Origin of the sequence: Pseudomonas haemolytica (assembly GCF_009659625.1) — a bacterium.
Classification (GTDB): domain Bacteria; phylum Pseudomonadota; class Gammaproteobacteria; order Pseudomonadales; family Pseudomonadaceae; genus Aquipseudomonas; species Aquipseudomonas haemolytica.
This window is the reverse complement of record NZ_VOIW01000009.1, coordinates 57672-171033: the sequence shown is the minus strand read 5'-3', so window position 1 is coordinate 171033 and position 113362 is coordinate 57672. Positions and strand designations below refer to the sequence as shown.

107 protein-coding genes and 1 tRNA gene (1 of these 108 running past the window's edge) are annotated in these 113362 nt (G+C 60.1%); 71 read left to right on the top strand and 37 right to left on the bottom strand.

Annotated elements, in window-relative coordinates:
* The 18 genes from plsX to FRT59_RS25605 all read left to right on the top strand — a co-directional run.
* Window positions 1-527, top strand: the 3' portion of a protein-coding gene (gene plsX / locus FRT59_RS25690; RefSeq protein ID WP_153872718.1) for a phosphate acyltransferase PlsX. It extends 484 nt beyond the left edge of the window; 527 of the gene's 1011 nt are visible here — the last part of the coding sequence; the start codon falls outside the window, past its left edge; the stop codon is at window positions 525-527.
* Between the two features lie 139 nt (window positions 528-666).
* The gene (gene fabD, locus FRT59_RS25685) at window positions 667-1605 is read left to right on the top strand and encodes an ACP S-malonyltransferase (RefSeq protein ID WP_153872717.1); all 939 of its coding nucleotides are present in this window, start codon (window positions 667-669) and stop codon (window positions 1603-1605) included.
* Between the two features lie 24 nt (window positions 1606-1629).
* A complete protein-coding gene (gene fabG, locus FRT59_RS25680; RefSeq protein ID WP_034120800.1) occupies window positions 1630-2373 on the top strand; it encodes a 3-oxoacyl-ACP reductase FabG in 744 nt (247 codons plus the stop codon).
* Window positions 2374-2564: 191 nt separating this feature from the next.
* On the top strand, window positions 2565-2801 hold the full coding sequence (acpP, locus tag FRT59_RS25675) for an acyl carrier protein (protein WP_003175607.1): 237 nt from the start codon (window positions 2565-2567) through the stop codon (window positions 2799-2801).
* A 128-nt stretch (window positions 2802-2929) separates the two neighbouring features.
* On the top strand, window positions 2930-4174 hold the full coding sequence (fabF, locus tag FRT59_RS25670; RefSeq protein ID WP_034120798.1) for a beta-ketoacyl-ACP synthase II: 1245 nt from the start codon (window positions 2930-2932) through the stop codon (window positions 4172-4174).
* Window positions 4174-4989 (top strand): aminodeoxychorismate lyase, encoded by an 816-nt coding sequence (gene pabC / locus FRT59_RS25665; protein WP_034120796.1) that lies wholly within the window; start codon window positions 4174-4176, stop codon window positions 4987-4989. Before fabF ends, pabC begins: the two co-directional genes overlap by 1 nt.
* A 1-nt stretch (window position 4990) precedes the next feature.
* The gene (mltG, locus tag FRT59_RS25660) at window positions 4991-6112 is read left to right on the top strand and encodes an endolytic transglycosylase MltG (protein WP_153839951.1); all 1122 of its coding nucleotides are present in this window, start codon (window positions 4991-4993) and stop codon (window positions 6110-6112) included.
* A gap of 19 nt (window positions 6113-6131) precedes the next feature.
* Window positions 6132-6764: a dTMP kinase gene (gene tmk / locus FRT59_RS25655; RefSeq protein ID WP_034120793.1), complete on the top strand. Its 633-nt coding sequence runs from the start codon at window positions 6132-6134 to the stop codon at window positions 6762-6764.
* Window positions 6757-7746: a DNA polymerase III subunit delta' gene (locus FRT59_RS25650; RefSeq protein ID WP_198809658.1), complete on the top strand. Its 990-nt coding sequence runs from the start codon at window positions 6757-6759 to the stop codon at window positions 7744-7746. Before tmk ends, FRT59_RS25650 begins: the two co-directional genes overlap by 8 nt.
* A 63-nt stretch (window positions 7747-7809) precedes the next feature.
* A complete protein-coding gene (locus FRT59_RS25645) occupies window positions 7810-8595 on the top strand; it encodes a TatD family hydrolase (RefSeq protein ID WP_034120791.1) in 786 nt (261 codons plus the stop codon).
* A 445-nt stretch (window positions 8596-9040) separates the two neighbouring features.
* A complete protein-coding gene (locus FRT59_RS25640) occupies window positions 9041-9709 on the top strand; it encodes a TetR/AcrR family transcriptional regulator (protein ID WP_034120789.1) in 669 nt (222 codons plus the stop codon).
* A 114-nt stretch (window positions 9710-9823) separates the two neighbouring features.
* The gene (locus FRT59_RS25635) at window positions 9824-10792 is read left to right on the top strand and encodes a GTP 3',8-cyclase MoaA (protein WP_034120788.1); all 969 of its coding nucleotides are present in this window, start codon (window positions 9824-9826) and stop codon (window positions 10790-10792) included.
* Window positions 10793-10873: 81 nt separating this feature from the next.
* Complete coding sequence (locus tag FRT59_RS25630) at window positions 10874-11479, top strand: DUF4823 domain-containing protein (protein ID WP_153839948.1); 606 nt, start codon at window positions 10874-10876, stop codon at window positions 11477-11479.
* Window positions 11480-11495: 16 nt separating this feature from the next.
* Window positions 11496-12056, top strand: coding sequence for a DUF1285 domain-containing protein (locus FRT59_RS25625; protein WP_034120786.1), 561 nt, complete (start codon window positions 11496-11498; stop codon window positions 12054-12056).
* A 70-nt stretch (window positions 12057-12126) separates the two neighbouring features.
* Window positions 12127-12840, top strand: coding sequence for a GntR family transcriptional regulator (locus FRT59_RS25620; protein ID WP_034120785.1), 714 nt, complete (start codon window positions 12127-12129; stop codon window positions 12838-12840).
* Window positions 12837-13838, top strand: coding sequence for an ADP-ribosylglycohydrolase family protein (locus FRT59_RS25615; protein ID WP_153872715.1), 1002 nt, complete (start codon window positions 12837-12839; stop codon window positions 13836-13838). Before FRT59_RS25620 ends, FRT59_RS25615 begins: the two co-directional genes overlap by 4 nt.
* Window positions 13839-13947: 109 nt before the next feature.
* Window positions 13948-15414 carry a purine-cytosine permease family protein gene (locus FRT59_RS25610; RefSeq protein WP_153872714.1) on the top strand — a complete coding sequence of 489 codons (1467 nt, stop codon included), beginning with the start codon at window positions 13948-13950 and terminating at the stop codon, window positions 15412-15414.
* Window positions 15407-16324: a PfkB family carbohydrate kinase gene (locus FRT59_RS25605; protein WP_153872713.1), complete on the top strand. Its 918-nt coding sequence runs from the start codon at window positions 15407-15409 to the stop codon at window positions 16322-16324. The genes FRT59_RS25610 and FRT59_RS25605 overlap by 8 nt, the downstream gene beginning before the upstream one ends.
* A 70-nt stretch (window positions 16325-16394) precedes the next feature.
* Here FRT59_RS25605 and FRT59_RS25600 read toward each other — a convergent pair whose 3' ends face one another.
* Together FRT59_RS25600 and FRT59_RS25595 are read right to left on the bottom strand one after the other, a co-directional pair.
* Complete coding sequence (locus FRT59_RS25600) at window positions 16395-16661, bottom strand: hypothetical protein (protein WP_034120781.1); 267 nt, start codon at window positions 16659-16661, stop codon at window positions 16395-16397.
* Between the two features lie 51 nt (window positions 16662-16712).
* A complete protein-coding gene (locus tag FRT59_RS25595; RefSeq protein WP_153839943.1) occupies window positions 16713-17057 on the bottom strand; it encodes a hypothetical protein in 345 nt (114 codons plus the stop codon).
* 189 nt (window positions 17058-17246) lie between these two features.
* Here FRT59_RS25595 and FRT59_RS25590 point away from each other — a divergent pair, with 189 nt between their 5' ends.
* The 6 genes from FRT59_RS25590 to FRT59_RS25565 all read left to right on the top strand — a co-directional run bounded on the left by FRT59_RS25590 (window position 17247) and on the right by FRT59_RS25565 (window position 23274).
* Window positions 17247-17726 (top strand): GNAT family N-acetyltransferase, encoded by a 480-nt coding sequence (locus tag FRT59_RS25590; RefSeq protein WP_034120778.1) that lies wholly within the window; start codon window positions 17247-17249, stop codon window positions 17724-17726.
* Window positions 17727-17962: 236 nt separating this feature from the next.
* On the top strand, window positions 17963-18784 hold the full coding sequence (locus FRT59_RS25585; RefSeq protein ID WP_034120776.1) for an SDR family oxidoreductase: 822 nt from the start codon (window positions 17963-17965) through the stop codon (window positions 18782-18784).
* A 32-nt stretch (window positions 18785-18816) separates the two neighbouring features.
* Window positions 18817-19797: a substrate-binding domain-containing protein gene (locus FRT59_RS25580; RefSeq protein ID WP_034120775.1), complete on the top strand. Its 981-nt coding sequence runs from the start codon at window positions 18817-18819 to the stop codon at window positions 19795-19797.
* Window positions 19794-21293, top strand: a complete 1500-nt coding sequence (gene araG, locus FRT59_RS25575; RefSeq protein WP_034120774.1) for an L-arabinose ABC transporter ATP-binding protein AraG — start codon at window positions 19794-19796, stop codon at window positions 21291-21293. The genes FRT59_RS25580 and araG overlap by 4 nt, the downstream gene beginning before the upstream one ends.
* Window positions 21294-21312: 19 nt before the next feature.
* The gene (araH, locus tag FRT59_RS25570) at window positions 21313-22278 is read left to right on the top strand and encodes an L-arabinose ABC transporter permease AraH (protein WP_034120773.1); all 966 of its coding nucleotides are present in this window, start codon (window positions 21313-21315) and stop codon (window positions 22276-22278) included.
* Window positions 22279-22470: 192 nt separating this feature from the next.
* Complete coding sequence (locus FRT59_RS25565) at window positions 22471-23274, top strand: IclR family transcriptional regulator (protein WP_153872712.1); 804 nt, start codon at window positions 22471-22473, stop codon at window positions 23272-23274.
* Here the strand turns inward: FRT59_RS25565 and FRT59_RS25560 are convergent, their stop codons facing one another.
* Window positions 23275-24327: an NAD(P)-dependent alcohol dehydrogenase gene (locus FRT59_RS25560; protein ID WP_153872711.1), complete on the bottom strand. Its 1053-nt coding sequence runs from the start codon at window positions 24325-24327 to the stop codon at window positions 23275-23277.
* A gap of 182 nt (window positions 24328-24509) precedes the next feature.
* On the opposite strand from FRT59_RS25560, the gene FRT59_RS25555 reads away from it, so the two are divergent.
* The gene (locus tag FRT59_RS25555; protein ID WP_034120771.1) at window positions 24510-25403 is read left to right on the top strand and encodes an AraC family transcriptional regulator; all 894 of its coding nucleotides are present in this window, start codon (window positions 24510-24512) and stop codon (window positions 25401-25403) included.
* Window positions 25404-25571: 168 nt separating this feature from the next.
* Here FRT59_RS25555 and FRT59_RS25550 read toward each other — a convergent pair whose 3' ends face one another.
* Window positions 25572-27236 (bottom strand): electron transfer flavoprotein-ubiquinone oxidoreductase, encoded by a 1665-nt coding sequence (locus FRT59_RS25550; protein WP_162525000.1) that lies wholly within the window; start codon window positions 27234-27236, stop codon window positions 25572-25574.
* Window positions 27237-27751: 515 nt separating this feature from the next.
* Between FRT59_RS25550 and FRT59_RS25545 the strand changes: the two genes are divergently transcribed.
* The 14 genes from FRT59_RS25545 (at window position 27752) to FRT59_RS25480 (ending at window position 39347) form a co-directional block, all read left to right on the top strand.
* Window positions 27752-28501, top strand: a complete 750-nt coding sequence (locus FRT59_RS25545; RefSeq protein ID WP_153872710.1) for an electron transfer flavoprotein subunit beta/FixA family protein — start codon at window positions 27752-27754, stop codon at window positions 28499-28501.
* 2 nt (window positions 28502-28503) lie between these two features.
* The gene (locus FRT59_RS25540) at window positions 28504-29433 is read left to right on the top strand and encodes an electron transfer flavoprotein subunit alpha/FixB family protein (RefSeq protein WP_034120769.1); all 930 of its coding nucleotides are present in this window, start codon (window positions 28504-28506) and stop codon (window positions 29431-29433) included.
* A gap of 72 nt (window positions 29434-29505) precedes the next feature.
* Complete coding sequence (locus tag FRT59_RS25535) at window positions 29506-30321, top strand: substrate-binding periplasmic protein (RefSeq protein WP_153872709.1); 816 nt, start codon at window positions 29506-29508, stop codon at window positions 30319-30321.
* A 9-nt stretch (window positions 30322-30330) separates the two neighbouring features.
* Window positions 30331-30693 (top strand): DUF4398 domain-containing protein, encoded by a 363-nt coding sequence (locus FRT59_RS25530; protein WP_034120768.1) that lies wholly within the window; start codon window positions 30331-30333, stop codon window positions 30691-30693.
* Window positions 30690-31502: an OmpA family protein gene (locus FRT59_RS25525; RefSeq protein ID WP_034120767.1), complete on the top strand. Its 813-nt coding sequence runs from the start codon at window positions 30690-30692 to the stop codon at window positions 31500-31502. The genes FRT59_RS25530 and FRT59_RS25525 overlap by 4 nt, the downstream gene beginning before the upstream one ends.
* Window positions 31503-31754: 252 nt before the next feature.
* The gene (locus tag FRT59_RS25520; protein WP_034120766.1) at window positions 31755-33194 is read left to right on the top strand and encodes an aminotransferase-like domain-containing protein; all 1440 of its coding nucleotides are present in this window, start codon (window positions 31755-31757) and stop codon (window positions 33192-33194) included.
* A gap of 93 nt (window positions 33195-33287) precedes the next feature.
* On the top strand, window positions 33288-33776 hold the full coding sequence (locus FRT59_RS25515; protein ID WP_034120765.1) for a hypothetical protein: 489 nt from the start codon (window positions 33288-33290) through the stop codon (window positions 33774-33776).
* A 163-nt stretch (window positions 33777-33939) separates the two neighbouring features.
* Window positions 33940-34194 (top strand): YkgJ family cysteine cluster protein, encoded by a 255-nt coding sequence (locus FRT59_RS25510; protein WP_034120764.1) that lies wholly within the window; start codon window positions 33940-33942, stop codon window positions 34192-34194.
* Between the two features lie 41 nt (window positions 34195-34235).
* A complete protein-coding gene (locus FRT59_RS25505) occupies window positions 34236-34841 on the top strand; it encodes an START domain-containing protein (RefSeq protein WP_153872708.1) in 606 nt (201 codons plus the stop codon).
* 103 nt (window positions 34842-34944) lie between these two features.
* A complete protein-coding gene (locus tag FRT59_RS25500; RefSeq protein ID WP_153872707.1) occupies window positions 34945-35181 on the top strand; it encodes a hypothetical protein in 237 nt (78 codons plus the stop codon).
* 213 nt (window positions 35182-35394) lie between these two features.
* A complete protein-coding gene (locus FRT59_RS25495) occupies window positions 35395-35736 on the top strand; it encodes a ribonuclease E inhibitor RraB (RefSeq protein ID WP_003193463.1) in 342 nt (113 codons plus the stop codon).
* A 449-nt stretch (window positions 35737-36185) separates the two neighbouring features.
* Window positions 36186-37595 carry a circularly permuted type 2 ATP-grasp protein gene (locus tag FRT59_RS25490; RefSeq protein ID WP_153872706.1) on the top strand — a complete coding sequence of 470 codons (1410 nt, stop codon included), beginning with the start codon at window positions 36186-36188 and terminating at the stop codon, window positions 37593-37595.
* Window positions 37596-37599: 4 nt separating this feature from the next.
* Complete coding sequence (locus FRT59_RS25485; protein ID WP_034120758.1) at window positions 37600-38550, top strand: alpha-E domain-containing protein; 951 nt, start codon at window positions 37600-37602, stop codon at window positions 38548-38550.
* Complete coding sequence (locus FRT59_RS25480) at window positions 38547-39347, top strand: transglutaminase family protein (RefSeq protein ID WP_153872705.1); 801 nt, start codon at window positions 38547-38549, stop codon at window positions 39345-39347. Before FRT59_RS25485 ends, FRT59_RS25480 begins: the two co-directional genes overlap by 4 nt.
* Window positions 39348-39389: 42 nt before the next feature.
* Here the strand turns inward: FRT59_RS25480 and FRT59_RS25475 are convergent, their stop codons facing one another.
* A complete protein-coding gene (locus FRT59_RS25475; protein WP_153872704.1) occupies window positions 39390-40196 on the bottom strand; it encodes a c-type cytochrome in 807 nt (268 codons plus the stop codon).
* A gap of 22 nt (window positions 40197-40218) precedes the next feature.
* Between FRT59_RS25475 and FRT59_RS27040 the strand changes: the two genes are divergently transcribed.
* The 4 genes from FRT59_RS27040 to FRT59_RS25460 all read left to right on the top strand — a co-directional run bounded on the left by FRT59_RS27040 (window position 40219) and on the right by FRT59_RS25460 (window position 45075).
* On the top strand, window positions 40219-40461 hold the full coding sequence (locus FRT59_RS27040; protein WP_167524311.1) for a hypothetical protein: 243 nt from the start codon (window positions 40219-40221) through the stop codon (window positions 40459-40461).
* A 387-nt stretch (window positions 40462-40848) separates the two neighbouring features.
* Complete coding sequence (locus FRT59_RS25470) at window positions 40849-42054, top strand: acetyl-CoA C-acetyltransferase (protein ID WP_034120755.1); 1206 nt, start codon at window positions 40849-40851, stop codon at window positions 42052-42054.
* 16 nt (window positions 42055-42070) lie between these two features.
* A complete protein-coding gene (locus tag FRT59_RS25465; protein WP_153872703.1) occupies window positions 42071-44215 on the top strand; it encodes a 3-hydroxyacyl-CoA dehydrogenase NAD-binding domain-containing protein in 2145 nt (714 codons plus the stop codon).
* Between the two features lie 134 nt (window positions 44216-44349).
* Window positions 44350-45075 carry an amidotransferase gene (locus FRT59_RS25460; RefSeq protein ID WP_153872702.1) on the top strand — a complete coding sequence of 242 codons (726 nt, stop codon included), beginning with the start codon at window positions 44350-44352 and terminating at the stop codon, window positions 45073-45075.
* Here FRT59_RS25460 and FRT59_RS25455 read toward each other — a convergent pair.
* The 3 genes from FRT59_RS25455 to FRT59_RS25445 all read right to left on the bottom strand — a co-directional run bounded on the left by FRT59_RS25455 (window position 45072) and on the right by FRT59_RS25445 (window position 47850).
* Complete coding sequence (locus FRT59_RS25455; RefSeq protein ID WP_153872701.1) at window positions 45072-46043, bottom strand: magnesium and cobalt transport protein CorA; 972 nt, start codon at window positions 46041-46043, stop codon at window positions 45072-45074. The genes FRT59_RS25460 and FRT59_RS25455 overlap by 4 nt on opposite strands.
* 158 nt (window positions 46044-46201) lie before the next feature.
* Window positions 46202-46945, bottom strand: a complete 744-nt coding sequence (locus FRT59_RS25450) for a 1-acylglycerol-3-phosphate O-acyltransferase (RefSeq protein ID WP_153872700.1) — start codon at window positions 46943-46945, stop codon at window positions 46202-46204.
* Between the two features lie 212 nt (window positions 46946-47157).
* Complete coding sequence (locus FRT59_RS25445; RefSeq protein WP_153872699.1) at window positions 47158-47850, bottom strand: crotonase/enoyl-CoA hydratase family protein; 693 nt, start codon at window positions 47848-47850, stop codon at window positions 47158-47160.
* 338 nt (window positions 47851-48188) lie between these two features.
* On the opposite strand from FRT59_RS25445, the gene FRT59_RS25440 reads away from it, so the two are divergent.
* Together FRT59_RS25440 and FRT59_RS25435 are read left to right on the top strand one after the other, a co-directional pair.
* Window positions 48189-48278, top strand: a tRNA-Ser gene (locus FRT59_RS25440).
* A gap of 251 nt (window positions 48279-48529) precedes the next feature.
* The gene (locus FRT59_RS25435) at window positions 48530-50065 is read left to right on the top strand and encodes a sensor domain-containing diguanylate cyclase (RefSeq protein WP_153872698.1); all 1536 of its coding nucleotides are present in this window, start codon (window positions 48530-48532) and stop codon (window positions 50063-50065) included.
* A 178-nt stretch (window positions 50066-50243) separates the two neighbouring features.
* On the opposite strand, the gene FRT59_RS25430 is transcribed toward FRT59_RS25435, so the two are convergent.
* The 4 genes from FRT59_RS25430 to FRT59_RS25415 form a co-directional block, all read right to left on the bottom strand.
* On the bottom strand, window positions 50244-51284 hold the full coding sequence (locus FRT59_RS25430) for a DMT family transporter (protein ID WP_153872697.1): 1041 nt from the start codon (window positions 51282-51284) through the stop codon (window positions 50244-50246).
* Between the two features lie 70 nt (window positions 51285-51354).
* Complete coding sequence (locus FRT59_RS25425; RefSeq protein WP_198809657.1) at window positions 51355-51690, bottom strand: hypothetical protein; 336 nt, start codon at window positions 51688-51690, stop codon at window positions 51355-51357.
* 99 nt (window positions 51691-51789) lie between these two features.
* Entirely contained in the window at window positions 51790-52143 is a 354-nt protein-coding gene (locus tag FRT59_RS25420) for a gamma-glutamylcyclotransferase family protein (protein ID WP_153872696.1), read from the bottom strand.
* A 9-nt stretch (window positions 52144-52152) separates the two neighbouring features.
* Window positions 52153-52536, bottom strand: coding sequence for a DUF2784 domain-containing protein (locus FRT59_RS25415; RefSeq protein WP_153872695.1), 384 nt, complete (start codon window positions 52534-52536; stop codon window positions 52153-52155).
* A 109-nt stretch (window positions 52537-52645) separates the two neighbouring features.
* Between FRT59_RS25415 and FRT59_RS25410 the strand changes: the two genes are divergently transcribed.
* Window positions 52646-53332 (top strand): HAD-IA family hydrolase, encoded by a 687-nt coding sequence (locus FRT59_RS25410; protein ID WP_153872694.1) that lies wholly within the window; start codon window positions 52646-52648, stop codon window positions 53330-53332.
* Between the two features lie 158 nt (window positions 53333-53490).
* Here FRT59_RS25410 and FRT59_RS25405 read toward each other — a convergent pair whose 3' ends face one another.
* Complete coding sequence (locus FRT59_RS25405) at window positions 53491-54237, bottom strand: 3-oxoacyl-ACP reductase family protein (RefSeq protein WP_153872693.1); 747 nt, start codon at window positions 54235-54237, stop codon at window positions 53491-53493.
* 106 nt (window positions 54238-54343) lie between these two features.
* Between FRT59_RS25405 and FRT59_RS25400 the strand changes: the two genes are divergently transcribed.
* Entirely contained in the window at window positions 54344-55267 is a 924-nt protein-coding gene (locus FRT59_RS25400) for a LysR family transcriptional regulator (protein WP_034120703.1), read from the top strand.
* A gap of 5 nt (window positions 55268-55272) precedes the next feature.
* Here the strand turns inward: FRT59_RS25400 and FRT59_RS25395 are convergent, their stop codons facing one another.
* From FRT59_RS25395 to FRT59_RS25385, 3 genes are all read right to left on the bottom strand, one after another.
* The gene (locus FRT59_RS25395; RefSeq protein ID WP_153872692.1) at window positions 55273-56001 is read right to left on the bottom strand and encodes an aspartate/glutamate racemase family protein; all 729 of its coding nucleotides are present in this window, start codon (window positions 55999-56001) and stop codon (window positions 55273-55275) included.
* Window positions 56002-56014: 13 nt separating this feature from the next.
* Window positions 56015-57544, bottom strand: a complete 1530-nt coding sequence (locus FRT59_RS25390) for an NCS1 family nucleobase:cation symporter-1 (RefSeq protein ID WP_153872691.1) — start codon at window positions 57542-57544, stop codon at window positions 56015-56017.
* A 475-nt stretch (window positions 57545-58019) separates the two neighbouring features.
* Window positions 58020-58754 carry a phosphoadenylyl-sulfate reductase gene (locus FRT59_RS25385; protein WP_005790417.1) on the bottom strand — a complete coding sequence of 245 codons (735 nt, stop codon included), beginning with the start codon at window positions 58752-58754 and terminating at the stop codon, window positions 58020-58022.
* A gap of 152 nt (window positions 58755-58906) precedes the next feature.
* On the opposite strand from FRT59_RS25385, the gene thrH reads away from it, so the two are divergent.
* Entirely contained in the window at window positions 58907-59524 is a 618-nt protein-coding gene (gene thrH / locus FRT59_RS25380) for a bifunctional phosphoserine phosphatase/homoserine phosphotransferase ThrH (RefSeq protein WP_034120700.1), read from the top strand.
* 138 nt (window positions 59525-59662) lie between these two features.
* Here the strand turns inward: thrH and pabB are convergent, their stop codons facing one another.
* The 4 genes from pabB to rloA form a co-directional block, all read right to left on the bottom strand.
* The gene (gene pabB, locus FRT59_RS25375; protein WP_153872690.1) at window positions 59663-61006 is read right to left on the bottom strand and encodes an aminodeoxychorismate synthase component I; all 1344 of its coding nucleotides are present in this window, start codon (window positions 61004-61006) and stop codon (window positions 59663-59665) included.
* Between the two features lie 100 nt (window positions 61007-61106).
* On the bottom strand, window positions 61107-62093 hold the full coding sequence (locus FRT59_RS25370; protein WP_057701050.1) for an alpha-L-glutamate ligase-like protein: 987 nt from the start codon (window positions 62091-62093) through the stop codon (window positions 61107-61109).
* On the bottom strand, window positions 62093-63625 hold the full coding sequence (gene rloB / locus FRT59_RS25365; protein WP_034120698.1) for an osmotic stress tolerance membrane protein RloB: 1533 nt from the start codon (window positions 63623-63625) through the stop codon (window positions 62093-62095). The genes FRT59_RS25370 and rloB overlap by 1 nt, the downstream gene beginning before the upstream one ends.
* A gap of 5 nt (window positions 63626-63630) precedes the next feature.
* Window positions 63631-64167 carry a retropepsin-like aspartic peptidase RloA gene (rloA, locus tag FRT59_RS25360; protein ID WP_034120697.1) on the bottom strand — a complete coding sequence of 179 codons (537 nt, stop codon included), beginning with the start codon at window positions 64165-64167 and terminating at the stop codon, window positions 63631-63633.
* Window positions 64168-64438: 271 nt separating this feature from the next.
* Here rloA and FRT59_RS25355 point away from each other — a divergent pair, with 271 nt between their 5' ends.
* From FRT59_RS25355 to prpD, 6 genes are all read left to right on the top strand, one after another.
* Window positions 64439-65152, top strand: a complete 714-nt coding sequence (locus FRT59_RS25355; protein WP_034120696.1) for a GntR family transcriptional regulator — start codon at window positions 64439-64441, stop codon at window positions 65150-65152.
* Window positions 65149-66039 carry a methylisocitrate lyase gene (prpB, locus tag FRT59_RS25350; protein WP_153872689.1) on the top strand — a complete coding sequence of 297 codons (891 nt, stop codon included), beginning with the start codon at window positions 65149-65151 and terminating at the stop codon, window positions 66037-66039. The genes FRT59_RS25355 and prpB overlap by 4 nt, the downstream gene beginning before the upstream one ends.
* A 130-nt stretch (window positions 66040-66169) precedes the next feature.
* On the top strand, window positions 66170-67297 hold the full coding sequence (gene prpC, locus FRT59_RS25345; protein ID WP_153872688.1) for a bifunctional 2-methylcitrate synthase/citrate synthase: 1128 nt from the start codon (window positions 66170-66172) through the stop codon (window positions 67295-67297).
* 200 nt (window positions 67298-67497) lie between these two features.
* The gene (acnD, locus tag FRT59_RS25340; RefSeq protein WP_153872687.1) at window positions 67498-70092 is read left to right on the top strand and encodes a Fe/S-dependent 2-methylisocitrate dehydratase AcnD; all 2595 of its coding nucleotides are present in this window, start codon (window positions 67498-67500) and stop codon (window positions 70090-70092) included.
* An 11-nt stretch (window positions 70093-70103) separates the two neighbouring features.
* Complete coding sequence (gene prpF, locus FRT59_RS25335; RefSeq protein ID WP_153872686.1) at window positions 70104-71294, top strand: 2-methylaconitate cis-trans isomerase PrpF; 1191 nt, start codon at window positions 70104-70106, stop codon at window positions 71292-71294.
* A 125-nt stretch (window positions 71295-71419) separates the two neighbouring features.
* A complete protein-coding gene (prpD, locus tag FRT59_RS25330; RefSeq protein ID WP_153872685.1) occupies window positions 71420-72904 on the top strand; it encodes a 2-methylcitrate dehydratase in 1485 nt (494 codons plus the stop codon).
* 82 nt (window positions 72905-72986) lie between these two features.
* Here the strand turns inward: prpD and FRT59_RS25325 are convergent, their stop codons facing one another.
* From FRT59_RS25325 to FRT59_RS25305, 5 genes are read right to left on the bottom strand one after another with little or no spacing between them, the layout of a single operon-like run.
* Window positions 72987-73721: an alanyl-tRNA editing protein gene (locus tag FRT59_RS25325; RefSeq protein WP_034120690.1), complete on the bottom strand. Its 735-nt coding sequence runs from the start codon at window positions 73719-73721 to the stop codon at window positions 72987-72989.
* Window positions 73722-73723: 2 nt separating this feature from the next.
* On the bottom strand, window positions 73724-74716 hold the full coding sequence (locus FRT59_RS25320) for a serine O-acetyltransferase (RefSeq protein WP_034120689.1): 993 nt from the start codon (window positions 74714-74716) through the stop codon (window positions 73724-73726).
* A gap of 37 nt (window positions 74717-74753) precedes the next feature.
* On the bottom strand, window positions 74754-75668 hold the full coding sequence (locus FRT59_RS25315) for a PLP-dependent cysteine synthase family protein (RefSeq protein ID WP_034120835.1): 915 nt from the start codon (window positions 75666-75668) through the stop codon (window positions 74754-74756).
* A 16-nt stretch (window positions 75669-75684) separates the two neighbouring features.
* Window positions 75685-77547 carry a molybdopterin-synthase adenylyltransferase MoeB gene (gene moeB / locus FRT59_RS25310; RefSeq protein ID WP_153838181.1) on the bottom strand — a complete coding sequence of 621 codons (1863 nt, stop codon included), beginning with the start codon at window positions 77545-77547 and terminating at the stop codon, window positions 75685-75687.
* Between the two features lie 23 nt (window positions 77548-77570).
* A complete protein-coding gene (locus FRT59_RS25305; RefSeq protein ID WP_034120685.1) occupies window positions 77571-78515 on the bottom strand; it encodes a DMT family transporter in 945 nt (314 codons plus the stop codon).
* Window positions 78516-78624: 109 nt separating this feature from the next.
* On the opposite strand from FRT59_RS25305, the gene FRT59_RS25300 reads away from it, so the two are divergent.
* Complete coding sequence (locus tag FRT59_RS25300; protein ID WP_153838180.1) at window positions 78625-80049, top strand: aminotransferase-like domain-containing protein; 1425 nt, start codon at window positions 78625-78627, stop codon at window positions 80047-80049.
* 121 nt (window positions 80050-80170) lie between these two features.
* Here the strand turns inward: FRT59_RS25300 and ppsR are convergent, their stop codons facing one another.
* Window positions 80171-80989, bottom strand: coding sequence for a posphoenolpyruvate synthetase regulatory kinase/phosphorylase PpsR (gene ppsR, locus FRT59_RS25295; protein WP_003193298.1), 819 nt, complete (start codon window positions 80987-80989; stop codon window positions 80171-80173).
* 178 nt (window positions 80990-81167) lie between these two features.
* On the opposite strand from ppsR, the gene ppsA reads away from it, so the two are divergent.
* The 8 genes from ppsA (at window position 81168) to FRT59_RS25255 (ending at window position 89306) form a co-directional block, all read left to right on the top strand.
* A complete protein-coding gene (ppsA, locus tag FRT59_RS25290) occupies window positions 81168-83543 on the top strand; it encodes a phosphoenolpyruvate synthase (protein WP_153838179.1) in 2376 nt (791 codons plus the stop codon).
* A gap of 106 nt (window positions 83544-83649) precedes the next feature.
* Window positions 83650-84639, top strand: coding sequence for an alpha/beta fold hydrolase (locus FRT59_RS25285; RefSeq protein ID WP_153872684.1), 990 nt, complete (start codon window positions 83650-83652; stop codon window positions 84637-84639).
* A gap of 229 nt (window positions 84640-84868) precedes the next feature.
* Window positions 84869-85360 (top strand): ribonuclease E activity regulator RraA, encoded by a 492-nt coding sequence (rraA, locus tag FRT59_RS25280; RefSeq protein ID WP_034120679.1) that lies wholly within the window; start codon window positions 84869-84871, stop codon window positions 85358-85360.
* A 25-nt stretch (window positions 85361-85385) separates the two neighbouring features.
* Window positions 85386-86381, top strand: a complete 996-nt coding sequence (locus tag FRT59_RS25275) for a zinc transporter ZntB (RefSeq protein WP_034120677.1) — start codon at window positions 85386-85388, stop codon at window positions 86379-86381.
* Window positions 86382-86467: 86 nt separating this feature from the next.
* On the top strand, window positions 86468-86713 hold the full coding sequence (locus FRT59_RS25270) for a hypothetical protein (RefSeq protein WP_005790375.1): 246 nt from the start codon (window positions 86468-86470) through the stop codon (window positions 86711-86713).
* A 2-nt stretch (window positions 86714-86715) separates the two neighbouring features.
* On the top strand, window positions 86716-87540 hold the full coding sequence (locus tag FRT59_RS25265; protein WP_003193288.1) for a mechanosensitive ion channel family protein: 825 nt from the start codon (window positions 86716-86718) through the stop codon (window positions 87538-87540).
* Window positions 87541-87627: 87 nt separating this feature from the next.
* Window positions 87628-88218 (top strand): RNA polymerase sigma factor SigX, encoded by a 591-nt coding sequence (gene sigX, locus FRT59_RS25260; protein ID WP_153872683.1) that lies wholly within the window; start codon window positions 87628-87630, stop codon window positions 88216-88218.
* 107 nt (window positions 88219-88325) lie between these two features.
* The gene (locus tag FRT59_RS25255; RefSeq protein ID WP_153872682.1) at window positions 88326-89306 is read left to right on the top strand and encodes an OmpA family protein; all 981 of its coding nucleotides are present in this window, start codon (window positions 88326-88328) and stop codon (window positions 89304-89306) included.
* Window positions 89307-89367: 61 nt separating this feature from the next.
* Here the strand turns inward: FRT59_RS25255 and cobA are convergent, their stop codons facing one another.
* The 8 genes from cobA to FRT59_RS25215 form a co-directional block, all read right to left on the bottom strand.
* Complete coding sequence (cobA, locus tag FRT59_RS25250; RefSeq protein ID WP_153872681.1) at window positions 89368-90111, bottom strand: uroporphyrinogen-III C-methyltransferase; 744 nt, start codon at window positions 90109-90111, stop codon at window positions 89368-89370.
* Window positions 90112-90121: 10 nt separating this feature from the next.
* On the bottom strand, window positions 90122-92830 hold the full coding sequence (locus FRT59_RS25245; RefSeq protein WP_153872680.1) for a nitrate reductase: 2709 nt from the start codon (window positions 92828-92830) through the stop codon (window positions 90122-90124).
* Entirely contained in the window at window positions 92830-93147 is a 318-nt protein-coding gene (nirD, locus tag FRT59_RS25240) for a nitrite reductase small subunit NirD (protein WP_005790365.1), read from the bottom strand. Before nirD ends, FRT59_RS25245 begins: the two co-directional genes overlap by 1 nt.
* On the bottom strand, window positions 93144-95597 hold the full coding sequence (gene nirB, locus FRT59_RS25235; RefSeq protein WP_153872679.1) for a nitrite reductase large subunit NirB: 2454 nt from the start codon (window positions 95595-95597) through the stop codon (window positions 93144-93146). Before nirB ends, nirD begins: the two co-directional genes overlap by 4 nt.
* Before the next feature lie 231 nt (window positions 95598-95828).
* Window positions 95829-97499 (bottom strand): bifunctional protein-serine/threonine kinase/phosphatase, encoded by a 1671-nt coding sequence (locus tag FRT59_RS25230; RefSeq protein ID WP_153872678.1) that lies wholly within the window; start codon window positions 97497-97499, stop codon window positions 95829-95831.
* On the bottom strand, window positions 97499-98710 hold the full coding sequence (locus FRT59_RS25225; protein ID WP_153872677.1) for a nitrate/nitrite transporter: 1212 nt from the start codon (window positions 98708-98710) through the stop codon (window positions 97499-97501). The genes FRT59_RS25230 and FRT59_RS25225 overlap by 1 nt, the downstream gene beginning before the upstream one ends.
* A 148-nt stretch (window positions 98711-98858) precedes the next feature.
* Window positions 98859-99434, bottom strand: a complete 576-nt coding sequence (locus FRT59_RS25220) for an ANTAR domain-containing response regulator (protein ID WP_034120662.1) — start codon at window positions 99432-99434, stop codon at window positions 98859-98861.
* Window positions 99435-99447: 13 nt separating this feature from the next.
* Window positions 99448-100647 (bottom strand): CmpA/NrtA family ABC transporter substrate-binding protein, encoded by a 1200-nt coding sequence (locus tag FRT59_RS25215; protein WP_153872676.1) that lies wholly within the window; start codon window positions 100645-100647, stop codon window positions 99448-99450.
* Between the two features lie 362 nt (window positions 100648-101009).
* On the opposite strand from FRT59_RS25215, the gene FRT59_RS25210 reads away from it, so the two are divergent.
* The 4 genes from FRT59_RS25210 (at window position 101010) to FRT59_RS25195 (ending at window position 103333) form a co-directional block, all read left to right on the top strand.
* Window positions 101010-101225: a FliM/FliN family flagellar motor switch protein gene (locus FRT59_RS25210; protein WP_153872675.1), complete on the top strand. Its 216-nt coding sequence runs from the start codon at window positions 101010-101012 to the stop codon at window positions 101223-101225.
* Window positions 101226-101390: 165 nt separating this feature from the next.
* Window positions 101391-101774, top strand: coding sequence for a winged helix-turn-helix domain-containing protein (locus tag FRT59_RS25205; protein WP_153872674.1), 384 nt, complete (start codon window positions 101391-101393; stop codon window positions 101772-101774).
* A complete protein-coding gene (locus FRT59_RS25200; RefSeq protein ID WP_034120654.1) occupies window positions 101767-102228 on the top strand; it encodes a transglycosylase SLT domain-containing protein in 462 nt (153 codons plus the stop codon). Before FRT59_RS25205 ends, FRT59_RS25200 begins: the two co-directional genes overlap by 8 nt.
* A gap of 85 nt (window positions 102229-102313) precedes the next feature.
* Complete coding sequence (locus FRT59_RS25195; RefSeq protein ID WP_034120651.1) at window positions 102314-103333, top strand: quinone-dependent dihydroorotate dehydrogenase; 1020 nt, start codon at window positions 102314-102316, stop codon at window positions 103331-103333.
* 122 nt (window positions 103334-103455) lie between these two features.
* Here FRT59_RS25195 and rmf read toward each other — a convergent pair whose 3' ends face one another.
* Window positions 103456-103671 (bottom strand): ribosome modulation factor, encoded by a 216-nt coding sequence (rmf, locus tag FRT59_RS25190; protein WP_002553055.1) that lies wholly within the window; start codon window positions 103669-103671, stop codon window positions 103456-103458.
* A 532-nt stretch (window positions 103672-104203) separates the two neighbouring features.
* On the opposite strand from rmf, the gene rlmKL reads away from it, so the two are divergent.
* Window positions 104204-106468 (top strand): bifunctional 23S rRNA (guanine(2069)-N(7))-methyltransferase RlmK/23S rRNA (guanine(2445)-N(2))-methyltransferase RlmL, encoded by a 2265-nt coding sequence (gene rlmKL, locus FRT59_RS25185; RefSeq protein WP_034120650.1) that lies wholly within the window; start codon window positions 104204-104206, stop codon window positions 106466-106468.
* Window positions 106469-106618: 150 nt separating this feature from the next.
* Window positions 106619-109003 carry a sensor domain-containing diguanylate cyclase gene (locus FRT59_RS25180; RefSeq protein WP_153872673.1) on the top strand — a complete coding sequence of 795 codons (2385 nt, stop codon included), beginning with the start codon at window positions 106619-106621 and terminating at the stop codon, window positions 109001-109003.
* A gap of 7 nt (window positions 109004-109010) precedes the next feature.
* On the opposite strand, the gene dacB is transcribed toward FRT59_RS25180, so the two are convergent.
* Window positions 109011-110471 carry a D-alanyl-D-alanine carboxypeptidase/D-alanyl-D-alanine endopeptidase gene (gene dacB / locus FRT59_RS25175; RefSeq protein ID WP_153872672.1) on the bottom strand — a complete coding sequence of 487 codons (1461 nt, stop codon included), beginning with the start codon at window positions 110469-110471 and terminating at the stop codon, window positions 109011-109013.
* 237 nt (window positions 110472-110708) lie between these two features.
* Here dacB and FRT59_RS25170 point away from each other — a divergent pair, with 237 nt between their 5' ends.
* On the top strand, window positions 110709-111053 hold the full coding sequence (locus tag FRT59_RS25170; RefSeq protein WP_003193255.1) for a YggL family protein: 345 nt from the start codon (window positions 110709-110711) through the stop codon (window positions 111051-111053).
* Between the two features lie 36 nt (window positions 111054-111089).
* On the opposite strand, the gene FRT59_RS25165 is transcribed toward FRT59_RS25170, so the two are convergent.
* The gene (locus FRT59_RS25165) at window positions 111090-112280 is read right to left on the bottom strand and encodes a benzoate/H(+) symporter BenE family transporter (RefSeq protein WP_153838171.1); all 1191 of its coding nucleotides are present in this window, start codon (window positions 112278-112280) and stop codon (window positions 111090-111092) included.
* A 225-nt stretch (window positions 112281-112505) separates the two neighbouring features.
* Between FRT59_RS25165 and FRT59_RS25160 the strand changes: the two genes are divergently transcribed.
* Window positions 112506-113270: a GntR family transcriptional regulator gene (locus FRT59_RS25160; protein WP_017739583.1), complete on the top strand. Its 765-nt coding sequence runs from the start codon at window positions 112506-112508 to the stop codon at window positions 113268-113270.
* Window positions 113271-113362: the final 92 nt, after the last annotated feature.

Genomic DNA, 113362 nt, shown 5'->3' with positions numbered 1-113362 from the left:
TGATGGGCTCGGTGGCTGCCGAAGCGCTGGGAGTGGCCCGTCCGCGGGTGGCGTTGCTCAATATCGGTACCGAGGACATCAAGGGCAACCAGCAGGTCAAGCTTGCCGCCACCTTGCTGCAAGGTGCACGGGGCTTGAACTACATCGGCTTTGTCGAGGGTGACGGTCTGTACCGCGGCGAGGCCGACGTGGTGGTGTGTGATGGGTTTGTCGGCAACATCCTGCTCAAGTCCAGCGAGGGCTTGGCGACCATGATTGCCACGCGTATCGAGGCCTTGTTCAAGCGCAACCTGGCGTCGCGCGTGGTGGGTGCCTTGGCGCTGCCGTTGATGCGTCGCCTGCAGGCTGACCTGGCTCCGGCGCGGCATAATGGCGCGAGTTTCCTCGGGTTGCAGGGCATTGTGGTGAAAAGCCATGGCTCGGCAGGTGTCGAGGGCTTCCAGAGCGCGATTGCGCGGGCCTTGATCGAGATCCAGGAGAACCTGCCGCAACGCTTGCACGGCCGTCTTGAGGATCTGTTGCCTTAGGCGAATTGGCCCGGGAGTGCTTAAATGTGACCGGCCAGTTCAATTGACCATCCAATCTGTCAGTTTCGTGCGCTCCCACCCTTCATTTTAAGATCGGGGGCGACTATTTCCGACGACCGATCATTTAGGGGCTTGTTACATGTCTACATCCCTCGCATTCGTCTTTCCTGGGCAGGGTTCGCAGTCCCTCGGCATGTTGGCCGAGCTGGGCGCGCAATATCCGCTGATCCTGGAAACCTTCAAGGAAGCTTCCGACGCCCTGGGTTACGACCTGTGGGCCCTGACCCAGCAAGGGCCGGAAGAGCAGCTCAATCAAACCGATAAAACCCAGCCGGCCATCCTGACCGCGTCGATCGCCCTGTGGCGCTTGTGGCTGGCGGAAGGCGGCGCACGCCCGGCATTCGTTGCTGGTCATAGCCTGGGCGAATACAGCGCCCTGGTTGCAGCGGGCAGCCTGACGCTGGGTGAAGCGGTCAAGCTGGTCGAGCGTCGTGGCCAACTGATGCAAGAGGCCGTTCCGGCCGGGCAGGGCGGCATGGCAGCTATCCTGGGCCTGGACGATGCGGTGGTGATCGAGGCCTGCGCCGAAGCGGCACAAGGCGAAGTCGTCAGTGCGGTGAACTTCAACTCACCTGGCCAGGTGGTGATCGCCGGTGCCAAGGCTGCCGTAGAACGTGCCATTGAGGGTTGCAAGGCTCGTGGCGCCAAGCGCGCATTGCCGTTGCCGGTGAGCGTGCCGTCGCACTGTGAGCTGATGCGTCCGGCTGCTGAGCGTTTTGCCGAGTCCCTCGCTGCCATCAACTGGCAGGCGCCGCAGATCCCGCTGGTGCAGAACGTCAGTGCGGCAGTTGCACCCGACCTGGAAACACTCAAGCGCGATCTGCTGGAGCAACTCTACAAGCCGGTGCGCTGGGTTGAGTCGGTCCAGACCCTGGCCGCCAACGGCGCCACCGAGCTGCTCGAGTGTGGCCCGGGTAAAGTCCTGGCCGGCCTGAACAAGCGTTGCGCCGACGGTGTGTCGACCGCCAACCTCAATACCCCTGAAGCCTTCGCTGCCGCCCGCGCGGCACTGGCCTGAATCCCGAAATTAGGAGAAGCCTGCATGAGTCTGCAAGGTAAAGTTGCACTGGTTACCGGCGCAAGCCGTGGCATTGGCCAGGCTATCGCCCTGGAGCTGGGCCGTCAGGGCGCCGTTGTGATCGGTACCGCCACGTCCGCCTCGGGCGCCGAGCGTATCGCAGCGACCCTGAAGGAAAACGGCGTGCAAGGCACCGGCCTTGAGCTGAACGTGACCAGCGATGAGTCGGTGGCCGCGGTACTGGCCCAGATCACTGCAGAGTTCGGTGCGCCGGCTATTCTGGTGAACAATGCCGGCATCACCCGTGACAACCTGATGATGCGCATGAAAGACGACGAGTGGTACGACGTGGTCGATACCAACCTGAACAGTCTGTTTCGCCTGTCCAAGGGCGTTTTGCGCGGCATGACCAAGGCGCGTTGGGGCCGAATTATCAATATTGGCTCCGTAGTGGGTGCCATGGGCAACGCAGGCCAAGTAAACTATGCAGCTGCCAAGGCCGGCCTGGAAGGTTTCAGCCGTGCTCTGGCGCGTGAAGTCGGCTCGCGGTCGATTACGGTCAACTCGGTGGCCCCAGGGTTCATCGACACCGATATGACCCGCGAACTGCCGGAAGCGCAGCGTGAAGCCTTGCTGACGCAGATTCCGCTGGGCCGTCTGGGCCAGGCTCAAGAGATCGCGAATGTGGTCACTTTCCTGGCATCCGACGGTGCGGCATACGTGACTGGGGCTACAATCCCGGTGAACGGCGGGATGTACATGAGTTAAATTGTGACGGATCGCTTCAAAAAAATGTCATACGAGCTGTCTAAAATCCGTTATAAAGCTGCAACTTAATTTATAGGCAGGTGGCGGACCGGGTACAGGGTGAAGCTTTCAGTTGAAAAGCTGAAAAGGCTTTCTATACACTTACCCACTGGCCAGCTGCCTGAATTTGTCCATTAGGAGTTAAACAAGGTATGAGCACCATCGAAGAGCGCGTCAAGAAAATCGTCGCCGAGCAACTGGGCGTTAAAGAAGAAGAAGTGGTCAACACTGCTTCCTTCGTAGAAGACCTGGGTGCCGATTCCCTTGACACCGTTGAGCTGGTGATGGCTCTGGAAGAGGAATTCGAGACCGAAATCCCGGACGAAGAAGCTGAAAAAATCACTACTGTTCAAGCTGCTATCGACTACGTTACTAGCCACCAGGCGTAATAGTTTGTAGTCGTCGCTTGCTGTCAGGGAAAAACCGCACTGCTGTAACGGCGTGCGGTTTTTTCTTTAGCCCTGATCAAAAGTGAGCGGTGAAGCAAAGTGTCGTCATCAAGAAAAAGGAGAGTGCTGTGTCGCGTAGACGCGTCGTAGTCACCGGTATGGGTATGTTGTCGCCACTGGGCACGGACGTGCCGAGCAGTTGGCAGGGCATTCTGGCTGGCCACAGTGGTATTGGTCTGATCGAACACACGGACCTTTCTGCCTATTCCACCCGTTTTGGCGGCTCGGTAAAGGGCTTCAATGTCGAGGAATATCTCTCGGTCAAGGAATCCCGCAAGCTCGACCTGTTCATTCAATACGGCCTGGCAGCCGGTTTTCAGGCAGTGCGTAACGCCGGCCTGGAAGTCACCGACGCCAACCGTGAACGCATCGGCGTGGCCATGGGTTCGGGTATTGGCGGTTTGACCAATATCGAAGAAACCAGCCGCACGCTGCACGATTCCGGCCCCCGTCGAATTTCACCGTTCTTCGTGCCGGGCTCGATCATCAATATGATTTCCGGTTTCCTGTCCATCCACTTGGGCGCACAGGGGCCTAACTACGCCATTGCAACGGCATGCACCACGGGCACTCACTGCATCGGCATGGCGGCGCGCAATATCGCCTACGACGAAGCGGACGTGATGATCGCCGGTGGCGCCGAAATGGCCGCCTGCGGCCTGGGCATGGGCGGCTTCGGCGCTTCCCGTGCGCTGTCGACGCGCAATGACGAACCGACCCGTGCCAGCCGTCCGTGGGACAAGGGCCGTGACGGCTTCGTACTGGCCGACGGTGCCGGTGCGCTGGTGCTGGAAGAGTTGGAGCACGCGAAGGCGCGTGGCGCCACCATCTACGCCGAATTGATTGGCTTTGGCATGAGCGGCGACGCGTACCACATGACTTCGCCACCGTCCGACGGTGCCGGTGCTGCGCGCTGCATCACCAATGCCCTGCGCGATGCGAAGGTCAATCCCGACCAGGTGCAGTACATCAACGCCCATGGTACTTCGACCCCGACCGGCGACCTGGCGGAAGCCGAGGCCATCAAGTCGGTGTTCGGCGAGCACGCCTACAAGCTGGCGGTCAGTTCCACCAAGTCCATGACCGGCCACCTGTTGGGCGCGGCGGGCGCAGTGGAGGCGATCTTCAGTGTGATGGCCATCAAGGACCAGGTCGCTCCGCCGACCATCAACCTGGATGAACCGGACGAAGGTTGTGACCTGAACTTCGTGCCTCACGAAGCGCAACCGATGCCGATCGATGTGGTGATTTCCAACTCGTTCGGTTTCGGTGGCACCAACGGTTCCCTGGTGTTCCGCCGGTTCGCCGAGTGATGCACAGCTGGGTCGACGGTCAGCCAGCGGACAGCGTGCCCCTGAAAGATCGCGGCCTGGCGTATGGTGATGGTGTGTTCGAGACCATTGCCGTCAAGGCCGGGCAGCCGCTGCTGCTCGAGCGTCACCTGCAACGCCTGGATGAGGGTTGCAGGCGTTTGGCATTAATGACGGATCACGGGTTGATTCGCAGCGAAGTGCTAGCCTATGCCGCCGCCCTTGGCGACGGTGTCCTCAAATTGATCCTTACCCGTGGCGACAGCTTGCGCGGTTATGGCCTTAACCCTGGCGCCCCGGTGCGCCGTATCTTGCAGGGCAGTGCGCCCGCTACTTATCCCCCCGCCCATGGAACCGATGGTATCCGCCTGTTTCCGTGTGCCACCCGCTTGGCCGAACAGCCGCTGTTGGCCGGCCTCAAGCACCTCAACCGTCTTGAGCAGGTGATCGCGCGCGCCGAGTGGCAAGATGCCGAGCATGCCGAAGGCTTGATGCTGGATATGTCTGGCCGGGTTGTCGAAGGCGTATTCAGCAACCTGTTCCTGGTGCGCAATGGCTTGTTACTAACTGCTGATCTGAGCCGGTGCGGCGTTGCCGGCGTGATGCGCGCCGAGCTACTGGCCCAGGCGCAAGCGCTGGGCGTCCCGGTGGCCGTGGCCGACATCAGTGTCGAGCAGTTGCGACAGGCCGATGAAGTCTTCGTCTGCAACAGCGTATATGGCATTTGGCCGGTGCGTGGATGCGCTGCGATGAGCTGGTCGGTTGGGCCACTCACCCGTAAACTGCAGGGCATTGTTCGCGCGCTATTGGATATTTGAGTTGATACGAAAACTGGTGTTACTGCTGCAGATCAGCCTGGTCTCGGCGGCTTTGCTCGTGGGCTTTTCGGCCTGGAAACTCGACTCTGCCCTCAAGCAGCCCTTGAAGCTGTCCCAGGAGCAGTTGCTCGACGTCCCGGCTGGCGCTACGCCGACGGGTACCTTCAATCGTCTGGAAGCTGACGGTGTGCTCGACGATGCATTTTGGCTGCGCCTGTACTGGCGCTTCAACCTCGAAGGCCAGCCACTGCACAGCGGTGAATACCGCATGACCCAAGGCCTTACCGCCGAAGGCTTGATCGGCCTGTGGCAGCGTGGCGAAGTGGTGCAGTACAGCCTGACCCTGGTGGAAGGCTGGAACTTCCGTCAGGTGCGTACGGCTCTGGCCAAGCATGAAAAAATCGTACAGACACTCCCTGGGCTGACTGACAGCGAAGTGATGGACAAGCTCGACCATCCGGGTGTGTTCCCTGAAGGCCGTTTCTTCCCTGACACCTATCGCTTTGTACGCGGCATGACCGACGTCGAATTCCTGAAGAAAGCCTATAACCGCCTGGACGATGTGCTCGCCCAAGAGTGGAGCAAGCGTGCCGCCGATGCGCCGTACACCGACCCTTATCAAGCGCTGATCATGGCGTCCCTGGTAGAAAAGGAGACGGGTGTGCCGCAGGAGCGTGGGCAGATTGCCGGTGTGTTTGTACGTCGCATGAAAATCGGCATGTTGCTGCAGACCGATCCAACCGTGATCTACGGGCTGGGTGAGCGCTACAACGGCAAGTTGACCCGCGCCCACCTCAAGGAAGCCAACCCTTACAACACCTACATGATCGCCGGCCTACCGCCGACACCCATCGCGATGGTTGGCCGCGAGGCCATCCACGCGGCGCTGAACCCGGTGCCGGGCAGCAGCCTGTATTTCGTCGCCCGTGGTGATGGCAGCCACATTTTCTCGGATAACCTGGATGCGCATAATGCCGCCGTGCGTGAGTTTCAGCTCAAGCGGCGTGCCGACTACCGTTCCAGCCCGGCGCCGGTGGTGAAACCGCTGGAAGATGTTGCCCCTCCTGCCGATGCTCCGACCCAGCCCGCGCCGGACACCACCGCGCCGCAAAGCCCGCAATGACTCTGACTAAGGACTGCCTGTGACTGGCTTGTTTATTACCCTGGAAGGCCCGGAAGGCGCCGGCAAAAGCACCAACCGCGACTACCTGGCCGAGCGCCTGCGCGCCGAGGGCATAGAAGTGGTGCTGACCCGGGAGCCGGGCGGTACGCCGCTGGCCGAGCGTATTCGCGAAGTCCTGTTGGCCCCGGGTGATGAGCAGATGAACCCGGACACTGAGTTGCTGCTGGTGTTTGCCGCCCGTGCCCAGCACCTGGCCGAAGTGATTCGCCCGGCGCTGGCACGTGGTGCGGTGGTGATTTGCGATCGCTTCACCGATTCCACCTACGCCTACCAGGGCGGTGGCCGGGGTTTGTCCCTGGAGCGTATCGCAACCCTGGAAACCTTCGTGCAGGGTGATGTGCGCCCCGACCTGACCCTGCTGTTCGACCTGCCGGTGGAAGTGGGCATGGCTCGCGCCAGTGCTCGTGGTCGCCTGGATCGCTTCGAACTGGAAGGCCAGGCGTTTTTCGATGCTGTGCGCAGCGCTTTCCTGCAGCGTGCCAAGGCTGAGCCTGCACGTTATTACCTGCTGGACGCCGCCCAGCCGCTGGCCCAGGTGCAACGGGCCATCGATGCGCTGTTGCCGACACTGCTGGAGCGCACCCGTGGCTGAGTCCTACCCGTGGCAGGACAGTCTGTGGCAGCAATTGGCCGGCCGTGCCCAGCACGCCCATGCCTATTTGCTGCACGGGCCGGTGGGCATTGGTAAGCGCGACCTCGCCGAGCGCCTGATGGCCAGCCTGTTGTGTCAGCGTCCGGTCAACCTGGAGGCCTGCGGCGAATGTAAGTCCTGCCTGCTGCTCAGGGCCGGCAGTCACCCGGATAATTATGTGCTGGAGCCCGAGGAGGCGGACAAGGCGATCAAGGTCGACCAGGTGCGTGATCTCGTCAGCTTCGTGGTACAGACCGCGCAGATGGGCGGGCGCAAAGTGGTGCTGATCGAGCCGGTGGAGGCGATGAACATCAACGCCGCGAACGCCTTGCTCAAAAGCCTCGAAGAACCGTCCGGCGATACCGTGCTGTTGCTGGTGAGCCATCAGTCCAGCCGCTTGTTGCCAACTATTCGCAGCCGGTGCGTGCAGCAGGCTTGCCCGTTGCCGAGCGAAGCCATGAGCCTGCAATGGCTGGCACAGGCGTTGCCGGAGTGCACCGCAGAAGAACGGGTCGAGTTGCTGACCCTGGCGGCCGGTTCGCCCTTGGCGGCGGTGAAGCTGCAAGCCCAGGGCGTGCGTGAGCAGCGGGCATTGGTCGTGGATGGCGTGAAGAAGCTGCTCAAGCAGGAGCTGTCCGCCACGCAATTGGCCGAAAGCGCCTGGAAGGATATTCCCCTGTTGCTGTTGTTCGACTGGTTCTGCGACTGGTCCAGCCTGGTCCTGCGCTACCAATTAACCCAGGATGAACAGGGCCTGGGCCTGGCGGATATGCGCAAGGTCGTGCAGTACCTCGCGCAGAAAAGTGCTCAGGACAAAGTACTTAACATCCAGGACTGGATTCTTGCCCAGCGCCAGAAGGTACTCGGCAAAGCCAACCTCAACCGCGTGCTGTTGCTCGAGGCGCTGCTGGTGCAGTGGGTCGGCCTGCTCGGGCGGCGTTAATTTCCGTGGCCAACGGGTGTATCGTTGGCCAGACTCTTTTCGTGACTTAAGTCCTGAATTCCTATGCTCGTAGATTCCCATTGCCACCTTGATCGCCTCGACCTTGCCCAGCACGGCGGTTCCCTCGACGCCGCCCTTGAGGCGGCCCGCCAACGCGGGGTCGGTCACTTCCTGTGCATTGGTGTCAGCGCAGAGAACGCCGCCGACGTCAAAGCCTTGGCTGATCGCTACCCCGACGTGGATTGCTCGGTCGGTATCCATCCGCTGGACCTCAAGCCTGGCGAAGCCCCGGCCCTCGACTGGCTATTGGGTGAACTCAACCATCCACGGGTGGTAGCCATTGGTGAAACCGGACTGGACTACCACTACGAGCCCGAAGCGGCCGAGTTGCAGCAGGCTTCGTTCCGTCTGCACCTGCAGGCCGCCCAGCAGACTGGCAAGCCGGTGATCGTCCACACCCGGGGTGCCCGCGCCGATACCTTGACGCTGCTGCGTGAAGCCGCGCTGCCGCAGGCCGGTGTGTTGCATTGCTTTACCGAAGATTGGGACATGGCCAAGGCGGCCCTGGACCTGGGGTTCTATATATCCCTGTCGGGTATCGTCACCTTCCGTAATGCCGATGCGCTGCGCGACGTGGCCCGCCAGGTGCCGGCCGACCGTCTGCTGGTAGAAACCGACTCGCCGTACCTGGCGCCCATCCCCCATCGCGGCAAGCCCAACCTGCCGGAATATGTGCGTGACGTGGCCGACTACCTGGCAATGCTGCGCGGCGAGTCGTACGAGCGCTTCGCCGAGCAGACCACCGAGAACTTCAAGCGCCTGTTTCCGTTGGCCCACGTAGCTGGGTAACACAGCTAAATTTCAGGCAAAAAAAACCCGGGTTCTGGGGGGGGAATCCGGGCTAAGACCATTAGGAGTAAAACAAGGGTACGCAGTCCGTCGGTACCCAGGTCGACGCGTCACTTGGGGGAGATGTCGCGCCAACAGTTGAAGTATTGATCAGTATCCCATTCAGTCCAGTCGTGATTGATCGTTTTTTAAACAGATTTGGAATACGTGCGCTTCGCTTGAGTTCTCATTGCGCTGATGGGCAGGGTCAGGTGTTGCGTATTATTTCTGACTGATATCGCTGAAATCGTTGGCGCACTGAAAGTTAAGTGCCTGGCGGGTTCACATAGACGTTGCCCAACGACCGTTCAGTCGGGATAATCCCTCGCATCGGGTAAATCGTATCGCCACGTATCGGTGGCCCTGCGCAACCCTCCCTATTCCGACCTTTGCAGACCTCTTCCTCATGCACAAAGAACCCCGTAAGGTCCGTGAGTTTCGCCGCCGTGAGCAGGAAATTCTCGACACTGCACTCAAGTTATTCCTCGATCAGGGCGAAGACAGCGTCACCGTCGAGATGATTGCGGATGCCGTGGGTATCGGCAAAGGCACGATCTACAAGCACTTCAAATCCAAGGCCGAGATCTACCTGCGCCTGATGCTCGACTACGAGCGCGACTTGAACGAGCTGCTGCACTCGGCCGATGTCGACAAAGACAAGGAAGCCCTGTCCCGCGCTTACTTCGAGTTCCGCATGCGGGACCCGCAGCGCTACCGCCTGTTCGACCGCCTGGAAGAGAAGGTGGTCAAAGGCCACCAAGTGCCGGAAATGGTCGAGGAGCTGCACAAGATCCGTGCCTCGAACTTCGAACGCCTGACCCTGCTGATCAAGGGCCGCATCAGTGAAGGCAAGCTTGAAGACGTGCCGCCATACTTCCACTACTGCGCCGCCTGGGCCTTGGTGCATGGCGCCGTGGCGCTGTACCACTCGCCGTTCTGGAGCAATGTGCTGGAAGACCAGGAAGGCTTCTTCCAGTTCCTGATGGACATCGGCGTACGCATGGGCAACAAGCGCAAGCACAGTGCTGAGCCCGCCGCCGTTGAAACCGCGCCTGTGCAAACGCCTACTCCGTAATGATTTGCTGCCAGGCGTAGTACCCCAGGAATATACTCAGGCAAGGATCTTGCTAAAAGCTGATTTATAAGTCAGCTTTTAGTGCGCCCGAATTATCCTCTGCCGGAGTGATCCATGATCGTTGATCGTCAAGGCAGGCGTTTTCGCAATTTGCGGATCAGCCTGACCTCAGCCTGTAATTACGCGTGTACTTACTGCGTGCCCAATGGCAAGCGGCTGGTGGCTGCCCAGGACGAACTCTCGGCCGAGGCCATGGCCCGGGGCGTGGCTTACCTGATCGAAGCAGCCGGTATCGAGCGTTTGCGCATCACCGGCGGTGAACCGCTGGTCAGTCCCAAGTTGGAAGCCTTCATGGGCGCGGTCGGGCAGATGGGCCTCAGCGACATCAGCCTGACCACCAATGGTCAACTGCTGGCGCGCAAACTGCCGTTGCTGGTGGCGGCCGGCATTCGGCGCATCAATGTCTCTCTCGATACCCTGGATGCCGATGCCTTTCGCAGCATCGCCCGTGGCGGCGACCTGGCCACCGTGCTCGATGGCATGGACCAGGCCAGCGCCGCCGGGATCAAGATCAAGGTCAACATGGTGCCGTTGCGCGGCCAGAACCTGGACCAGGTGATGCCGCTGCTCGACTACTGCCTGGAGCGTGGCTACGAGCTGCGCTTTATCGAGCTGATGCGCATGGGCCACCTGGCGAAAGACTCCAACGCGTTCCTGCAACAGTTCGTCAGCCTGCAACAACTGCTCAGCCTGATCGGCGAACAGCATGAATACCTGCAAGCCAATGCGCCGGTCGATGCCACGGCAGTGCGCTACGAAGTGCCGGGCAAGGGTTTCTTCGGCGTGATCGCCAACGAAAGCGTGCCGTTCTGCCGCACCTGTTCGCGGCTGCGGTTGTCCTCCACGGGTTGGCTGCATGGGTGCTTGTCCTCAAGCAATCGCCACTACGTCGGCGATTTGCTGGACCAGCCGCGTCATCAGGCATTGCCGGCCCTGCAGGGCTTGCTGATGAAGGCCCTGGGTGACAAGCAGGAAGTGGCATTTTCCGGCGGCGCGACGGTCATGAAGATCATCGGCGGCTAAGTGTTGCCCTTCAAGATGGCGCAGAACCTGCATCTCACGCCCATTCGCCGGTTTTCCGTCACCGGCTTCTGGAGGATTAGGATGCGTAGTCTGGTTTTGCTGCTGGCGTCGTTGGCCCTGGGTGGGTGCATGACCGTCAGCGATATGGCCGAAGGCACTCGCTATCAGATGAGCGACGCCGGGTTGCTCGACCACAGCGATACTCGGCGTACCGCCTCGGTGCGCATACAACCGGACTCCTTTGTGTTTATCGCCCAGGGCGCCTTTGTGCCGCCGGGCAGCGCGTACCCACGGCCTAACGTAGTGGCCGAGGAGGCGTTCAACGGCTTCGTCGAGTATTTCCCCATGGTCCGTCGCGCGCGCCAACCGGAAGGTCTCGAGCAGGCCATGGCCGAAGCTCGCGAGGCGGGTGCTCACTACCTGCTGTATTGCCGCTTTGCGGCAGCCGATGACCGTATCGGCAACGCCGACGAGTGGACCGATCAGCAAGCCTTGGACCGCCTGGGTCTGGACAGCGGCGTAATCCAGGTCATGTTGATCGAGACCAGCACCCAGTATTTGATTGATACTGCGCGTATTCGCAGTCGTGGCGGTTTACTGACGTTCCACGACACATCGCCACAAGATCTGATTGCCCGCCCTCTGGCGCAATACGCCCGGGGCTTGCTGGGCATGAGCAATCAGTAGACCCGAGGAGAACCCCATGACCGATTCCGCCAAGGCCAATGATCTATTGGCCCAACTGCCCAAGGGCAAGGGGCCGGCGCCGGTGCATCTATGGAACCCGGATTTCTGCGGCAATATCGACATGCGCATTGCCCGCGACGGCACCTGGTTCTACCAGGGCACGCCTATCGGGCGAAAGCCGATGGTCAAGTTGTTCTCCAACATCATTCGCCGCGATGGCGATGAATATTTTCTGGTTACACCGGTGGAAAAAGTCGGGATAACCGTCGATGACGCGCCTTTTGTCGCCGTTACGCTAGACGTGCAAGGGCAGGGCGAGAGCCAGGTATTGCGTTTCACCACCAACGTCGACGAGCAAGTCGAGGCCGGTCTTGAGCATCCGCTGCGGGTGGTGATCGACCCCGTCACTCACGAGCCTGCGCCTTATCTGCGGGTACGCACCAACCTTGAAGCCCTCGTGCATCGCAACGCGTTTTACCAATTGGTGGAGCTGGCCGTGAGCCGTCCGATCAACGGTCAGAGCTGGCTTGGCGTATGGAGTTGCGGGGAGTTTTTCCCCATCGGCCTGGAGCCCTGAGGCCGATTCTGTCTTCACCCTGAAATAATTCCCTTGCTGTAAATCGCGATTTTCGGGTATCAATTTGTACATGATTAGACATGTTCGATTTGATAAGAAAAAACGCGTCGTCGACGAGCTCATCCGCCGTATCGAAGGTGGGGTGATGGTCGATGGTTTCCTGTTGCCGGGCGAGCACCAATTGGCCGAGGAATTTGCGGTCAGCCGTGGCACGCTGCGCGAAGCGCTGGCTGAGCTTAAACGCCGCAACTACATCGCCACCCAGAGCGGCGTCGGCTCCATCGTCACCTTTGACGGCATGGTGCTCGACCAGCGCAGCGGTTGGGCCCAGGCCCTGGCAGATACGGGCGCCCAGGTGAGCACCGACATCCTGCGTTTCGAAGCTGTGACCCGCCCGGACCTGTCCAGCCGCTTCGGCACTGACCAATTCATTGCCCTCGACCGCCGCCGGCTCACGGCTGACGGTACCGCCGTCTCCCTGGAGCGCTCGTTGATGCCTGCTTCTGGCGGCCTGGAAAGCCTGCCCCGCACTGGCCTGATCGACAATTCCCTGACCATCACCCTGGCTGCCTACGGCTATGTGGGCGCCGAGGGTGACCAATGGATGGGTGCCGAGCCCCTGAGCGATAAAGACGCCGAATTACTCGGACGCCCCTCCGGCACTGTCTTTCTCAAGGCGTCGCGCACCACCTATGACCGCCGCGAGCGTTTCATGGAGCATGTCGAAAGCGTGCTCGACCCGCTGCATTTTCGTCTGCACCTGCAGTTTGGAGCTTCAAAATGACCCGGGAAAATCGCGCACTCGGTGCCTTCTACGGCCTTGCCCTGGGCGACGCCTTGGGTATGCCGACTCAGTCCTTGAGCCGAGAGCAGGTGCAAAAAAGCTTCGGCGCTATCACCACCCTGGAAGACGCTGGCGCCGACCAACCGATTGCCCCGAACATGCCAGCCGGTTCCATCACCGATGACACCGAGCAGGCCATCCTGGTCGGGCAGTTGCTGGTGGAAGGCCAAGGCGGCATCGAACCCACTGTGCTTGCCCAGCGCCTGATCGAGTGGGAAGCGGTGATGCGCGCCAAGGGCTCCCAGGACTTGCTCGGGCCTTCCACTAAACGGGCCATCGACATGATCCTCGCCGGTCACACGCCCGAAGAATCCGGGCGCTACGGCACCACCAATGGCGCCGCCATGCGCATCACCCCGGTGGGCATCGCCGCCGATGTCAGCGACACGGCGCGGTTTATCCAGGCAGTGATCCAGGCCTGCCAGGTCACCCATAACACCAGCCTGGGCGTCTCCAGTGCCGCGGCCGTGGCAGCGGTGGTCTCGGCGGGCATCAACGGCGTGGACCTGGGCGAAGCCCTGAACATCGGCACGCAGGTCGCCCAGCAGGCCGAAAGCCATGGGCACTGGATTGCCGGTGGGCGCATTTCTACCCGCATCAGTTGGGCTCGCACCCTGAGCGTCGGCAGCGGCGACAAAACGCTGTTTGCTGACCTGCTCTACGAATTGATCGGCACTTCGGTCGCCTCCCAGGAATCGGTGGTGGTGTCGTTTGCCCTGGCGCAGCAAGTCGCGTCGGGCGACCTGGATGCCTTCGAGGCCTTATGCCTGGCCGCCAGCCTGGGAGGCGACACCGACACCATCGCTGCGATCCTCGGTGCCATGCTGGGGGCGTGCCTGGGGATGCAGTGCTGGCCTGAGGCGTTGATCAAGCAGGTCAAGCAGGTCAATGGCCTGGACTTGCAGCCGCTGGTCCACGGGTTGCTTACGTTGCGCTAAGCACTGCAGAGCCAGCTCCCACATTAAAAAATGCCGAGTCAGGAAGACGGGCAAAAGAGCTGACTCGCTGCCACAACCACAACAATACAGGCACCAGGAGCACCTTTTCATGAGCAGCACCTCTTCCGGCCAAAGCGCCGGGCAACTGGAAACACGCGGCATCGAACCGGTCCCGGAAGGCGAGTGCAACGGCCATCCGCTGCAACTGTTCTGGGTGTGGTTCGCCGCTAATATCAGCATCCTTGGTTTGCCGCTCGGCGCGACGTTGGTAGCGTTTCGGGGCTTGGCCATCTGGCAGGCGATCATCGTCGCAACCCTCGGCGCCGCCGGTTCCTTTGCGGTGGTGGGCATCATTTCCATTGCCGGCCGCCGTGGTCGTGCACCCAGCCTGACCTTGTCCCGCGCCATCTTCGGCGTGCGCGGCAATATCGGCCCCACGCTGGTCTCGTTGATGTCGCGCCTGGGCTGGGAAACCGTCAACACCACCACCGCGGCCTTTGTGTTGCTGTCGTTGTGTTCGATCCTGTTCGGCTCTGCGGTGGAGGCAAAAAGCGCGCCGCTGCTCACCCTGATTTTCATCGCCATCTTCGTGTTGCTGACCCTGGCCGTATCCGGCCTCGGCCATGCCACCTTGCTGGTGATCCAGAAGTGGGCCACCTACGTGTTCGGTGGCCTGAACATTCTGGTGGGCGGCTTCCTTTGCGCCACCATCGACTGGAACGCGGTGTTCAACGCCACACCCGCGCCGTTAAGCGCGATGATCATTGGCGTGGGCACCATGGCCGCGGGCACCGGTATCGGTTGGGCCAACGCCGGTGCCGACATGTCGCGCTACCAGCACCGCAGCGTCAAGGCCGCGCGCCTGGTGGCCTCTGCTGCGTTTGGCGCGGGCATTCCGCTGGTGCTGCTGATCACCCTCGGCGGCCTGCTGTCGGTGGGTAACAATGACCTGGCGTCGGCCACTGACCCGATCATCGCGATCCGCGACATGCTACCGACCTGGATGGCCGTGCCTTACCTGATCACCGCGTTCGGCGGGCTGCTGCTGTCGAACAACCTGTCGGTGTATTCGGCCGGTCTCACCACCCTGACCCTGGGCTTGAAGGTCAAGCGCGTGCATGCGGTGATTGTCGATATCGTGGCGATCTTCGCCGGCTCGATTTACTTCATGCTGATCGCCGACAGCTTTTATGGCCCGTTCATCACCTTCATTTCGCTGCTGGCGGTGCCGATCACGGCGTGGGTCGGAATCTTCGTGGTCGACCTGATTCACCGTCATTACTACAGCCCCAAGGACCTGCTGGACGTCAGCCCGAGCAGCGCCTATTGGTATCGCGGCGGTGTGGAATGGCGGGCGTCTGGCGCCTGGGCGCTGGCTATTGTGCTGGGTTTGAGCTTCACCACCATCGGCACCACCGCTGAAAACATCTGGTTCGCCGGGCCGTTGTCCGATTCCTGGCTGGGCCATAACGGCCTGGGTTGGATTGTCACTTTCCTGGTGGCCGGCGGAATTTATGCAGTACTGGGCGGCGCATCTGACCGTCGTCCGGCCTTGGTAGAGAGTCCCAATGTCTAGATTGCTGCACACCGGCCAGGTCATCGTCGACCTGGTCATGGCCCTCGACACCCTGCCGGCAACCGGCGGCGACGTGCTGGCCAAATCCGCCAGTTTCGAAGCCGGTGGCGGCTTTAACGTGATGGCCGCCGCACGGCGCAATGGCTTGCCGGTGATTTACCTGGGCCGCCACGGCCACGGGCGCTTCGGCGACCTGGCGCGCGCGGCGATGCAGGCCGAGGGCATTGAGATGGCCTTGGCGGCCAGCGGCGACAAAGACACCGGCTTGTGCGTGTCTCTGACCGAGGCCAGTACTGAGCGCACCTTCATTTCCCATATCGGCGCCGAGGGTGAACTGAGTGCTGAAGACTTGGCCCGGGTCCTACCGCATGCCGACGACTATGTATACGTCAGTGGTTACAGCTTGCTGCTTGAAGGCAAGGCCCGGCCGCTAATCGACTGGTTGCTGGCGTTGCCGCGGGAGATCGTGGTGGTGTTCGATCCGGGACCGCTGGTCAAGGCCCCGGATTCGGCCATGATGCGTGCGTTATTGCCGCGTATCGACATCTGGACCAGTAATGGTCCTGAAGCCCTGGCGTTCACAGGGGCCAGAGATATCGCTGGCGCGTTGCCGCAATTGACGCGCCATTTGCCTGTAAAGACGCTGTTAGTAGTGCGCGATGGGCCGAATGGCTGCTGGGTAGGGCATGCGGACGAGATCGAACAGGTGAGGGGTTTCAAGGTGCAGGCGGTGGATAGCAATGGCGCAGGGGATGCACATGCAGGGGTGTTTATTGCCGGGTTGGCGAAGGGCCTGAAGCCGGTTGACGCAGCACGTCGGGCGAATGCGGCAGCGGCACTGGCGGTGACGCGTTGGGGGCCGGCAACTGCCCCAGGTACGGCTGAGGTCGACGCTTTAGTCTCTGAATAAAACGAGGTTCAAAAATGTGGGAGAGTTAGCGCGAATCATCGCGCCGCCCCTCCCACATTTTGCGTCAACTTTATTGACGGGTTTCTTCTTCCTGCTTGCGCGCCTCATCCACACCGGACGCGGTCAGCTTGATCGGCAGGTTCAACGAGTATTCACCGGCGTCGTCGGTGGTCACATGCCCATCCTTGATCAGCCCGCGGTCTTGCAGGAACGCCAAGACACTGGCGACTTCTTTTTCACCGCGGTAATTGTCCAGCACCTCCTTGCCCAGGCCTTGCGGGTGAGCGTGCAGCAGGCGGGTGAGGACTTCTTTTTCAAGGTTTCTATCGACGTTCATGCGTACCTCTTCACTGGGAAATGATCGGGTGTTGGTGCTGCTATGGGTGTATCAAGGCGCGGGTTGTTTCGGTGCGCCTGGGACGTTCGAGTCGTCACCTTTATTGATGTTGGGTTGGTTGATAGCTGGGCCCATTTTGCCGTTGCCGACGGCAGCAGGTGCCTGGCGTTGTGTGTCATTGCCCTGGGTGCGAGGGTCAGCGCCCGGTTGAATAATTGCACCGCCATTGGTGTCTTGGCCGGTACCCATCGAATCCAGGGATTCCTGAGTGGCCGGATTTGGCGAGTGATCCACTGGATCAGTCTTGCCGGTCGACGAGGTGGCAGCAAACGCACTCAGCGACGCGGCAGACAACAGGCCGGTGAGGGCGAGGGCAGCAAATTTGGAATTTTTCATGAGGGTGTCTCCATATGATTAATGTCCTTACCCTGTATTGGTCCGCGCGCATTTGCCGATCGTGCCTTGATGGCGACGAACGGTGCTGCGCTGGCTGTAAGTTTTTGTGTGCCAGTTGCGGGAAATGCGCTGCAATCGGTCATCAAACCGCCTTAGTATGTGGGCTTTGAATTTGCCCAAGGCTCGCCCATGACCATCGAGATTCGCCCCGCCGTGCCCAGCGATGCTGCGCAGATCCTGACCTTTATCACCGAGCTGGCCGAGTACGAAAAAGCCCGGCATGAGGTGATTGCCAGCGTGGTGGATATCGAACGCAGCCTGTTCAGCGAAGGCGCCACGGCCCATGGCCTGATGTGTCTGCGTGACGGGCTGCCGATTGGTTTTGCGGTGTTCTTTTTCAGCTATTCCACCTGGCTGGGCAGCAATTGCCTGTACCTGGAAGACCTCTACATCAACCCGGAACAACGCGGCGGCGGGGCAGGCAAAAAGCTGTTGCGCCACTTGGCCAAGATCGCCTGTGACAATGGTTGCGGGCGGTTTGAATGGAGCGTGCTGGATTGGAATGAGCCGGCGATTGCCTTCTATAAATCCATCGGCGCCCAGCCGCAGGAAGAGTGGGTGCGTTATCGCATGGAAGGCGAAGCGTTGCGTGACTTCGCCGTAGGCTGACGCTCCCTTCTTTAAATACCGAAGATCGAATGTGGGAGTGGGCTTGCTCGCGAATGCGGTGTATCAGTCAACCGATGTGTGGCTGACACACCGCATTCGCGAGCAAGCCCGCTCCCACATTTTTTTGAATTTATTCCAATATATGGGATGTAAATTTATATATTGAGATATTTCAAATGATGGGTTTATAGTCGCCTGCATCAGCACTCACTACCAAAAATAAAACAGGTGAAGCGATGCAGTCACAACCGTTGGCCTTACCCGCCGTGCCCGAGCCGACTTACGGCGAGCGACTGAAGAACAAGGTGGTGATCATTACCGGCGCCGCCCAAGGTATTGGCGAGGCGATCGTCGCCTGTTTCCAGGCCCAGCAGGCCCGGTTGATCATTGCCGATATCCAGGGCGAAAAAGTCGAGAAGGTCGCCGCCCATTGGCGCGAACGCGGCGCCCAGATCTATGCGCAACCCGTCGATATCACCTCCAAGGATCAATGGCAGGCGCTGGTCAACCTGGCCATCGAGCGCTTTGGCCGCGTGGATGTGTTAGTCAACTGCGCGGGCGTCAATGTGTTCCGTGACCCCCTGGAGATGACCGACGACGACTGGCGTCGCTGCTTCGCCATCGACCTCGACGGCGCCTGGTACGGCTGCCGCTCGGTGTTGCCGCACATGATCGAGCAGGGCATCGGCAACATCATTAATATTGCCTCCACCCATTCCAGCCACATCATTCCCGGCTGCTTTCCATACCCCGTCGCCAAGCATGGCCTGCTCGGCCTCACCCGTGCCCTGGGCATCGAATACGCGCCCAAGGGCATTCGCGTGAACGCCATCGCTCCCGGCTACATCGAAACCCAACTCAACGTCGATTACTGGAACGGCTTCCCTGACCCCCACGCCGAACGCCAGCGCGCGTTCGACCTGCACCCGCCCAAACGCATCGGCCAGCCCATTGAGGTGGCGATGACGGCGCTGTTCCTGGCGACCGACGAGGCGCCCTTTATCAATGCCACCTGCCTGATGATCGATGGCGGACGTTCTGTGATGTACCACGACTAAATCGTTTTCGAATAACAAGAAGGAGGTGGTTCATGCTTAAGAAGACACTTGGCACCCTGGCGTTTGCGATGGCGTTCAGCGGCTTCGTATCGGCGCAAGAGGTGAAGATCGGCTTTTTGGTCAAGCAGGCCGAAGAGCCCTGGTTCCAGACCGAATGGGCGTTTGCTGAAAAAGCCGGCAAGGACCAGGGCTTCACCGTGATCAAGATCGCCGTGCCCGACGGTGAGAAAACCCTGTCGGCCATCGACACGCTGGCGGCCAACGGCGCCAAAGGGTTTGTGATCTGCCCGCCGGATGTGTCCCTGGGGCCGGCGATCATGGCCAAGGCCAAGCTCAATGATTTGAAAGTGCTGGCAGTGGACGACCGCTTCGTCGACGCCAAGGGCAAGCCCATGGAAGACGTGCCCTACGTCGGCCTGGATGCCTACAAGATCGGCCAGAAACAGGGCGAAGCCATGGCCGCCGAAGCGAAAAAACGCAACTGGGACTGGAAAGAAACCTACGCCGTCATCAACACCTTCGATGAGTTGGAAACCGGCAAGAAACGCACCGACGGTTCGGTCGAAGGGCTCAAGGCCGCAGGCCTGCCGGCTGACCATATCCTGTTCAGCGCGCAGAAAACCCTCGACGTACCCGGCAGCATGGACTCCACCAACTCGGCATTGGTGAAACTGCCCGGCAGTGCGAAAAACCTGATCATCGGCGGCATGAACGACAGCACGGTGCTCGGCGGTGTGCGCGCGACTGAAAGCGCCGGCTTCAAGGCGGCCAATGTGATCGGCGTTGGCATCAACGGTACTGACGCCATCGAAGAACTCAAGAAGTCCGATACCGGTTTCTACGGCTCGATGCTGCTGAGCCCTGACGCCTCGGGCTACAAAACTGCCACTGCGATGTTCGAGTGGGTGACTAAAGGCACCGAGCCGGCCAAGTTCACCGCGTTGGATAACGTCACCCTGATCACCCGCGCCAACTTCAAGGAAGAGTTGAGCAAAATCGGTCTGTGGAAATGACCGCCGCGGCCCTGCGTTTCAACGGCATTGGCAAGGAGTTTCCCGGGGTCAAGGCGCTGGCGCAGATCAGCTTCGAAGCGCGGCCGCACTCGGTGCACGCGCTGATGGGCGAGAACGGCGCGGGCAAGTCGACCTTGCTGAAAATCCTCGGCGGCGCCTACTTGCCGAGCAGCGGTACGGTGCAGATCGGCGATCAGACCATGGCCTTCAAAAACGCTGCCGACAGCATCGCCAGCGGGGTCGCGGTGATCCATCAGGAACTGCATCTGGTGCCGGAAATGAGCGTGGCGGAAAACCTTTTCCTCGGGCATCTGCCGACGCGCTTTGGGGTGGTCAATCGTGGTCTGCTGCGCCAGCAGGCGCTGGCCTGTCTCAAGGGCCTGGCCGATGAGATCGATCCCGACGAGAAGCTCGGGCGCTTGTCCCTGGGCCAGCGCCAACTGGTGGAAATCGCCAAGGCGCTGTCCCGTGGCGCCAACGTGATCGCCTTCGATGAACCCACCAGCAGTCTGTCGGCACGGGAAATCGACCGGCTGATGGCGATCATCACGCGCCTGCGTGACGAGGGCAAAGTGGTGCTCTACGTCTCCCACCGCATGGAAGAGGTATTTCGTATCTGCGATGCGGTGACGGTGTTCAAGGACGGCCGCTACGTGCGCACCTTCGATGACATGAGCACCCTGACCCACGACCAGTTGGTGACCTGCATGGTCGGTCGCGATATCCAGGACATCTACGACTACCGCCCACGCGAACACGGCGAGGTGGCGCTCAAGGTCGATGGCCTGCTCGGCCCGGGCCTGCGTGAACCGGTCAGCCTGCACGTGCACAAGGGCGAGATTCTTGGCCTGTTTGGCTTGGTTGGCGCCGGGCGTACGGAGTTGTTTCGCCTGCTCAGCGGAGTGGAGCGGGCCACGGCGGGCCAGTTGCAGTTGTGCGGGCAAGCGCTGCACTTGCGTTCGCCCCGCGACGCCATTGGCGCCGGTGTGCTGCTGTGCCCGGAGGACCGCAAGAAGGAAGGCATCATCCCGCTGTCCAGCGTGGCCGAAAACATCAACATCAGCGCCCGCGGCGCCCATGCCACCTTCGGCTGGCTACTGCGCGATGACTGGGAGAAGGGCAACGCCGACCGGCAAATCAAGGCCATGAAGGTCAAGACGCCGAATGCCGAGCAGAAAATCATGTACCTCTCCGGCGGCAATCAGCAGAAGGCCATTCTTGGCCGCTGGCTGTCGATGCCGATGAAGGTCTTGCTGCTGGACGAGCCCACGCGTGGTATCGACATCGGCGCCAAATCGGAGATCTACCAGATCATCCATAACCTGGCAGCCGGCGGTATTGCGGTAATCGTGGTGTCCAGCGACCTGATGGAAGTGATGGGCATTTCCGACCGCATCCTGGTGATGAGCGAAGGCGCCTTGACCGGTGAATTGCCCCGCGCGCAAGCGGATGAAGCGCGGCTACTGCAACTGGCGCTCCCGCGTTCGCGGGCTTGAAGAATAAGAGGGGTTGGGTATGTCTGAGGTAAAAACTGCAAAGGGCTTCTGGCCGGGTTTCAACCAGCGCAAATTTCTCGATGACTGGGTGATGCTATTGGCGGCGTTGGGCATTTTTGTGCTCAGCGCGGTGTTTATCGACAACTTCCTTTCGCCGCTGAACATGCGTGGACTGGGCCTGGCGATTTCCACCGTGGGCATCGCCGCGTGCACCATGTTGTTCTGTCTGGCGTCGGGGCATTTCGATTTGTCGGTGGGCTCGGTGATTGCCTGCGCCGGCGTGGTGGCGGGGATTGTGATCCGTGATACCGACAGCGTGGTACTCGGCGTATCGGCGGCCTTGGCGATGGGCCTGGTGGTGGGGCTGATCAACGGCATCGTGATTGCCAAGCTGCGCATCAATGCGTTGATTGCCACGTTGGCGACCATGCAGATCGTGCGCGGCCTGGCGTACATCTTCTCCAACGGCAAGGCGGTAGGGGTGATGGACGAAGGTTTCTTCGTGTTCGGCAACGGCCAACTGATGGGCGTGCCGGTGCCGATCATCATAACCGTGCTGTGTTTTGTGTTCTTTGGCTGGCTGCTCAATTACACCACCTATGGGCGCAACACCATGGCCATCGGCGGTAACCAGGAGGCCGCGTTACTCGCTGGGGTCAATGTTGACCGCACCAAGATCATCATCTTTGCCGTGCACGGTTTGATCGGCGCGCTGGCCGGGGTGATCCTTGCCTCGCGCATGACCTCGGGCCAGCCGATGATCGGCCAGGGTTTCGAGCTGACGGTGATCTCCGCCTGTGTGCTGGGCGGTGTGTCGTTGAGCGGCGGCATTGGCATGATCCGCCATGTGATTGCCGGGGTGCTGATCCTGGCGATCATCGAGAATGCGATGAACCTGAAGAACATCGACACGTTTTACCAGTATGTGATTCGTGGTTCGATCCTGTTGCTGGCTGTCATCATCGACCGCATGAAGCAACGCTGAGTTATGCAGAGTTATGCCATGTGAAGGCTAAATGTGGGAGGGGGCTTGCTCCCGATAGCTGAGTGTCAGTCACTGCATCTGTAACTGACCCACCGCTATCGGGAGCAAGCCCCCTCCCACATTGGATCTCCTGTGTCCAGGAGAGCGGCATTTGCCATAATGGCCCCGCTTTTTTTACTTATAGGCCGAGATATGCAGGAAAACGCCCACACCCCCGTCAAAGACGCCGCCCCCACCGGCACCCAGACCCTGTTACGCGGCCTGGGCGTGGTGCAAGCGGTGGCGGCTGGTGCGCGGGATCTGAAAGAGATCGCCCGGCGCATCGGCACCACCCGCAGCACGACGCACCGCCTGGCCAGTTGCCTGGTGGAAGAGCGTTATCTGCGTGTGGTGCCGCAAGTCGGTTACCTGCTAGGGCCGAAGCTGATCGAGTTGGGGTTTCAGGCCCGCGAAGAGCTGCCGTTGGTGAACCTGGCGGTGCCGTACCTGGACGAGCTGTCGGCCCTCACTGGCGACACCATCCACCTGGCGATCCGTGAGTACGACGACGTGCTTTACCTGCACAAGAACCCTGGCCGCAATGGCCCGGAAATGCGCTCGCGGGTCGGCCATCGCATGCCGTTGACGCGCACCGGCATCGGCAAGGCGTTGTTGTTGGATGATTCGCCGCAGGAGTGGCAGCGTTTGTACCAAGTCAGCTTGCCGGCGGCCGGCAAAAGCCTGCAATGGCCGCAGCACCCGGAGCAATCCTGGCCGCAGTTCGAGCAGCGCATGCGTGAGTACGTAGAGGGCGGTTACGCGTTCGACCTGGAAGACAACGAACCGTCGATCCGCTGTGTGGCGGCCCCGGTGCGCGATGCCAGCGGGCGCATTGTCGCCGGCATCAGCGTCGCCAGTACCGTGCCCTACATGCCGCTGGAGAAAATGGCCGAGCTGATCCCTGTGATCAAACAGGTCGCAGCCCGGCTGTCAGCGGAGTTGGGCGCGAAAGCCTGATCAGGCTTTCAGGCTCGCCATGTCGATGACAAAGCGGTACTTCACGTCACCGGCAATCATGCGGGCGTAAGCCTCGTTGATCTGGCGGATGTCGAGCATTTCGATGTCGCAGGTGATGTTGTGCTCGGCGCAGAAATCCAGGACTTCCTGGGTTTCGGCAATGCCGCCGATCAGCGAACCGGCCAACACTTTACGGCCCAGCACCAGCTTGGCGGCATTCACCGGCGGGTCCACCGGCTCGATCAAACCGACCAGGATATGCACGCCGTCAAAGCGCAGCACGTCGAGGTAGGGGTTCAGGTCGTGTTGCACCGGGATGGTGTCCAGCAGGAAGTCGAAGTGCCCGGCAGCGGCTTTCATCTGCTCGGCATCAGTGGACACGATCACATGGTCGGCACCCTGGCGGCGGCCTTCTTCAGCCTTGCTCGCGGAGCGAGTGAACAGCGTGACTTCGGCGCCCATGGCCTTGGCGAACTTGATGCCCATGTGGCCGAGGCCGCCCATGCCGAGAATCCCGACTTTATCGCCGGCTTTTACGCCGTAGTGCTTGAGCGGCGAGTAGGTGGTGATGCCTGCGCACAGGATCGGCGCGGCGCTGGCCAGGTCGAGCCTGGCCGGAATTTTCACCACGAAGTGCTCGCTGACCACGATGCTGTCGGAGTAGCCGCCCATGGTGTTGCTGCCATCCACGCGGTCCGGGGTAGCGTAGGTCATGGTCGGGCCTTCGAGGCAGTATTGCTCGAGGTCTGACTTGCACGCTTCGCAATGACGGCACGAGTCAACCATGCAGCCGACGCCGACCAGGTCGCCGACTTTGTGCGCGGTGACGTTGGCGCCGACGGCGGTGACCTTGCCGACAATCTCATGGCCTGGCATCAGCGGGTAAACGGCGATGCCCCACTCGTTGCGCGCCTGGTGGATGTCGGAGTGGCACACGCCGCAGTAGAGGATCTCGATGGCCACGTCATCGACGCGTGGGCTGCGGCGTTCAAACGACATAGGGGCGAGGGGAGTGGTGGCCGACTGAGCGGCATAACCGATGGCGGTGTACATGGTGAAAACCTCGCAAAAGCAGTGACAGATGAGGCGGGCCATTCTCCGCGCCACCCCCTGATGCGGCCATGGCGATTGCTCCGAGTCTCATGCCTATTCGTCCGGGAGTGCCATGGGTTTGGATGCATCGGCGGCCAGACCTGCGATGATGCTCTCATCCCTTATTCGCGAAGTTTTTTGCCATGCTGTTGACCCGCCATGTTGATGCCAACGCCACGCTGGTTTCCCTGATCGAGGGGCTGACGTCCCGCGATGGTTTCTCCCCGACCCATCTGCCGGGCGTACAAGTGCTGCGCGCCAGTTGTGACGTAGCGCGTGGCCCGCAGATCTACGAGCCGAGCCTGATGTTCGTGGCTCAAGGCAGCAAGGTCGCCTACCTGGGCCCGCGTACGCTGGAGTATGGCGCCGGGCATTACCTGATCCAGGCGATGCCGGTGCCGTTCGAGTGCGAGACGTTCGCCATGGCGCCCAGTGCACCGCTGCTGGGCGTGACCGTGGGCATTGATCGTGTGGTGCTGGGTGAATTGGTGATGGCCATGGGCATGCAGGCCGGGCCGCCGCCGACCGCGCAAACCCTGGAGTCGATGAGTTCGGTGGTCTTGGATGACGCCATGCGCGGCTGCGTCGAACGGCTGCTGCAGTGCCTGCACGATCCATTGGAAAGCCGGATTATGGGCCCGGCGCGGGTGCGCGAATTATTGTTCACCGCCTTGCGCGGCCCGCAGGCCGATGTGCTGCGTGCGTTGGTGGAACAGCAAGGGCAATTCTCGCGAATCGCCACGTCGTTGAATCACCTGCATGCCCATTACGCCGAGCCGTTGAACATCGAGACGTTGGCCGGTTATGCGCATATGAGTGCCTCGACCTTTCATGAACACTTCAAGCGTTGCACGCTGTTGTCGCCAGTGCAGTACTTGAAGCGTTTACGCTTGCTCAAGGCTCAGCAGTTGCTGCTGGTGGAGGGCATGGGCGTGGCGCAGGCGGCGCATAGCGTGGGGTATCAGAGTACGTCGCAGTTTAGTCGGGAATACAAACGCTATTTCCTGCGTAACCCGGGCGAAGAGCGGGCTGCCTAGTCATTTCAAGCAAAAGCACAATCCAAATGTGGGAGGGGGCTTGCTCCCGATTGCGGTGTATCAGCTACAGATTTGCTGACTGATTCACTGCAATCGGGAGCAAGCCCCCTCCCACATTTGATTTGTGTCGCCCATAAAAAAGGCTCCCAATTGGGAGCCTCCGTTGGTTTACATATTCGGGTAAGTCGGCCCGCCCGCACCTTCCGGTGTCACCCAGGTAATGTTCTGCGAAGGGTCCTTGATGTCACAGGTCTTGCAGTGCACACAGTTCTGGGCGTTGATCTGGAAGCGCTTCTCGCCGTCTTCCTTGGTGATCACTTCATAGACGCCAGCCGGGCAGTAGCGCTGCGCCGGTTCATCGTAGAGCGGCAGGTTGGTGCCGATCGGGATGCTCGGGTCCTTGAGCTTCAAGTGGCACGGTTGTTCTTCTTCGTGGTTGGTACCGGAGATGAACACCGAACTTAGCTTGTCGAAGCTCAGCTTGCCGTCGGGTTTGGGGTAGTCGATCTTCTTGCAGTCTTTGGCCAGCTTGAGGCAGGCGTAGTCCGGCTTGGTGTCGTGCAGGGTGAACGGCATCTTGCCGCCCAGGATGTTCTGGTCGAACCAGTTGAAGCCTGCACCGATGATCGGGCCGAACTTATGCATCGCCGGGCCGAAGTTGCGGCTGGCGAACAGCTCTTCGTAGAGCCAGCTGGCTTTGAAGCTGTCGACGTAGTTGGTCAGCTCATCGCCGCCTTCGGAGTCGGCCAGCAGGCGCTCGGCCACCGCATCGGCGGCCAGCATGCCGGACTTCATTGCCGTGTGGCTGCCTTTGATCTTGGCCACGTTCATGGTGCCCAGGTCGCAGCCGATCAATGCGCCGCCCTTGAACACCATCTTTGGCAGCGAGTTGATACCGCCTTTGGCCAGGGCACGGGCGCCGTAGCTGACGCGCTTGCCGCCTTCCAGGTACTGGGCCAGCACCGGGTGATGCTTGAGGCGCTGGAACTCATCGAACGGCGACAGGAAGGTGTTGCTGTAGGACAGGTCGACGATCAGGCCGACCACCACCTGGTTGTTTTCCAGGTGATAGAGGAACGAACCACCGGTGTTCTCGTTGCTCATGATGTCCAGCGGCCAGCCGGCGGTGTGTACCACCAGGCCTGGTTGATGCTTGGCCGGGTCGATCTCCCAGATTTCCTTCAGGCCGATGCCGTAGTGCTGGGCGTCGGCGTCGCTGTCCAGGTTGAAGCGCTGGATCAGTTGCTTGCCGATGTGGCCCCTGCAACCTTCGGCGAACAGCGTGTACTTGCCACGCAGTTCCATGCCCGGGGTGTACACGCCTTCTTTGGGCTTGCCTTCGCGGTCGACGCCGAGGTCACCGGTGATGATCCCGCGTACCACGCCGTTCTCGTCGAACAGGGCTTCCTGGGCGGCAAAGCCTGGGTAGACTTCCACGCCCAGGTTCTCGGCCTGCTGGGCCAGCCAGCGGCACAGGTTGCCCAGGGAAATGATGTAGTTGCCTTCGTTGTGCATGGTCTTGGGCACAAAGAAGTCGGGAACCTTGGTGGAGGTATCGCTGCTGCGCAGTACGTAGATGTCATCGCGCACCACCGGAGTGTTGAGCGGGGCGCCGAGTTCTTTCCAGTCCGGGAACAGTTCGTTCAGGGCACGGGGTTCAAACACGGCACCGGAGAGGATATGCGCGCCAACTTCGGAGCCTTTCTCGACCACGCAGACGCTGATTTCCTTACCGGCTTCGGCGGCCTTCTGCTTCAGTCGGCAGGCGGCAGACAGGCCAGCCGGGCCAGCGCCGACGATGACCACGTCGAATTCCATGTATTCGCGTTCCACAGGCTATCTCCTACTCAAGGCTCAACAGGCTTTTTTTTCTAATGGGTGGAGGTTCGGTGTGGTTCTGCTCAACGGCAGCACCCACCTGTCTCTCTAGGTGGCGCATTATATATAGACCACTGGCAGCGTCCAATACAAACGTTTGTTTGAATTGCCCGCAGCCTAGGTAAATCAAAGCAACGGGGCTTATGACTGACCATTTTGCCGTATTGACCAGAATAGGCGTTCCGGTCAAGATACGGTCGGTTTTGCGCTTCCCGTAGGCAGACTGCAGGTTTCAAGAGCACGTCCAAAGACAGGCCCAAGCTAAAAAGGTGACGCGCATCCAGACGAAGGGGCGCAGTTTACACGCCGCGATAAAGAATGACCTCTCAGTCACCACTGACGAACGGTCGTCACTTCCCGTGTGCAAGGCCACTGCCGAGGTCTTTGGAGGTGCCCTTGTGTGCCGATGAGCATCAACCGCCAGGTTCGCCTAGGCGACTTTCTTTTCACCGGAGAGTAACGAGGAATCCATGAAGGTTCTTGTAGCTGTCAAACGCGTTGTCGATTACAACGTGAAAGTTCGCGTCAAGGCGGACAATTCCGGCGTCGACCTTGCTAACGTCAAGATGTCGATGAACCCTTTCTGCGAAATCGCTGTGGAAGAAGCCGTACGCCTGAAAGAGAAAGGCGTCGCGACTGAAATCGTCGTGGTCTCCATCGGTCCGACTACTGCCCAAGAGCAGTTGCGTACCGCCCTGGCATTGGGCGCCGACCGCGCCATCCTGGTCGAGTCCGCTGATGAGCTGACTTCCCTGGCCGTTGCCAAGTTGCTCAAAGCCGTTGTTGACAAGGAACAGCCTCAGCTGGTGATCCTTGGCAAACAAGCCATCGACAGCGACAACAACCAGACTGGCCAGATGCTGGCTGCACTGACCGGTTATGGCCAGGGCACCTTCGCTTCGAAAGTCGAAGTGAACGGCGACAGCGTAGCGGTGACCCGTGAAATCGACGGCGGCGCACAGACGGTTTCCCTGAAACTGCCGGCCATCGTCACCACCGACCTGCGTTTGAACGAGCCGCGCTATGCGTCCCTGCCAAACATCATGAAAGCCAAGAAGAAGCCTCTTGAAGTGCTGACTCCGGACGCTTTGGGCGTTTCCACCGCCTCCACCAACAAGACCGTCAAAGTCGAAGCGCCGGCTGCACGCAGCGCGGGCATCAAGGTCAAGTCGGTGGCTGAACTGGTCGAGAAACTGAAAAACGAAGCGAAGGTAATCTAAAAATGACTATCTTGGTAATCGCTGAACACGACAACAAGGTACTGGCCCCGGCCACCCTGAACACCGTAGCCGCAGCCGCTAAAATCGGTGGCGACATTCACGTATTGGTCGCTGGCCAAGGCGCTGGCGCCGTGGCTGAAGCCGCTGCGAAAATCGCGGGCGTGAGCAAAGTCCTGAACGCTGACAATGCCGCCTACGCGCATCAGTTGCCAGAAAACGTTGCCCCGCTGGTTGCAGAGCTGGGCGCTGGCTACAGCCACATCCTGGCTGCCGCGACGTCCAACGGCAAAAACATCCTGCCACGCGTTGCCGCGCAGCTGGACGTTGACCAGATCTCCGAGATCATCTCGGTTGAAAGCGCAGACACCTTCAAGCGCCCGATCTATGCCGGTAACGCCATCGCCACCGTGCAGTCCAACGCATCGGTCAAGGTCATCACTGTACGCGCCACCGGTTTCGACCCGGTTGCCGCCGAAGGTGGTTCGGCTGCCGTTGAAGCCGTCTCCGCTGCCCACGACGCTGGCACTTCCAGCTTTGTTGGTGAAGAGCTGGCCAAGTCGGATCGCCCTGAGCTGACCGCTGCCAAGATCGTCGTTTCCGGCGGCCGTGGCATGCAGAACGGTGACAACTTCAAGCACCTGTATGCCCTGGCCGACAAGCTGGGCGCTGCGGTCGGCGCTTCCCGCGCGGCCGTCGACGCAGGCTTCGTACCCAACGATATGCAGGTCGGCCAGACCGGCAAGATCGTTGCGCCACAGCTGTACATCGCGGTCGGTATTTCCGGCGCGATCCAGCACTTGGCCGGTATGAAAGACTCCAAGGTGATCGTCGCGATCAACAAGGACGAAGAAGCGCCGATCTTCCAGGTCGCCGATTACGGCCTGGTGGCGGACTTGTTCGAAGCCGTACCTGAGTTGGAGAAGCTGGTCTAATCCAGCCGCTTCACTTATAAAGAGCCCGGTCTTATGACCGGGTTTTTTTTTACTTATCAGGAGAACCTTGCCATGGCGTTGCGCCCCTGGACTTTACTGCTGGGCCTCACGCTGCTGCCGAGCCTGGCGTTTGCCGCCGGCAAATGCGAACGCCTGGTGATCACCGGCAGCCCGGACGCACCGCCCTTGCTGTGGCGCGACCCTCAGGACCCCACACACTTGATCGGTGCAACTGCCGACGTGCTGCAACAAGTGGGCAAGGACCTCGGGCTGAAAATCGACCTGCTCTACGGCGGCAAACGCTCCCTGGCCCTGGATGAGGCACGCAGCGGGCGCATGGACATCCTCGCCGACGCGCCGCTGAACCTCGGTGAGCTGGACAACTTCGACTACATCCATCCGGCGTTGATGCAGACCGATTACCTGGTCTGGACGCGCAAGGATTCGCCGCTGGCCTACACCACGGCGGCTGACCTGCACGGCCACAAGGGCGCGGTATCGGAGCGTGCCCGCCTGAGCGCTGAATTCGAAACCTTCGCCGGCCAGCAGCTCAACCTGCAACGCCTGCCGAACCTGACGCCAGCGTTCCAGAAGCTGTTGCTGGGGGAAGTGGACTATGTGCTGGCCGGGCGCTATTCCGGCATGGCCATGGCCCAGACCTTGGGCATGAGTAACGACTTGGTCGCCCATGAAGTGCCTGTCGATCAGCCTGGCCTGTACTTGGCGATTTCCCATAACTCGGCGTGCAACGATCCGTGGCTGCGCGGACAGCTGACCAAAAAGATGACAGAATTGCCCGCGTCCGGTGTTGCGCAAGCCGCGCTGCAGCGCAATCTGGAGCGCTGGAAAGCGCAATTGCAGCAACCCGTCGGCACCCCAACAAAGTAGGGATTTACAGTGATTTTTCGACCTCTTTTCGCGGCCCTCGCCGTTGTCGCTCTGGCGGGATGTGCAGCCGATCCTGCGCCGAACGAACAAATGCGCCTGACCCAGCAAGCCTTGGAGCAAGCCACCGCGGTTGGCGTCAACACCGACGAATCGCCCGAACTGAAACTGGCCGAAGACAAATTCGCCAGGGCCCAGTCCAACATGGCCGACCAATCCTACAAGCACGCACGTATGCGGGCCGAACAGGCCGAGCTGGATGCGCGTCTCGCTGAAGCCAAAGTGCTGACCGCCAAAAGCCAGGAGCAATTGAACGTGCTCAATACCCGCATCACCCGCCTGCGCAAGCAACTGCAGCTGGGAGACGCGCAATGAGCCCGATGATCCGTGGTTTGGGCTGTGTGTTGCTGCTGGGCACTGCGGTACTGGGCGGGTGCGCCAGCCAACCCACCAGCGAGCAGGCGTTGCAACAGGCCGGCGATGACTTCCAGAAGGTCAAGGAAGACGCCAACGTGCTGCGCTTCGCGCCCAAGGATGTGATCCGCGCCGGAGAATCCCTGGCCCGTGCCGATCGCCTGTCCAGCTACTGGGGCAGCGGCGCCGACGTGGTGCATTACGCCTACCTGAGCCAACGCTACAGCGCCATCGCCCGCGAACACACCGAGCAGGGCCTCAATGCCGAACGCGGCGCCCAGCTCGAGTTGGAGCGTCAGCGCCTGCAACTGGCCTTGCGCGAAAACAAGCTGGCCAGCGTGCAGCAACAGGGCAAATGGGTTGAAGCACAAATCGCCAGCCTCACCACCCAGACCGACCGTGGCCTGGTGATGACCCTGGGGGATGTGCTGTTCGACACCGGCGAAGCCGAACTGCAAAACTCGGCCAACCGTACCGTGCTGAAGATCGTGCAGTTCCTGCAACTGAACCCCAAGCGTCGAGTGCGCATCGAGGGCTACACCGACAACACCGGGGGCGAGCCGGAGAACCTGAAACTGTCCCGCGACCGTGCCCAATCGGTGGCAGACCTGCTGATGGACCTCGGTATCGACGACAAGCGTATCGAGGTCGAGGGTTATGGCGACCAATACCCGGTAGAAGCCAACGCCTCCGAGCGCGGCCGCGCGCAGAACCGCCGGGTGGAAATTGTGTTCTCTGACGAGAAGGGCCAACTGGGCGCTGCTCGCTGAGCGCCAGGCTCCGATTTAATGTGGGAGGAGGCATGCTCCCGATAGCGGTAGTTCAGTTGCAACATCTTTGACTGATACACCGTCATCGGGAGCAAGCCCCCTCCCACATGTTGTTAGGCGTACTCCCTTTACAGTTTTCGCTGTCACTCCCGCCCGCGCTCGACTATTGTGGCAACTGTCCCCGTACACTTCTAAACTGTGCCGGTATGTTTCACACAACAATAAAATGCCCGTGTAATCGAGTGCTGCGTCATGACCAATCTGTTGCTTTACCAGCGTATTGCCCAGCAACTGGCTGAGGACATCCGTCGCGGTGTCTACCAACCGGGGGAACGCGTGCCGTCGGTGCGCAAGATGAGTTCCCAGCTCAATGTGAGCCATGCCACGGTGCTGCAGGCCTACGCCAACCTGGAAGACCAGGGGCTGATCCGGGCGCGGCCGCAGTCGGGCTACTACGTACACCAGACCCCAGCACTCACGGCGCCGACGCCAGACATCGCACGGGTCGAGCGCCCAGGGTTGGTCACCCGCAGCAGTATCATCCAGCAGGTATTGGTCGAGTCGCGCCGAGAAGGGGTGTTCCCCTTGGGCGCTGCGGTGCCGAGTGTCGACTACCTTCCGGTGCGGGCGCTGCACCAGCAGTTGGCCAAGGTCACACGGTTCCAGAGCCCGCGGGCATTCAGCTACATGTTCAGCCCCGGTTTCGAACCGTTGCGCCGCCAGGTGGCGATCCGCATGCGCGATGCCGGTGTGGTGGTGGATCCTTCCGAGGTGGTGATCACCCACGGCTGCGTCGATGCGTTGCAGATGTCCTTACGCGTGCTGACACGGCCTGGCGACCTGATCGCCGCCGAATCCCCGACGTACTACGGTTTGCTGCAACTGGCGGATTTGCTCGGCCTCAAGGTCATCGAGATCCCCAGCGACCCGGCCACGGGCATGAGCCTGGAAGCCTTGCAACTGGCCGCCAACCAATGGTCGATCAAGGCGCTGGTGCTGACCACGCGCCTGAGCAACCCCTTGGGCGGTACCATGCCCGAGGAGCGGCAGAAGCAGTTGCTGCGCCTGGCGTCGGATTTCGATATCCAGATCGTCGAGGACGACATCTATGGCGAGTTGATGTTCGAACTGGGCCGCACCAAGGCCCTGAAAGCCTATGACCGTCTTGATCGGGTCATCTATTGCTCGAGTTTTTCCAAGACCTTGTCCCCGGGCGTGCGCATCGGCTGGATGATTGCCGGCAAGTACCAGCAGGAAATCCAGCGCCTGCAAATGTTCAGCACCCACTCCGCCTGCAGTGTCACGCAGATGGGCGTCGCGGCGTACCTGGAAAACGGTGGCTACGACCGCCACCTGCGCTATATCCGCCAGGAATACCGCAAGAACCTCAGCGCTTTCCAACTGGCGGTGCAGCAATATTTCCCTGAAGGCACCCAGATGACCCGCCCGACCGGCGGCTTTATCCTGTGGGTCAGTTTGCCGGGGCGGGTCAATACCCAGGAACTGCACGTGCGCGCCTTGCAGCAGGGCATCAGCATTGCACCGGGGCTGATCTTCAGTAATACGGAACAGTTCAACCACTGTATTCGCCTCAATTGCGGTACCCCGTGGAACCGCGAGGCAGAGCGTGCGTTGATGACCCTGGGCATGCTTGCCAACCAGTTGTGCCAGGAGACCGCGGCGGGCTTTTGAGGCGTGCAAAGGGGACAACACTGATCTGTACCCTTGTCATGCCGCCCACAACAAGCGAGCATATGGCCTTCTGCCGTTAATGCTGTTGGCGATATGACTTCTATTTTCCGCGTTACTTTGGTGATTGGCCTGTTAAGCCTGTGCAATGTTGGCACTGTGCTGGCAGCACCGCCGGTGGCTGACAGCAAGCCCACTGTCAGTGCCGAGCAAAAGCCCTCTGCGAAGAAACCAACTCCTGCGAAAAAGGCCCCCACCCAGAAAAAAGCCGCATCGACCAAAAAGCGTGCACCCGTGGCGAGCAAGTCCAAGTCGGCCCATGAAATCGCCCAGACCAAACTGCCACCGGCACAGTTGGACCTGTCCCTACCCTCGGACATGGTCAGGTTGCTGCAGCCGATCGGCACCATGCCCAAACCCAAGAGCGTGCCCTTGCTGCCGCCGATGTTTGGCGAAAAGCCCACCGACGACAGTGCGTTCCAGATCAACGGCCGCTTGCTCAGCAATGAGATGAAGCTGCAACTGCGTAACGATGAGCGCCGTGATGTAGAAGGTGCCGCGCTGGATTTCGAATTCAAGCAATAAAACTGTGCAGCCACAGGTGACCCAATACGCCGACCATCTGTCGCAGACTGGTCAGTCACGTTTGTTTTGTGCGAAAAACCCCTGTTGGACCATTTTAAAACGGCTGTTTAAGGGCGTACTCTAGCCCGGCCATCCCTATTGAGTCGTCGAGGACCTGCTGGTCATGAAATGCCGTGAAGGCTGTGGCGCATGCTGCATCGCCCCCTCCATCAGTTCACCGTTGCCAGGAATGCCCCAGGGCAAACCGGCAGGCGTTCGCTGCCTGCACCTGTCGGTCGAACAACTGTGCCAGTTGTTCGGTCAACCGGAACGGCCAGCGGTGTGCAGTGATTTCAAGGCGGATCTGGAGGTCTGTGGCAACGACCAGGCCGACGCGATCCGGCTGATCGGCTGGTGGGAACAGATGACGGCGGCTTGATGGGCTTTACTATTGGAACTTCAACAATAAGGAATACAACAATGGGTTCGCTGAAACGAATGGCTGTGCTGTGCGGTTTTACTGTGTTGTTTGCTGCCACTGCCCAGGCTGAGAATTGGCAAGTCGCCAAGGATGAAGACGGTATCAAGGTGTCCCTGAGCGAAATTGCCGGCTCCAAGTACAAGGCGTATCGCGGTGTGACTGTAATCAAGGCGCCGGTCGCCAAGATCCAGGCTCTGCAGGAAGACGTGGCTGGCGCTTGCTCGTGGATCCACGAATGCAAATCCCAGAAACTCGTCGACAAGAAAGGCGATGAAGCCTGGACCTACACCCAATTCAAGGCGCCGTTCCCTGTGACGGATCGTGACTCGTATATTCATGTCACGACCACCAAGGATGCCGATGGCACCGTCACCCGCAAGTTGCAGGGTGTACCGACCTACAAGCCGGAAGAAAAAGGCTACGTGCGAGTCGCCCAGGTTGATGGCTTCTGGAAACTGGTGCCCAAAGGCGCCAACGAGACTGAAGTCACCTATCAGGTACACACTGAGCCAGGTGGCAGCGTGCCGTCGTGGTTGGCCAACAAGTTCGTGGTGGACGCGCCGTTCAACACCTTGAAAGCCTTGAAAGAACACGCTGAAAAATAAGTGCAACTGATCAGGTGTCTCCGGCCTTGAGTGGAACGTTTGGCGAGCCCTCAAGGTCCAGATAGAGGTAAGCCCACCTACGGGTTTTATCGAGGAGGCACCGATGCAAAAGTGGCAGATTACCTTCGTTGATGATCACGGTGTGCAGTCCGTGGAGCAGTTCAGCTGCGATCAAAAGCCCAGCCTCGAAGATGCGGCGCATATGATTCGTAACAAGCTGGTGCCGATTGCTGCCGAACTCGACCTCAATGATCTTGAAGGCCGCAAACCCGAGCCAACCGTAAAGATTCTCAAAGACCAGAATAGTATCCAGATTCTCGATATTTCTCCCTCTGCCTGAACAATCCCTATCTGTCGTTCAAGCGCCTCTGGTGGAGGCGATAGCTTCGCGCTACTCTGCAATCGAGATCAGCGAATGAATCGCTAAGGTCTGGTCTTGTCAGCTACATGCTTGTTTTCCAGCGGTGTTGTTACTGCCGTAGTCCCCGCGCCAGTAGGGCGCGGGCTTCGGGAAGCACGGAAAGTCTATCCATCGGTTTGAGGAGGACGTTTCATGAGCACAGCCTATCAAGAAGACATCAGCACCAACGTTCTGCGCCGCATGAAAGAAGGCGGCTTCGACTTCTCACGTTTTCACCCCATCGAGTTCTACGCCATTTTCCCGGATGAGGAACGGGCGCGCAGGGCTGCGGGTCGATTTCGTGGGGAATCCCTGAATGCCCAGGTCAGCGCGCGCGACGATGGCGCCTGGTACTTGGAACTGAGCAAAATCATGTTCGCAACCTACGACGGCATAGGAGACTTCGAGCAGGACTTTGAGGCGGTGGTCGAGCCCCTGGGCGGGATCATTGAAGGATGGGGCGTCAAGCAGGAGGTGCGTGGGTTACCCATGTAGTTGGTTTTTTATGAGCAGCGCAGCGTATCGGCTGACCTTTGGGTCGGCCGATTTTGTTTGGGGGCTGTCGGAACATGCACTGGTTTTGTTACGCGCAAAAAAAAGCCACCCCAATGGGGTGGCGTAAAGGGAAGCTCGAGGGAGCAGATCAGTACACGAAGTAACACAGTACCGCTTGCACAAAGGGTTTTGCTGTAGGACATGTCCTGTTCAGCTGATGGAAGCGATTATCTACAGTGCCGACCGGGCACTGAAATCAACTCTGGCTATGCTGTTGATAGTCAAATACCGCCTTGTAATGACGCGTGCGGCGTGACACCGGGCGTTCCTGCGCACCAGGACGGTGCGACAGGAATTTTCCTGTTATCCAACCCATTGATTACTAAGTGTTTATGCCGCTGGCACGGGCCTTGCGAAGGTTCTGGCGTCCGGGTGACAAGGAGTACGGCATGATCCGCACTTATTACGATGAAATGTACGATGGGGCAGGGCAGGTCCGCCCCCATTACCGCGAGTTTGCCCGCTGGTTGGCCGACACTCCCACCGAACTGCTGGCTCAGCGCCGGCGCGAAGCCGACTTGCTGTTTCACCGGGCGGGGATCACTTTCACCCTCTACGGGGACGAGTTAGGCACTGAGCGCCTGATTCCCTTTGACACCATCCCCCGCAGCATTCCGGCCAGTGAATGGCGAATTGTCGAGCGTGGCTGCATCCAGAGGGTCAAGGCGCTGAACATGTTTCTCACCGACCTGTACCACGAACAACGCATCATCAAGGCCGGCATCATCCCCGCCGAACAGGTGTTGGCCAATGAGCAGTACCAGTTGGCAATGCAGGGGCTGAACCTGCACCGCGATCTGTATTCCCACATCTCCGGGGTCGACCTCGTACGCGATGGCGACGGCACCTACTACGTGCTGGAAGACAACCTGCGCACGCCCAGCGGCGTCAGCTACATGCTTGAAGACCGCAAGATGATGATGCGCCTGTTCCCCGAGCTGTTCGCCGCGCAGCGCATTGCGCCCATCGATCATTACCCCAACCTGCTGCTCGATACCCTGAAAAGCTCCAGCCCCCTGGATAACCCCAGTGTGGTGGTGCTGACACCGGGGCGTTTCAACAGCGCGTTCTTCGAACATGCCTTCCTTGCCCGGGAAATGGGCGTGGAGTTGGTGGAAGGCGCGGATTTGTTCGTGCGCGATGACCGCGTATTCATGCGCACCACTGATGGCCCCAAGGCAGTGGACGTGATTTACCGCCGCCTTGATGACGCGTTCCTCGACCCGCTGGCTTTCAACCCGAACTCCATGCTCGGTGTGCCCGGCCTGCTTGCTGCCTATCGCTGCGGCAATGTGGTGCTGGCCAATGCCATTGGCACCGGGGTAGCCGATGACAAATCGGTCTACCCGTTCGTTCCTGAGATGATTCGCTTCTATCTGGACGAAGAACCGATCCTGCAGAACGTTCCGACCTTTCAATGCCGCAAGCCTGACGAGTTGTCCCACGTACTGGCCAACCTGCCCGACTTGGTGGTCAAGGAAACCCAAGGCTCCGGCGGCTACGGCATGCTGGTAGGCCCTGCGTCCACCACCGCTGAAATCGAAGCCTTCCGTGCGCGCATCAAGGCCAAGCCCCACGCCTATATCGCGCAGCCGACCCTGTGTTTATCCACTTGCCCCACCTTTGTCGAAAACGGCATTGCCCCGCGGCATATCGACCTGCGTCCGTTCGTGCTTTCTGGCAAGGAAACCCGTGTGGTGCCTGGCGGCCTGACCCGCGTGGCCCTGCGCGAGGGTTCGCTGGTGGTCAACTCGTCCCAGGGCGGCGGCACCAAAGACACCTGGGTGGTCGAGGAATGATGCCATGTTGAGTAGAACTGCCTCGGATCTGTACTGGATGTCGCGTTACCTGGAACGTGCCGAAAACCTCGCACGCATGCTCGATGTCAGCTATTCGCTGTCGCTGATGCCCCAGGATGGGCGCGGCGATGGCCTGCACGAATTGGCTATGCCGTTGCTGATCACCGGTACCCTGGAGGATTACCACGAGCGCCACGGCCAGTTGGATGCCGAACGCCTGCTGCACTTTTTTGCGCTGGATGCGGCCAACCCAGCCAGCATCTACAGCTGCCTGGGCGCTGCGCGGGCCAGCGCCCATGCGGTGCGTGGTCGAATTACCGCCGACATGTGGGAAAACATCAACGCCACTTGGCTGGATATTCGCGATATCGCCCAGCAGGGGTTGAGCCGCTACGGTATGAGCCGGTTTTGTGAATGGGTCAAGGAGCGTTCCCACCTGTTTCGAGGCGCCACCTACGGCACCATCATGCGTAATGATGCCTTCCGTTTTATCCGCCTGGGCATCTTTATCGAGCGCGCCGATAACACCCTGCGCTTGCTGGATGCGCGCTACGAAATGGCTGGTGACCAGGCAGCGGCGGTCAGCGATGGCACGGCTCACGCGTACTACCAATGGAGTGCGTTGCTGCGCGCGTTGTCGTCGTTCGAGGCGTACACCGAGATCTATCGTGATGCCCCGGGTGCTCGGCAAGTGGCTGAACTGCTGCTGTTACGCGCCGATGTCCCGCGCTCGCTGCGGGCTTGCACTGAAGAGATCGACCAGATCCTCGCCAGCCTGCCCGGCCTTAATGGCCGCCCGGCCCAGCGCCTGGCCGCCGAGATGGACGCGCGCTTGCGCTTTACCGCGATCGACGAAATCCTCGAGGAAGGCCTGCACGCCTGGCTGACCGACTTTATTCCTTTGGTTCGCCAGTTGGGCGATGCCATCTACAGTTCCTACCTGGAGGCGGCATGAGACTCTCCATCAGCCACGAAACCACCTACCACTATGAGGACCAGGTGCGCGCCAGCATCCAGTACCTGCGCCTTACACCCCATGACAGCGAGCGCCAGCATGTGCTGAGCTGGCAACTCGACCTGCCGCGTCCGGTGCGAGCGCAGGTGGACCCATTCGGCAACATCCTGCATGTGTTGACCCTGGACGAACCCCACGATGCCATCATCATCGGCGCCCGGGGTCAGGTGGAGATCGACGAATTACGCGAGGCCGAGCACGAAAGCCAGTCTGCCTTTCCGTTCCTGCGCTGTACGCGCCTGACCGAGCCCGACGATGCCCTGCGCCAGTTTGCCGGGCAGCACTGCCACCAGCGTCGTGACCGTACGGCGCTGATCGACCTGATGCAGGCGTTGCACCATAAGATGGTCTACACGCCGGGGGCGACCGAAGTCGACACCTGCGCCGCCCAGGCCTTCGCTGGTGCTGCGGGCGTGTGCCAGGACCACACCCATGCGTTCCTGGCTTGCGCACGCAGCCTGGGCATTCCTGCGCGTTATGTATCGGGGTATTTGTACACCGAAGACAGCACGCACCTGGCCAGCCATGCCTGGGCCGAAGCCTGGCTGGATGATGCCTGGTACAGTTTTGACGTGACCAACCAACTGGCCCGGCCGGAGCGGCACTTGAAACTGGCCGTGGGCCTGGACTACCTCGACGCCTGCCCGGTGCGCGGCATGCGCCGTGGGGGCGGGCATGAGCAGATGCATGCCAAGGTGTTCGTCGCACCGACGGAGGTTTCAGTGCAGCAGCAATAACCTCCAGGTCCACACAGATCAAATGTGGGAACTGCGCCAGGGTTAAGGTTGTTGTTTGCGCCCCGCCATATGCTGCAAATACCCCAGCAGCAAATCCAACTCGTTGTCCGGCAGCACACTGGCCGCAAACGCTGGCATCTTCGCTTGCGGCCAGTGCCGCAGGCTTTGCGGGTCGCGGATGTAGCGCTTGAGGAAATCGCCGCCGAAATATTCGGTGGGGTTGTAGGGAATGTTCAGGTCCGGCCCCATCTGGGCATCGCCGGCGCCATTGAGGCGGTGGCAAGCCAGGCAGTTCTTCTGGAACAACGCAAAGCCCAGGTTGACCGGATCATCCGCCGCCAACTTCGGGTCCGGCAACAACGCGGGGAAACGTTCGGCGACTGTCTGCAATTGCTTGATTCTGGAGACTTGGAACGGCCACTGCTCCGGGCTGATATGCCCGGCTTGCGGGTGGGTCCACACCATGTAGAACGGCCCGGCACTGGGTTTGCCTTGCGCCAGCGCCGGCCAGGGATGGGCCGGGTCTTCCACCGCCAGCCAGGCGCGGGCGCCGGTTTTTGCCAACAATGGCGCGGCGGTAAGTTCGGCGGCGAAGCCGTCAAGGGCGACGGCTTGCAGGTGATTCGCAGGCTTCAGACCCGGCAGGAGCGCCGCCAGGGGCACCGCGCGATAGGTCATGCTGCGTTTGTAGGACACGTCATCGACGATCTGCACGGTCTGCGCCTGCGGGTGCTTGAGCAGGTCGGCGGTCTGCCAGGTCTTGCTGGCGTGGTCCAATTCGATGGTCAGTTGTGCAGCGGCTGCAGGAAGGCTCAACAGCAGGGCAAATAAGGCGAGGATCGATTTCAAGGCAGTGGCCCGGTACGAAGTAATGATGGCGCCCAAGATAGCGGAAATCGGCGCGCAAAAAGACAGCCCCTGCAACAGGAGCGCTAAGCGCAATGTCCCGGCAGGTGCTGCCAAAAGCTGCAAACCCGATGCTGTGAATGCACAGAATGTGGTTGTGGAGTGGTTACCCAATAACTTTGGTCAAGTTGGGCAAGATCAGAATCAGTGTGGTGGCGAACAGAATAAGTCCCGCCTGACGTACTTTCGAATGTTTGAACATGGCTGACTGCCTAATTTGTTGTTATTCCTGAGCGTCAAATGCGTGCCGGTTTTATTTCAGTATCGCGAGGTGACGTTGCACTTTTCTTACAGCTGCTCCAGCAAAACCCGGCAGCAGCGTCTTACAGATTTAACCTTAGAGCGCCCGCTCTTCTTGGCTTAGATCCATTTCATATCAGCTAATCACGATTTGCGCTAAAAAAGGCATGAGGCTCATTGCCATCTTGACGCGAGCCCTAAGGCTAGACAGCTAAAACGATTAATCAGGCATTTCTCATCGTTACCTACCGTTCGTCCGAGCGAGGGGGTCAAAAGCAATGAGCGCATCCGTCATTGAAACCGTGTCAATCGGGCCTAAGGTAGGGGCACACACCCACAGCGGTTCGAGGATGTCATGACCCAAGCTTTGATCTTTGATGCGATACGCACGCCCCGAGGCAAAGGCAAGGCCGACGGTGCCCTGCACAGCGTCAAGCCGGTAAACCTGGTAGCCGGCTTGCTCACGGCGCTGGCGCAACGCAGCGACCTCGATACCCGCCAAGTCGATGACATTGTTCTGGGCTGCGTCACCCCGGTGGGCGACCAAGGCGCCGATATCGCCAAGACGGCCGCGCTGGTAGCGGACTGGGACATCAGCGTCGCCGGCGTGCAGGTCAATCGCTTCTGCGCCTCGGGCCTGGAAGCGGTCAACCTGGGGGCGATGAAAGTGCGTTCCGGCTTCGAAGACCTGGTGGTGGTCGGCGGTGTCGAATCCATGTCCCGCGTGCCCATGGGCAGCGATGGCGGTGCCTGGGTGCTCGACCCGCACACCAATATGCACAGCCACTTCACGCCCCAAGGTATTGGCGCCGACCTCATCGCCACCCTGGAAGGCTTCACTCGCCAGGATGTGGACACCTTTGCCCTACAGTCCCAAAAGAAAGCCGCCAGGGCACGGGCAGACGGCTCCTTCAACAAGTCGCTGATCGCGGTGCAGGACCAGAACGGCATCGTGCTGCTGGACCATGACGAGTTTATCCGTGGCGACTCCACGCTCGACGGCTTGGGCAAGCTCAAGCCCAGCTTCGAAATGATGGGCCAGATGGGTTTCGACGCCACCGCACTGCGGGTCTACAGCCATGTGGAACGCATCCAGCATGTGCACACGCCAGGCAATAGCTCCGGCATTGTCGACGGCGCCGCGTTGATGTTGATCGGCTCTGAGGCCAAAGGCCGCGAACTGGGCCTGCAACCGCGAGCGCGCATTGTCGCCACGGCAGTGACCAGCACCGACCCGACCATCATGCTCACCGGCCCCGCGCCCGCCACCCGCAAGGCACTGGCCAAGGCCGGCCTGCGGGTTGAAGACATCGACCTGTTCGAAGTCAACGAAGCGTTTGCCTCGGTGGTGCTCAAGTTCATCAAGGACATGGGCATCGACGCCGCTCGGGTCAACGTCAATGGCGGTTCCATCGCCATGGGCCACCCGTTGGGCGCCACCGGTTGCGCGATCCTCGGCACCTTGCTCGACGAGCTGGAGGTGCGCCAGCAACGCTACGGCCTGGCCACCCTCTGTGTGGGCGGCGGCATGGGCATCGCCACCATTATCGAACGCCTCTGAGCCTAAGGAATTTGTCATGACCGATGCCATCCGTTACGAAAAAGGCCAGGATCAGATCGTGGTGCTGACCCTCGACATGCCCGGCCAGAGCGCCAACACCATGAACGCCGCCTACCGCGAGGCCATGGCGGCCACCGTCGCGCGCCTGGAAGCGGAAAAGGACGAGATTGCCGGGGTAATTCTCACCTCGGCAAAGAAGACCTTTTTTGCCGGTGGCGACCTCAATGAATTGATCAAGGTCGACAAGGCCCACGCCAAGGATTTCTACCACAGCGTGCTGGAGTTGAAGGCGCAGCTGCGGCGCCTGGAAACCCTCGGCAAACCGGTGGTGGCCGCGATCAACGGTGCCGCCTTGGGCGGCGGCTGGGAGATTTGCCTGGCCTGCCATCATCGGGTTGCGCTGGACGACAAAGCCGTTCAGCTCGGCCTGCCCGAAGTCACCCTAGGCCTGTTGCCGGGCGGCGGCGGAGTGGTGCGCATGGTGCGCATGCTGGGCCTTGAAAAAGCCCTGCCGTATTTGCTCGAAGGCAAAAAAGTTCGGCCCGCCCAGGCACTGCAAGCAGGCTTGATTGATGAGTTGGCGACTGATCGCGATGAGCTGCTGGCCAAGTCCCGCGCCTGGATTCTCGCTAATCCTGAGGCCAGGCAACCGTGGGACAGCAAGGCATACCAGATCCCAGGTGGTACGCCGTCGAACCCGAAAGTCGCGCAGATGCTCGCCATTGCCCCGTCGATGTTGCGCAGCAAAACCAATGGCTGTTTCCCGGCGCCGGAGAAAATTCTCTGTGCCGCCGTGGAAGGTGCCCAAGTGGACTTCGACACCGCGCACCTGATCGAAACCCGCTACTTCACCGAACTGGTGACCGGGCAAGTGGCGAAAAACATGATCAGCACCTTCTGGTTCCAGCTCAACGAAATCAACGCCGGCAGTTCGCGGCCGCAGGGGCTGGCGCCCTACGTCACGCGCAAGGTCGGTGTACTGGGCGCCGGGATGATGGGCGCTGGCATCGCATATGTCAGTGCCTGTGCGGGTATCGACGTGGTGCTCAAGGACATCAATCTCGCCGCAGCCGAAAAAGGCAAGGCACACTCGGCCGCGTTGCTGGACAAGAAAGTCGGCCGTGGGCAATTGACCGCAGAGCAGCGGGAAACCACCCTGGCGCGCATTCATCCGACGCAGGATGACGCCGACTTGGCTGGCTGCGACCTGGTCATCGAGGCTGTATTCGAAGACCGCGAACTCAAGGCCAAGGTCTCGGCTGCTGCGCAAAGCGTGGTCGGTGCCGACGCAGTGATCGCCTCCAACACCTCCACCTTGCCTATCAGCGGGCTGGCCACGGCGGTGCCCGATCAAACCAAGTTTATCGGCCTGCACTTCTTCAGCCCCGTGGACAAGATGCCTCTGGTGGAAATCATCAAGGGCGCCCACACCAGCGACGAAACCCTGGCCCGAGGTTTCGACTTCGTACTGCAAATCAAGAAAACCCCGATTGTGGTCAATGACAGTCGCGGCTTCTTTACCTCACGGGTGTTCGGCACTTTCACCAACGAAGGCATCGCCATGCTCGGCGAAGGTGTGGCTGCGCCAATGATCGAGACCGAAGCGCGCAAGGCCGGCATGCCGGTGGGGCCGCTGGCGGTGTCTGATGAAGTGTCCCTCAGCCTGATGAGCCATATCCGACAGCAAACCGCCAAGGATCTGCAGGCCGAAGGCAAAGCCATGCCGAGCCACCCAGCGACGGCGGTGATCGATCTACTGGTGAACGAATACAAACGCACAGGCAAGGCGGCAGGCGGCGGTTTTTACGATTATCCCGCCGGTGGCCAGAAGCATCTGTGGCCCGAGCTGAAAACTCGCTTCGAACAGCCCGGCAAGCAGATTTCACCCCAGGACGTGCGCGACCGCTTGCTGTTTATCCAGGCCATCGAAACCGTGCGCTGCGTGGAGGAGGGCGTGTTGATGTCCACGGCTGACGCCAACGTCGGTTCGATCTTCGGCATCGGCTTTGCCGCGTGGAGTGGCGGCGCGCTGCAGTTTATCAACCAGTACGGGCTGAACGACTTTATCGCCCGTGCCCGCTACCTGGCTGAGCAGTATGGCGAGCGCTTCTCGCCGCCGGCGTTGTTGCTGGAAAAAGCCGCAAAAGGTGCAATCTTCTAAACGCCTTACTGTAGGAGCGAGCAAGCTCGCTCCTACAGGGCGTGTGGGCGGCCATTGAGGGCTTGCTTTGGGGAGGTATTTCAAGGCAGGCTCTGGGGTGTGCATTATTCCCATCGCCGTGTCAGGTATTTTTTATGTCGCTACGCGTCTGCATCCTGGAAACCGATATTCTGCGTCCTGCTTTGATCGATGAGTATCAAGGCTACGGGCAGATGTTCAAGCGCCTGTTCTCCAAGCAACCGATTGCCGCCGAGTTTGTCGTCTACAACGTGGTGCAGGGCGAATACCCGCCGGATGACGAAGTATTTGACGCGTACCTGATCACCGGCAGCAAGGCCGACTCCTTCGGCACAGACCCTTGGATCCAGACCCTCAAGACCTACCTGCTCAAGCGTTATGAGCGCGGCGACAAACTGCTGGGCGTCTGCTTCGGTCACCAGTTGCTTGCTCTGTTGCTCGGCGGCAAGGCTGAGCGCGCCAGCCAGGGCTGGGGCATGGGCACCCACGATTACAAACTCGATGCCAAGGCGCCGTGGATGAGCCCCGAGGTGCCGGAACTGAGGCTATTGATCAGCCACCAGGACCAGGTCACCACGTTGCCGCAGAACGCAACGGTCATCGCCTCCAGCGAATTTTGCCCGTTTGCCGCCTACCACATTGGCGACCAGGTGCTGTGCTTCCAGGGCCATCCGGAATTTGTCCATGACTATTCCCGTGAGTTGCTGGAGATTCTTCAGACAACTTTGGGTGAGAAGGTCTACACCAACGGCGTTGCCAGCCTGGAGCGCGACCACCACGGCGTGACCGTGGCGGAATGGATGATGCGCTTTGTTGCGCACAAGCCTGAAACCAAGGTTTAAAGCCAGCCCGAACGCTTGAAGCTGGCCCACAAACCGGTACAACCGAGCGCAATAAACCCGAGCACCGCAAAATAGCCGTAGTGCCATTGCAGCTCGGGCATGTTCTGGAAGTTCATCCCATAAATCCCCGCCACCGCCGTGGGGAACGCCAGGATCGCTGCCCACGCGGCGAACTTGCGTTGCACCACGCTTTGGCGCGAGGCCTCCAGCAACACACCGATCTCGATGGTCTGGCTGGCGATATCGCGCAGGGTGGTGAGGTCTTCCATCTGCCGCGTCACATGGATCTGCACGTCACGGAAGTAGGGGCGCATGTTCTTGTCGATAAACGGGAAGCTCAGCTTCTGCAACTCCTGGCTGATTTCCACCATCGGCGCCACATAGCGCTTGAGCCGCAGTACGTCGCGGCGCAGGCCGTGGAGGTTCTGGATATCGCCCTCGCTCAGCGAACTGCACAACACGTTGCGTTCCAGTTCATCAATCTCGGCGTGGATCGCCTCACTCACCGGCTGGTAGTTTTCGGTGACGAAATCCAACAGCGCATAGAGGACGAAATCTTCCCCATGCTCCAGCAACAGCGGTCGAGCCTCACAACGCTGGCGCACAAAACCGTAGGACGCCGAGTGACCGTTGCGTGCGGTGATGATGTAGCCGTTGCCGGCAAAGATATGGGTTTCGATAAACTCCAGCTTGCCGTGCTCGCGCACCGGTGAGTAGGTGACGATAAACAGCGCATCGCCGAAGGTTTCCAGCTTCGGGCGGCTGTGTTTTTCCATGGCATCTTCGATCGCCAGTTCATGCAGGTTGAACTGGCGTTGCAGGTTGTTCAACTCTTGGGCGCTGGGCTCTTCCAGGCCGATCCACACAAAGTGATCGGGTTTGGCAGCCCAGGCTGCGCCTTCATCGAGGGTGATATCCGTGACTTTCTTTCCGGCGCTGTAAACGGCGGCCGCAACAACTCTACCCATGGTGCAGATCACTTCTTATTAAGAGGACAGATATTGGGCAGCTTAGCCTGAACGGCGTTCCGTTGTTGCTGGCAGACATTGCCCATTCCCCTGTAGGAGCGAGCTGGCTCGCGAAGATCGACAACGATTACGCAGCGCTATCAGGTGACCCGTGTTGCTTATACGGTTTTCGCGAGCAAGCTCGCTCCTGCAAGTTCGCGGTCCATCTGTGCGATGCACTCATCCATCTGCGTCTGACAGGTCAGCATCAACTCAGGGATGTCATCCACTGTCAGGCCAGTGGTAGGAATCGGCGGCAACGAACGTATCAGCACATCCCCACTGTCCCAGCGATTGAGCTTCATCTGCGTCACGTAATTGCTGACACACACCTGCACGATAGGCACACCGGCCGCGATCGCCATGTGGAACGCGCCTTTCTTGAACGGCAACAGACCTTTGCCCAGGTTACGCGTGCCTTCCGGGAACACCCAGATCGAAGTGTCTTCATGCTGCAACGTATGGGTGGTGGTGAGCATGGCACGCCGCGCCTTGTGCGCATTGCCACGGTCAATCAGTACATTCCCCGCCAGCCAGAACAACTGGCCGAACAGCGGCACCCATTTAAGGCTTTTCTTGGCGATACATACCGTGCGGTGCGGCACCACATTGCCAAACACAAACAGGTCGTAGTTGGACTGATGGTTGGCGATCACCACGCAGGTACCGGGCTTGTTGCGCAGCGAGTCGACATCCGTCTTCACGTTCAGACGCAAAATCCACATGGCCGGCAACGCATAGAGGCGGGCGCAGAGGCGACTGTTGTCCGGGTTGAACGGACGGCACACACCGATAAGCACGCCCAATACCCCGGCGACCATAAAGTGCAGGCTCATCAACAACATACGTAACAGAAACAGCATCGACACGGCCTATTGGGACAAAAGGTGGCGCAGTGTACGGATGTGCACTGTATTCGGCAATTGCCCCTACATACGTAGGAGATAGGCGATGTTTAAGCGCATGTTTCCACATATGCCGATAAAGGCTGTCTAGAGCGGCTACAGATGTTTCGGGTTTGTTTGTAAGAAAAAGCCCGACTCTAGGTCGGGCTTTAGTCAAGCAGGTGTGGGGATTAACCCAGGTTATGGCCCTGATCCTGGATGATTGCATCGTCCAGGGCTTCCAGCAGTGCGCGGCGCACTTTCAACTTGGTGTGCTTGTGGGCGTTCATGTTGATCTTCTTCAACTGACGCGCCGCTTCCAATGCTGCAGCGTGCAATTCTTCCGGTGCCACCACCTTATCCAGGAAGCCGGCGTGCAAGGCGCCTTGGGGATCAAACATCTCGGCATTGATCACCGACCGATGAAACGCCGACTTACGCAGACGATCCCGCGCCAGCTCGATACCGGCGTGGTGCATGGTCATGCCAATCGCCACTTCATTCAGGCCAATGCTGAACGGGCCTTCCACGCCAATGCGGTAATCGACCGACAACAACAGGAACGCACCCTTGGCCACCGCATGCCCAGGGCACGCCACGATCACCGGGAACGGGTGTGCCAACAAGCGCCGCGCCAGGGTCGAGCCCGACGTCACCAGGCTGATCGCCTCCTTAGGGCCGGCGGTCATCACCTTCAAATCATAACCACCCGACAAAATCCCCGGCGTGCCCGTGATGATCACCACCGCCCGATCCTTCTCGGCCTGATCCAGCGCAGCATTGAATTCACTGACCACTGCCGGAGAAATGGCATTCACCTTGCCGTTGCTCAAGGTCAGGGTCGCGATACCGTCTTCGAAGTGGTAGGCAATCAACTCACTCATGACGCGGTTCCTTGTAGGGCTTGTTATAGAGATGGACTGTTTATAGCAGTGCGTGCGCAGACGTTACCCACCACGCCCGCCTCGGTAAAGCGCCGTGACTGACTACCCAGTCAGACTTTCCTCGCCTGCCCAAGGCTAGACGGCCCGCAGCAAGGCGCAACAGCCCGGCCAGACCTGTGCTGGTGGTGTCCAAGAATGGCAGAAACATCGCCCCTTGCCGGACGCGCCCCGGCATAACCGTCTAACCGCATGAAAATTCTGAAAAAAACCTTTGCCATCAGAAAGGCTTTCGACTACATTAGCGCGCCTCGACAGACTGAACTGGTTTGCCGAGATACGGTGAAGTGTCCGAGTGGCTTAAGGAGCACGCCTGGAAAGTGTGTATACAAGAAATTGTATCGAGAGTTCGAATCTCTCCTTCACCGCCACATTAAGTAAACACAAACCCCTGGTTTTCCTAAAGAAACCGGGGGTTTGTGGTTTTTGGTGTCTGAAAAATGGCCCATGGAACTGGCGGGTTCTTAACGTTGATCTTGCGTAGATTCATAGCGTGCATGTTGGGCGTATTAAGCCCATATTGACTTGGTATTTTGATCGCTGTGGGTACGCTCAACCTGGATACTGATGAACCTAGAAAATTCACAGTAAGGTTCAGCACGCCAACACTATGAAGAGGTCCATGAAAACCATCACGCTCGTGTCTGGTCGATTAACACCTAAAGCTCTTTCTGTGGGCCTGGTAGCGTTCATCTTCCTGGTGTGTGTCATGTTGGTTTCCGCAATTGCCTGGCAGTTAAAGCAATCGGCGGATGAACGATTGGCGAATGCCAAAATTGCTGTTCATAACATTGTTCGGGCTTCCGAGCAGCAGGCTCAAGATACCTTGCGTCAGGCTGAAAGCATTCTCAGCAATCTTGCAGAACGCGTTGAACATGAAAAACTTGACGCCGAACAGAGAGTTCGCTTATCCAAAGTAATGGCCAACAATGTTGAGGCAACCGACGGCATTCAAGGATTGTTCATTTACGACCAGAATGGCGACTGGGTAGTCAATTCGTTCTCCGCAGAGGCGGTCGCGAAGAACAATAGCGATCGATCTTATTTTATTTACCACAAAAATCATCCTGGCTCGGCTATCCATGTAGGCCAGGTCATTTTGAGCCGCACCACTGGCGACATGATCATCCCTGTCAGCCGCCGCACTCAATATCCGGATGGCAGCTTCAGCGGTGTGGTATTGGCGACGTTGCCTGTCGCATATTTTCAACGTTTCTTTGAGCGTTTAGACGTAGACAAACAAGGGGTGATACTGCTTGCGCTGAATAACGGCGATTTGTTGGCCCGCCGACCAATGATTGAAGCGCTAATGACGACGAATATCGCCAAGGGGGAGCTGTTTAGTCGATATTTGATAAACAGCAACGACGGAACAGCAAGCCTGACTTCCGTTGTGGACGGGATAGAACGAGTCTATGCCTACAGCCGCATACGGGGCCTTCCGATCGTCGCAGCAGCGGGATTGTCGTTAGACTCAGTATTTGCAACATGGTGGACGTACGTCTATCAGGCATCCATTATGGTGGCGCTAATCATTTTTGTGCTGACCGGTCTGGGCTTTCTCTTTTACCGACAAATTCAACGTTTGTTGGTGGCAGAAGAAGATCTGCGTCTTGCGCATCGTGATTTAGAACTTATTGCTAAAACTGATAGCCTTACTGGGTTGCCCAACCGTAGGTGTTTCGACATTACACTGGCGCAAGAGTGGTCCAGAGCATGCCGCACGGGGAATAGCGTAGCGCTCATACTTATCGATATAGATTGGTTCAAGCAGTACAACGATTATTATGGCCATGTTCTCGGCGACGAATGTTTAAGGCGAATTGCACAGTTAGTCGGCAAGAATATAAATCGTCCGGCCGACCTGGCTGCTCGGTATGGTGGGGAAGAGTTTGTAATCCTGCTTCCAGAGACGGAACTGGCAGGTGCAGTAGGGATCGCTGAGGAAGTGCGGTCAGCAATAGAGGCTGCAAAAATTGAACACAGGGGCAGTGCGACAGGCATTGTCACCATCAGCGCAGGTGTCGCTTCCAACCACCAGGATGGCGTAATTGAAGCAACTGATTTGCTGGAAAAATCAGATAGTTTTCTGTATCGCGCAAAAAAACTGGGGCGCAACCGAGTGGAGCATCAGTCGCTGGAAGTCCTCGAAACATAAAGCGTCGCGGCTCCCCCGCATATCATTTTAATCAACAGCACGTAGCCTCTCGGATCATCGGTAACTCGGCCGCCCTGGAGCGACTTGGCAGCCATTGGAGTTGCGATTTCGAGGCGCAAGCATGTCACTTCTGAGTGGTGTGTAAGGTGTTGCCAACACCTGGCGCACAAACTCGTCATTAATGCCTATGCCGATGATGCACATCCGGAAAATGCGCATGGCTATGCCTCATCACACCATGAACATGCACATGACTATGGGGCACCTGCGGATCCCACTCAAAACCATGCTCATGCTGATGATGTTCATCATGCACATGCCGATGCCCGTGTTCCGTGGCCTCATGCAGGTGCTCATGGGCGTGCCGCTCAGTCAGGTGCAGCCACACGCCCACAGCCATCAGCGCTGAGGCAATCCAGAACGCCACGGTCACGGACTCTGCGAAGCCTAGCAAGGCTACTGCGGCACCGAGGAAGGGCGCGGTCGAGAAGTAGGCCCCGGTACGCGCGCTACCCAGCCCGCGTAAGGCCAGCACAAACATGACCAGGCTGATGCCATAGCCGAGGAACCCAACCAGCAAGATAGGCGCCAGCTGCGCCACGCCGGGAATCTGCGCCCCGAGGTAAAGCGCCAGGCTGCAATTTACCAGCCCTGCAATCAAGCCCTTGGCTGCGGCGATAAACACCGCGTCAGATGCAGAGACCTTGCGCGTCAGGTTGTTATCGATTCCCCAGCACAAGCAAGCCAGCGCAACGGCAAGCGGCCCGGTCCAATCCTGGTTGCTACCGCCAGCGCCGGTCCATGACAACACTACGCCGCCGAGCACAATGGCGAGCATACCGAGGACGATGCGGCGGTCTGCGTTTTCTCGGAATACAACCCAGGCGATCACGGCGGTCAGTACCGATTCAAGGTTGAGCATCAGGGAGGCAGTGGCGCTGGCGGTGCGGGTCAGGCCGAACATGAGGGCGACGGGACCGAGGATGCCGCCGAAGGCGATGGCGCCGAGTAGCCAGGGCCATTCCGGTGGGGTCAGCCCGGTGGGTGCCCAGCCGCGATCGCGGATCAGGCGTACGCTGGCAAGGCCAATGCCGCTGCCCAGGTAGAGCAGGCCGGCGAGCAGTATGGGCGAGAGGCCCAGGCCGAGGCTTTTGGCGAGCGGGGTGCTGGCGCCGAACAGGGCGGCGGCCGCGAGGGCGTAAACGATACTGAGGTTCATGGGCCAGCCTCGAGAAGTCTGGCCCATGATACGTCGCTTGCCGAGGTCAGTGCCCTGGCAATTGCTTACTTTATTGCGCGTTTTTCAGCTTGATCACATCACCGGAAATCTTGGTGGTGTAGCCGTTCAGTACCCAGGCCCAGAACCACTTTTCCTGCACTTGGGTGTTGATCAGCGCGTCGCCGCCTTTGGCCTTGATGGCAGCATCCTGGGCGCGTACGAAACGGTTGTTCTGGCCGATTGGGATGATGCCCAGCAGCATGATGCCGGTGGCGCTGGCTTCGCTGTGGCCGATGACGGTGTATTGGCTTGCGTCGTATTGCGGGGTTTTCATGGCGGTGCCGGTGCAACCTGCCAAGGTGAAACCAAGAACGGCGGCTGCAACTACTTTACTGACGTATTTCACGTGTAACTCCATGGGCTAGATCTCGAGATTCAATTCTCGGGGGGCGACACTCTAAGCGCTCAGTTGGCAGATTGAAATCAACCAGCCAAGGTTTCATGTTCAGGCTTGCACGTACACCCAGGCTGTCAGGCCCGACGCCAATGCCACTGAAACGCGCTTGTAGTCCGACACTTCATAGGCATCGGCTGCCGCGAGTTCCTGTTCGGAAATCTGAAAGACCATGCCTTCAACGCTGCAGCCCTTTTCCGTGGTGGGCGCGACGATGGGGTGGTGGGTCTTGCCGCTGGTGGCCAATACGGCGGGGTCGGTGATCTCTACCCAGCTTTGGGAGTAGCCCAGCATCGCGTCGTGCTGGCCGAGGAGTTCGCGGCCGAAGTTGGCCAGTTGTACGGCTTTGTCTTGCAGGGTGCCGTAGGAAAACAGCAGTACGGGAAATTCGGTGGAGTGTTCCATTGGGGATCCTTAAAGGTTCAGGCTAGTAGGTCTACGGAGAAGGCGCCGGATAACCAGCCCATACACTGTGACGTTGATCACCACCACCACCGCCCCCAGCATCAGTTGAATATTCGGAGTGAGCCCGGCGGGGTAGATCAGCGTCAGGATGTAGTGCTCGATAAACCCGCCCCCATAACCGTCCTGCCCGGCCATGTGGCGAAACAGGTTTTCCCAGCGGGTGAGCGGGCAGGGCAGGTGGAGCACCTCCACGGCGATTCCCCAGGCAACGGCGGGCAAGTGCAGCCACATCACCCGTGGCCACTTCAGGGTGAGCAGGCCGCCGAACAGCACGAACAGGATAAAGGTCAGGTGAAACAGCACGAGGCCGTCGGCGGCTAAACGGTAGAGCATTATAAGTACTTCGAAATAAGGGGGCTGACAGTCTAAAGGGTTGCTTGCCGGCAAGCGTGGCCGTTATTGTGCTGAATCCTTTTAGTCCTTGCCCTAAGGTTGTGTTGTGATGAATGCACCGCGTACCGCTGTCCCGATCAAGGCCGTGATTTTCGATATGGACGGGTTGTTGCTGGATACCGAAGGCATCTACACCGAAGTCACGCAGATCATCGCCGAGCGCTATGGCCGTACCTATGACTGGGGGATCAAGCAGCACATTATTGGGCGGGGTGCCCAGGATCTGGCCGATTACGTGGTCAAGGCGCTGGACTTGCCGATCACGCCTGCCGAGTTTCTGGAGATTCGCGAACCGCTGATGAGCGAGCGTTTTCCCAAGGCCCTGGGCATGCCGGGCGCCGAGGCGTTGGTGCGGCACTTGAAGGCGCACAATATTCCGATTGCGGTGGGCACCAGTTCCTCGCGCAACTCGTTCGGCCACAAGACTACCCTGCACCGCGAATGGTTTGGTCTGTTCGACACTATCGTCACTGCGGACGACCCCGAAGTCGGCGCCGCCAAGCCAGCGCCGGACATCTTCCTCACCGCCGCGCGCCGTTTGGGTGTCGCGCCCGAGGATTGCCTGGTGTTCGAAGACTCGCCGTTCGGCGTGACTGCAGCGAAGGCTGCTCACATGACCGCTATTGCCGTGCCCGATGAAGCCATGGCTGACAGCAAGTACCAGCATGCTGACCAGATCATCCGCAAGCTCGCCGACTTTGACCTGGCGGCCTACGGCTTGCCACCCATGTCCTGACCCAATAAGGTCAAAATGTGGGAGGGGCGGTGCGACGATTCGACTTGCTCCCGATAGCGGTGTATCAGTCAGTTATCTATAGCTGACCCACCGCCATCGGGAGCAAGTCGAATCGTCGCACCGCCCCTCCCACATTTGGTTTGCGGTTCTCCCAAAAATCAGGCGCTGAAACCACCGTCGATGGTCAGGCTGGCACCCGTGATATACCCGGCTTCCGGCCCAGCGAGATACGCCACAAAGCTGGCAATCTCCTCCACATGCCCATACCTGCCTACCGCCATCAACCCAATCAAGCTCTCGGCAAACTCACTGTTCGCCGGGTTCATATCGGTATCCACCGGCCCAGGCTGCACGTTATTGATGGTGATACCCCGTGGCCCCAGATCCCGCGCCAAACCCTTGGTCAAACCCACCAGCGCCGCCTTGCTCATCGCGTAAGGGCCGCCACCACCAAATGGCATGCGCTCGGCATTGGTGCTGCCGATATTGATCACGCGGCCACCTTCGCCCATGTGCTTGGCGGCTTCCTGGGTGGCGATAAATACGCTACGCACGTTGATCGCCAGGGTCTGGTCGAAGTCTTCCAGCGTGAAGTCTTCCAGCGGGGCGACGGCTAGCACGCCGGCGTTATTGACCAGGATATCCAGGCGCCCAAACGCTTCCACCGTGGCATTGACCGCATTGCGAATCGCCGTGGCATCGGCGCTGTCGGCGTGAATCGCCAGGGCTTTGCCGCCTTCGCTGATCACGCTGTTCTGCAATGCTTCGGCCTTGGCAGTCGAACTGACATAGGTAAAGGCGACGGCAGCACCTTGGGCGGCGAGGCGCTTGACGATGGCGGCGCCGATACCGCGGGAACCGCCTTGGACCAAGGCGACTTTGCCGGTGAGGTTGGATGTAGTCATGTCGATCTCCGAGTAGTTGATGGGCCGAGTATCGACCTCACCCGTTCGAGCCGGTAGACCGTGGTTGCTATAGTCTGTGTAAACCAAAAGTTTAGAGTGGGACGGTATGGAGAGCTTTGGCAGTATCGAATGCTTTGTGCGCAGCGCCGAGGGTGGCAGTTTTGCCGAGGCTGCCCGGCACCTGAGCCTGACCCCGGCAGCCGTGGGCAAAAGCGTCGCCAAGCTGGAGGGGCGCCTGGGTGTGCGGCTTTTCCAGCGCAGCACCCGGCGCCTCACCCTGACCGAAGCCGGCAAGCTGTTTCTTGACGAGGTCAGCGGCAGTCTCACCACCATCCAGAACGCCGTGGCCAACCTGGCCAGCGCCGAAGGGCGGCCGGTGGGCACGCTCAAGGTCAGCATGGGCACAGTATTCGGCAATCGTTATGTTGTGCCGCTGCTGGGGGCGTTCATGCGGCGTTTTCCGGATATCAGTCCCGACTGGCATTTCGATAACCGCCAGGTCGACCTGATCGGCCAAGGGTTTGATGCTGCCATTGGCGGTGGTTTTGAATTGCCCCAGGGCGTGGTGGCGCGCAAGTTGACGCCTGCGCACCGGATACTGGTGGCCTCACCGGACTACTTGGCGCAGCGTGCGCCCGTGCGGGTGCCCGAAGATTTATCGCGCTGCCTTGGCATCCTGATCCGCTCACCGCAAACCGGCCGCGTGCGTTCCTGGCAACTGACCCGCGCTGACCGCGAACAGCGCCCGCTGATGCTCAAGCCAAAGATGACGATGAGCGACTCCGAAGCCGCCTGCTTCGCCAGCGCCCAAGGCTTGGGTATTGCGCTGGTAAGCATGCCCATGGCCGTGCCGTTCCTCGACAGTGGCGCGGTGGTGCGAGTGCTGCCGGATTGGTACGTCGACGACGGTAATATTTCCATTTATTACGCCGAACACAAACTGCTACCCGGCAAAACCCGGGCGTTTGTAGATTTCATCATCGAGCAGTTTGCCGAGCAGCGGTTGGCACAAAGATTCAGTGCAGTCTAACGGCTTCATTGGCCGAACTTGCCGGGCCAACCGATGACTTTCTTCGGCCTTGGCGCCGCATAAGTCCTGACTTTGGATGTCGACAATCCCAACCGCACCAACGATTCGGCGATCATCACCGCCGCCGTCACCCCGTCCACCACCGGCACCCCGGTGCGCTGGCGAATCTGCTCATCCAGCCCGGCCATGCCCCCGCAACCCAGGCAAATAACCTCAGCCTTGTCGTCGCGGATGGCCAGTTCCGCCTGGCGCACGATGGCCTCCATGGCAGCCGGCGGGTCTTCTTCCAACTCCAGCACCGCCATGCCACTGGCGCGCACCGATGCACAACGCTGGTACAGGCCAGCGAGTTTCAGCCGGTCTTCAATCAGCGGTACCGTGCGGTCCAGGGTGGTGACCACCGAGTAGGCATGCCCCAGGAACATCGCGGTGCTGGCTGCCGCTTCGGTGATATCCACCACCGGCACATTGAGCAATTCCTGCAAGCCTTCACGGCCATGTTCGCCGTAGCCGGCCTGGATCACCGCATCAAACGGCTGATCGTAGGCCATGACCCGGTCCATCACGGCGATGGCCGCCAGGTAGCTTTCAAAATTACCCTCCACCGATTCTGCGCCGAAGTAGGGGGTGAGCCCGACTATCTCGGTGCCCGGTGACGCGATGGCTCGCGCTTGCTGGGCGATGGTTTCAGTGATGGATTCGGTGGTGTTGACGTTGACCACGAGGATGCGCATGGAATGTCCTTATTTAATGGCTGACGTTATCGACGGCAATGCTTTCGCCGCTGACATCGGCGTAGTGCGGTTGGCGCTTGGCGATCAGCAGGTACAGCAGCCCCGCAATACCGGCGCCAAACAACCAGGAAAACGGCGAGACACTGGCAAATCCCGGCAACAGCGCCAGCAGAATGGCGATCACCGCCGCAGGAATAAACGCCGCCACTGCGCGCATATTCACCCCACGGCTGTAGTAATAAACGCCATGGGGGTCTTCGCTATACAGCTGTGGCACATCCACCTGGCTTTTACGGATCAGCCAGTAATCGACCATGATCACCCCATATAACGGCCCCAGCAGCGCGCCCAGGCCGGAGAGGAAGTACACGATCACCAACGGGCTGTTGTAGAGGTTCCACGGCAGGATCAGCACCGCCACGAAGGCGCTGATCAACCCGGCGCGCCGGAAGTTCAGGTACTTGGGTGCCAGGTTGCTCAGCACAAAGGCCGGGGCGACGAAGTTGGCCATGATGTTCACCGCCACGGTGACGATCAGGAAGGCCAGGCAGCCGAGCACGAGGAAGAAGGTGTTGGGGATCGCCGCGATGATTTCGGTCGGGCTTTCGATCACCCGGCCATTGAGTTGGAACTGCCCGCCGCACAGCAGCACGGTGATAGCGGCAAACACCAGGATATTCACCGGCAGGCCCCAGAAGTTGCCGACCTTGATGGTCTTGCGGCACGGCGACGAGCGGGCGAAATCACAGAAGTTGAGGATCAAGGTGCCGTAGATCGCCAGCCACAGTGCGCCACCGGCAAATATATTGCGCCACATCTCGCCGCCGCTCAGTGGCTCGCGGATCGACCAGGCGATAACGCCGCCCGCCTGGTAATACATCCAGCCGGCCAACGCCGCCACAGTGAGCAAAATCACCGGCCCGGCGAAGCCTTCGTAGCGACGTACCATTTCCATGCCGTAGGCGAGGATTACTAACTGCACCAGCCAGATTGTCACAAAACACGCCCAGCCCAAGGTCGACAAACCGAGGATCGAGTTGTGGTCATAGTCGGCAAAACTCGGATGAATTGCGGTCAGCAATACGCGGAAAACGACCGATGCAAGGTAGGTCTGGATACCAAACCAGGCAATCGCAATCACCGCGCGAATCAACGCCGGAATCTGCGCGCCGTGAATACCGAAACTGATTCGGCTGATCACTGGAAACGGCACACCCGTCTTCTGCCCCATGTACCCCGACAAGTTCATGAAGAAGTACACCAGCGCCGCGCCGATCCCCAGGGACAGCAAGATCTGCCAACCGCCCAGCCCCAACGCATATAAGCCGATCGCGAATGAGTAGTTGGCGATGTTGTGAACGTCATTGGTCCACAACGCAAAGATGCTGTATCGCCCCCAGCGCCTGCCTTCGACTTTGGTGGGGGCCAGGTCCTTGTTATGCAGGCGCGGGCTGAGTACCAGTGGGCCGGGGCCTGTGCCCGCGGGGGTCAGGGCGGAGGAGGGCAGGTCCAGTGCGATATTGCTCGAGAGACTTGTACGCATTCCGGCAGGCTCCAGCACATCTGCAGCAAAGCGGCGGATGGCAAAGTGTATGTAGGTTTTGTATTGATTGTATACAAAGCGTACTTTTCACTAAGCCACATGCGTGCCAGTTTTCGATATATAAAAAACGAGGTTAATTTCTTTTTAACACGATATTTAAATAAACTACTGAATTAAAACAAATATAAATTGACCGATTGAACAGGTATTTATTTTTTGATTGGGAATGGCGCGATTCAGATAGGAGGGAACTAGCAAAGAGGGATGTTACGTTTTGGTGCGCTGGATTATAAGTTGCACACAAAAATGGCACCGATGGTTACATAGTTGTGTACATTTTAAAGCTATGCACAAAACAAGTGTGGGAGGGGGCTTGCCCCCGATGACGGTGTATCAGTCAGCAAATCTGTGGCTGACCCACCGCTACCGGAAGCAAGCTCCCTCCCACACTTTTTAGCGCATCAACTTTCGGGCTTCATGCCTTGCTGATGATATTCCCCGCATGCAGCCCGCATTCTTTCTGCGTGGCTTCTTCCCACCACCAGCGGCCTTCACGCTCATGCTGGTTAGGCAATACCGGGCGGGTGCAGGGCTCGCAGCCAATGCTGATAAACCCGCGCTCATGCAGGCTGTTGTAGGGCAGTTCCAGCATGCGGATATAACCCCAGACCTCTTCGCTGGTCATCTGTGCCAGCGGGTTGAACTTGTACAGGGTGCGTTCCGGGGTAGAAAAGGCCGTGTCGATTTCCAGCGCCGCCACCTGGCTGCGGGTGCCGGGGCTCTGGTCGCGGCGCTGGCCGGTGGCCCAGGCACTTACGCCCGCGAGTTTGCGGCGCAATGGTTCGATCTTGCGGATGCCGCAGCATTCGCCATGGCCGTCCTTATAGAAGCTGAACAAACCCTTTTCTTTGACGAAGGGTTCCAGCTTGCTCTGGTCTGGCGAGATCAGTTCGATGTCGATTTTGTAGAACTCACGCACCTGCTCGATAAACCGGTAGGTCTCCGGGTGCAGGCGGCCGGTGTCGAGGCTGAACACCTTGACGTTCTTGTTCAGCTTCCAGGCCATGTCCACCAGCACCACATCCTCGGCACCGCTGAAGGAAATCCACAGGTCATCACCGAACTGGCTGAACGCCAGCTTGAGAATGTCCTGGGCAGACTTGTTGGCATAAGTCGCGGCGAGTTCAGCGACGTCGAAGGCTTGGTTCATCAGGACGGTTCCTACAGGTCAATGGCGCTGAGCGCTCTATAGGGGGGCGATGGTATCAAAATCCGTCCCGCGTTGCGGCGGCGTGCTTGAGTCGCTAGAGTTCGGCAGTCCTTTTGCTCGCTCAACTAACAACATCTATATGGGAGTGTCTTGTGGAAATTGCCTGTCTTGACCTGGAAGGGGTGCTGGTTCCGGAAATCTGGATCGCCTTTGCCGAAAAAACCGGTATTGAATCCCTGCGCGCCACCACCCGCGACATTCCCGACTACGATGTGCTGATGCAGCAGCGCCTGCGCATCCTCGATGAGCACGGGCTCAAACTGGCCGATATCCAGGAAGTGATCGCCACCCTCAAGCCGCTGGACGGAGCCATCGAGTTCGTCAACTGGCTGCGTGAGCGCTTCCAGGTGGTGATCCTGTCCGACACCTTCTACGAATTCTCCCAGCCGCTGATGCGCCAGTTGGGCTTCCCGACCTTGCTCTGCCACCGCCTGATTACCGATGAGAATGATCGGGTGGTGAGCTACCAACTGCGCCAGAAAGACCCCAAGCGCCAATCGGTATTGGCGTTCAAGAGCCTCTACTACCGTGTGATCGCGGCTGGTGATTCCTACAACGACACCACGATGCTGGGTGAAGCTGATCGTGGGATTCTATTCCATGCGCCGCAGAATGTGATTCGTGAGTTCCCCCAGTTCCCGGCGGTGCACACGTTTGAGGAGTTGAAGCGGGAGTTCATCAAGGCGTCGAATCGGCAGTTGACTCTGTAAGTTATATAGCGAGGCGGGTGGCCCCATCGCGGGCAAGCCCGCTCCCACATTGGACTGCGTTCCTCCAGGATAAACGCAGTCCAATGTGGGAGGATGAGGCCGGCGCAGTCAGCCTCTACAGCCCTGGAAGGGAGTGCTCTACAAACTTTCCAACGTTTGCAACAACACCCGCACCTTCGTCAACGACTCCTGATACTCCGCCTGCCACTCTGAATCCGCCACAATCCCGCCGCCGCCCCAGCAACATACTTGCCCATCCTTGACCAGCAAACTGCGAATCGCGATGGAACTGTCCATCTCGCCGCGCACGTCCAGGTACACCAGCGAGCCGCAGTACAGCCCGCGGCGGGTGGGCTCCAGTTCGTCGATGATCTGCATGGCGCGAATCTTCGGCGCGCCGGTGATGGAGCCGCCGGGGAAGCTGCCGGCGATGAGGTCCAAGGCGTCTTTATCGTCGGCCAATACGCCGGTGACGCTGCTCACCAAGTGATGCACGTTGGGGTAGCTTTCCAGGCTGAACAACTCCGGCACGTTCACCGAGCCGATGCGGCAACTGCGGCCGAGGTCGTTGCGCAGCAGGTCGACGATCATCAGGTTCTCTGCGCGATCCTTGGGGCTGGCCAGCAGTTCGGCGGCGTTGGCGGCATCCTCTTGCGGCGTTAAACCGCGAGGGCGGGTGCCCTTGATCGGGCGGGTCTCGACCTGACGTTCGCTGATGCGCACAAAGCGTTCCGGCGACAGGCTCAGCACTGCGCCGTCATCCGGCAGGCTCTGGAACCCGGAAAATGGCGTCGGGCAGGCTTCGCGCAGGGCGCAATAGGCTGCCCAGGGATCACCCATGCATGGCGCGCGAAAGCGCTGGGCGAAGTTGACCTGGTAGCAGTCGCCGGCCTGGATGTAGTCCTGGATACGCACGATGGCTTGGCGGTAGGCCTCTGCGGTGAGGTCGGGCGCCATCGGGCCCTGGAGTTTGAACGTCGCAGAGGTGTCAACCGCGCCATGGCTGAACAGCGCGATCAGTCGTTGCCGTTCGCTATCCGCCAGCGTGGGATGAAACACCAGTTGGCTGCTCTGGGCCTGGTGGTCACTGATCAGCGCCCAGGCGTACAGCCCGAAGCGCGCATCCGGCAGGTGCAGGTCATCCACCGCCAGGTGCGGCATGTGCTCCAGGTGCCGACCGAAGTCGTAGCTCAGGTAGCCGATCAAGCCTCCGGCGAACGGCAACTGCAAACCAGCGGGGATTGCGGCTTCACCCAATCGCGAGAGGTTTTCGCGCAAGCGTTGCAGGAAAGCAGCGCCGCTTTCGTCAGGCGCTACCGTCAAGGTCGCTTCGGGCCAGGCGCTGAGCAGGTCGTAACGCCCACGCTCGGCCGTCGGTCGGCCGCTGTCGAGCAGCACCGCGCCGGGAGCATGGCGAATCGCCGCAAAATACTCGGCGGGGTTGGCCCGGTAGGGCAATGGGTGTACGGAGCAGGTCAACATGCGGGGTTGGATCAGCTAATGGCGCGGGGAGGGGGATTGTAGTCCCCTGTAGGATTTGCTCCTAGAGGGGATGTCGGGGATAGACGGTTCGAAGACCGGATCAGCCTTCCACGGGCGGAATATGCCCGAACATCTCCTGCACGAACTTCACCCGTTCTTCCGGGGTTTCCGTCACGCCGGCAGTCTTGAGTTCTTCCAGCCGCGCTTCCACCGCATGGGTGCGCAAGGTCAAGCCGCAGTCATTGGCAATCTGGATGTTCAGCCCCGGCCGCGCATTCAGTTCAAGGATCAGCGGGCCTTTTTCCTGGTCCAGCACCATGTCCACGCCGATATAACCCAGCCCGCACAGCTCATAGCAGCCGGCCGCGAGCTTCATGAAACCGTCCCAATTAGGCAGTTGCACACCATCCACGGCATTGGTGGTGTCAGGGTGCTTGGTGATGATGTTGTTCAGCCAGGTGCCGCGCAGGGTCAGGCCGGTGGCCAGGTCGACGCCCACGCCAATCGCGCCCTGGTGCAGGTTGGCCTTGCCGCCGGACTGGCGGGTCGGCAAGCGCAGCATGGCCATTACCGGGTAGCCCATCAGCACGATGATGCGGATATCCGGCACGCCTTCGTAGCTGATGCTCTTGAAGATCTGGTCGGGCACCACCCGGTATTCGATCAGCGCGCGGTCGCGGTGGCCGCCCAGGGAGTACAGGCCGGTGAGGATGCTGGAAATCTGGTGCTCGATCTCTTCATGGCTGATGATCTTGCCTGACACTGTGCGATAGCGCCCTTCAAACCGGTCGGCCACCACCAAAATGCCGTCACCGCCGGCACCCTGGGCTGGCTTGATCACGAAGTCGCTGCGCCCCCCGATAATCTCGTCGAGCTTGTCGATTTCCTTTTCGGTGGAGATCACCCCGTACATTTCCGGTACATGGATGCCGGCCGCCAGGGCCCGTTCCTTGGTGATGATCTTGTCATCCACGATCGGGTACAGGCTGCGCTTGTTGTACTTGAGCACGTAGTCGGCGTTACGCCGGTTGATGCCCATGATCCCCCGCGCTTCGAGGGCCTTCCAGGTCTTCCAGAAGCCGAACATCAGGAGTCAGCCTTCAAGAACGCCTTGAAGCGCACCAGCTCGGTGAGGCGGTAGCCGCGATAACGACCCATGGCCAGCATGAAGCCCACCAGGATCAACAGGATCGCCGGGAACGTGAACACGAAGTAGATCAGCTCCGGCACGCTCATGATGAGGTGCGCCAGGGACGCGGCGAACAGCGTGCCAATCGCCACTTTCAGCGCATGGTTGGCGCCACGCTCCTCCCAGGTGATCGACAGGCGTTCGATGGTCATGGTCAGGATCACCATCGGGAACAGCGCCACCGACAAGCCCCGCTCCAGCCCCAGCTTGTGGCTGAACAGGCTGATGGCGGCAATCAGCACTACCACGAAGGTCAACACCACCGACAGCCTCGGCAGCATCTGCAGTTTCAAGTGCTCCAGGTACGACCTGAGGGACAACCCGAGCGCTGTGATAATCGTAAACAGCACAATCCCGAAGCCCAGTTGCGTCTCGCGGAACGCCAGGGCGATCAGCACCGGGGTAAAGGTACCCAGGGTCTGCAGGCCGATCAGGTTGCGCAGGATCAGGATCACCAGCACGCCAATCGGGATCATCACCATGATCATGAAGGTTTGCTGGGTTTGCAGCGGCAGGCCGTACAGCGAGTATTCGAGGAAGTTGGCGTCGGTGTTTTCGTCGGTCAGCTTGGCCAGGCGGATGGCGTTCATCTCGCTGTTGTTCAGGCTGAAGGTCACCATGGCTTTCTTGCCGCCATCGACTGTGATCAGGTTTTCATCGCCGGTCCACCACAGCAGGCGGTCGGCCGGCAGGCCCTGTTCGCCGGTTTCCGGGTTGAAGTACAGCCAGTCATTGCCATTGAAGCTGCGCAGCCACAGTTCCGGGGTTTGCGGCTGGTCGGCCACCAGGCGGATGGTGTGGACTTTCTCTACCGGCACATGGGCGATGGACAGCAGCAGTTCGACAATCTTGGCCTTGTGCGGCGTCGACGGGTCGCCGGCCAGCAACAGTTTCACGTTGTCGTCGTTGAGGTTGTTGGTGCGCTTGATGGCTTCGCTGATAAAGGTCTCGACATCGGCCGAGTGTTGACGGATCGGCGCCAGCAAGGCTTCGGCGGCGATCTTCTCCGGGCCTTCCACGGCGATGCTGTCGCGGAAGGTCGGGCCCTTGATCTTGACCTTCTCGCCGCTGTAGCGCTTGGTCAATACCAGGCGGTAATACAGGGTCTGGTTGCCCTTGGCCCGGCGCGCCGACCAGGTGACTTTGCGGTTGCCGTCGATGCGGTTGACGCTCACCCCGTAGTTGTTCGAGATAAAGCTTTCATTAAGGCTGACGAAGTCGCGGCTCAGGGGCGGCACGAACATCTGGATCTTGACCGGGTCTTTCGGGTTGGCGACGAACTCGACCTTGGCGTCGATGTTCCACAAGTCGTCGGTGGCATCCTCGGTAACGGGGATCCCCAACACGAAAATCTGATAGGCGGTGACCGAAATGCCGAGCACCACCAACAAGGTGATCAGGATTTTCAGGTGCAGGGTCAGAGAGCGCATTCGGTTTACTCGGCGGTATGAGCGTCGGCGGCGCAGGCAGGTTTGCCTGCTGCATATTTAAGACTGGGGTCGACCAGCGCATCAAAGCGTTTCAGCGCTTCGGAGCCGATCAGCAGCGGGTATTGGAAGGCGCTGCGGTCAGTCAAGTTCACTTCGATGCTGCGTAAAGCAGTGCCCATGCAGATATCCAGGGCAATCACCGGACGGGCGGTGTAGTTCTTGTCCTCATCGGGATCGTAGTCACCGGCGCGGCGCTTGATTTTGCTGACGCGGGCCAGGGGGCGTTCGATGGGGTGGGAGTGGGCGGTGTCGATGGCCAGGTAGAAGCGCACCCAGGATTCGCCGTTGCGCTTGAAGCGCTTGATATCGCGGGCACTCAGCGAAGCGGTCTTGGCGCCGGTGTCGAGTTTGGCCGCGACTTCCAGGTCGATACCCGCAAGCTTGGCGTATTCATTGAGGCCATACACCGTTTTCTCGGCGGCGATGCCAAGGCTCGGTATCAACAGTAGGCAGAAAAGCAGGGGGAAGGGCTTGAGTCTCATAAATCCTGAGGCGGTGCCGTGCGATGTTCAATTCAAGGCGACTGGCATTGCTGCGCAAACTCCCTCGTGCGCCGTTTCATCCAGAGATGTCAGGCAAATACGCCGGGCATTCTAACATGATGCTTTTTTGGCGCCAGCGCTGGCAGGCGGCCATGCCTGGTGGTCATCAACAAAGCGCATTAGACGATTGTCGACAATGTTCATTTATTCTTTGACTAATGCGGGGTGATTGGCTAGTTTTTGCGGCATTGCTTTTAAAGGTGTCGACAATATGCTCGGTCAGTCGGAAGTTCCGATAGCAGCGTCAGACGAATCCCAAACGATGTCCGAGAACGTCTTCCGGCGTATCCAGGCCGCCATCGTCAAAGGCGAGATCGCCCCCGGCAGCAAGATCTCCGAGCCGGAGCTGGCGCGTACCTACGGCATCAGCCGTGGCCCGCTGCGCGAAGCGATCCACCGCCTGGAAGGCCAGCGCCTGCTGGTGCGCGTGCCCCACGTCGGCGCGCGGGTGGTGTCCTTGAGCCACGCAGAGCTGATTGAGCTCTATGAAATCCGCGAGTCCCTGGAAGGCATGGCCTGCCGCCTGGCAGCCGAACGCATGACCGATGCGGAAATCGAAGAGCTGCGCCAGGTATTGCACACCCATGAACGGGATGCGGCGTTCCAGGCCGGTGTCGGCTATTACCAGCAGGAAGGCGACTTCGACTTTCATTACCGGATCATCCAGGGCGCCGGTAACCGCACCCTGACCCAGATGCTTTGCGGCGAGCTGTACCAATTGGTGCGTATGTATCGCATCCAGTTTTCCGCCACCCCCAATCGTCCACGCCAGGCCTTTGCCGAGCATCACCGCATTCTTGATGCGATTGCCGATCGCGACGGTGAACTGGCCGAACTGTTGATGCGCCGGCATATCGGTGCATCCAAACGCAACATCGCCCGTCACTTCCCGGACGGTGCTCCTTCATCACGAGGTGAGTCATGAGTTCCAACAACAGCACTCCCGGCCAGCGTTTCCGTGACGCAGTCGCCAGCGAACAGCCCTTGCAAGTGGTGGGCGCAATCAATGCCAACCACGCGCTGCTGGCCAAGCGCGCCGGTTTCAAGGCGATTTATCTGTCAGGTGGCGGCGTAGCGGCGGGTTCCCTCGGCGTGCCGGACCTGGGTATCACCGGCCTGGATGACGTACTCACCGACGTGCGCCGTATCACCGACGTGTGCGACCTGCCGTTGCTGGTGGACGTGGACACCGGTTTCGGCTCCTCGGCGTTCAACGTGGCGCGCACCGTCAAGTCGATGATCAAGTTCGGCGCCGCCGCTATCCATATCGAAGACCAGGTCGGCGCCAAGCGCTGCGGGCATCGCCCCAACAAAGAAATCGTGTCCCAGCAGGAAATGGTCGACCGCATCAAGGCCGCCGTGGATGCGCGCACCGATGACAGCTTCGTGATCATGGCGCGCACCGACGCCCTGGCTGTCGAGGGCCTGGAGTCCGCCCTTGAGCGTGCCGCCGCGTGTATCGAAGCCGGTGCCGACATGGTGTTCCCGGAAGCCATCACCGAGCTTGAGATGTACAAGCTGTTCGCCTCCCAGGTAAAGGCGCCGATCCTGGCTAACATTACCGAGTTTGGCGCGACCCCGCTGTACACCACCGAACAGTTGAAATCTGCCGATGTTTCCATCGTGCTGTACCCGCTCTCGGCCTTCCGCGCCATGAACAAAGCCGCCGAGAACGTCTACACCGCGATCCGTCGCGACGGCACCCAACAGAACGTGATCGACACCATGCAAACCCGCATGGAGCTTTACGATCGCATCGACTACCACACCTTCGAGCAGAAGCTCGACGCGCTGTTTGCCGCGAAAAAATAGACCCTGTGGGAGCGGGCTTGCTCGCGAATGCGGTGGTTCAGTCAGATAGTCAGCGACTGACACGACGCCTTCGCGAGCAAGCCCGCTCCCACAGGCGCCTCCCTAATAAATTCAAGATTGGAGAACGAACATGGCTGAAGCAAAAGTATTGAGTGGCGCCGGCCTGCGTGGCCAGGTAGCCGGGCAGACGGCGCTGTCCACCGTGGGCCAGGCCGGGGCTGGCCTGACCTATCGCGGCTACGACGTGCGCGAACTTGCCGCCGATGCGCAGTTTGAAGAGGTCGCCTACCTGCTGCTCTACGGCGAGCTGCCGACCAAGGCCGAACTGGCTGCCTACAGCGCCAAGCTGAGCAAGCTGCGTGATTTGCCCCAGGCGCTGAAGGAAGTGCTCGAGCGCATCCCTGCCGACGCTCACCCGATGGACGTAATGCGCACCGGTTGCTCGTTCCTGGGCAATATCGAGCCGGAAAAAGACTTCAGCGTGCAGCGCGATGTCACCGACCGCCTGCTCGCCGCGTTCCCGGCGATCATGTGCTACTGGTACCGCTTCAGCCACGACGGCAAGCGCATCGATTGCGTGACCGACGAGCCTTCCATTGGCGGCCACTTCCTGCACCTGCTGCATGGCAAGAAGCCGAGCGAACTGCACGTCAAGGTCATGAACGTGTCGCTGATCCTCTACGCCGAGCACGAATTCAACGCCTCGACCTTCACCGCGCGGGTGTGTGCCTCGACCTTGTCCGACCTGTATTCCTGCGTCACCGCCGCCATCGGCTCCCTGCGCGGCCCGCTGCACGGTGGTGCCAACGAAGCAGCGATGGAAATGATCCAGCGTTTCTCCTCGGCTGACGAAGCGGTTGAAGGCACCCTCGGCATGTTGGCGCGCAAAGACAAGATCATGGGCTTTGGCCACGCGATCTATAAAGACAGCGACCCGCGTAATGAAGTGATCAAGGGCTGGTCGAAAAAACTCGCTGACGAAGTGGGCGACACGGTGTTGTTCCCGGTGTCCGAAGCCATCGACAAGACGATGTGGGAACAGAAGAAACTGTTCCCCAACGCCGACTTCTACCATGCCTCGGCGTACCACTTCATGGGCATCCCGACCAAGTTGTTCACACCGATCTTCGTGTGCTCACGCCTGACTGGCTGGGCCGCGCATGTATTCGAGCAGCGTGCCAACAACCGCATCATCCGTCCAAGCGCCGAGTACATCGGCGTTGAGCAGCGCAAGTTCGTGCCAATCGAACGTCGCTGAGTGGGAAGGCCGGTGATTTTGAAGGTGTAACCGAATCAAATGTGGGAGCGGGCTTGCTCGCGAAAGCAGTGTGTCATTCAACACATCTGGCGGCTGTTCCACCGCTTTCGCGAGCAAGCCCGCTCCCACATTTTGATCGCATTCCACCTTGGATCAGCACTGGTTCTTCCTTTTGTAACTACCGTGACCGAGTCCTGACGATGAACACTGAATTTCGCAAACCGCTCCCCGGCAGCCGCCTGGATTTCTTCGACGCCCGTGCGGCAGTCGAAGCAATCACCCCCGGCGCCTACGCCACCTTGCCCTACACATCACGCGTGCTCGCCGAGAACCTGGTGCGCCGTTGCGACCCGGCCACGCTCAACGCGTCCCTGAGCCAATTGATCGAACGCAAGCGCGACCTCGATTTTCCCTGGTTCCCGGCCCGCGTGGTGTGCCATGACATCCTCGGCCAGACCGCCCTGGTTGATCTTGCCGGCCTGCGCGATGCCATCGCCCTGCAAGGCGGCGACCCGGCCCAGGTCAATCCGGTGGTGCCGACCCAACTGATCGTCGACCACTCGCTGGCCGTCGAAGCCGGTGGTTTCGACCCGCAGGCGTTCGAGAAAAACCGCGCTATCGAAGACCGTCGCAACGAAGACCGTTTCCACTTTATCGAGTGGACCAAAAAGGCCTTCAAGAACGTCGATGTGATCCCACCGGGCAACGGCATCATGCACCAGATCAACCTGGAGAAAATGTCCCCGGTGATTCAGGTGCGCGACGGTGTGGCGTTCCCGGATACCTGCGTCGGTACCGACAGTCACACCCCGCATGTGGATGCCCTGGGCGTGATCGCCATCGGCGTCGGCGGCCTGGAAGCCGAAAGCGTGATGCTCGGCCGTGCCTCGTGGATGCGCCTGCCGGAAAGCGTCGGTGTGGAACTGACCGGCAACCTGCAACCGGGCATCACCGCCACCGATATGGTGCTGGCGCTCACCGAGTTCCTGCGCCAGCAGAAAGTGGTCGGCGCCTGGCTGGAGTTCTTTGGCGAAGGCGCTTCGGCACTGACCCTGGGCGACCGTGCGACCATCTCCAACATGGCCCCTGAATACGGTGCCACGGCGGCGATGTTCTATATCGACCAGCAGACCATCGCCTACCTGAAACTGACCGGCCGTGAAGACGAGCAAGTCGCCCTGGTGGAGCAGTACGCCCGCCACACCGGCCTGTGGGCCGATGACCTCAAGGGCGCGCAATACGAGCGCGGCCTGACCTTTGACCTGTCCAGCGTCGTGCGCAACATGGCCGGCCCGAGCAATCCGCACGCCCGTGTGGCGACTCGCGATCTGGCGTCAAAAGGCATCTCTGGCCAGTGGGACGAAGTGCCCGGGCAAATGCCCGACGGCGCGGTGATCATCGCCGCCATCACCAGTTGCACCAACACCAGCAACCCGCGCAACGTGATTGCCGCCGGCCTCTTGGCGCGCAACGCCAACAAGCTCGGGCTGACCCGCAAACCGTGGGTCAAGTCGTCCCTGGCGCCGGGTTCGAAAACCGTGGCCATGTACCTGGAGGAAGCCGGCCTGGGCCATGAGCTGGAAAAACTCGGTTTCGGTGTGGTGGCGTTTGCCTGCACCACCTGCAACGGCATGTCCGGCGCGCTCGACCCGGTGATCCAGCAGGAAATCATCGACCGCGACCTGTACGCCACCGCCGTGTTGTCGGGCAACCGCAACTTCGACGGGCGGATTCACCCGTACGCCAAGCAAGCGTTCCTGGCGTCGCCGCCGTTGGTGGTGGCCTATGCGATTGCCGGCACCATCCGTTTCGATATCGAGAAGGACGTGCTCGGCCTGGACGCCGACGGCAAGGAAATCCGCCTGCAAGATATCTGGCCGAGCGACGAAGAGATCGACGCGGTGGTCAAGGCATCGGTCAAGCCCGAGCAGTTCCGCGCGGTGTACATTCCGATGTTCGCTATCCACGAAGACACCGGCCCCAAAGTCACCCCGCTGTACGACTGGCGCCCGCAGAGCACCTATATCCGCCGCCCACCGTATTGGGAAGGCGCGCTGGCCGGCGCCCGGCCGCTCAAGGGCATGCGCCCACTGGCGGTGCTGCCAGACAACATCACCACCGACCACCTGTCACCGTCCAACGCGATCATGCTCGACAGCGCCGCCGGTGAATACCTGGCGAAAATGGGCTTGCCGGAAGTCGACTTCAACTCCTACGCGACTCATAGGGGTGATCATTTGACTGCGCAGCGCGCTACCTTCGCCAACCCGAAACTGTTCAACGAAATGGTGCAGGAAAACGGCAAGGTCAAGCAGGGTTCCCTGGCGCGTATCGAGCCGGAAGGCAAGGTCACGCGGATGTGGGAAGCCATCGAGACCTACATGGAACGCAAGCAGCCGCTGATCATCATCGCAGGCGCCGACTACGGCCAGGGCTCGTCCCGCGACTGGGCCGCCAAGGGCGTACGCCTGGCCGGTGTGGAAGCGATTGCCGCCGAAGGCTTTGAGCGCATTCACCGCACCAACCTGGTGGGCATGGGCGTGTTGCCCCTGGAGTTCCTGCCGGGCACCGACCGCCACACCCTGCAGATCGACGGCAGTGAAACCTATGACGTGGTGGGTGAGCGCACACCGCGGGCGCAACTGACCCTGGTGATCAACCGCAAGAATGGCGAACGTGTCGAAGTGCCGGTGACCTGCCGCCTGGATACCGCCGAAGAAGTGTCGATCTACGAGGCGGGTGGCGTGTTGCAACGTTTCGCCCAGGACTTCCTGGAATCGGCGGCAACTGCCTGAAGAGGATCACCATGGCACACGTAGCGCAAATCAAGATCCCCGCCACCTACATGCGTGGCGGCACCAGCAAGGGCGTGTTTTTCAGCCTCAAGGACCTGCCCGCAGCGGCGCAGGCCCCGGGGGCTGCCCGCGATGCCTTGTTGTTGCGGGTGATCGGCAGCCCCGACCCCTACGACAAGCAGATCGACGGCATGGGCGGGGCCACCTCGAGCACCAGCAAAACCGTGATCCTTGCCAAAAGCATTCGCGCCGATCACGACGTGGACTACCTGTTCGGCCAGGTCTCCATCGACAAGCCGTTTGTGGATTGGAGCGGCAACTGCGGCAACCTGTCGGCGGCGGTGGGCGCTTTCGCCATCAGCGCGGGGTTGGTCGATCCGGCTCGCGTGCCCCACAACGGCGTGGCCGTGGTGCGGGTGTGGCAGGCCAATATCGGCAAGACCATCATCGCCCACGTGCCGATCACCGACGGTGCGGTGCAGGAAACCGGCGACTTTGAACTGGACGGCGTGACCTTCCCGGCCGCCGAGGTGCAGTTGGAATTCATGGACCCGGCAGCGGAAGAAGAGGGCGGCGGTGGCTCGATGTTCCCCACCGGCAATCTGGTCGACGACCTCGAAGTGCCCGGCGTCGGCACCTTCAAGGCCACGTTGATCAATGCTGGTATTCCAACGATTTTCATCAATGCCCAAGACCTCGGCTATACCGGCACTGAGCTGCAAGGCGCGATCAACAGCGACCCCAAGGCCTTGGCGATGTTCGAGACGGTACGGGCGTATGGCGCGTTGCGCATGGGCCTGATCAAGCATCTGGACGAAGCCGCGCAACGCCAGCACACGCCCAAGCTGGCATTCGTGGCCAAGCCTGCGGATTACGTGGCGTCGAGCGGCAAGGCGATCAAGGCTGGCGACGTGGACCTGCTGGTGCGCGCCCTTTCGATGGGCAAGCTGCACCACGCGATGATGGGCACGGCGGCGGTGGCGATTGGCACGGCGGCGGCGATTTCCGGCACGTTGGTCAACCTGGCGGCGGGCGGTATCGAGCGTAATGCCGTGCGCTTCGGGCATCCCTCCGGCACCTTGCGCGTCGGTGCCGAGGCCAGCCAGGTAGACGGCGAATGGGTGGTGAAGAAAGCCATCATGAGCCGCAGTGCGCGGGTGCTGATGGAAGGTTTCGTGCGCGTCCCCGGTGACGCTTTTTAGCTTTATGTGGGAGGGAGCAAGCCCCCTCCCACAGGGGATCTCTATTCCAAAAGGCAGACATCCAAGATCTGCTTCCAGTAACCGTTAGCCCGAGGATTGACCCCACCCATTTTTGGAGAACTGCCATGAGCGCCAATGTCGACCAGAACAACCGCCCCGACTACGATCAGGTTTTGCAGGACATCGCCGACTATGTCCTCAACTACCGCATCGACTCCCGGGATGCACTGGACACCGCCCGCAATTGCCTGATGGATACCCTCGGATGTGGCCTGCTGGCCCTGCGTTTCCCCGAGTGCACCAAGCACCTGGGGCCGATGGTGGAGGGCACGGTGGTGCCGTTCGGTGCACGAGTGCCGGGCACTTCGTTTCGCTTGGACCCGGTCAAGGCCGCCTGGGACATCGGTTGCATCGTGCGCTGGCTCGACTACAACGACACTTGGCTTGCTGCTGAATGGGGCCACCCTTCGGACAACCTCGGCGGTATTCTCGCCGTGGCCGATCACCTTTCACAGAAACGCGTGGCCAATGGCGACGCGCCGCTGACCCTGCGTGCGGTGCTGGAAGCGATGATCATGGCCCACGAAATCCAGGGCGTGATTGCCCTGGAAAACTCCTTCAACCGCGTCGGCCTCGACCATGTGCTGCTGGTGAAAGTCGCCTCCACGGCCGTCACCGCCAAGCTGATGGGCGCCAACCGTGAACAGTTGCTATCGGCACTGTCCCACGCCTTTGTCGACGGGCAGGCGTTGCGCACCTATCGCCATGCGCCGAATGCCGGCTCGCGCAAATCCTGGGCCGCGGGAGACGCGTCGAGCCGCGGCGTGCGCCTGGCGGATATCGCCCTGCGTGGCGAAATGGGCATCCCCGGTGTGCTGAGTGCGCCGCAGTGGGGCTTCTACGACGTGCTGTTCAGCCACACCAACAAGGACCTGGCGCTCAAGCCTGAAGACAAGCGCGCTTTCAGCCTGTCCCAACCCTACGGCACCTACGTGATGGAGAACGTGCTGTTCAAGATCAGCTTCCCTGCCGAATTCCACGCGCAAACCGCCTGTGAAGCGGCAGTGACTTTGCACCCACAGGTCAAGCATCGCCTGCACGAGATCGAGCGTATCGTGATCACCACCCACGAGTCGGCGATTCGCATCATTTCCAAGGTCGGCCAACTGGCCAACGCCGCCGACCGCGACCACTGCCTGCAATACATGACCGCAGTGCCCCTGGCGTTCGGCAACCTGGTGGCCGAGCAGTACGAAGATGACTTCCACGCAGCCCACCCGATCATCGATGAGTTGCGCAACAAGATGGTCATCGTCGAAGACCCGCGCTACAGCCGCGAATACCTGGAGGCCGACAAACGCTCCATTGCCAATGCGGTGCAGGTGTTCTTTACGGACGGCACCTGCACCGAGCAGGTGGCAGTGGAATACCCGATTGGCCATCGCCGCCGTCGAGTGGACGGTATCCCGTTGCTGGAGGACAAATTCAAGGCCAACCTGGCCACGCGTTTTACCGCGCAGCGCAGTGCTGAGATTTTTGCGTTGTGCAAGGATCAGGCGCGGCTGGAGGCGATGCCTGTAAACTGTTTCATGGATCTGTTCGTGATCTAGTGGACAACGCAATACCAAAATGTGGGAGGGGGCAAGCCCCCTCCCACATTTGCCCTCCACTTGGGCAACTATCGGGTCAGATTCAAGCTTGTTCAAACCGCAGTATCACCCTGCGGTTGTGCTTGCTCTTCTTCTCGATCTTCTCGCAGAACACCCGGCCGATTTCCTCAGTGTTGAGCACATGGGTACCGCCACATGGCTGGATATCGATGCCGGGGATTTCAATCACCCTCACCGAGCCCGAGATCACCGGTGGCGCGACTGCCTGGGTGCGAGTGATCTGCAGCAGGGTCGCGTACTCGGTGGCGGGCATCGACAGGGTCTTCACCGTGTGGGCCTGCTCGATCAGGGCGTTGAGCTCGCGGGTGAGGCTGTCTTTGTCCAGGGTCATTTCCGGCAGGTCGAAATCCAGGCGGCCTTTGTCCGCGCTGATGCTGCAACCGGTCACGGGCGCGTCGATGAGCGAGCACAACAAGTGCAGGCAAGTGTGCATCTTCATGTGCTGGTAGCGCCGCTCCCAATCCAGCCCCGCGTCGACCTGGACGCCGGCGGTCAATGGGGCGGGGCAATGCTCTACCTGGTGCCAGATGATCGAGCGCAACACCGGGTCGCGCACGGTTCCCGTCACCTCGACCCGCGTGCCATCGGCCAGGGTGAGATGGCCGGTATCGCCCGGTTGCCCGCCACCGGTGGGGTAGAACAGCGTGTGCTCCAGGGCGATGCCGTGTTCGCTGACGGCAATCACCCGGGCGCTGAATGCGTTCTGGTAGGGCGCGCTGTCGAACAGCGCCAGGGTTTCCATGGTATGCACGGACATGTTCAGCCTCCGACGATCAATGGGCTGGCTTGCAATAGGTGGCGCACCATCGCGCTCAAGCCAGGGGGGGAGAGCAGGGTGATTTCAAATTCGGGCCCGCAGACTTTCAGGTTCAGCGGCAGGCGCGGCAGCTGTTCGCCGGTGCCGAGGCGGCGCAGGCGAAATTGCAGGTGGTGGCGCTCTTTTACCGTGGGCTCGAGCATCAACCCTTGCAGCGGATGAAAGTCGGCATCCAGCACGGTGACCTTGTGGCCGGCACTGACCTCGCCGACGACGTGCAAGCGCTCATCCAGGGCAAAGGCGCCGAGATAATTGCTGTGGTCCGATTCATCGTTTTTTTGCAGTTGGATCTGGTTGACCACCTTGACCTTGGTGCCTGCCGGTACGTCCTGGGTGATCACGCAGGAAGGGCTGATAAACACGTTATCGCCAATCGACACATAACCCAGTACACGGGCGCCGGCGCCCACTTCGACGTTGTTGCCCAGGCGCGGGTGACGCTTGCCATCCGGGTTGTTGGCGATGCCGCGGGCGCCCAGGGTCACGCCGCACAGGATGTAGCAATCGTTGCCGATCACGCAGGTCTCGCCGATGACGGTGCCGTAGCCATGGTCCAGCACAAAGCGCCGGCCGATGCGCGCTGCCGGGTGAATCTCGGCGCCAGAGAGGATCTTGCCCTGATTGCTGAGCATGAGGGCCATGCGCGAAAACTCACCCTGGGCAGGGTCTGGGAAATTCCATACCAGGTGCGCAAGGCGATAGAACAGCACCGCCTTGAACGAAGCATAGGATTCCAGGATCAACTCACCGCGCCCGCGTGACGCCGGGTCGCGATAGGCGTAGGCGATCAAGTCCTCGGCCACCGCCTGGGCGGCGTTCTGGATCAGCGGCGCAAGGTGCGGTTCCAGCTGCTTCATCTGCCCGGGCGTCAGGGTCGTGATGAGATGGGTGAGCAACTCATCGTGCAACTGTTGCATCTCGATAAAGCCCCCCATGGAGGCACCCCCGCATTCTGGATGGTTGGAAAGCCCGTTACTCGAAACTGGGCAGGTAGCTGTCGGCATTGTCGTAGACCATGGTCAACACCACCGTTTCAGGCGGCAGTTCGGGGGCGAGTTGGGCGATGGCAACCATGTTGGCGGCCGAGGACAACCCCAGGCTGATGGCGTCGGTGCGCATGATGCGTTTGATCATGTCCAGGCATGCCGCGTGCGACACCTTGAGCATGCCGTCGATCACATCCAGGTTGAGGATGCTCGGGATCAGGCCAATCGACAGGCCCTGGATCGCGTGCGCGGCGTGCTGGTCTTTGAGCAGGTCGCATTCTTGCGGCTCCACGCCCATCACGCGGATCGCCGGCCAGGCCGCCTTGAGGGTTTCGCCGATGCCGGTGATATGGCCACCGGTGCCGATACCGCTGACGAAGTAATCCACGCGCTGTTCACCGAAGGCACGGATGATTTCCGGTGCAGTGGTGTCGCGGTGGGTCTGCGGGTTGGCGCCGTTGCGCTGCTGGTTGAGCATCACGTAGTTGGGGTTTTCCAACTGCAGTTCCATGCACTTTTCGCCATGGGAGTTGTTGCCCAGGCGGCTGTCTGACAGCACCACCCTGGCGCCGTACAGGCGTAGCAGTTTCTGCTTTTCGGGGCTGTAATTGTCCGGGATCACCAGTACCACTTTGTAGCCGAGCACGTTGCCGGCCATTACCAGGCCAATGCCGGTGTTGCCACCACTGGGTTCGATGATGGTTTGCCCGGAATCACGGATCAGCACCCCACGGCGCTCGGCATCGAGGATCATGCCCAGGGCGATACGCGCTTTGTGGCTGCCGCCGGGGTTAAGGGATTCCAGCTTGGCGTAGACCTCGATGCCGAGGTCTTCGGAAAACTGCGCCAGACGCACGATCGGCGTTTGGCCGATGACGTCGAGAATCGAGTTATGCAACATCAGCAAGTCCCCACCCTCAGTACAAAGGCATGTCGGGTTCGACGTCGCGAACCCAGTGCTTCATGCCGCCTTGCAGCACTTTGGTATTGGCAAAACCGGCTGCCAGCAAGGTGCTGGCGGCTTGCTCGGCGCGGGTACCGGCGTAGCAGATCAGGTAATGGGTATTGTCGCGGCTCAGGCTGGCGAGTTGCCCATCCAGCTCGGCCAGGGGGATATGCACCACGCCTGGCAGTTTGCACACTTCCAGTTCGCTGGCGTCGCGTACATCCAGCAATACATCGGCGCTGCTGGGGTGTTCGAGCACTTGCTTGAGCCCCTGCGGCTTGATGTAGCGCTCTGCCGCCAGGGACGGTTGGCTCGGGACGGCATCTGCGCAGGTAGCGGGTGCGACGGTTTCGCTGTGGCGCAGTTCGGAGCAGCAAGGGCAGTCGGCGCGGCGCTTGAAGCGGATCTCGCTGAACTTCATTGCCAGTGCGTCGAAACGCATCAAGCGGCCGGACAAGGGTTCGCCAATACCGATCAGCAACTTGATCGCTTCGGTGGCCTGGATCATTCCTACTACGCCCGGCAGCACGCCGATCACACCGCCGGCGCTGCAATTGGGCGCCAGTTCAGCGGGCGGGGCCTTGGGAAACAGGCAGCGATAGCACGGCCCGCCTTTATAGTTGAGCACGCTGATCTGCCCGTCGAAGCGGTAGATGGCGCCGTACACCAAGGGTTTGCCCAGTTGCACGCAGGCGTCGTTGACCAGGTAGCGGGTATCGAAATTGTCGGTGCCGTCGATCACCAGGTCATAGGCGCTCACGAGCTCCAGGGCGTTGTCGGCGTTGAGCGCCGTGTCGTGCGCGTTGATCTGGATATGGCGGTTGAGGTCCTGGAGGCGTTGCTTGGCGGAGTCGACCTTGGGCATCCCCAGGGTGCTGTTGCCGTGGACAATCTGGCGTTGCAGGTTGCTGCTTTCTACCACGTCAAAGTCCACCAGGCCCAAGGTGCCAATACCGGCCGCCGCAAGGTACAGGCTGATGGGCGAGCCCAGGCCGCCGGTGCCGATGATCAGCACCTTGGCTTTCTTCAGGTTCAACTGGCCCTCGCGACCGACGCCGGGCAGGGTGATGTGGCGCACGTAGCGCTGCACTTCTTCATTGCTCAGGGCATCCACGTCCATGCCGCCGGAGGTGGCAAGCAACACTTCAATCCGGGCTTTTTCCGGCAAGCGATCGTCGGCGTCGATCAGCTCTTCCTCGGCGGTGAACAGGAAGTGTTCCTTGAGCTGGTTGTTCTTTTCATGAAACAGGTGCTGGCGCAGCTGCGGGTGGCCGCTGCAGAGGTTTTCAATGACTTCGCGCAATGTCGATCCAGTGCCCTCGAGGGTTGATGCCGGCAACTTGGCCACGCGGACCAGGATGTCGGGGAAAGAGACAGCGTTCATGGACAACTCCGTGTGCAGGTCGTTGAAGGGTTGAAGGGCGAAATGCTTGCCATCCCAGGCAAACAGCTTTGAGCCCAGGGCCTGGCCCTGGCGAACATCCACTACCAGATAGCTGACGGGGTAGATCGGCTCGCCCAGGAACAGCGCCTTGTCCTGGTCTTCGTCACTGAAATAGGCGCCGACATCCGGGTGCGAGTGATAGATCACCACCACCGGGTTGTCGCTGCGAAACGCCTTGTTCATCAGCAGGGTATCGGCCACCGAGAAGGTATAGCCGTTGGCCGCGCTGCGTGGGTACATCTCGGGGTTCTTGCGGTGCAACTCGTTCTGGATATTGCTGCCCAGGAACACGCTGCCGTCGGCGAAAACAAAACCACAGCACTCCTCGGGGTAGCTGTGGCTGGCGTGGGCGTAGATCTGTTCCAGAGCGGTGGGGCGGAGGACTTCCATGTTTCTCTCGCGTTGGTTGAGGTTCACTTTTTCTTGGCCAGGAGTTTTTCAACGGGCAATTTGGTGATCGCAAAGCCGGCCAGCAGGATCGCCGAATACAGCATCAGGTCGCGGGAAATTTCCACGCCTTCGTACCAGGCACCGATGATGACTGCGAACACCGGGAAGATGATGAAGACGAACGACAGGATGATTGGGCTCAGGCGTTTGAGAAGCATAAAATACACGATGAATCCGCCTACCGAGGCCACCAGCCCCAGGTAGAACAGCGCGCTCCAGGAACGCAGGGTGATGTCGTCGAAGACCGGCGTTTCAAACCACAGGCCGGCTACGAACAACATCAGCCCGGCAATGCCGATAGGCAGGGTGTTGTAGGTAATCACGCTGATGGCACTGCCTTTTTGCTTGGTGATGACATAGCACAAGGCGTGCATGATCGCGGCGCTCAGAATGGCCAGTACCCCGAAGAACTCGGCGTGGTCCAGGTGCAGGCCCTGGCTTTTGATGATCATGTAGAGGCTGCCGAAACCGATGCCGATACCGACCACTTGGGAGAAGTAAATACGCTCGCGCAGGAACAGCGCGGAGAAAATCAGGATGAACACCGGCATGCAACTGAACAGCAGGGCAGTGAGGCCGGACGACACATGCATCTCGCCATAGTTGAGCAGGTAGTAGGGAATGCTGAAGTAGGACAGGGTCACAAACACGAAGAACCAACGGCTTTCCCGTGGGAACAGGATCGGCTCACGCCGCACCAGGGCAAAGCACAGGAACAGTGGGAAGGCGATCAGGAAGCGCAGCCCGGCGGACGTCAGCGGCGGCACACTCTCCACGGCAATCTTGATACCCAGCCAGGTCGTGCCCCAGCTCAGGCACACGATGAGAAACATCACACTGGTCACCAGCCCGGCGAGCCACTGTTTTTGAGTTTTTGTTTTTGCAGTGTTTTCGAGAACGGCGGACATTGGCATCGTTTATTGCTTCCCTGAGCCGGAATTGAACTCTATATTGAACTTGTAATGAGTTATTTTTATCGGCGATTGAACCCGTAAAAGCACACTATTAGGGCGAAAGATGGCTGTCAAAACAAATATTGACATGGTGTCAATTATGCGTGAGGGCTTGTCCAACGGGCAGGGCGTGAAGTACAAGCGCCTGTCCGATGTCATGGAACGGGGCATCCTCGAAGGCTTGATTGAGCCAGGACGAAAGCTGCCGCCTCATCGGGTGCTTTCCGACAATCTTGGGGTGACCATCGGCACCATCAGTCGGGCCTACGGTGAGCTTGAACGCCTGGGGTTGGTGGTAGCACGGGTCGGTGACGGAACCTTCGTGCGCAAGCGTGGGATGGAGCGCCAGCGTGATGAAGGCTTTCGAAATTTCAGCGAGGAGCCGCGCCAATACTTCGACATGAGCCGCAACATGCACATTCCCGGGCAGGAGACGGTGTTTCTCGCCCAGAGCTTCCAAACCCTGTCGACCAACGCCAAGTTCCTCCAGGACATCAGTGCCTACACGCCTGACGCCGGCCTGCCGCGTTATCGTGAGGCCGGTGCGCAATGGTTGGTGCAGCGCGAGTTCCATCCAATTCCTGAACAGGTGATCTGCGTTAACGGCGGCCAGCATGGCTTGTTGTGCGCGATGATGGCGTTGCTGCGCGCTGGCGACACGGTGGTCACCGAGCAACTGACTTATCCAGGGCTGATTACCGCTGCGCGCATGCTCGGCGTGCGGCTGATCGGCCTGGAAATGGATGAGGAGGGCGTGCTGCCCACCGCGCTGGATGAGGTCTGTCGTAATCATCGGATTTCGGCGTTGTACTGCACGCCGACTATTCAGAATCCGACGACAGCGGTGTTGTCGGTTGCGCGCCGTGAAGCCCTGGCCAAGGTGTGCCGCGAGCACAACCTGTTGATTCTTGAGGACGAAGCCCACGGCGTGTTGGTGGAAGATCGCCCGCCACCTCTCAGCTATTTCGCGCCTGAGCGTACGATTTTGATCAGCAGCTTGAGCAAGGCGGTGTCGGCAGGCTTGCGGGTTGGCTATGTACATGCGCCACCGGCACTGGTCAGCCGCATCTCGGCAGCGCTGCGTTCGACCTGCTGGATGGCCACGCCCGTGACCCTGGAACTGGCGACCCAATGGATCGAAAACGGCACGGCGGAATACCTGCTGCGCCAGCAGATCAACGAAATCAGCCGGCGCAAAGCCTTGGTGCGCGACCTGCTGGGCGGCCTGGCCTATCGCACTCACCTCAATAGCCCGCACTTCTGGATCGAAGTGCCGGAGCCATGGCGTGCGTCGGAAATCGAGGCAGAGCTCAAGCAGAATAATTACCTGATCGCCACCGCCGAGGCGTTTGCTGTAGGGCAGACGGCGGTGCCGCAGTTTATTAGGGCGAGTATCTGTAATACGTCAGGCGATGATCAGCTATTGCGCGAGGGCTTCGATGCGCTGGCGACTGCGCTGGGGCAGGGCGGGGGGCGGTTTCATCTGTGAGACCGCGTTATCGTTCTTCGCGAGCAAGCCCACTCCCACATTGGACCGGGTTCCCTCTTTGGAATAGGGTCAAAATGTGGGAGCGGGCTTGCTCGCGAAAGCGCCAGTTCAAGCGATACAACTATTTGAATCTGCGCTCCACACCCTTCTCCACCAAAATTTTCGCCGAAATCTCTTCCACCGAAAAATGTGTGGAATTGATGTGCGCGATATTCTCGCGACGGAACAGATTTTCTACTTCGCGCACTTCGAATTCGCACTGGGCATAACTCGAATAGCGGCTGTTGGGCTTGCGCTCGTTGCGGATGGCGGTCAGCCGGTCCGGGTCGATGGTGAGGCCGAACAGCTTGTGCGAGTGCGCGCGCAGGGCGGCGGGCAACGTGAGGTGCTCCATATCATCTTCGGTCAGCGGATAGTTGGCTGCGCGGATGCCGAATTGCATGGCCATGTACAGACAGGTCGGGGTCTTGCCGCAACGCGACACGCCCACCAGGATCAGGTCGGCCTTGTCGTAGTAGTGGGTGCGGGCGCCATCATCGTTGTCGAGGGCGAAGTTCACCGCCTCGATTCGCTCCATATAATTGGAGTTATGCCCGATGGAATGGGACTTGCCGACGGAATAGGAGGAATGTTCGCTCAACTCCTGCTCCAGCGGCGCCAGGAAGGTCGAGAAAATGTCGATCATGAAACCATTCGACGTTGCGAGAATCTCACGAATGTCTTGATTGACAATGGTGTCGAAAATGATCGGCCGAAAACCGTCTTTTTCAGCCGCCAGATTGATTTGTTGTACCATGGCCCGCGCTTTATCCACGCTGTCTATATAAGGCCGTGTAAATTTGGCGAAGGTAATGTTTTCGAACTGCGCAAGCAGGCTCTGGCCCAATGTTTCGGCTGTGATGCCGGTGCCGTCGGAGATAAAGAAAGCAGATCGTTTCATTTGAGCCCTGGGCCTTAAGCTGATGGCGAATCTTGGATATGATAGGCGCGATTTTGCCGTCCCGCAGTGGGCCGCATTCTCACTTATTTTCCAGGTCCAGGCCACAAGCGCTGGCGTTAGCTCCTACTGAGCAACCCGCGTCCTGAGCTTTTCCAACACAGAAAGTGGAGAGATCACCTTGGTAGAGTACGTAGTTTCCCTCGATAAGCTCGGCGTCCATGATGTAGAGCATGTGGGGGGCAAGAACGCATCCCTCGGCGAGATGATCAGTAATCTTGCAGGCGCTGGTGTCTCGGTGCCCGGTGGTTTCGCCACCACCGCCCAGGCTTACCGCGACTTCCTCGAGCTGAGCGGCCTCAACGCCCAGATCCACGCCGCGCTGGATGCCTTGGACGTCGATGACGTCAACGCCCTGGCCAAGACCGGCGCCCAGATCCGTCAGTGGATCATGGAAGCCGAGTTCCCCGAGAAGCTCAACGAAGAAATCCGTACCGCCTTCGCTATCCTGTCCGCCGGTAACCCGGACATGGCCGTTGCCGTACGTTCCTCGGCCACCGCCGAGGATTTGCCGGACGCCTCCTTTGCCGGCCAGCAGGAAACCTTCCTTAATATCCGCGGCGTGGAAAACGTGATCCGCGCAGCCAAGGAAGTCTTCGCCTCGCTGTTCAACGACCGTGCGATTTCCTACCGCGTACACCAGGGTTTCGACCACAAGCTGGTGGCCCTGTCTGCCGGTGTGCAGCGCATGGTGCGTTCGGAAACCGGCACAGCCGGCGTGATGTTCACCCTGGACACCGAATCGGGCTTCCGTGACGTGGTATTTATCACCGGTGCCTACGGCCTGGGCGAAACGGTTGTACAAGGCGCGGTCAACCCCGACGAATTCTACGTGCACAAGCACACCCTTGAGGCCGGCCGCCCGGCCATCCTGCGCCGCAACCTGGGCAGCAAGGCGATCAAGATGATCTACGGCGACGAGGCCAAGGCCGGTCGTTCGGTGAAAACCGTTGACGTCGACAAAGCCGAGCGCGCGCGGTTCTGCCTGACCGACGCTGAAGTCAGCGAGCTGGCCAAGCAAGCGATGATCATCGAGAAGCACTACAAGTGCCCGATGGACATCGAGTGGGCCAAGGACGGTGACGACGGCAAGCTGTACATCGTGCAGGCGCGCCCCGAGACCGTGAAGAGCCGCACTTCGGCGAACGTCATGGAACGCTACCTGTTGAAGGAAACCGGTACCGTGCTGGTAGAGGGCCGTGCCATCGGCCAGCGCATCGGCGCCGGCAAGGTGCGGATCATCAAGGACGTGTCGGAGATGGACAAGGTCCAGCCCGGCGACGTGCTGGTCTCCGACATGACCGACCCGGACTGGGAACCGGTGATGAAGCGCGCCAGCGCCATCGTGACCAACCGTGGCGGGCGTACCTGCCACGCGGCGATCATCGCCCGTGAACTGGGGATTCCTGCGGTAGTCGGTTGCGGCAACGCCACCCAACTGCTCAAGGAAGGCCAGGGTGTGACCGTGTCTTGCGCCGAAGGCGACACCGGCTTCATCTTCGAAGGTGAACTGGGCTTCGACATCAAGCAAAACTCCATCGACGCCATGCCGGACCTGCCGTTCAAGATCATGATGAACGTCGGCAACCCGGACCGTGCCTTTGATTTCGCGCAGTTGCCGAACGCCGGCGTGGGCCTGGCCCGCCTGGAATTCATCATCAACCGCATGATCGGTGTGCACCCCAAGGCCCTGCTGAACTATGACGGCCTGCCGCTGGACATCAAGGAAAGCGTCGACAAGCGCATTGCCGGCTACAGCGACCCGGTAGGTTTCTACGTCGAGAAGCTGGTAGAGGGCATCAGCACCCTGGCGGCGGCTTTCTATCCGAAAAAGGTCATCGTGCGCCTGTCGGACTTCAAGTCCAACGAATACGCCAACCTGATCGGCGGCAAGCTCTACGAGCCGGAAGAAGAAAACCCGATGTTGGGTTTCCGCGGCGCTTCGCGTTACATCAGCGAAGCGTTCCGTGATTGCTTCGAACTCGAGTGCCGCGCCCTCAAGCGCGTGCGCAACGAGATGGGCCTGACCAACGTCGAGATCATGGTGCCGTTCGTGCGCACCCTGGGCGAGGCGAGCCAGGTGGTAGACCTGCTCGCCGAAAACGGCCTGACCCGCGGCGAAAACGGCCTGCGCGTGATCATGATGTGCGAGTTGCCGTCCAACGCCATCCTGGCCGAAGAGTTCCTGGAGTTCTTCGACGGTTTCTCCATCGGCTCCAACGACCTGACCCAACTGACCTTGGGCCTGGACCGTGATTCGGGGATCATCGCTCACCTGTTCGACGAGCGTAACCCTGCGGTCAAGAAGCTGCTGGCCAATGCTATCCAGGCGTGTAATAAGGCCGGCAAGTACATCGGGATCTGCGGCCAAGGCCCTTCCGACCACCCAGACCTGGCCAAATGGCTGATGGAACAGGGTATCGAAAGCGTCTCGCTGAACCCTGATTCCGTGCTGGAAACCTGGTTCTTCCTGGCGGAAGGCCAAGCGTCCGCCTAAGGCCGCGATGTCAAAAGTGCCGGTCACTCGTCTAGGGTGACCGGCATTCTTATCTGTACAGGGCGGAACTCCTTGCGGACGCCGCCCTTTTTTGTGCAAGAGCATTATGCAAAGCAGCAGCAATCTATTTCCCGTCGCGTTGATCAGCGCTGAGCGTCGTGGCGACCTGAGTGAAGATGTGTACCGGCTCAAACCCGGCAACAGTCCCGACGGCACCGTCGAGCTGGCGGTTACCCGTTTGGGCCTGGCTGATGTCCCGGAAAACCGGGGCACGCCGATTATTTTGTTGCACGGTAGTTTTTCCAATCGGCGCTTCTGGTACTCGCCCAAGGGCATCGGTCTGGGCGCTTACCTGGCGCGCCGGGGCTTTGATGTTTGGATCCCGGAAATGCGCGGTCATGGCCTGTCCAAACGCAACCACGACTACGCCAGAAACCGTGTCGCCGATTACGCGCGCTACGATTTGCCGGCCATTGGCGCATTTGTACGTGAGCAAAGTGGGCAAAAACCCCATTGGGTCGGGCATTCCCTCGGCGCCACTACCTTGGCTGCGGCCCTGGGCGGGCAGCATCTGGGGGCGCCAATGGTAGCTTCGGTGGCGCTGTTCGGCTGCCAGGTCAGTCGCACCCATTGGCCGTTGAAAATTCCACCGGTGGAGTGGGGCGGTCGATTTATCCTCAAGCGCCTTGCCCAGGTGTCCGGCCCAAGGTTCAAGCGCGGCCCCGAGGATGAGCCGGCGGGTGTGATGATCGAAGCGATGCGTTGGAACGGCCTGTTTGGCCGTTTTGGCGATGCCGAGCGTGACTGGTGGAAAGGCTTGGCGGAAGTCGACGTGCCGCTGCTGGCGGTCAGCGCTGCCGGCGACCGGCAAGACCCGGACTGGGCATGCCGCCAGCTCTTCGAGCAAGTTGGCAGCGAGCATCGCCAGTACCTGTGTCTGGGGCGCAAACACGGTTTTACCGAGGATTTCGGGCATGTGCAGATGCTGGTCAGCAAAACCGCGCAGACTGAAGTGTGGCCATTGGTGGAGCGTTGGTTGAAAGACCCGCTGACACCTTTGGTGGGCACGCACCCCGAAATAGCTGCAACGGTTTGACGAAACGCTCTGCCAAGGGCGTTTCACTCTCGAGTGGTTGCGGCTAAGATATGACGCGCCGGGCGCTTCTGGTCATATTCAGTCGCGCAACGTCTATTGCGTTGCGCTGGTGTGGGTCTGATCATGGCCGCCGCTAAACGACGGGCACCTAAAGAATGCCTGTCATGGCGCGTTTTTCTGCTGTACACCGTGGATGTTCGACCCCTTCTTTGACGACAGGAGTTTCTCGATGAACCATTACGTGACCCCCGACCTGTGTGACGCCTACCCGGAGCTGGTGCAGGTAGTGGAGCCGATGTTCAGCAACTTCGGTGGTCGAGACTCCTTTGGCGGCGAGATCGTCACCATCAAATGCTTCGAAGATAACTCCCTGGTCAAGGAGCTGGCTGATAAGCCTGGCGCCGGCAAAGTCATGGTGGTCGACGGTGGCGGTTCCCTGCGCCGCGCCTTGCTGGGCGACATGATCGCCGAGAAGGCCGCGAAAAACGGCTGGGAAGGGCTGGTGATCTACGGTTGCGTCCGTGATGTCGACGTTATCGCCCAGACCGACTTGGGCGTGCAGGCCCTGGCTTCTCATCCGATGAAAACCGATAAGCGCGGCCTCGGCGACCTGAACGTCGTGGTGACATTCGCCGGCGTGACATTCCGCCCGGGTGAGTACATTTACGCCGATAACAACGGCGTGATCGTGTCACCCAGCCCACTGAAAATGCCTGAATAAACCGCAATAGCCGATAGGGGTGAGGATGTTCGAGGAAGAGAACGCGCAATGGGGGCTGGTGCATGCCCTGGTGCTGGACGGTAAAGGCGGTGCGCGTTCGATTGCCCGGACTGAGCTCGACGATTTGCATTTGCAGCCCCAGGAAAGCCTCTGGCTGCATTGGGATCGCAGCCACCCCCAAACGCAGACCTGGCTGCGCAAATCCAGCGGCCTGAGCGAGTTTGCCTGTGACCTGCTGCTGGAAGAGAACACCCGCCCGCGGCTGTTACCGCTGCCGGACGCCGAATTACTGTTGTTTTTGCGCGGGATCAATCTCAACCCGGGCGCAGAGCCGGAAGACATGGTTTCGGTACGTATCTTCGCTGCCGCCAACCGTGTGATCTCCCTGCGTTTGCGTCCTTTGCGCGCTACTGATGAGCTGCTGGTGCAACTGGCAGACGGTAAAGGTCCCAAGACTGCGTCTGAACTCATCCTTTATATGGCTCAGTTCCTGACCAATAAAGTGCAGGACCTGGTGACGAACCTGTCTGAAATCGTCGATTCCGAGGAAGAAAAACTCGATGCCGACGAACGGTATACCCCAGAGCACGGCAGCGTTTTGCAGATTCGTCGAAGGGCAGCCGGCCTCAAGCGTTTTCTTGCCCCGCAGCGGGATATTTTTGCCCAACTGACGCGAATAAAATTGGCATGGTTTTGCGACGACGATGCCGACTATTGGAATGAACTGCACAACAGCCTGACCCGTTACCTGGAAGAGCTGGAATTGGCGCGAGAGCGCGTGGGGCTTGTGCTTGAGGCCGAAGACCGGCGCTTGAGCGTGCGTATGAATCGCACCATGTACCGCTTCGGGATCATCACGGGGATCTTCCTGCCGATGAGTTTTCTTACCGGTTTGCTCGGTATAAATGTGGGGGGCATTCCGTTTTCCGCCAGCCCTTATGGATTCATGATTGCGTGCCTGTTGATGGTATCGGTGGCACTGGGACAATGGTGGTTATTTCGACGATTGCGCTGGGTTTGACCTGAATATGACCTGAACGTAGGAAGGGGCCGATGTGACCCCATGAATTTTACCCTCGTCTTTTAAAACACTTGCGAGAGGTCTCTATGCACGATCCGTTCGAACAGTCTTTGCGTGACATGCTCAATGCCTCGCCATCCAACCGTGATGACGATGCTTGCCTGGGCCGCGTACTGAAAACCGCCAACCGTCAGGTTGGGGCGGGTGACCTGTTCGGTCTGCTCGGGCGTTGGCTGCCGGCATTGATGATGGCCCTGAACAACGGTTCGGCCCATGTCTCACCGGTTTCCCGTCGTAAACCTCTTGCTCGCACTGCTGATAAGGCTGATTGAATATGGAACTTGATCTCTGGACCCAGAGCCTGGTCACCGCGATGACCGCATTGTGGACCAAGGTGGCGAATTTCATTCCCAACCTGTTTGGTGCACTGGTCCTGGTATTGCTGGGTTTTGTCGTGGCCAAGCTGCTCGACACTCTGCTGTCCAAATTGCTCGCAAAACTGGGGCTGGATCGCCTGATGGCCGGCACCGGCCTCACCAAGCTATTGGGTCGGGCCGGGCTGCAAGTGCCGATTTCTACCCTGATCGGCAAGATCGTCTACTGGTTCGTTCTACTTATTTTTCTGGTTTCTGCGGCTCAATCCCTTGGACTTGAGCGAGTTTCAGCTACGCTCGACATGCTGGCGCTGTATTTACCGAAAGTTTTCGGTGGCGCGCTGGTGCTTCTGGTGGGGGTTTTACTGGCGCAACTGGCCAACGGGCTGGTGCGCGGGGCCGCCGAAGGCGTGGGGCTGGACTATGCGGCAGGCCTGGGGCGAATCGCCCAGGGGCTGGTGATCATCATCAGTATTTCCGTCGCGATCAGCCAGTTGGAGGTCAAGACTGACCTGCTCAACCATGTGATTGTGATTGTTTTGATTACCGTTGGTCTGGCCGTTGCGCTGGCCATGGGCTTGGGAAGCCGGGAAATTGCCGGCCAGATTCTTGCGGGAATCTATGTGCGTGAGCTATATCAAGTTGGGCAACAGGTGCGTGTGGGCGAGGTCGAAGGGCAAATCGAGGAGATCGGCACAGTCAAGACGACAGTGCTGACCGATGACGGGGAACTGGTTTCGCTGTCCAACCGGATTCTCCTTGAACAGCAGGTCAGTAGCCGCTAATCCGGCAAACCCTGCTAATGTACGCCGCCGCGAACCCGGGTGACCGGGTTGCAACGGACATTGACCTGACTGTCGGCACGACTTGTTTTGAATAAAGCCCAAACGCTGTCCACGCGCTATGACCCCCGTGAGCTCTCTGATGAGGAGTTGGTCGCGCGCGCGCACACGGAGCTGTTTCACGTAACACGCGCGTACGAAGAATTGATGCGCAGGTATCAACGCACTCTGTTCAACGTTTGTTCAAGGTATTTGGGGAACGATAGAGATGCGGACGATGTCTGTCAGGAAGTGATGCTCAAGGTGCTATATGGCCTGAAGAACTTCGAGGGCAAATCGAAGTTCAAGACATGGCTGTATAGCATCACGTACAACGAGTGCATCACGCAGTATCGGAAGGAACGGCGAAAGCGTCGCTTGATGGACGCTTTGAGTCTGGACCCCCTTGAGGAGGCGTCTGAAGAGAAGGCGCCGGCACCCGAGGAGAAGGGCGGACTTGATCGCTGGTTGGTGCATGTGAACCCGATTGACCGTGAAATTCTGGTGCTTCGCTTTGTCGCAGAGCTGGAATTTCAGGAAATCGCTGACATCATGCATATGGGCTTGAGTGCTACAAAAATGCGTTACAAACGTGCTCTTGATAAATTACGTGAGAAATTTGCGGACGAGACTGAAACTTAGTGCGTAGCAAATATCTCTTACGTGTAGGCAAGTTCTGTTAGACTTGTCGCCGAGTTGTCCCCCGGTTTGTGGGACTGCTTTACAATCACCAGATGGGGATTTAACGGATGAAACTGAAAAACACCTTGGGCTTGGCCATTGGTTCTCTTATTGCCGCTACTTCTTTCGGCGTTCTGGCACAAGGCCAAGGCGCAGTTGAAGGCGAGCTGTTCTACAAGAAGCAGTACAACGATAGCGTTAAGCACATCGAAGACGGCTTCAACCCAGGCGCTCGCATTGGTTACTTCCTGACCGACGATCTGTCGTTGAATCTGTCGTACGACAAGACCAACCACACCCGTTCGAACGACGGTACTGGCAACCAGAAGATCAAAGGTGATACCGGCAGCCTCGTTGCCCAGTACCACTTCGGTCAGGCTGGCGTTGATAGCCTGCGTCCATACGTTGAAGGCGGTTTCGGCCACCAGAGCCGTACCAACGTAAAAGTTGACGGTCACAGCGGTCGCGACCAGACCACTTTCGCTACCATCGGTACCGGTGTGAAGTACTACTTCACCAACAACCTGTACGCTCGTGCTGGTGTTGAAGCTGACTACGGTCTGGACAACGGCAAGTGGGACTACTCCGCACTGGTTGGCCTGGGCGTAAACTTCGGCGGTAACGCTGGCGCAGCTGCTCCAGCTCCTACCCCAGCACCAGCTCCAGAGCCAGTTCCAGAGCCAGAAGCTCCGGTTGCTCAGGTTGTTCGTGTTGAGCTGGACGTTAAGTTCGACTTCGACAAGTCGGTTGTTAAGCCTAACAGCTACGGCGACGTGAAAAACCTGGCCGACTTCATGGCTCAGTACCCAGACACCAACGTAGAAGTTGCTGGTCACACTGACTCCATCGGTCCAGACGCCTACAACCAGAAGCTGTCCCAGCGTCGTGCTGACGCTGTTAAGCAAGTCCTGGTTAAAGATGGCGTAGCTCCTAGCCGCATCACTTCCGTTGGTTACGGTGAGTCCCGCCCAGTTGCTGACAACGCAACTGAAGCTGGCCGCGCTGTTAACCGTCGCGTAGAAGCAGCTGTTGAAGCTCAAGCTAAGTAATTAGCCTGGCTTTACAAAAAAACCCGGCTTAGGCCGGGTTTTTTTTCGCCTGTCATTTGCCTCAGGCGATTGCCGCCACCGCTGAGCAAGCGGCCTGTGCGGTGGCGGCAACACTGCCAATCACCAGGATCGCCGGGCTCTTGAGCGCGAATGCCTGCGCATCCTCATGCATCCGTGCCAGATCGCTGCGGCATTCGCGCTGCTGGGGCAGTGATGCGTTTTCGATCATTGCCACTGGCATATTTGCGGCCATGCCACCTTCCAGCAATTGTTGACGAATCTCTTCCAGCTTCGCCACCCCCATGTACACCACCAAGGTGGTCCCACCTTCGGCCAGTGCACGCCAGTTCAGTTGGCTATCGTCCTGGGTATGGGCGGTGATCAGCGTCACCCCACGGCTTACGCCGCGTAAAGTCAGAGGAATAGCGCAGTGGGTTGCACCCGCCAGCCCAGCCGTGATGCCGTTGACCAATTCAACCTCAACGCTGCGCTCACGCAGCCACAGCGCCTCTTCGCCACCGCGGCCAAAGATGCACGGGTCGCCGCCCTTGAGACGCACCACGCATTTACCCTGGCGTGCGTAACGCAGCATCAGGCGATGGATAAAATCCTGAGGCGTGGAGCGGCAGCCACCACGCTTGCCAACGGTAACCACCCGCGCACCGGCGCAGTGTTCCAGCACTGCCGGGTTGACCAAGTCATCAATCAGCACTACATCCGCCTCATGCAGGGCTCTGACCGCCTTGAGGGTCAGCAACTCCGGATCACCGGGCCCGGCGCCTACCAGCCACACTTTTGCGCTCATGTTGTTCCCCTTACACACTGATTGCGATCGGCTGCGAGTTGCTGGCCAAAAGACGCTTGATTTCCGGTACGCAGGAACCGCATTGGGCGCCGCAGCCCAATTCCTGCTTGAGCCCGTCCAGGTCCAGGCCACGGCCAATACCGGCGCACACGGCGTTTTCGCTGACGTTCTTGCAGTTGCACACAATCTTGTTGCTCGTCGTGGCGCCGCCCGGTGGCGCGCTTAACGGCGCCAGCAACCAGCGGCGCAGTTGCTCGTCGGCCCGACCTTCCAGCCATAGGCTTTGCAGCCAGTGGCGGGCGAGGGTTTCGCCGGCCAGGCGCAGGGCGGTGATGCGACCATTCTCGATCTTGACGCGCTTGCCGATTGAACGGCGCGGGTCGTCGTAGGCCATGACCGGGCCGTCATTGAGGCCCAGCAGTTGGTCAATCCGGGTCAACAGCTGCAGGTCGGGCGCCTCGGTATGCGCCGCCCGCACCAGCAACGCGGGGCGTACACGTCCGGCCAGGCTCAGGCTGACGTAGGTAAATTCCTCACACAAAGGGCGTAGCGCCTCGAAATGCTGCTGCACATCGCCCTCGATCAGCGCAAACAGCTGCCACGGTAGTTGCACGGCCTCCAGACGGACGCCGCTGTGCTTGAGTTCCGGCTGCTTGGACAGCGGGTCGAACGCCGGTTGGGTGAGGACATTGACGCCGCCCTTGAGAAAGCGGTCGCCCCAATGCATCGGCAGGAATGCCTGGCCTGGGCGTACGCTGTCATCGCTGCTGACCGCGACAATCACACTGCCGCGACGGCTTTTCAGGCTGACCAGGTCACCTTCTTTAAAGCGGTGGCGGCGTAGTTCGTCCGAATGCAGGCTCAACAGCGCTTCACTGACATGGCCGAACAACTGCGCGGCCGTGCCGGTACGGCTCATGCCATGCCATTGGTCGCGCAGACGGCCGGTGATCAGCGTCAGGGGGAAGCGTGCGTCACGCTGCTCCTTGGCGGCGCGATAAGGGTCAGTGACAAACCGCGCCCGGCCATTGTCGGTGGGGAATATGCCATCGGTGTACAGGCGCGGCGTTCCGGTCTGCGCACCCGTGGGGAACGGCCATTGCTGTGGGCCGAGTCGGTCGAGCAGGGCATGGCTGATGCCCGACAAATCCAGGTCGCGACCCTGGGTTAGCCCCTTGAACTCATCAAACAGCTGTGCCGGTTGCTTAAAGGCGAACAAGCTGGGCAGCCCCGGGCGCAAGCGACACTCCAGGCGCTGTGCGAAATCTACAGTTATTGCCCAGTCTGGCCGTGCCTCTCCCGGTGGGCTGATAGCGCGGCGTACGTGGGAAATACGCCGCTCGGAATTGGTCACCGTGCCGTCCTTTTCACCCCAACTGGCGGCCGGCAGCAGCAGGTCGGCAAAGGCAGCGGTTTCGGTAGTGCGAAAAGCCTCCTGCAGCACCACGAACGGGCACGCCGCCAAGGCCGCACGCACCGCATTCTGGTCGGGCAACGATTGGGCGGGGTTAGTGCAAGCGATCCACAGGGCCTTGATCTTGCCGGCCTGCACCTGTTCAAACAGTTCGATGGCGGTAAGCCCGGTGGGCGCGGGCAGTTGATCCACGCCCCAGTAGGCGGCGACTTCGGCGCGGTGTTCAGGGTTGGCCGCGTCGCGGTGGCCCGGTAGCAGATTGGACAGGCTGCCGGTCTCGCGCCCGCCCATGGCATTCGGTTGGCCGGTCAGGGAAAACGGCCCGCACCCCGGTCGGCCAATGGTGCCCGTGGCCAGGTGCAGGTTGATCAATGCGCTGTTTTTGGCGCTGCCGGCGGTGGATTGATTCAGCCCCATGCACCACAGCGACAAAAAGCTACTGGACGTGCCGACCCACTGTGCGCACAAGCGCAACTGTTCGACGCTGATACCGCACAGCTGCGTGACCATCTGCGGCGTGTAGTCATGCACCAGGCGCTTCAATTCGGCCAGGCCGTCGGTGTGGGCCTGGATAAACGCGCGGTCGATCCAGTCTTCCCACAGCAGCACATGCAAAATCCCATGGAACAGCGCCACATCCGTCCCCGGCAAGATTGCCAGGTGCAGGTCAGCCAAATCGCAAGTGTCTGTACGCCGAGGATCAATCACCAGCACTTTCATCTGCGGGCGTTGCGCCTTGGCCTGCTCCAGACGTCGGAACAATACCGGGTGGGCGTAGGCCATGTTGCTGCCGACGATCATCACGCAGTCGCTGTTTTCCAGGTCTTCATAGCTGCACGGTGGCGCATCGGCGCCCAGGCTGCGCTTGTAGCCGACCACCGCCGACGACATGCACAGCCGTGAGTTGCTGTCGATATTGTTGGTGCCCACCAACGCCCGGGCCAGCTTGTTGAAGCTGTAGTAATCCTCGGTCAGCAGTTGCCCCGAGATATAGAACGCCACGCTGTCTGGCCCATGTTCGGCGATGGTATCGGCGAACACATTGGCCGCGTGTTCCAGGGCTGTGTCCCAGTCTGTACGGGTACGTGCCAGGTCTTTGCCCAGGCGCAACTCCGGGTACAGGGCGCGGGCACTCAAGTCGCCGGTCAGGTGCAGGCTCGCGCCTTTGCTGCACAACTTGCCGAAGTTGGCCGGGTGATTGGGGTCGCCTTGCACCCCCAGGATCTGCTTACCGTCGTGCTCGATCAGCACGCCGCAACCCACCCCGCAATAACAGCAGGTGGACGCAGTGGTCTGGCGGTTCATCAACCGGCGTCCCGCAGGGCCAGCATCACCCGGCCGTTTTCCACCCGGGCCTGGTGATGGTGGGCACAGCCGATATCCGGGGCCTGGGCCTCGCCGGACGCCAGGTCGATCTGCCAGTTGTGCAGCGGGCAGGCCACGCGCTTGCCGTAGATCAAACCCTGGGACAGCGGGCCGCCTTTGTGTGGGCAACGGTCGTCGAGGGCGAAGACTTCGTCGTCACTGGTGCGAAAAATCGCGATGTCGCCTTTCGGTCCGCTGATGATGCGCGAGCCCAGGGTGTTGATTTCATCGAGGGCGCAGATATCCAGCCAGTTCATAGCGAGACCTCCAGCTGTTTGACAGAGATAACGTCGAATTCCTTTTTCAGCAGTGGCTGTTCCAGGCGCTCTTTCCACGGATCCTGTTCGAATGACAGCGAGAACTGCAGGCGCTCGTTGAGGGCCTTGCGACGGGCCGGGTCTTCCAATACGGCCTTCTTGATATGCTCCATGCCGACCCGTTGCAGGTAGTGCACGGTGCGCTCCAGGTAGAAAGCTTCCTCGCGATACAGCTGCAGGAACGCGCCGTTGTATTCGCGCACTTCCTCGGCGGTTTTCAGCTTGACGAAGAACTCCGCGACTTCGGTCTTGATCCCGCCGTTGCCGCCGATGTACATCTCCCAGCCCGAGTCGACGCCGATAATTCCCACGTCCTTGATGCCCGCTTCCGAGCAGTTGCGTGGGCAACCGGAGACTGCCAGCTTGACCTTGTGGGGTGACCACATATTGAACAGGTCATGCTCCAACTCGATGCCCAGTTGCGTGGAGTTCTGCGTGCCGAAACGGCAGAACTCACTGCCTACGCAGGTTTTCACCGTGCGGATGGATTTGCCGTAGGCGTGGCCGGACGGCATGTCCAGGTCCTTCCACACCCCCGGCAGATCCTGTTTCTTGATGCCGAGCAAGTCGATACGCTGACCGCCTGTGACCTTGACCATCGGCACGTTGTACTTGTCGGCCACATCGGCGATGCGGCGCAACTCCGAAGGATTGGTCACGCCGCCCCACATCCGTGGGACTACAGAGTAGGTGCCGTCTTTCTGAATATTGGCGTGGGCCCGTTCGTTGATCAGTCGTGATTGCGGGTCGTCCTTGGCCTCGCCCGGCCAGGTTGAAATCAGGTAGTAGTTGAGAGCGGGGCGGCAGGTGGCGCAGCCATTGGGGGTACGCCAGTTCAGGTAGCGCATGGTGCTATCGACAGTCAGCAAGTGCTGCTCGCGGATAGCCTGGCGGATCTGCCCGTGATTAAGATCGCTGCACCCACAGATGGCCTTTTCGCTTTTGGGTTTGACGTCAGCCGCACCGCCCACGGTGTTGATCAGGATCTGCTCAACCAGTCCGGCACAGGAACCGCAGGAGCTGGCGGCCTTGGTGTGTTTTTTCACCTCATCGACGCTGAACAGCCCTTGTTCCTGGATCGCCTTGACGATGGTGCCCTTGCACACGCCGTTGCAGCCGCAGACTTCGGCACTGTCGGCCATGCTCATGGCTTTGTCCTGGCCTTGGTGGCCCACATCGCCCAGGGCGTTTTCACCGAACATCAGGTGATCGCGGATCTCGCCAATTGCATGGTTCTCACGGATCTGGCGGAAGTACCAACCCCCATCCGCGGTATCGCCGTACAGGCAGGCACCGACCAGGATGTCGTCCTTGATTACCAGCTTCTTGTATACGCCGCCGATCGGGTCGGACAAGGTGATGGTTTCGGTGCCTTCACCGCCCATGAAGTCGCCAGCAGAAAAGAGATCAATGCCGGTCACTTTCAGCTTGGTCGAGGTCACCGAGCCTTTGTAAGTGGCAAAGCCCAGTTGGGCCAAGTGGTTGGCACAGACCTTGGCCTGTTCGAACAGCGGTGCCACCAGGCCATAGGCAATCCCGCGATGGCTGGCGCATTCGCCGATCGCATAGATGCGCGGGTCGTAGGTTTGCATCGTGTCATTGACCAGGATCCCACGGTTGCAAGGGATGCCGGACTTTTCCGCCAGTTCGGTGTTGGGGCGGATGCCGGCAGCCATTACCACCAGGTCGGCGGGGATGATGTCGCCATTCTTGAACTGCACCGAGCCGACGCGGCCGTTGCCGGCATCGTGCAGGGCCTGGGTCTGTTCGCACAGGCGAAACACCAGGCCACGGCTTTCCAATTCGGTTTGCAGCAATTGGCCGCTGGTTTTGTCCAGTTGCCGCTCCAGCAGCCATTCGCCGATATGCACCACCGTTACGTGCATGCCGCGCAGCATCAGGCCATTGGCCGCTTCCAGGCCAAGCAGGCCGCCGCCGATCACCACCGCGTGCGTGTGGGTCTTGGCGGTGTCGATCATCGCCTGGGTGTCGGCAATGTCGCGGTAGCCAATCACGCCCTGCAAGGTGTTGCCCGGGATCGGCAGGATGAAGGGTGTGGAACCGGTGGCGATCAGCAGGCGGTCGTACTCGGCCTCGGTGCCGTCTTCGGCGATGACTTTGCGTTTGACCCGATCGATCTGCACCACCTTGCGGTTGAGCAGCAACTTGACGTGGTTATCCAGATACCAGTCCAGGTCGTTGAGCACGATCTCTTCGAAGGTTTGCTCGCCGGCCAGTACCGGCGACAGCAGGATGCGGTTGTAGTTGGTGTGGGGCTCGGCGCCGAACACGGTGATGTCGTACAGCTCGCTGTTCAGCTTGAGCAATTCTTCAAGGGTACGAACCCCGGCCATGCCGTTGCCGATCATCACCAGTTTGAGTTTTTTCATGTCGTTCTCCGCAATGGCTCGACAAATCGTGCGCAAACAAAAAAGGCGTCCCCGCTAGTCAGCTAGCGAGGACGCCTTTGTCCTGGTCCCGTTCTCTCGGGAAGCTCGACCCTTCGACGTTGAAGGGATGGCTGTATGTGAGTTGTTGAAAGAGCTAATGCAGCAGGTGTGCCAAGTTCCATACCCCCAGTTTTATTGGGTTTTTTAGAGAGAGCGGGCGGATTTTGCCCGTTAGTGGTGCAGCAGCCAGTACAGCAGCACCAGATTGATCAGCAGCGAAGCCATCGCCAGGGTTTGCCAGACCTTCAGCGGCTCGCGCTCCAGCAAAGGTCGCGGCCGTACGCTCAGCTCGCGGCGGTCGGCTTGTTCCAGTACCAATAGCCATTCTTCAGCCGTTTCATAGCGTTGCGCGGGCAGGGCGGCTACGGCGCGCTCCAGGCTGTGAGGTAGCCAATCTGGCAGGTCAGGGCGATAGCGGCTGGCGCTGACGGGCTGGTTGAAGCGCGGGCGTTGGAAGGCTTCGATTTCGCCATAGGGATAATGCCCGGTCAGCAGGTAATACAAGGTTACACCGACGCTATACAAATCCTGTTGCGCTGTAGGCCGCTCGCCACCGAAAGCTTCGGGCGCGATAAAACTCGGGGTGCCGGGCAGCAGGTGGGCGCGGTCCTCAGAGAGGCCGGGGCAGTAGGCTAGGCCGAAGTCCAGTACACGCAGTTCGCCATCCTCCCCGAGCAGCAGGTTTTGCGGCTTGATGTCGCGGTGCAGGATTTGCCGGCGATGCAGCAGGCCCACTGCCCGCAGCAAACGCTCGGCGATGGTCTGCCATTGCGCCAGTGGCAGCGGGCCTTGTTGTTGGAACAGTTGGGCCAGGGTTTGCCCTGGGTATTCGCGCATCACGTAGTACAAATGCTGACGGCCACTGGCGGCATGCACTTCAGGAAAGGCCCGGCCGGCGACCCGGCGCAGAAACCATTCCTCCGACAACAGGGCTTGGGCTGCGTCGGTGTCGTCGTCATGCCGCAGGGGCAAGGTCTTGAGCAGCCATGGCTGGCGCTGGTCGTCGCGGACCCGATACAGCAATGACTGCCGACTTTGCGCCAGCACGCTTTCCACCTGCCAGCCTTCAAAAGTTTGCCCGGCTTTCAGGGGGGGCGGCAGTGGCCATTGTTGCAACTGCACGAGGGCGTCACCGAGGGTAGCGGCGCCGAGGCGGTCGATGCGCACCAGCAAGGCGCTGGCGTTGTCTTGGCTGCCTGCCAGGTGCGCGGCGTTGACCAGGGTGCTGACGGCCAGGTCGAGGTCGCCTTGCTCACGCAGGATCGCGCTGATGTTGTGATCGCCCAGCGTGGCCCATACCCCGTCGCTGAGCAGCAGGAAGCACTCGCCTTCGCGCAGTTCGCCGTCGAGGAAATCCAGCACCAAGTGTTGATCCAGGCCAAGGGCGCGTTTGAGCACATGCTGCATGCCCGGCTGTTCCCACACATGGTCTTCACTGATGCGTTGCAACTCGCCGTCGAGCCAGCGATACACCCGGCAATCTCCGACATGGGCGAGGGTGAAACGCCGGCCGCGAAACACCAGGGCGCTGAGCGTGGTCAACAACGGTTGCCCGCCGCCATTGGCCTGCAACCAGCGGTTCTGCGCCAGCAACAGGCGCTCCAGCGCCTGGGCTACGCCCCAGGTCTGCGGCGTGGCGTAGTAGTCCAGGGCCAGGGCCTGCAAGGTCGAGCGTGCGGCCAGGCCACCGTCGGCGCATTGGCTGACACCATCGGCCAGCGCACACAGGTAGCCTTTGCTCGTCGCCAGTTCTGCCAGGGGCGTGACCACCCGCAGCGCATCCTGGTTTTCGTTGCGTGGGCCGACGGCACTGGCCTGGGCGACGCTCAATTGCAGGCTCATCAGACGCGTGCGGCGGTCACGGCGGCCGACCCCCAGGTGGTTCTCCAGCGCCGCTTCACCCCATACAGGCCGAACCAGGCCAGCACACCGAGGCTGGCGAACAACCACAGGGCCAGTTGATAACTGCCGGTACTCTGTTTGATCGCGCCCATGCCCGCCGCGAGGGCGAAGCCGCCGATGCCACCGGCCATGCCGATCAAGCCGGTCATGACGCCGATCTCACTGCGAAAACGTTGCGGCACCAATTGAAATACCGCGCCATTACCGGCACCAAGCCCGAGCATGGTGCAGACGAAAAGCGCCAGCGCCGCGTAGGAACTGGGCAGGTTGAAACCCACAGCCGCAATGCAGATCACGGCCACGCTGTACATGCCGAGCAGGGTCTTGATCCCGCCGAAACGGTCCGCCAAGGCGCCGCCCAATGGCCGCATCAGGCTGCCACCGAACACGCAGGCGGCAGTGTAGTAACCGGCAGTCACCGGGCTCAGGCCGTACTGGTCGTTGAAGTAGCCGGGCAGGGCGCTGGCCAGGCCGATAAACCCGCCGAAGGTCACGCTGTAGAAGAACATGAACCACCAACTGTCGCGGTCGCCCAGGGCCTTGAAGTAGTCGGCCATGGATTTGGCTCTAGGTCGTTCAGGGGCATTGCGTGCCAGCCAGGCGAACACGATCAGCGTCAGCACCAGCGGAATCAGCGCAAAGCCGAACACATTGCTCCAACCGAACGCGGCCGCCAGCACCGGGGCCAGCAAGGCGGCGAATACGGTGCCGGAATTACCGGCCCCGGCGATGCCCATGGCCTTGCCCTGGTGCTCCGCCGGGTACCACTGGGAGGCCAAGGGCAGGGCGACCGCAAAGGACGCACCGGCCATGCCCAGGAACGCGCCAAGCAGCAAGGCTTGTTCGTAGCTGTGGATCCCCAGTTTCCATGCGCAGAACAGCGCCACGATCACAATCACCTGGCCAATCAGCCCGGCGGTCTTGGGTGAAAGCTTGTCGGCCAGCATGCCCATCAGAAAGCGCAGCAGCGCGCCCGCCAGGATTGGCGTGGCCACCACCAGGCCACGCTGTTGGGTGGTCAGTTGCAAGTCCGCGGCAATCTGTACCGCCAATGGGCCCAACAGGTACCAGACCATGAAGCTCAGGTCGAAATACAGGAACGCGGCAAACAGGGTCGGGGTGTGCCCGGATTTCCAGAAGCTTGATTTCATCACGCACCTCAACGGTTCTAGGGGGCCAAAACAAAAAAACGCCGCCACCGGGTTCGCGATGGGCAAACCGGGTGGGCGACGTCTTTGTCGGGGAGGGGCAACCGCCGTTGGCTACCTGTGAGGATTGCTTAGCAAGAGCTGAGCCAGATCAGCCGAGCAACTCGCTCATGGCAATAATCTGCTCGGCGACCTGGATCAGTTTCTGCTGGCGACTCATGGCTTGGCGGCGCATCAGGGTGTAGGCCTCCTCTTCATTACAACGCTTCATTTTCATCAACAGGCCCTTGGCCAATTCGATGCGTTTGCGTTCGGCCAGTTGCTGGTCGCGGGCCTGCAATTGGGCGCGCAGCGCCTGGTCGCTCTCGAAGCGCGCCATGGCTACCTCGAGGATCGGTTGCAGGCGTTGGGCCTGGATGCCTTCGACGATATAGGCACTGACCCCGGACTTGATCGCCTGGCGCATCACGGTCGGGTCGTGTTCATCGGTAAACATCACGATGGGCCGGGGCTGGTCGCGGCTGACCAACACCACTTGCTCCATCACATCACGGCCGGGTGACTCGGTATCGATCAGGATCACGTCCGGGCGCACCGTTTCGACGCGTGCAGGCAGGTCGATGGTCAAGCCAGACTCATCGATCACCTCGAAGCCGGCCTCGGTCAGTGCGGCCTTGAGGCGCCCGACCTTGCGCGGGGTGTCATTGATCAACAGGATTCGCAGCATCATCGTGCTCCTGTCAGCGCAGCGCTTGGCGGCTGGCGTCATCGGCCAGGGCATGCAGGCGAAAGCTGCGGGCGTAGCCGGCTGGGTCGGAACCGTCCCAGGTTTTGCCGTCGATCAGTTGGCTGCTGCGCATGTCCGAGTCGGCGGCACAGATGCCCAGCGCATCAGCCGCCTGGCGATACAGCGCCAGTTGCTGCACTTGTCGGGCGACGCGCAGGTAGTCAGGGTCTTCACGCAACAAGCCCCAGCGCCGGAACTGGGTCATGAACCACATGCCGTCGCTGAGGTAGGGCAGGTTCACCTCGCCATTGGCGAAAAAGCGCAGTGCGTGAGGATCCTGCCACTGGTTGCCCAGGCCATCGTCATAGTTACCCAGCAGGCGTGGTTCGATGCAGTCCACTGGGGCGTCGAGGTATTCACGGGCACTGAGCAGTTGCGCGGTGGAGCGGCGGTTTTCATGGCCTTGCTCGATAAACCGGCTGGCCTCGAGGATCGCCATCACCAGCACGCGGGCCGTGTTGGGGTACGCGTCGACGAAGGCTTGGGTGCAGCCCAGGACTTTTTCCGGATGATCCGGCCAGATCGCCTGGGTGGTCGCCAACGTGAACCCCTGGTTTTGCTTGACTGCGCTGGCACACCAGGGTTCGCCGGCACAAAACCCGTCGATGCGCCCGGCTTGCAGGTGCGCAACCATCTGCGGTGGCGGCACGACCACGCTGTTTACATCCAGCAACGGATGGATACCTTGGCTCGCCAGCCAGTAATACAACCACATGGCATGGGTGCCCGTGGGAAACGTCTGGGCGAAGGTCAGTTTTGTCCGGCTTTGGTGCACATGGCGCTCCAATGCTTCAGGAGAGACCATCCCTTGCTCTTGCAGGCCGTGGGACAGGTTGATGCTCTGGCCATTCTGGTTCAGCCCCATCAGCACCGCCATGGGGCAGGGCGCGACGCCGCCGATGCCCAGGTGCACGGCATAGATCAGCCCGTAGAGACTGTGTGCGGCGTCCAGTTCACCGCTGACCAGCTTGTCGCGCAGGTTGGCCCAGGACGATTGGCGCTTGAGGTGCAGCGTGAGGCCGTAGGGTTGAGCGAAGCCCTGGGTAGCGGCGACCACCAGCGACGCGCAATCGGTCAGGGCCATGAATCCCAGGTCGAGGCTGCTCTTTTCCGGGGCATCGCTGCCGTTTACCCAAGCCAGCGGATCGTTCATCAATACCTGCCTTTTCTGAAAAAAAAGCGCCGTTCCCCGGGCTGGCGTTACAGGCCATTGCAGGGGACGACGCCGATGTCCGTAGGCTTGCGCCGCCGTTGGTGCGAGCCTGATACAGAGTGCATAGCAAGGCACATGCCATGGGCGGGGCGGTACAGTTCGCCGTCAACTTTTCATCATGATTGAACCTCGTGCGCCTCGCAGTATGGCCGCTTCTTCAGGCCAGACCGCCAGGAATACCCACGGTGCATGCTGAACCCCTCGCAACCAAGAACTGCCGCTGGCTGTGCAGCAGGCTGCTATGTGCCGTGCCGTGCTGTCGAACGGACCTTGAGTTCCCTCCCTGAAAAAGGCGTTTGTCCATGCACCTGGAAATACTGCTGCAGGAGCAATTGATCAGTCGCAAGCGTTTGGCCGCGTTCGCACCGGGGAAGGTGCTGCCCTTGGCTCCAGGAGTCACCCAATGTGTGGAGGTGCGGGTCAATGGGCAACTGATGGCGTTAGGTGAGCTGGTGCAGTTGGAAGACCGGCTCGGGGTTGAATTGCAGGAGATTTATCAGGAATGGCTGCCTCGATAAGGGTAGCCAGCGAATTGTCTGACCGGCAGTTGCCAAAAAAGGGCGCTTGAATGGGCTTTATCCTAACGCGAGTCATAGGGCGGTTTTTTATAGTCGTGCCATTGGCAGGTGAGCCGGTTCGGAAAGTAAGGATGTGAATGTCAGTAGTCGAATGCAGAGGTGCGTATGGCCGTCGTGACTGATGAATCGACGACGGCCCTGGTCTTCGCTCGCTGGACCTTGCATGGCGATGGCCGGTTGACGGGGGCAGATTCGGATATCCAGTTGCCACCCAAGGAAGGGCATGTGCTGCGATTGCTGCTGGCCTCCGGTGGCACACTGATGACCAAGGACCGTTTGCTGGAGCTGGCCTGGTCCCGGGGCGAGGTGGCCGATGAGTCACTGACGCGTTGTATTTATTCCCTGCGCAAGCACTTGAGGGCCGACAAAGGGTTTATCAAGACGATTTATGGCAAGGGCTATCGCTTTACATGCCCGGTACGGGCGGGTAATCAACCAAGGGCAGTCGTTCACGTGTGCCCCCGCTGTGGTCAGGCCAGCAATGTGTAAGCTATGGCGCAAAGGCCTGTTGCTCATGCTACTGATGGGCAGCAACCGGGCGTTGGCCTATTGCTGGGAAGAGGTGGCCACTCGTTACGACCTCGAACCGGAGTTGCTGCAGGCCATTGCCGCAGTCGAGTCGGGGTACCGTGCGCAGGCGATGAACCACACCAACCGAAATGGCACGCGTGACATCGGCCTGATGCAGATCAACAGCATCCACCTGCCCCGTTTGCTCAAGCAGGGCATTACCGAAGAGCGGCTGTTGAACGAGCCTTGCTTGTCGGTGGAGGTAGGCGCCTCGATTCTTGCCGAGTTTATCCAGCGTTTTGGCTACAACTGGACGGCGGTGGGTTCCTACAATGTCGGGCCGGGGGCCGGGCCTCAGCGTGAGGCGTTGCGCCTGCGGTACGCCGAAAAGATCTGGGTGCGTTACGAAGCTTTGGTTTCGCAGCGTCAATGAGATCAGGTAGCACGCCTCGCGTGCAGCCCGCCACCCCGGCTATAATCACCGCCACCTTTCGCCGCCATCCGAGTCTAGCCCGCCCATGTATACCCTGGCCCGCCAGCTGTTGTTCAAACTCTCCCCGGAAACCTCCCACGATCTGTCCCTGGACCTGATCGGTGCCGGTGGCCGCCTGGGGCTCAATGGCCTGGTATGCAAGGCACCGGCGAAGATGCCGGTGTCGGTGATGGGGCTGGACTTCCCCAACCCGGTCGGGCTGGCAGCTGGCCTGGACAAGAACGGCGCGGCCATCGACGGGTTTGCACAGCTGGGTTTCGGCTTTGTCGAAATCGGCACTGTGACCCCACGGCCGCAGCCGGGCAACCCAAAGCCACGCATTTTCCGCCTGCCAGAAGCGGAGGCGATCATCAATCGCATGGGCTTCAACAACCTCGGTGTCGACCATCTGCTGTCGCGGGTTCAAGCGGCCAAATACACTGGCATCCTCGGTATCAACATCGGCAAGAACTTCGACACCCCAGTGGAGCGTGCGGTGGATGATTACCTGATCTGCCTGGACAAGGTCTACGCGCACGCCAGCTACGTTACCGTCAACGTCAGTTCGCCCAACACCCCGGGCCTGCGCAGCCTGCAATTTGGTGACTCCCTCAAGCAACTGCTCGAAGCCTTGCGTCAGCGCCAGGAAGACCTGGCGGTGCGTCACGGCAAGCGTGTGCCCCTGGCCATCAAGATTGCCCCGGATATGAGTGATGAAGAAACCGTGCTGGTGGCCCAGGCCCTGGTGGATTCGGGAATGGACGCGGTGATTGCGACCAACACCACCCTCAGCCGCGTGGGCGTCGAAGGCCTGGCCCATGGTGACGAGGCGGGCGGCCTGTCGGGCGCGCCGGTACGGGACAAGAGCACCCATATCGTCAAGGTGCTGGCGGCCGAGTTGGCCGGGCGTTTGCCGATCATCGCGGTGGGCGGTATTACCGAAGGCAAGCACGCAGCCGAGAAAATCGCGGCTGGCGCCAGCCTGGTGCAGTTGTACTCCGGCTTTATCTATAAAGGGCCGGCGTTGATTCGCCAGTCGGTGGATGCCATCGCTGCCCTGCGCTGAAAATCTGCGCAATAAAAAGGGCTCCATAAAGGAGCCCCTGGGCCGAAGCCCGCCGCCCGGATGGGACGCGCGTGGTTAAGTCGTTACAATTCAAAGGTGTGTGTCGGAATTAAATGCCCTGATTAGCCGACGGCGTGAAGTTCGTTGAGTCTGTGGATACCCGCAGTGCCAGTCATACCGTCCCAGTTGTCGCCGCGTCCTTCTCGCCAGCCGTTGATCCAGGCTTGGCGTACCGACGGTAGAGTAAATGGGCAAAGCTCACGGGATTTTCCATGAACGCCATATTGATATCCGCGTAAAAATGCTCTTTCCAACGGATCACGCTTAAGTCTTCTCATAGGGTGTTTCCCTCACTTGTTGACTGTCTAGATATCCTTCGGCCTTGTCCAAGGCCGGGCAGAGTTTTTCTGCCGTTGGTGGGCTCGCTGCCGGCGTGGCGAGCCGATGTGTCGGCGTCGTTACGGCGCCAACCTGTGTTGAGTTCTAACCAATAGGTCACATGTATTCAATGATCGTTTTGTCATAAGCACGTAACGATAACGATGCTATAGCCATAAGCTGGGATGGCTTTTCGCCCCTTTTATTGGGCAAAGCCCGCTATGATGTGCCCTGCAAAGAGGAAGGGTTTAATCCTTTCGTGAGAATACCCGCTTGTTGCAGTCGGTTATTATTCGACGAAGGGTCTGAATATTTCCTTTTGTTGCACAAAATTATTTATCTGCCCCGTCAATCAAGGCTCAACGGCCCGGAACGCGGGGTGGGACGGCACATTCGTGCCACGCGAGCACTCTTCAAGAAAAGTGCTTGATTGAAAACCGAACCGGCGATGCGTCGCCCGTTCATTTATTGCTGAAAAGCCTGGAATGCCCCATGTCGGACCGTTTTGAACTCTTCCTCACCTGCCCCAAGGGTCTCGAAGGCCTGCTGATCGAGGAAGCCGTCGGGCTTGGCCTTGAAGAAGCCCGCGAGCACACCTCGGCCGTACGCGGCATGGCCGACATGGAAACCGCCTACCGCCTGTGCCTCTGGTCACGCTTGGCCAACCGCGTGCTGCTGGTACTCAAGCGCTTCCCGATGAAGGACGCCGAAGACCTCTACCACGGTGTGCTGGATATCGAATGGGCCGATCACATGGTCCCCGACGGTACGCTGGCGGTGGAGTTCAGCGGTCACGGCTCGGGCATCGACAACACCCACTTCGGCGCGCTGAAGGTCAAGGATGCGATCGTCGACAAGCTGCGCACCCCGACTGGCGAACGTCCGTCCATCGACAAGATCAACCCGGACCTGCGCATTCACCTGCGCCTGGACCGCGGCGAAGCGATCCTGTCCCTGGACCTTTCCGGCCACAGCCTGCACCAGCGCGGCTACCGCCTGCAGCAGGGCGCGGCGCCACTGAAGGAAAACCTGGCGGCGGCAATCCTGATCCGTGCCGGCTGGCCACGCATTGCGGCCGAAGGCGGCGCGCTGACGGACCCGATGTGCGGCGTCGGCACCTTCCTGGTCGAAGGCGCAATGATCGCCGCCGACATGGCCCCCAACCTCAACCGTGAATTGTGGGGTTTCACCACTTGGCTGGGTCACGTCCCGGCGCTGTGGAAGAAGCTGCACAGCGAGGCAACCGAGCGCGCGGCCATCGGCATGAACAAGCCGCCGTTGTGGGTGCGTGGCTACGAAGCCGACCCACGCCTGATCCAACCGGCGCGCAATAACATCGAGCGCGCCGGCCTGAGCCATTGGATCAAGGTGTACCAGGGCGAAGTCGGCACATTCGAGCCGCGCCCGGACCAGAACCAGAAAGGCCTGGTGATCTGCAACCCGCCCTATGGCGAGCGCCTGGGTGACGAAGCCAGTCTGTTGTACCTCTACCAGAACCTCGGCGAGCGCCTGCGCCAAGCCTGCATGGGCTGGGAAGCCGCGGTGTTCACCGGCGCGCCGGACCTGGGCAAGCGCATGGGTATTCGCAGCCACAAACAGTATTCGTTCTGGAACGGCGCGTTGCCGTGCAAATTGCTGTTGATCAAGGTCAACCCGGATCAGTTCGTCACGGGCGAACGCCGCACCCCGGAACAGCGCCAGGCCGAACGTGAGCAAGCCGCTTACGATCAGGCGCCGACCGAGCCGGTAGAGCGTCAGTACAACAAGAACGGCAACCCGATCAAGCCAGCTCCAGCGCCGGTAGTCGAGCAGGCGCGCTTGAGCGAAGGCGGGCAGATGTTTGCCAACCGCCTGCAAAAGAACCTCAAGCTGCTGGGCAAATGGGCCAAGCGTGAAGGTGTGGATTGCTACCGTGTGTATGACGCCGACATGCCTGAGTACTCCATGGCCATCGACCTGTACCACGATTGGGTTCACGTACAGGAATACGTCGCGCCAAAATCCATCGACCCGGAAAAAGCCTCGGCCCGTATGTTCGATGCCCTGGCAGCGATTCCCCAGGCACTGAACGTCGACAAGAGCCGCGTGGTGGTCAAGCGTCGTGAGCGTCAGAGCGGCACCAAGCAATACGAGCGCCAGAGCGCCCAGGGCAAATTCACCGAGGTCAGCGAAGGCGGCGTGAAGCTGCTGGTCAACCTCACCGACTACCTGGACACCGGCCTGTTCCTCGACCACCGGCCGATGCGCATGCGTATCCAGAAGGAAGCGGCGGGCAAGCGCTTCCTCAACTTGTATTGCTACACCGCCACCGCCAGTGTGCACGCTGCCAAGGGCGGTGCACGCAGTACTACCAGCGTCGACCTGTCCAAGACCTACCTGGATTGGGCGCGTCGCAATTTCTCCCTCAACGGGTTCTCTGACAAGAACCGCCTGGAGCAGGGTGACGTGATGGCGTGGTTGGAAGCGAGCCGCGATGAGTTCGATATGATTTTCATCGACCCACCGACCTTCTCCAACTCCAAGCGCATGGAAGGTATCTTCGACGTGCAGCGCGACCACGTGCAGTTGCTCGACCTGGCCATGGCCCGCCTGGCGCCGGGTGGGGTGTTGTACTTCTCGAACAACTTCCGCAAGTTCCAGCTGGAAGACAACCTCAGCGAACGTTATGCGGTCGAGGAAATCAGCGACAAGACCATCGACCCGGATTTTGCGCGCAATGCGAAGATCCATCGGGCCTGGAAAATCACTGCGCGCTGATTGCCCGCGAGTGTCCAATGTGGGAGGGGGCAACCTCTCCCACAATAAGCCCCCACAGTTTTTAGGCTGGTCAAACACCCGGCCAATGGCTATAACTTAAGCCCTAGCCAAAGTGACACCCCCCGCACGCTGGCGTTGTGAGTGTTGCCTATGCCGATGCAAGCTGTTCGCCCGAAAATCCTTGGTTTTATCAGTGAACAGGCATCGGCTTGGCTGGTGGCATTGGTGGTGTTATTGACGGGTAGCGCGTTGACGGTGATTGTCGCGTGGACGGCTGCCGACCTGTATCAGCAGCAGGTGCGCCAGCGATTCCAGTTGCTGGTCAACGAACGCTACACCCGCATTCAGGAACGCTTTGAAGACCAGGAGCAACGCCTGGGTAGCTTGCAGCGTTTCTTCGTCAATTCCGGCGATGTTTCCCGTGCCGAGTTCGACGGTTTCGCCCAACCCTTGTTGTTGCATGCGCGTGCCTATGCCTGGGCGCCGCGGATTTTCCGCGAGCAGCGCAGCCTGTTTGAGCAGGAAATATCCCGCCAGCGTGGCGTCCCTTTCAACATTCGTGAACTGAATGCGGCAGGTGTGTTGGCGTCGGCCTCCGAGCGCGATGAATATGTACCGGTGCTCTACAGCCAGACGCAAAGCTTGCTGGGCTCGCCCTTGGGCTTTGATCTGCTGGCCCAGCCCCTGCGTCGCTCGGCCCTGGAACGTGCACAACAAAGCGGTAAGCTGGCGGTTTCACAACCCATGCAACTGGTGGGTGTGGAGCCTGCCTATGCGGCGGGCGTGCTGCTGGTGGCGCCTGTGAGCAAAGTCGCCGGTACCAAGCCCTACGGTTTTGTCATGGCCGTGATCAGCATGCGCCAGTTGGTGGCCGATGGCTTGCCCCGGCCGAGCCGGGACAACCTGGTGATGCAGATCGTCGACACCTCTGACACCCGGCAACGGGTGTTGTATGCGTCCAGTAACGCCGTGGGCAACAGCGACTTGACCGCTGCGCGCCGCCTCACCCTGGGTGATCATGTCTATGCCCTGAGCCTGCGTGCGAGCGAGGTGTTCGACAAGGCCAACCATTCCTCGATGCACACCATCCTGGCCATGGGCGTGCTGCTCAGTGTCTTGCTCAGTGCGCTGCTCTACGTGTTGGTCAGCCAGCGCCAGCGCGCCCTGAAACTGGTGGAGCAGCGCACCGTGCAGTTGCGCTCGCGTGAGCAGGAGTTGCGTGGGGCCCATGGGCAATTGCGCAGTGTGTTGAATGCGGCAACTCAAGTGGCGATCATCGCCACGGATTTGCGCGGTGTGGTCAATACCTTCAATGCCGGCGCCGAACAGATGCTGGGGTTCAAGGCCGAAGAGGTGCTGGGCCACCTGACCCTGGAAAGCCTGCACATGGCCGCGGAGCTCGAAGCGCGGGCGGTGACTTTAAGTCTGGCGTTAGGCAAGCGCATCCCGCCGAGCCAGGCGATGCTGGTGGAAAGCCCTGATAGCCAACATGAAGCCCGTGAGTGGACGCTGGTGCGCGAGGACGGCAGCCAGTTGACGGTCAACATGCTGGCGACCGTGCTGTTGGATGACTATGGCCTGTGGGTCGGGCACTTGGCGATTTACCTGGATGTCACTCAGCAAAAGCGCGCCTATGAGGCTCTTGCCGCACGGGACCGTCTGTTGAAGAAACTCAGTATTCATGTGCCTGGCGGGATCTTCCAGTTCACCCTCGAGCCGCCGGACAACTGGCGTTTCATCTACGCCAGCGAAGGTATGCGCGATATCTATGAAATTGAGCTTGGCGTGTTGCAGCAGGATGCGGGCAAGGTGTTGGAGCGCATTCACCCCTTGGACGTCGAACGCGTGCGTGCTTCGATTCGTTTATCGGCGCTGCAATTGAGCCATTGGCGCGAAGAGTACCGCGTGCAGTTGCCTCAGCGAGGACTGCGCTGGATTCGCGGCGAAGCTACGCCGGAGGAGTTACCGGGAGGCGGTACGCTTTGGCACGGTTATGTATCGGATATCTCCGATCTCAAGCGGGTCGAGGAGGAGCTGCGGGCGCTGTCGATCACCGACTCCCTGACGGGTATCTACAACCGGCGTTATTTCCAGGATCGTCTCAAGGGCGAGATGCTCCGGCTTAACCGTATCTCTGGGGCGCTGTCGCTGATCATGCTCGATGTAGACCACTTCAAACGCATTAACGACCAGCACGGCCACGCTGTGGGCGATGCTGTGTTGCAGGAATTGTGCAGGCGTATAGGCCAGCGCCTACGCCGCACCGATGTGTTTTGCCGGCTGGGTGGGGAAGAGTTCGCGGTGCTGTGCCCCAACACCGATGGCACCCAGGCATACAGCTTGGCGACGCAGTTATGGCAGTCGCTGCGCGATACGTCGATGGAGCCGGTCGGTATCGTCACCGCCAGTTTTGGCGTGGCCAGTTGGCGGATCGATGAAGGCATCGATGGGTTGCTGCTGCGCGCCGATTCGGCGGTGTATGTGGCCAAGCAGGCGGGCAGGGATCGAGTGAAGGCAGAACCCCTGCGCGCTTGAGTGCCGACTAAAGTACTGGCGCGGTGGCCGTCAGCTTGGGCTGGCGATACAGGTCCAGCAGCACCTGGTCCAACACCGACGAAGCTCCCCAGGGTTTCGAGTCGTTGAGAATCGCCACCACGGCCCAAGTATTGCCATTGTTGTCGCGGCTGTACCCGGCGATGGCACGCACGGTGTTCAAGGTGCCAGTCTTCACATGGGCTTCGCCGCGCATGGCGGTGGTTTTCAGGCGTTTACGCATGGTGCCGTCGGTGCCGGCGATCGGCATCGAGCTGATGTACTCCGCCGCATAGGGGCTTCTCCAGGCTGCTTGCAGCATGGCCGCCATCTCGCGAGCGCTGACGCGTTCGGCGCGGGACAGGCCGGAGCCGTTCTCCATCACCAGGTGCGGCGCGGTGATGCCTTTCTTGGCCAGCCACTGGCGCACCACGCGTTGCGCGGCCTTGGCATCGTCGCCATCGGCGTCGTTGCGAAACTGTGCACCCAGGCTCAGGAACAGCTGCTGGGCCATGGTGTTGTTACTGTACTTGTTGATGTCGCGGATGATTTCCGCCAGGTCCGGCGAGAAGGCACGGGCCAGTACTTTGGCATCCTTGGGCACTGGCGCCTGGATATCACGGCCCTGGATCGTGCCGCCCAGTTCCTTCCAGATTGCACGCACGGCACCAGCGGTGTAGGTGGCGTGGTCGAGCAGCGACAGGTAAGTCTGCGAGCTGCAGCCATCCGCCAGTTGGCCGCTGACGGTTACGGTCACACTGCCATCGGCGGCGGTCACCGGGCTGTAGCGCACATCGCCGGTGCATTGCTTGGCGTTGCTGACTTTCACTTGGTTGTCGATGCGAATGCTGGCAATCGGCGGTTCGACCGACACGATCACTCGCCCCGAATCATTGCGGGTCACGAAGCGCAGGGCCTTGAGGTTGACCAGCAAGGCGTCGGGCTTGACCAGGAACGGCTTGTTCTCGTCGTTGCCGTCGTCATTGAACTCGGGCAATTGCGGCGGGTTGAAGAAGTTGCGGTCCAGCACCAAGTCGCCGGTGACTTGCTGCACGCCATTGGCGCGCAGGTCACGCATCAGCAGCCAGAGTTTTTCCATGTTCAGCTTGGGATCGCCGCCGCCCTTGAGGTACAGGTTGCCGCGCAATACGCCGCCGCTGAGGGTACCGTCGGTGTAGAACTCGGTCTTCCACTGATGGTTGGGGCCGAGCATTTCGAGGGCCGCGTAGGTGGTCACCAGCTTCATGGTGGACGCCGGGTTCACTGAGACGTCGGCGTTGAACACGGTGGGGGTGCCGGGGCCGTTGAGCGGCAGCATGACCAAAGACAGCGCGGTGTTTTGCAGCTTGGCTTTTTGCAGGGCCTGAGCAACGCTGGGTGGCAGGGTGGTGTTGATGGGGGCGGCAGTGGCGCAGAAGGCCAGTGGCAACAGGAAACCGGCGAATAACACTGAACGTAAAGATTTGATCATAAGAAGTAAAACCCTACTGCTGAGGAGGGTGAAAAAGACGAGGGGTATGGAAGAAAATCCCTCATTGGTCACGAAAGTGTCGGCATTATGCCCCAAGCTGGAACCACTTGTAGCTGAACGATAGCTGCTAATCGCGGTTTTTTTGCCCGGCATTTGCCCGCTGGTCCCAGAGAGTCGGGCAATCGCTGCCTTAAACTGCTAAAGTGCCGCCCGTTATTACTTATGAGGATTGTTCCAATGGCGACTAACCGTTCCCAGCGTCTGCGCAAAAAACTGTGCGTTGATGAATTTCAAGAGCTGGGTTTCGAACTGAACCTGGACTTCAACGAAGGCCTGAGTGAAGAAGCTATCGACGCTTTCCTCGAAGCATTCATCAAAGAAGCCATGGAAGCCAATGGTCTGGGCTATGTCGGCGGCGATGACTACGGTCTGGTTTGCCTGCAGAAGCGTGGCTCGGTTTCCGAAGAGCAGCGCGCTGCTGTTGAAGCCTGGCTGAAAACCCGTTCCGAGCTGACCAAGGCTGAAGTCAGCCCGCTGCTGGACGTGTGGTATCCGGAAAAGCCGATCAACGCGGCTAAGTGATACTAAAAAAACGGCGACCCTCAGGTCGCCGTTTTTTTATGCCTTGCGCCAATTCAGAATCAGCAGCGTCAACACCCCCGCAACAATCCCCCAGAACGCCGAACCGATGGAAAACAACGTCAAGCCTGACGCGGTGACCATAAAGGTGATCAGCGCCGCTTCCCGTTCCTTCGGCTCATTCATGGCGATACTCAGGCCATTGATGATCGAGCCAAACAGCGCCAAGGCTGCAATCGACAGCACCAACTCCTTGGGCAGGGCTGCGAACAACGCCGCCAAGGTCGCGCCGAATACCCCGGCAATCCCATAGAACACCCCGCACCACACCGCTGCGGTGTAGCGCTTGTTGCGGTCCTCATGGGCGTGCGGCCCGGTGCAGATCGCGGCGCTGATCGCTGCCAGGTTGATGCCGTGGGAGCCGAACGGGGCCAGCACCAGCGAGGCCAGGCCGGTGGTGGTGATCAGTGGCGAAGCCGGCACGTTGTAGCCGTCGGCCCGCAGCACGGCGACGCCTGGCATGTTCTGCGAGGTCATGGCCACCACGAACAGCGGAATGCCGATGCTGATCGTCGCCGCCAGTGAGAAGTGCGGCGTAGTCCATACCGGCGTCGCCACTTCCAAGTGGAAGCCGCTGAAGTCCAGCAGCCCCATCAGCCCTGACAAGGCGGTGCCGATGAGCAAGGCAGCCAGCACCGCATAACGCGGTGACAGGCGCTTGATGACCAGGTAGGTGAAAAACATCCCCAGCACCAGGCCGGTGCGATGCTGCGCGGCGACGAAAATCTCGCTGCCGATCTTGAACAGGATTCCGGCCAGCAACGCCGCCGCCAGCGACGCCGGAATCCGCTTGACCAGCTTTTCAAAGCTGCCGGTCAGCCCGCACAGCGTCACCAGTACCGCGCAGGTGATATAGGCGCCGATGGCTTCTCCATAACTCACGCCGCCAAGGCTGGTGATCAACAGCGCCGCGCCGGGTGTGGACCAAGCGATGGTGATCGGCGTGCGGTAGCGCAGCGACAGGCCGATGCTGCACACCGCCATGCCAATGGAGATTGCCCAGATCCATGAAGAAATCTGCGCCGTGGTCAAGCCAGCGGCCTGGCCGGCCTGGAACATCAGCACCAGGGAGCTGGTATAGCCGGTCATCATGGCGATAAAGCCGGCGACGACGGCCGACGCAGAAGTGTCGGCCAGCGGGCGCAAGGGCGCTTGGGTGGCGTCGGTCATGGAAAGGTGTTCCTTCTTGCCTGGGATTTGCCGGTGACGGCAGAGATTCAAGCCTAAACTCAAACGTAACGACTCATTGCAATACAGCCGGGCCCGCAAACAGCCGTACAGTGTGTTGGCGCATCCGGTTGTGTACAATGTGCGCTGTTTTTAGGCGATACTTGCCAGCGTAGCGTCGTTGCCGTATTACCTTATTTCGCCGCCGTTCTCCAAACCCGAGTGCCCATGAACGAACAGTTGCAACCTCTCAAGAAACAACCGCGAGCCGGCAAGGCCGGTCGCAGCGGAACCCAGGACGATATCGTCTATGCGCATATCTTCGAGGCGATCCTCGAACAACGCCTGGCGCCCGGAACCAAATTGAGTGAAGAGGCACTGGGCGAGATCTTCGGCGTGAGCCGCACCATCATTCGTCGTGCGCTGTCGCGCCTGGCCCATGAAGGCGTGGTACTGCTGCGGCCCAATCGCGGTGCGGTGGTGGCCAGCCCAAGCGTCGAAGAAGCGCGCCAGGTGTTCATGGCCCGGCGCCTGGTGGAGCGGGCGATCACGGAGTTGGCGGTGCAGCACGCCACGGCCGAGCAATTGGCCGAGTTGCGCCAGATGGTCAACGATGAGCGCGACAGCTTCTCGCGCGGCGATCGCGGTGCGGGTATCCGTCTTTCCGGCGAGTTCCACTTGAAACTGGCCGAGGCGGCAAAGAACGCGCCGCTGATCAGCTTCCAGCGCAGCCTGGTGTCCCAGACTTCACTGATCATCGCCCAGTACGAAAGCGGCAACCGCTCGCACTGTTCCTACGATGAACACACCCAGTTGATCGACGCGATCGAAGCCCGCGATGCGGTGCTGGCGGTGGACTTGATGATGCATCACATGGATCACATCGACAGCAAGCTCAACCTCGATGAGGAAAGCGCGTCGGATGATTTGCATGCGGTGTTCTCGCATTTGTTGCAGACCAAGAAGCCGGGGCGTTCTTCGGTCAAACTGTAGTTTCCCAGGTGCACCCGGAACCAAATGTGGGAGGGGGTTTGCTCCCGATAGCAGAGTGTCAGTAGCAGACAGGCTGACTGACACACCGCTAT

Coding starts and splice junctions, on each gene's coding strand:
- fabD (WP_153872717.1), top strand. CDS start 667: ATGTCTACATCCCTCGCATTCGTCTTTCCTGGGCAGGGTTCGCAGTCC.
- fabG (WP_034120800.1), top strand. CDS start 1,630: ATGAGTCTGCAAGGTAAAGTTGCACTGGTTACCGGCGCAAGCCGTGGC.
- acpP (WP_003175607.1), top strand. CDS start 2,565: ATGAGCACCATCGAAGAGCGCGTCAAGAAAATCGTCGCCGAGCAACTG.
- pabC (WP_034120796.1), top strand. CDS start 4,174: ATGCACAGCTGGGTCGACGGTCAGCCAGCGGACAGCGTGCCCCTGAAA.
- FRT59_RS25645 (WP_034120791.1), top strand. CDS start 7,810: ATGCTCGTAGATTCCCATTGCCACCTTGATCGCCTCGACCTTGCCCAG.
- FRT59_RS25640 (WP_034120789.1), top strand. CDS start 9,041: ATGCACAAAGAACCCCGTAAGGTCCGTGAGTTTCGCCGCCGTGAGCAG.
- FRT59_RS25635 (WP_034120788.1), top strand. CDS start 9,824: ATGATCGTTGATCGTCAAGGCAGGCGTTTTCGCAATTTGCGGATCAGC.
- FRT59_RS25630 (WP_153839948.1), top strand. CDS start 10,874: ATGCGTAGTCTGGTTTTGCTGCTGGCGTCGTTGGCCCTGGGTGGGTGC.
- FRT59_RS25625 (WP_034120786.1), top strand. CDS start 11,496: ATGACCGATTCCGCCAAGGCCAATGATCTATTGGCCCAACTGCCCAAG.
- FRT59_RS25620 (WP_034120785.1), top strand. CDS start 12,127: ATGATTAGACATGTTCGATTTGATAAGAAAAAACGCGTCGTCGACGAG.
- FRT59_RS25615 (WP_153872715.1), top strand. CDS start 12,837: ATGACCCGGGAAAATCGCGCACTCGGTGCCTTCTACGGCCTTGCCCTG.
- FRT59_RS25610 (WP_153872714.1), top strand. CDS start 13,948: ATGAGCAGCACCTCTTCCGGCCAAAGCGCCGGGCAACTGGAAACACGC.
- FRT59_RS25605 (WP_153872713.1), top strand. CDS start 15,407: ATGTCTAGATTGCTGCACACCGGCCAGGTCATCGTCGACCTGGTCATG.
- FRT59_RS25600 (WP_034120781.1), bottom strand. CDS start 16,661: ATGAACGTCGATAGAAACCTTGAAAAAGAAGTCCTCACCCGCCTGCTG.
- FRT59_RS25595 (WP_153839943.1), bottom strand. CDS start 17,057: ATGAAAAATTCCAAATTTGCTGCCCTCGCCCTCACCGGCCTGTTGTCT.
- FRT59_RS25590 (WP_034120778.1), top strand. CDS start 17,247: ATGACCATCGAGATTCGCCCCGCCGTGCCCAGCGATGCTGCGCAGATC.
- FRT59_RS25585 (WP_034120776.1), top strand. CDS start 17,963: ATGCAGTCACAACCGTTGGCCTTACCCGCCGTGCCCGAGCCGACTTAC.
- FRT59_RS25580 (WP_034120775.1), top strand. CDS start 18,817: ATGCTTAAGAAGACACTTGGCACCCTGGCGTTTGCGATGGCGTTCAGC.
- araG (WP_034120774.1), top strand. CDS start 19,794: ATGACCGCCGCGGCCCTGCGTTTCAACGGCATTGGCAAGGAGTTTCCC.
- araH (WP_034120773.1), top strand. CDS start 21,313: ATGTCTGAGGTAAAAACTGCAAAGGGCTTCTGGCCGGGTTTCAACCAG.
- FRT59_RS25565 (WP_153872712.1), top strand. CDS start 22,471: ATGCAGGAAAACGCCCACACCCCCGTCAAAGACGCCGCCCCCACCGGC.
- FRT59_RS25560 (WP_153872711.1), bottom strand. CDS start 24,327: ATGTACACCGCCATCGGTTATGCCGCTCAGTCGGCCACCACTCCCCTC.
- FRT59_RS25555 (WP_034120771.1), top strand. CDS start 24,510: ATGCTGTTGACCCGCCATGTTGATGCCAACGCCACGCTGGTTTCCCTG.
- FRT59_RS25545 (WP_153872710.1), top strand. CDS start 27,752: ATGAAGGTTCTTGTAGCTGTCAAACGCGTTGTCGATTACAACGTGAAA.
- FRT59_RS25540 (WP_034120769.1), top strand. CDS start 28,504: ATGACTATCTTGGTAATCGCTGAACACGACAACAAGGTACTGGCCCCG.
- FRT59_RS25535 (WP_153872709.1), top strand. CDS start 29,506: ATGGCGTTGCGCCCCTGGACTTTACTGCTGGGCCTCACGCTGCTGCCG.
- FRT59_RS25525 (WP_034120767.1), top strand. CDS start 30,690: ATGAGCCCGATGATCCGTGGTTTGGGCTGTGTGTTGCTGCTGGGCACT.
- FRT59_RS25520 (WP_034120766.1), top strand. CDS start 31,755: ATGACCAATCTGTTGCTTTACCAGCGTATTGCCCAGCAACTGGCTGAG.
- FRT59_RS25515 (WP_034120765.1), top strand. CDS start 33,288: ATGACTTCTATTTTCCGCGTTACTTTGGTGATTGGCCTGTTAAGCCTG.
- FRT59_RS25510 (WP_034120764.1), top strand. CDS start 33,940: ATGAAATGCCGTGAAGGCTGTGGCGCATGCTGCATCGCCCCCTCCATC.
- FRT59_RS25505 (WP_153872708.1), top strand. CDS start 34,236: ATGGGTTCGCTGAAACGAATGGCTGTGCTGTGCGGTTTTACTGTGTTG.
- FRT59_RS25500 (WP_153872707.1), top strand. CDS start 34,945: ATGCAAAAGTGGCAGATTACCTTCGTTGATGATCACGGTGTGCAGTCC.
- FRT59_RS25495 (WP_003193463.1), top strand. CDS start 35,395: ATGAGCACAGCCTATCAAGAAGACATCAGCACCAACGTTCTGCGCCGC.
- FRT59_RS25490 (WP_153872706.1), top strand. CDS start 36,186: ATGATCCGCACTTATTACGATGAAATGTACGATGGGGCAGGGCAGGTC.
- FRT59_RS25485 (WP_034120758.1), top strand. CDS start 37,600: ATGTTGAGTAGAACTGCCTCGGATCTGTACTGGATGTCGCGTTACCTG.
- FRT59_RS25480 (WP_153872705.1), top strand. CDS start 38,547: ATGAGACTCTCCATCAGCCACGAAACCACCTACCACTATGAGGACCAG.
- FRT59_RS27040 (WP_167524311.1), top strand. CDS start 40,219: ATGATGGCGCCCAAGATAGCGGAAATCGGCGCGCAAAAAGACAGCCCC.
- FRT59_RS25470 (WP_034120755.1), top strand. CDS start 40,849: ATGACCCAAGCTTTGATCTTTGATGCGATACGCACGCCCCGAGGCAAA.
- FRT59_RS25465 (WP_153872703.1), top strand. CDS start 42,071: ATGACCGATGCCATCCGTTACGAAAAAGGCCAGGATCAGATCGTGGTG.
- FRT59_RS25460 (WP_153872702.1), top strand. CDS start 44,350: ATGTCGCTACGCGTCTGCATCCTGGAAACCGATATTCTGCGTCCTGCT.
- FRT59_RS25455 (WP_153872701.1), bottom strand. CDS start 46,043: ATGGGTAGAGTTGTTGCGGCCGCCGTTTACAGCGCCGGAAAGAAAGTC.
- FRT59_RS25450 (WP_153872700.1), bottom strand. CDS start 46,945: ATGCTGTTTCTGTTACGTATGTTGTTGATGAGCCTGCACTTTATGGTC.
- FRT59_RS25445 (WP_153872699.1), bottom strand. CDS start 47,850: ATGAGTGAGTTGATTGCCTACCACTTCGAAGACGGTATCGCGACCCTG.
- FRT59_RS25435 (WP_153872698.1), top strand. CDS start 48,530: ATGAAAACCATCACGCTCGTGTCTGGTCGATTAACACCTAAAGCTCTT.
- FRT59_RS25430 (WP_153872697.1), bottom strand. CDS start 51,284: ATGAACCTCAGTATCGTTTACGCCCTCGCGGCCGCCGCCCTGTTCGGC.
- FRT59_RS25420 (WP_153872696.1), bottom strand. CDS start 52,143: ATGGAACACTCCACCGAATTTCCCGTACTGCTGTTTTCCTACGGCACC.
- FRT59_RS25415 (WP_153872695.1), bottom strand. CDS start 52,536: ATGCTCTACCGTTTAGCCGCCGACGGCCTCGTGCTGTTTCACCTGACC.
- FRT59_RS25410 (WP_153872694.1), top strand. CDS start 52,646: ATGAATGCACCGCGTACCGCTGTCCCGATCAAGGCCGTGATTTTCGAT.
- FRT59_RS25405 (WP_153872693.1), bottom strand. CDS start 54,237: ATGACTACATCCAACCTCACCGGCAAAGTCGCCTTGGTCCAAGGCGGT.
- FRT59_RS25400 (WP_034120703.1), top strand. CDS start 54,344: ATGGAGAGCTTTGGCAGTATCGAATGCTTTGTGCGCAGCGCCGAGGGT.
- FRT59_RS25395 (WP_153872692.1), bottom strand. CDS start 56,001: ATGCGCATCCTCGTGGTCAACGTCAACACCACCGAATCCATCACTGAA.
- FRT59_RS25390 (WP_153872691.1), bottom strand. CDS start 57,544: ATGCGTACAAGTCTCTCGAGCAATATCGCACTGGACCTGCCCTCCTCC.
- FRT59_RS25385 (WP_005790417.1), bottom strand. CDS start 58,754: ATGAACCAAGCCTTCGACGTCGCTGAACTCGCCGCGACTTATGCCAAC.
- pabB (WP_153872690.1), bottom strand. CDS start 61,006: ATGTTGACCTGCTCCGTACACCCATTGCCCTACCGGGCCAACCCCGCC.
- FRT59_RS25370 (WP_057701050.1), bottom strand. CDS start 62,093: ATGTTCGGCTTCTGGAAGACCTGGAAGGCCCTCGAAGCGCGGGGGATC.
- rloB (WP_034120698.1), bottom strand. CDS start 63,625: ATGCGCTCTCTGACCCTGCACCTGAAAATCCTGATCACCTTGTTGGTG.
- rloA (WP_034120697.1), bottom strand. CDS start 64,167: ATGAGACTCAAGCCCTTCCCCCTGCTTTTCTGCCTACTGTTGATACCG.
- FRT59_RS25355 (WP_034120696.1), top strand. CDS start 64,439: ATGCTCGGTCAGTCGGAAGTTCCGATAGCAGCGTCAGACGAATCCCAA.
- prpB (WP_153872689.1), top strand. CDS start 65,149: ATGAGTTCCAACAACAGCACTCCCGGCCAGCGTTTCCGTGACGCAGTC.
- prpC (WP_153872688.1), top strand. CDS start 66,170: ATGGCTGAAGCAAAAGTATTGAGTGGCGCCGGCCTGCGTGGCCAGGTA.
- acnD (WP_153872687.1), top strand. CDS start 67,498: ATGAACACTGAATTTCGCAAACCGCTCCCCGGCAGCCGCCTGGATTTC.
- prpF (WP_153872686.1), top strand. CDS start 70,104: ATGGCACACGTAGCGCAAATCAAGATCCCCGCCACCTACATGCGTGGC.
- prpD (WP_153872685.1), top strand. CDS start 71,420: ATGAGCGCCAATGTCGACCAGAACAACCGCCCCGACTACGATCAGGTT.
- FRT59_RS25325 (WP_034120690.1), bottom strand. CDS start 73,721: ATGTCCGTGCATACCATGGAAACCCTGGCGCTGTTCGACAGCGCGCCC.
- FRT59_RS25320 (WP_034120689.1), bottom strand. CDS start 74,716: ATGGGGGGCTTTATCGAGATGCAACAGTTGCACGATGAGTTGCTCACC.
- FRT59_RS25315 (WP_034120835.1), bottom strand. CDS start 75,668: ATGTTGCATAACTCGATTCTCGACGTCATCGGCCAAACGCCGATCGTG.
- moeB (WP_153838181.1), bottom strand. CDS start 77,547: ATGGAAGTCCTCCGCCCCACCGCTCTGGAACAGATCTACGCCCACGCC.
- FRT59_RS25305 (WP_034120685.1), bottom strand. CDS start 78,515: ATGTCCGCCGTTCTCGAAAACACTGCAAAAACAAAAACTCAAAAACAG.
- FRT59_RS25300 (WP_153838180.1), top strand. CDS start 78,625: ATGGCTGTCAAAACAAATATTGACATGGTGTCAATTATGCGTGAGGGC.
- ppsR (WP_003193298.1), bottom strand. CDS start 80,989: ATGAAACGATCTGCTTTCTTTATCTCCGACGGCACCGGCATCACAGCC.
- FRT59_RS25285 (WP_153872684.1), top strand. CDS start 83,650: ATGCAAAGCAGCAGCAATCTATTTCCCGTCGCGTTGATCAGCGCTGAG.
- rraA (WP_034120679.1), top strand. CDS start 84,869: ATGAACCATTACGTGACCCCCGACCTGTGTGACGCCTACCCGGAGCTG.
- FRT59_RS25275 (WP_034120677.1), top strand. CDS start 85,386: ATGTTCGAGGAAGAGAACGCGCAATGGGGGCTGGTGCATGCCCTGGTG.
- FRT59_RS25270 (WP_005790375.1), top strand. CDS start 86,468: ATGCACGATCCGTTCGAACAGTCTTTGCGTGACATGCTCAATGCCTCG.
- FRT59_RS25265 (WP_003193288.1), top strand. CDS start 86,716: ATGGAACTTGATCTCTGGACCCAGAGCCTGGTCACCGCGATGACCGCA.
- FRT59_RS25255 (WP_153872682.1), top strand. CDS start 88,326: ATGAAACTGAAAAACACCTTGGGCTTGGCCATTGGTTCTCTTATTGCC.
- cobA (WP_153872681.1), bottom strand. CDS start 90,111: ATGAGCGCAAAAGTGTGGCTGGTAGGCGCCGGGCCCGGTGATCCGGAG.
- FRT59_RS25245 (WP_153872680.1), bottom strand. CDS start 92,830: ATGAACCGCCAGACCACTGCGTCCACCTGCTGTTATTGCGGGGTGGGT.
- nirD (WP_005790365.1), bottom strand. CDS start 93,147: ATGAACTGGCTGGATATCTGCGCCCTCGATGAAATCAACACCCTGGGC.
- nirB (WP_153872679.1), bottom strand. CDS start 95,597: ATGAAAAAACTCAAACTGGTGATGATCGGCAACGGCATGGCCGGGGTT.
- FRT59_RS25230 (WP_153872678.1), bottom strand. CDS start 97,499: ATGAGCCTGCAATTGAGCGTCGCCCAGGCCAGTGCCGTCGGCCCACGC.
- FRT59_RS25225 (WP_153872677.1), bottom strand. CDS start 98,710: ATGAAATCAAGCTTCTGGAAATCCGGGCACACCCCGACCCTGTTTGCC.
- FRT59_RS25220 (WP_034120662.1), bottom strand. CDS start 99,434: ATGCTGCGAATCCTGTTGATCAATGACACCCCGCGCAAGGTCGGGCGC.
- FRT59_RS25215 (WP_153872676.1), bottom strand. CDS start 100,647: ATGAACGATCCGCTGGCTTGGGTAAACGGCAGCGATGCCCCGGAAAAG.
- FRT59_RS25210 (WP_153872675.1), top strand. CDS start 101,010: ATGCACCTGGAAATACTGCTGCAGGAGCAATTGATCAGTCGCAAGCGT.
- FRT59_RS25205 (WP_153872674.1), top strand. CDS start 101,391: ATGGCCGTCGTGACTGATGAATCGACGACGGCCCTGGTCTTCGCTCGC.
- FRT59_RS25200 (WP_034120654.1), top strand. CDS start 101,767: ATGTGTAAGCTATGGCGCAAAGGCCTGTTGCTCATGCTACTGATGGGC.
- FRT59_RS25195 (WP_034120651.1), top strand. CDS start 102,314: ATGTATACCCTGGCCCGCCAGCTGTTGTTCAAACTCTCCCCGGAAACC.
- rmf (WP_002553055.1), bottom strand. CDS start 103,671: ATGAGAAGACTTAAGCGTGATCCGTTGGAAAGAGCATTTTTACGCGGA.
- rlmKL (WP_034120650.1), top strand. CDS start 104,204: ATGTCGGACCGTTTTGAACTCTTCCTCACCTGCCCCAAGGGTCTCGAA.
- FRT59_RS25180 (WP_153872673.1), top strand. CDS start 106,619: ATGCCGATGCAAGCTGTTCGCCCGAAAATCCTTGGTTTTATCAGTGAA.
- dacB (WP_153872672.1), bottom strand. CDS start 110,471: ATGATCAAATCTTTACGTTCAGTGTTATTCGCCGGTTTCCTGTTGCCA.
- FRT59_RS25170 (WP_003193255.1), top strand. CDS start 110,709: ATGGCGACTAACCGTTCCCAGCGTCTGCGCAAAAAACTGTGCGTTGAT.
- FRT59_RS25165 (WP_153838171.1), bottom strand. CDS start 112,280: ATGACCGACGCCACCCAAGCGCCCTTGCGCCCGCTGGCCGACACTTCT.
- FRT59_RS25160 (WP_017739583.1), top strand. CDS start 112,506: ATGAACGAACAGTTGCAACCTCTCAAGAAACAACCGCGAGCCGGCAAG.